At 68.0% G+C, this 114,256-nt stretch carries 102 protein-coding genes, 1 tRNA gene and 1 pseudogene; 61 read left to right on the forward strand and 43 right to left on the reverse strand.

Going from position 1 to position 114,256, the window contains the following annotated elements; all coding sequences use genetic code 11:
- The 4 genes and pseudogenes from VM780_RS04565 to VM780_RS04580 form a co-directional block, all read right to left on the reverse strand.
- Positions 1-165, reverse strand: a pseudogene (locus VM780_RS04565) (ferredoxin--NADP reductase); the annotation flags it as partial.
- A 200-nt stretch (positions 166-365) separates the two neighbouring features.
- Entirely contained in the window at positions 366-2,201 is a 1,836-nt protein-coding gene (locus tag VM780_RS04570) for a putative bifunctional diguanylate cyclase/phosphodiesterase (RefSeq protein ID WP_325445597.1), read from the reverse strand.
- 233 nt (positions 2,202-2,434) lie between these two features.
- Positions 2,435-2,911: a MucR family transcriptional regulator gene (locus tag VM780_RS04575; RefSeq protein ID WP_325445598.1), complete on the reverse strand. Its 477-nt coding sequence runs from the start codon at positions 2,909-2,911 to the stop codon at positions 2,435-2,437.
- A 238-nt stretch (positions 2,912-3,149) separates the two neighbouring features.
- Positions 3,150-3,449: a hypothetical protein gene (locus VM780_RS04580; protein WP_325445600.1), complete on the reverse strand. Its 300-nt coding sequence runs from the start codon at positions 3,447-3,449 to the stop codon at positions 3,150-3,152.
- A gap of 154 nt (positions 3,450-3,603) precedes the next feature.
- On the opposite strand from VM780_RS04580, the gene VM780_RS04585 reads away from it, so the two are divergent.
- From VM780_RS04585 to VM780_RS04630, 10 genes are all read left to right on the forward strand, one after another.
- Positions 3,604-4,773 (forward strand): transporter substrate-binding domain-containing protein, encoded by a 1,170-nt coding sequence (locus tag VM780_RS04585; RefSeq protein WP_325445602.1) that lies wholly within the window; start codon positions 3,604-3,606, stop codon positions 4,771-4,773.
- Between the two features lie 4 nt (positions 4,774-4,777).
- Complete coding sequence (locus VM780_RS04590; protein WP_325445604.1) at positions 4,778-5,368, forward strand: ANTAR domain-containing response regulator; 591 nt, start codon at positions 4,778-4,780, stop codon at positions 5,366-5,368.
- Between the two features lie 178 nt (positions 5,369-5,546).
- Complete coding sequence (locus VM780_RS04595) at positions 5,547-7,604, forward strand: hydantoinase/oxoprolinase family protein (protein WP_325445606.1); 2,058 nt, start codon at positions 5,547-5,549, stop codon at positions 7,602-7,604.
- Between the two features lie 29 nt (positions 7,605-7,633).
- A complete protein-coding gene (locus tag VM780_RS04600; protein ID WP_325445607.1) occupies positions 7,634-9,646 on the forward strand; it encodes a hydantoinase B/oxoprolinase family protein in 2,013 nt (670 codons plus the stop codon).
- A gap of 1,034 nt (positions 9,647-10,680) precedes the next feature.
- Entirely contained in the window at positions 10,681-11,925 is a 1,245-nt protein-coding gene (locus VM780_RS04605; RefSeq protein WP_325445609.1) for a transporter substrate-binding domain-containing protein, read from the forward strand.
- Positions 11,926-11,986: 61 nt separating this feature from the next.
- Positions 11,987-12,880, forward strand: a complete 894-nt coding sequence (gene urtB / locus VM780_RS04610) for an urea ABC transporter permease subunit UrtB (RefSeq protein WP_325445610.1) — start codon at positions 11,987-11,989, stop codon at positions 12,878-12,880.
- A gap of 1 nt (position 12,881) precedes the next feature.
- On the forward strand, positions 12,882-14,030 hold the full coding sequence (urtC, locus tag VM780_RS04615; RefSeq protein WP_325445612.1) for an urea ABC transporter permease subunit UrtC: 1,149 nt from the start codon (positions 12,882-12,884) through the stop codon (positions 14,028-14,030).
- Positions 14,031-14,037: 7 nt separating this feature from the next.
- Complete coding sequence (gene urtD, locus VM780_RS04620; RefSeq protein WP_325445614.1) at positions 14,038-14,787, forward strand: urea ABC transporter ATP-binding protein UrtD; 750 nt, start codon at positions 14,038-14,040, stop codon at positions 14,785-14,787.
- Positions 14,787-15,482, forward strand: a complete 696-nt coding sequence (gene urtE / locus VM780_RS04625; protein ID WP_325445615.1) for an urea ABC transporter ATP-binding subunit UrtE — start codon at positions 14,787-14,789, stop codon at positions 15,480-15,482. The genes urtD and urtE overlap by 1 nt, the downstream gene beginning before the upstream one ends.
- Before the next feature lie 222 nt (positions 15,483-15,704).
- Positions 15,705-16,550, forward strand: a complete 846-nt coding sequence (locus tag VM780_RS04630) for an MOSC domain-containing protein (RefSeq protein ID WP_325445616.1) — start codon at positions 15,705-15,707, stop codon at positions 16,548-16,550.
- On the opposite strand, the gene VM780_RS04635 is transcribed toward VM780_RS04630, so the two are convergent.
- From VM780_RS04635 to VM780_RS04675, 9 genes are all read right to left on the reverse strand, one after another.
- Entirely contained in the window at positions 16,543-18,135 is a 1,593-nt protein-coding gene (locus tag VM780_RS04635; RefSeq protein WP_325445618.1) for a copper resistance CopC/CopD family protein, read from the reverse strand. The two genes, VM780_RS04630 and VM780_RS04635, sit on opposite strands and share 8 nt — an antisense overlap.
- Positions 18,132-18,638 carry a YcnI family protein gene (locus tag VM780_RS04640; RefSeq protein WP_325445619.1) on the reverse strand — a complete coding sequence of 169 codons (507 nt, stop codon included), beginning with the start codon at positions 18,636-18,638 and terminating at the stop codon, positions 18,132-18,134. The genes VM780_RS04635 and VM780_RS04640 overlap by 4 nt, the downstream gene beginning before the upstream one ends.
- Before the next feature lie 38 nt (positions 18,639-18,676).
- Entirely contained in the window at positions 18,677-20,554 is a 1,878-nt protein-coding gene (locus VM780_RS04645) for a cobaltochelatase CobT-related protein (RefSeq protein ID WP_325445620.1), read from the reverse strand.
- Positions 20,551-21,546, reverse strand: coding sequence for an AAA family ATPase (locus VM780_RS04650; RefSeq protein WP_325445622.1), 996 nt, complete (start codon positions 21,544-21,546; stop codon positions 20,551-20,553). The genes VM780_RS04645 and VM780_RS04650 overlap by 4 nt, the downstream gene beginning before the upstream one ends.
- The gene (locus VM780_RS04655; protein ID WP_325445623.1) at positions 21,543-22,268 is read right to left on the reverse strand and encodes a hypothetical protein; all 726 of its coding nucleotides are present in this window, start codon (positions 22,266-22,268) and stop codon (positions 21,543-21,545) included. Before VM780_RS04655 ends, VM780_RS04650 begins: the two co-directional genes overlap by 4 nt.
- Before the next feature lie 41 nt (positions 22,269-22,309).
- Positions 22,310-23,275 carry a nuclear transport factor 2 family protein gene (locus tag VM780_RS04660; protein ID WP_325445625.1) on the reverse strand — a complete coding sequence of 322 codons (966 nt, stop codon included), beginning with the start codon at positions 23,273-23,275 and terminating at the stop codon, positions 22,310-22,312.
- An 88-nt stretch (positions 23,276-23,363) separates the two neighbouring features.
- A complete protein-coding gene (locus tag VM780_RS04665; RefSeq protein WP_325445626.1) occupies positions 23,364-25,973 on the reverse strand; it encodes a CehA/McbA family metallohydrolase in 2,610 nt (869 codons plus the stop codon).
- A 363-nt stretch (positions 25,974-26,336) separates the two neighbouring features.
- Positions 26,337-27,785, reverse strand: a complete 1,449-nt coding sequence (locus tag VM780_RS04670) for a CehA/McbA family metallohydrolase (RefSeq protein ID WP_325445627.1) — start codon at positions 27,783-27,785, stop codon at positions 26,337-26,339.
- A gap of 3 nt (positions 27,786-27,788) precedes the next feature.
- On the reverse strand, positions 27,789-28,127 hold the full coding sequence (locus tag VM780_RS04675; protein ID WP_325445628.1) for a polyhydroxyalkanoic acid system family protein: 339 nt from the start codon (positions 28,125-28,127) through the stop codon (positions 27,789-27,791).
- A 5-nt stretch (positions 28,128-28,132) separates the two neighbouring features.
- Here VM780_RS04675 and VM780_RS04680 point away from each other — a divergent pair, with 5 nt between their 5' ends.
- Complete coding sequence (locus VM780_RS04680; RefSeq protein ID WP_325445630.1) at positions 28,133-28,534, forward strand: c-type cytochrome; 402 nt, start codon at positions 28,133-28,135, stop codon at positions 28,532-28,534.
- A gap of 6 nt (positions 28,535-28,540) precedes the next feature.
- Here the strand turns inward: VM780_RS04680 and VM780_RS04685 are convergent, their stop codons facing one another.
- From VM780_RS04685 to VM780_RS04695, 3 genes are read right to left on the reverse strand one after another with little or no spacing between them, the layout of a single operon-like run.
- A complete protein-coding gene (locus VM780_RS04685) occupies positions 28,541-28,918 on the reverse strand; it encodes a PspC domain-containing protein (RefSeq protein WP_325445631.1) in 378 nt (125 codons plus the stop codon).
- Positions 28,915-29,136 (reverse strand): hypothetical protein, encoded by a 222-nt coding sequence (locus VM780_RS04690; protein ID WP_325445633.1) that lies wholly within the window; start codon positions 29,134-29,136, stop codon positions 28,915-28,917. The genes VM780_RS04685 and VM780_RS04690 overlap by 4 nt, the downstream gene beginning before the upstream one ends.
- Before the next feature lie 7 nt (positions 29,137-29,143).
- A complete protein-coding gene (locus VM780_RS04695; RefSeq protein ID WP_325445634.1) occupies positions 29,144-29,830 on the reverse strand; it encodes a PspA/IM30 family protein in 687 nt (228 codons plus the stop codon).
- A 218-nt stretch (positions 29,831-30,048) separates the two neighbouring features.
- On the opposite strand from VM780_RS04695, the gene fabI reads away from it, so the two are divergent.
- The 4 genes from fabI (at position 30,049) to VM780_RS04715 (ending at position 35,487) form a co-directional block, all read left to right on the forward strand.
- Entirely contained in the window at positions 30,049-30,864 is an 816-nt protein-coding gene (gene fabI, locus VM780_RS04700; protein ID WP_325445636.1) for an enoyl-ACP reductase FabI, read from the forward strand.
- Positions 30,865-30,949: 85 nt separating this feature from the next.
- Positions 30,950-31,120, forward strand: a complete 171-nt coding sequence (locus VM780_RS04705; protein WP_325445638.1) for a hypothetical protein — start codon at positions 30,950-30,952, stop codon at positions 31,118-31,120.
- A gap of 110 nt (positions 31,121-31,230) precedes the next feature.
- Positions 31,231-34,041 carry a M10 family metallopeptidase C-terminal domain-containing protein gene (locus VM780_RS04710; protein ID WP_325445639.1) on the forward strand — a complete coding sequence of 937 codons (2,811 nt, stop codon included), beginning with the start codon at positions 31,231-31,233 and terminating at the stop codon, positions 34,039-34,041.
- 78 nt (positions 34,042-34,119) lie between these two features.
- Positions 34,120-35,487 (forward strand): PLP-dependent aminotransferase family protein, encoded by a 1,368-nt coding sequence (locus VM780_RS04715; protein WP_325445641.1) that lies wholly within the window; start codon positions 34,120-34,122, stop codon positions 35,485-35,487.
- Here the strand turns inward: VM780_RS04715 and VM780_RS04720 are convergent.
- The 6 genes from VM780_RS04720 to VM780_RS04745 all read right to left on the reverse strand — a co-directional run bounded on the left by VM780_RS04720 (position 35,472) and on the right by VM780_RS04745 (position 42,079).
- Positions 35,472-35,900: a DUF983 domain-containing protein gene (locus tag VM780_RS04720; protein WP_325445643.1), complete on the reverse strand. Its 429-nt coding sequence runs from the start codon at positions 35,898-35,900 to the stop codon at positions 35,472-35,474. The genes VM780_RS04715 and VM780_RS04720 overlap by 16 nt on opposite strands.
- 99 nt (positions 35,901-35,999) lie before the next feature.
- Complete coding sequence (locus VM780_RS04725; RefSeq protein ID WP_325445645.1) at positions 36,000-37,238, reverse strand: RNA methyltransferase; 1,239 nt, start codon at positions 37,236-37,238, stop codon at positions 36,000-36,002.
- Positions 37,235-37,975 (reverse strand): TlyA family RNA methyltransferase, encoded by a 741-nt coding sequence (locus VM780_RS04730; RefSeq protein WP_325445647.1) that lies wholly within the window; start codon positions 37,973-37,975, stop codon positions 37,235-37,237. The genes VM780_RS04725 and VM780_RS04730 overlap by 4 nt, the downstream gene beginning before the upstream one ends.
- 107 nt (positions 37,976-38,082) lie before the next feature.
- Entirely contained in the window at positions 38,083-38,934 is an 852-nt protein-coding gene (locus VM780_RS04735) for a transporter (protein ID WP_325445649.1), read from the reverse strand.
- 374 nt (positions 38,935-39,308) lie between these two features.
- Positions 39,309-40,676, reverse strand: coding sequence for a TIGR03808 family TAT-translocated repetitive protein (locus tag VM780_RS04740; protein ID WP_325445651.1), 1,368 nt, complete (start codon positions 40,674-40,676; stop codon positions 39,309-39,311).
- A gap of 44 nt (positions 40,677-40,720) precedes the next feature.
- The gene (locus VM780_RS04745) at positions 40,721-42,079 is read right to left on the reverse strand and encodes an 8-oxoguanine deaminase (RefSeq protein ID WP_325445653.1); all 1,359 of its coding nucleotides are present in this window, start codon (positions 42,077-42,079) and stop codon (positions 40,721-40,723) included.
- A 148-nt stretch (positions 42,080-42,227) separates the two neighbouring features.
- Here VM780_RS04745 and VM780_RS04750 point away from each other — a divergent pair, with 148 nt between their 5' ends.
- Positions 42,228-42,737 carry a hypothetical protein gene (locus VM780_RS04750; RefSeq protein ID WP_325445655.1) on the forward strand — a complete coding sequence of 170 codons (510 nt, stop codon included), beginning with the start codon at positions 42,228-42,230 and terminating at the stop codon, positions 42,735-42,737.
- Between the two features lie 33 nt (positions 42,738-42,770).
- On the forward strand, positions 42,771-42,977 hold the full coding sequence (locus tag VM780_RS04755; RefSeq protein WP_325445657.1) for a hypothetical protein: 207 nt from the start codon (positions 42,771-42,773) through the stop codon (positions 42,975-42,977).
- A gap of 16 nt (positions 42,978-42,993) precedes the next feature.
- On the opposite strand, the gene lon is transcribed toward VM780_RS04755, so the two are convergent.
- The 5 genes from lon to VM780_RS04780 all read right to left on the reverse strand — a co-directional run bounded on the left by lon (position 42,994) and on the right by VM780_RS04780 (position 50,010).
- Positions 42,994-45,402, reverse strand: coding sequence for an endopeptidase La (gene lon, locus VM780_RS04760; RefSeq protein WP_325445659.1), 2,409 nt, complete (start codon positions 45,400-45,402; stop codon positions 42,994-42,996).
- A 12-nt stretch (positions 45,403-45,414) separates the two neighbouring features.
- Positions 45,415-45,822, reverse strand: a complete 408-nt coding sequence (locus VM780_RS04765) for an Hsp20/alpha crystallin family protein (RefSeq protein WP_325445661.1) — start codon at positions 45,820-45,822, stop codon at positions 45,415-45,417.
- Between the two features lie 167 nt (positions 45,823-45,989).
- Positions 45,990-47,300 carry a cytochrome c gene (locus VM780_RS04770; RefSeq protein WP_325445663.1) on the reverse strand — a complete coding sequence of 437 codons (1,311 nt, stop codon included), beginning with the start codon at positions 47,298-47,300 and terminating at the stop codon, positions 45,990-45,992.
- Positions 47,300-49,507 carry a xanthine dehydrogenase family protein molybdopterin-binding subunit gene (locus VM780_RS04775; protein ID WP_325445665.1) on the reverse strand — a complete coding sequence of 736 codons (2,208 nt, stop codon included), beginning with the start codon at positions 49,505-49,507 and terminating at the stop codon, positions 47,300-47,302. Before VM780_RS04775 ends, VM780_RS04770 begins: the two co-directional genes overlap by 1 nt.
- Positions 49,504-50,010, reverse strand: a complete 507-nt coding sequence (locus VM780_RS04780; RefSeq protein ID WP_325445667.1) for a (2Fe-2S)-binding protein — start codon at positions 50,008-50,010, stop codon at positions 49,504-49,506. The genes VM780_RS04775 and VM780_RS04780 overlap by 4 nt, the downstream gene beginning before the upstream one ends.
- Before the next feature lie 292 nt (positions 50,011-50,302).
- Between VM780_RS04780 and VM780_RS04785 the strand changes: the two genes are divergently transcribed.
- From VM780_RS04785 to VM780_RS04870, 18 genes are all read left to right on the forward strand, one after another.
- Positions 50,303-51,274 (forward strand): aldo/keto reductase, encoded by a 972-nt coding sequence (locus VM780_RS04785; RefSeq protein WP_325445669.1) that lies wholly within the window; start codon positions 50,303-50,305, stop codon positions 51,272-51,274.
- A gap of 163 nt (positions 51,275-51,437) precedes the next feature.
- Positions 51,438-52,187: a GntR family transcriptional regulator gene (locus tag VM780_RS04790; protein ID WP_325445671.1), complete on the forward strand. Its 750-nt coding sequence runs from the start codon at positions 51,438-51,440 to the stop codon at positions 52,185-52,187.
- A 317-nt stretch (positions 52,188-52,504) separates the two neighbouring features.
- Complete coding sequence (locus tag VM780_RS04795; protein WP_325445673.1) at positions 52,505-53,284, forward strand: ABC transporter ATP-binding protein; 780 nt, start codon at positions 52,505-52,507, stop codon at positions 53,282-53,284.
- Positions 53,277-54,173 carry an ABC transporter permease gene (locus VM780_RS04800; RefSeq protein ID WP_325445675.1) on the forward strand — a complete coding sequence of 299 codons (897 nt, stop codon included), beginning with the start codon at positions 53,277-53,279 and terminating at the stop codon, positions 54,171-54,173. The genes VM780_RS04795 and VM780_RS04800 overlap by 8 nt, the downstream gene beginning before the upstream one ends.
- 125 nt (positions 54,174-54,298) lie before the next feature.
- On the forward strand, positions 54,299-55,306 hold the full coding sequence (locus VM780_RS04805) for an ABC transporter substrate-binding protein (protein WP_325445677.1): 1,008 nt from the start codon (positions 54,299-54,301) through the stop codon (positions 55,304-55,306).
- Positions 55,307-55,323: 17 nt separating this feature from the next.
- The gene (locus tag VM780_RS04810; protein ID WP_325445679.1) at positions 55,324-56,076 is read left to right on the forward strand and encodes a succinate dehydrogenase/fumarate reductase iron-sulfur subunit; all 753 of its coding nucleotides are present in this window, start codon (positions 55,324-55,326) and stop codon (positions 56,074-56,076) included.
- Entirely contained in the window at positions 56,073-56,402 is a 330-nt protein-coding gene (locus tag VM780_RS04815; RefSeq protein ID WP_325445681.1) for a succinate dehydrogenase, read from the forward strand. The genes VM780_RS04810 and VM780_RS04815 overlap by 4 nt, the downstream gene beginning before the upstream one ends.
- Complete coding sequence (gene sdhC / locus VM780_RS04820; protein WP_325445683.1) at positions 56,399-56,758, forward strand: succinate dehydrogenase, cytochrome b556 subunit; 360 nt, start codon at positions 56,399-56,401, stop codon at positions 56,756-56,758. The genes VM780_RS04815 and sdhC overlap by 4 nt, the downstream gene beginning before the upstream one ends.
- On the forward strand, positions 56,755-57,495 hold the full coding sequence (locus tag VM780_RS04825; protein ID WP_325445685.1) for a sulfite exporter TauE/SafE family protein: 741 nt from the start codon (positions 56,755-56,757) through the stop codon (positions 57,493-57,495). The genes sdhC and VM780_RS04825 overlap by 4 nt, the downstream gene beginning before the upstream one ends.
- Before the next feature lie 10 nt (positions 57,496-57,505).
- Positions 57,506-58,378, forward strand: coding sequence for a fumarate hydratase (locus VM780_RS04830; protein ID WP_325445687.1), 873 nt, complete (start codon positions 57,506-57,508; stop codon positions 58,376-58,378).
- Positions 58,379-58,385: 7 nt separating this feature from the next.
- Entirely contained in the window at positions 58,386-58,997 is a 612-nt protein-coding gene (locus tag VM780_RS04835) for a fumarate hydratase C-terminal domain-containing protein (RefSeq protein WP_325445689.1), read from the forward strand.
- Positions 58,994-60,724 (forward strand): L-aspartate oxidase, encoded by a 1,731-nt coding sequence (locus VM780_RS04840; protein ID WP_325445691.1) that lies wholly within the window; start codon positions 58,994-58,996, stop codon positions 60,722-60,724. Before VM780_RS04835 ends, VM780_RS04840 begins: the two co-directional genes overlap by 4 nt.
- Before the next feature lie 264 nt (positions 60,725-60,988).
- Positions 60,989-61,300, forward strand: coding sequence for a UxaA family hydrolase (locus tag VM780_RS04845; RefSeq protein WP_325445693.1), 312 nt, complete (start codon positions 60,989-60,991; stop codon positions 61,298-61,300).
- 11 nt (positions 61,301-61,311) lie between these two features.
- Complete coding sequence (locus tag VM780_RS04850) at positions 61,312-62,580, forward strand: UxaA family hydrolase (RefSeq protein ID WP_325445696.1); 1,269 nt, start codon at positions 61,312-61,314, stop codon at positions 62,578-62,580.
- A 165-nt stretch (positions 62,581-62,745) separates the two neighbouring features.
- Positions 62,746-63,687, forward strand: coding sequence for a hydroxyacid dehydrogenase (locus tag VM780_RS04855; protein WP_325445698.1), 942 nt, complete (start codon positions 62,746-62,748; stop codon positions 63,685-63,687).
- Positions 63,688-63,689: 2 nt separating this feature from the next.
- Positions 63,690-64,700, forward strand: coding sequence for an Ldh family oxidoreductase (locus VM780_RS04860; RefSeq protein ID WP_325445700.1), 1,011 nt, complete (start codon positions 63,690-63,692; stop codon positions 64,698-64,700).
- A 296-nt stretch (positions 64,701-64,996) separates the two neighbouring features.
- Complete coding sequence (locus VM780_RS04865; protein ID WP_325445702.1) at positions 64,997-66,811, forward strand: SulP family inorganic anion transporter; 1,815 nt, start codon at positions 64,997-64,999, stop codon at positions 66,809-66,811.
- A gap of 442 nt (positions 66,812-67,253) precedes the next feature.
- On the forward strand, positions 67,254-68,507 hold the full coding sequence (locus VM780_RS04870; protein ID WP_325445704.1) for an MFS transporter: 1,254 nt from the start codon (positions 67,254-67,256) through the stop codon (positions 68,505-68,507).
- A gap of 1,035 nt (positions 68,508-69,542) precedes the next feature.
- On the opposite strand, the gene VM780_RS04875 is transcribed toward VM780_RS04870, so the two are convergent.
- A complete protein-coding gene (locus VM780_RS04875) occupies positions 69,543-70,445 on the reverse strand; it encodes an amidohydrolase family protein (protein ID WP_325445706.1) in 903 nt (300 codons plus the stop codon).
- Positions 70,446-70,795: 350 nt separating this feature from the next.
- On the opposite strand from VM780_RS04875, the gene VM780_RS04880 reads away from it, so the two are divergent.
- Positions 70,796-71,542 carry a hypothetical protein gene (locus VM780_RS04880; RefSeq protein ID WP_325445708.1) on the forward strand — a complete coding sequence of 249 codons (747 nt, stop codon included), beginning with the start codon at positions 70,796-70,798 and terminating at the stop codon, positions 71,540-71,542.
- 36 nt (positions 71,543-71,578) lie between these two features.
- Here VM780_RS04880 and VM780_RS04885 read toward each other — a convergent pair whose 3' ends face one another.
- The gene (locus VM780_RS04885; protein WP_325445710.1) at positions 71,579-72,583 is read right to left on the reverse strand and encodes a LysR family transcriptional regulator; all 1,005 of its coding nucleotides are present in this window, start codon (positions 72,581-72,583) and stop codon (positions 71,579-71,581) included.
- A gap of 235 nt (positions 72,584-72,818) precedes the next feature.
- Here VM780_RS04885 and VM780_RS04890 point away from each other — a divergent pair, with 235 nt between their 5' ends.
- Positions 72,819-73,574: a sulfite exporter TauE/SafE family protein gene (locus tag VM780_RS04890; RefSeq protein ID WP_325445712.1), complete on the forward strand. Its 756-nt coding sequence runs from the start codon at positions 72,819-72,821 to the stop codon at positions 73,572-73,574.
- A gap of 38 nt (positions 73,575-73,612) precedes the next feature.
- Here VM780_RS04890 and VM780_RS04895 read toward each other — a convergent pair whose 3' ends face one another.
- The 4 genes from VM780_RS04895 to VM780_RS04910 all read right to left on the reverse strand — a co-directional run bounded on the left by VM780_RS04895 (position 73,613) and on the right by VM780_RS04910 (position 77,067).
- On the reverse strand, positions 73,613-74,713 hold the full coding sequence (locus VM780_RS04895; RefSeq protein ID WP_325445714.1) for a 2Fe-2S iron-sulfur cluster-binding protein: 1,101 nt from the start codon (positions 74,711-74,713) through the stop codon (positions 73,613-73,615).
- Complete coding sequence (locus tag VM780_RS04900; RefSeq protein ID WP_325445716.1) at positions 74,691-75,062, reverse strand: Rieske 2Fe-2S domain-containing protein; 372 nt, start codon at positions 75,060-75,062, stop codon at positions 74,691-74,693. The genes VM780_RS04895 and VM780_RS04900 overlap by 23 nt, the downstream gene beginning before the upstream one ends.
- 106 nt (positions 75,063-75,168) lie before the next feature.
- Entirely contained in the window at positions 75,169-75,714 is a 546-nt protein-coding gene (locus VM780_RS04905) for a nuclear transport factor 2 family protein (protein WP_325445718.1), read from the reverse strand.
- A 135-nt stretch (positions 75,715-75,849) separates the two neighbouring features.
- A complete protein-coding gene (locus VM780_RS04910) occupies positions 75,850-77,067 on the reverse strand; it encodes an aromatic ring-hydroxylating dioxygenase subunit alpha (protein ID WP_325445720.1) in 1,218 nt (405 codons plus the stop codon).
- 431 nt (positions 77,068-77,498) lie between these two features.
- On the opposite strand from VM780_RS04910, the gene VM780_RS04915 reads away from it, so the two are divergent.
- From VM780_RS04915 to VM780_RS04980, 14 genes are all read left to right on the forward strand, one after another.
- The gene (locus VM780_RS04915; RefSeq protein WP_325445722.1) at positions 77,499-78,641 is read left to right on the forward strand and encodes an ABC transporter substrate-binding protein; all 1,143 of its coding nucleotides are present in this window, start codon (positions 77,499-77,501) and stop codon (positions 78,639-78,641) included.
- Between the two features lie 62 nt (positions 78,642-78,703).
- Positions 78,704-79,609, forward strand: coding sequence for an ABC transporter permease (locus VM780_RS04920; protein WP_325445724.1), 906 nt, complete (start codon positions 78,704-78,706; stop codon positions 79,607-79,609).
- Between the two features lie 10 nt (positions 79,610-79,619).
- The gene (locus VM780_RS04925; RefSeq protein WP_325445726.1) at positions 79,620-80,477 is read left to right on the forward strand and encodes an ABC transporter ATP-binding protein; all 858 of its coding nucleotides are present in this window, start codon (positions 79,620-79,622) and stop codon (positions 80,475-80,477) included.
- A gap of 47 nt (positions 80,478-80,524) precedes the next feature.
- Entirely contained in the window at positions 80,525-81,391 is an 867-nt protein-coding gene (locus VM780_RS04930) for an ABC transporter permease (protein ID WP_325445728.1), read from the forward strand.
- Between the two features lie 35 nt (positions 81,392-81,426).
- Positions 81,427-82,302 carry an ABC transporter ATP-binding protein gene (locus tag VM780_RS04935; RefSeq protein WP_325445730.1) on the forward strand — a complete coding sequence of 292 codons (876 nt, stop codon included), beginning with the start codon at positions 81,427-81,429 and terminating at the stop codon, positions 82,300-82,302.
- 22 nt (positions 82,303-82,324) lie between these two features.
- Positions 82,325-82,519 (forward strand): hypothetical protein, encoded by a 195-nt coding sequence (locus VM780_RS04940; RefSeq protein WP_325445732.1) that lies wholly within the window; start codon positions 82,325-82,327, stop codon positions 82,517-82,519.
- A gap of 18 nt (positions 82,520-82,537) precedes the next feature.
- Complete coding sequence (locus VM780_RS04945; RefSeq protein WP_325445734.1) at positions 82,538-83,257, forward strand: ABC transporter ATP-binding protein; 720 nt, start codon at positions 82,538-82,540, stop codon at positions 83,255-83,257.
- Positions 83,247-85,817: a Gldg family protein gene (locus VM780_RS04950; RefSeq protein ID WP_325445736.1), complete on the forward strand. Its 2,571-nt coding sequence runs from the start codon at positions 83,247-83,249 to the stop codon at positions 85,815-85,817. Before VM780_RS04945 ends, VM780_RS04950 begins: the two co-directional genes overlap by 11 nt.
- A 451-nt stretch (positions 85,818-86,268) precedes the next feature.
- Positions 86,269-89,166 (forward strand): molybdopterin oxidoreductase family protein, encoded by a 2,898-nt coding sequence (locus VM780_RS04955; protein ID WP_325445738.1) that lies wholly within the window; start codon positions 86,269-86,271, stop codon positions 89,164-89,166.
- A gap of 4 nt (positions 89,167-89,170) precedes the next feature.
- Entirely contained in the window at positions 89,171-89,953 is a 783-nt protein-coding gene (locus VM780_RS04960; protein WP_325445740.1) for a 4Fe-4S dicluster domain-containing protein, read from the forward strand.
- Positions 89,954-89,957: 4 nt separating this feature from the next.
- Positions 89,958-90,905 (forward strand): dimethyl sulfoxide reductase anchor subunit family protein, encoded by a 948-nt coding sequence (locus tag VM780_RS04965; protein WP_325445742.1) that lies wholly within the window; start codon positions 89,958-89,960, stop codon positions 90,903-90,905.
- Positions 90,902-92,731 (forward strand): SulP family inorganic anion transporter, encoded by a 1,830-nt coding sequence (locus tag VM780_RS04970; RefSeq protein WP_325445745.1) that lies wholly within the window; start codon positions 90,902-90,904, stop codon positions 92,729-92,731. The genes VM780_RS04965 and VM780_RS04970 overlap by 4 nt, the downstream gene beginning before the upstream one ends.
- A gap of 198 nt (positions 92,732-92,929) precedes the next feature.
- On the forward strand, positions 92,930-94,195 hold the full coding sequence (soxC, locus tag VM780_RS04975) for a sulfite dehydrogenase (protein WP_325446234.1): 1,266 nt from the start codon (positions 92,930-92,932) through the stop codon (positions 94,193-94,195).
- Complete coding sequence (locus tag VM780_RS04980) at positions 94,182-94,739, forward strand: cytochrome c (protein WP_325445747.1); 558 nt, start codon at positions 94,182-94,184, stop codon at positions 94,737-94,739. The genes soxC and VM780_RS04980 overlap by 14 nt, the downstream gene beginning before the upstream one ends.
- A gap of 18 nt (positions 94,740-94,757) precedes the next feature.
- Here the strand turns inward: VM780_RS04980 and VM780_RS04985 are convergent, their stop codons facing one another.
- The 3 genes from VM780_RS04985 to VM780_RS04995 all read right to left on the reverse strand — a co-directional run bounded on the left by VM780_RS04985 (position 94,758) and on the right by VM780_RS04995 (position 96,252).
- Entirely contained in the window at positions 94,758-95,297 is a 540-nt protein-coding gene (locus VM780_RS04985; protein ID WP_325445749.1) for a hypothetical protein, read from the reverse strand.
- A gap of 105 nt (positions 95,298-95,402) precedes the next feature.
- Complete coding sequence (locus VM780_RS04990) at positions 95,403-95,765, reverse strand: nuclear transport factor 2 family protein (protein ID WP_325445751.1); 363 nt, start codon at positions 95,763-95,765, stop codon at positions 95,403-95,405.
- A gap of 43 nt (positions 95,766-95,808) precedes the next feature.
- Positions 95,809-96,252 (reverse strand): OsmC family protein, encoded by a 444-nt coding sequence (locus tag VM780_RS04995; protein ID WP_325445753.1) that lies wholly within the window; start codon positions 96,250-96,252, stop codon positions 95,809-95,811.
- Between the two features lie 428 nt (positions 96,253-96,680).
- On the opposite strand from VM780_RS04995, the gene VM780_RS05000 reads away from it, so the two are divergent.
- The 3 genes from VM780_RS05000 (at position 96,681) to VM780_RS05010 (ending at position 99,293) form a co-directional block, all read left to right on the forward strand.
- Entirely contained in the window at positions 96,681-97,145 is a 465-nt protein-coding gene (locus VM780_RS05000) for a PAS domain-containing protein (RefSeq protein ID WP_325445755.1), read from the forward strand.
- An 82-nt stretch (positions 97,146-97,227) separates the two neighbouring features.
- On the forward strand, positions 97,228-98,478 hold the full coding sequence (gene frc, locus VM780_RS05005) for a formyl-CoA transferase (protein ID WP_325445757.1): 1,251 nt from the start codon (positions 97,228-97,230) through the stop codon (positions 98,476-98,478).
- Positions 98,479-98,591: 113 nt separating this feature from the next.
- Positions 98,592-99,293 carry an esterase gene (locus VM780_RS05010; protein ID WP_325445759.1) on the forward strand — a complete coding sequence of 234 codons (702 nt, stop codon included), beginning with the start codon at positions 98,592-98,594 and terminating at the stop codon, positions 99,291-99,293.
- Positions 99,294-99,509: 216 nt separating this feature from the next.
- Here VM780_RS05010 and oxc read toward each other — a convergent pair whose 3' ends face one another.
- From oxc to VM780_RS05040, 6 genes are all read right to left on the reverse strand, one after another.
- Entirely contained in the window at positions 99,510-101,273 is a 1,764-nt protein-coding gene (gene oxc / locus VM780_RS05015) for an oxalyl-CoA decarboxylase (protein ID WP_325445761.1), read from the reverse strand.
- A gap of 594 nt (positions 101,274-101,867) precedes the next feature.
- Positions 101,868-103,100 carry an oxalate/formate MFS antiporter gene (oxlT, locus tag VM780_RS05020; protein ID WP_325445763.1) on the reverse strand — a complete coding sequence of 411 codons (1,233 nt, stop codon included), beginning with the start codon at positions 103,098-103,100 and terminating at the stop codon, positions 101,868-101,870.
- 389 nt (positions 103,101-103,489) lie between these two features.
- Positions 103,490-104,383, reverse strand: coding sequence for a lipid kinase (locus VM780_RS05025; protein ID WP_325445765.1), 894 nt, complete (start codon positions 104,381-104,383; stop codon positions 103,490-103,492).
- 127 nt (positions 104,384-104,510) lie between these two features.
- A tRNA-Thr gene (locus VM780_RS05030) sits at positions 104,511-104,586 on the reverse strand.
- 101 nt (positions 104,587-104,687) lie between these two features.
- Complete coding sequence (gene mctP, locus VM780_RS05035; protein WP_325445767.1) at positions 104,688-106,223, reverse strand: monocarboxylate uptake permease MctP; 1,536 nt, start codon at positions 106,221-106,223, stop codon at positions 104,688-104,690.
- Positions 106,213-106,410, reverse strand: coding sequence for a DUF3311 domain-containing protein (locus tag VM780_RS05040; RefSeq protein ID WP_325445769.1), 198 nt, complete (start codon positions 106,408-106,410; stop codon positions 106,213-106,215). The genes mctP and VM780_RS05040 overlap by 11 nt, the downstream gene beginning before the upstream one ends.
- Positions 106,411-106,793: 383 nt before the next feature.
- Here VM780_RS05040 and VM780_RS05045 point away from each other — a divergent pair, with 383 nt between their 5' ends.
- Positions 106,794-108,464, forward strand: a complete 1,671-nt coding sequence (locus VM780_RS05045; RefSeq protein WP_325445771.1) for a HAMP domain-containing methyl-accepting chemotaxis protein — start codon at positions 106,794-106,796, stop codon at positions 108,462-108,464.
- Between the two features lie 2 nt (positions 108,465-108,466).
- Here the strand turns inward: VM780_RS05045 and VM780_RS05050 are convergent, their stop codons facing one another.
- The gene (locus VM780_RS05050) at positions 108,467-109,744 is read right to left on the reverse strand and encodes an MFS transporter (protein ID WP_325445773.1); all 1,278 of its coding nucleotides are present in this window, start codon (positions 109,742-109,744) and stop codon (positions 108,467-108,469) included.
- A gap of 183 nt (positions 109,745-109,927) precedes the next feature.
- Here VM780_RS05050 and VM780_RS05055 point away from each other — a divergent pair, with 183 nt between their 5' ends.
- The 6 genes from VM780_RS05055 to VM780_RS05080 all read left to right on the forward strand — a co-directional run bounded on the left by VM780_RS05055 (position 109,928) and on the right by VM780_RS05080 (position 114,256).
- Positions 109,928-110,722 (forward strand): thymidylate synthase, encoded by a 795-nt coding sequence (locus VM780_RS05055; protein WP_325445775.1) that lies wholly within the window; start codon positions 109,928-109,930, stop codon positions 110,720-110,722.
- Between the two features lie 179 nt (positions 110,723-110,901).
- Positions 110,902-111,273 (forward strand): hypothetical protein, encoded by a 372-nt coding sequence (locus VM780_RS05060; RefSeq protein WP_325445777.1) that lies wholly within the window; start codon positions 110,902-110,904, stop codon positions 111,271-111,273.
- Positions 111,270-111,788, forward strand: a complete 519-nt coding sequence (locus tag VM780_RS05065) for a dihydrofolate reductase (RefSeq protein WP_325445779.1) — start codon at positions 111,270-111,272, stop codon at positions 111,786-111,788. Before VM780_RS05060 ends, VM780_RS05065 begins: the two co-directional genes overlap by 4 nt.
- Positions 111,789-111,927: 139 nt before the next feature.
- Positions 111,928-113,175: a protease modulator HflK gene (locus tag VM780_RS05070; protein ID WP_325445781.1), complete on the forward strand. Its 1,248-nt coding sequence runs from the start codon at positions 111,928-111,930 to the stop codon at positions 113,173-113,175.
- A complete protein-coding gene (locus tag VM780_RS05075; protein ID WP_325445783.1) occupies positions 113,172-114,074 on the forward strand; it encodes a protease modulator HflC in 903 nt (300 codons plus the stop codon). Before VM780_RS05070 ends, VM780_RS05075 begins: the two co-directional genes overlap by 4 nt.
- A complete protein-coding gene (locus VM780_RS05080) occupies positions 114,071-114,256 on the forward strand; it encodes a DUF2065 domain-containing protein (RefSeq protein WP_325445785.1) in 186 nt (61 codons plus the stop codon). Before VM780_RS05075 ends, VM780_RS05080 begins: the two co-directional genes overlap by 4 nt.

Consider the following 114,256-nt stretch of genomic DNA (forward strand, 5'->3'; position numbering starts at 1 on the left):
CACCGAATAGGCCCGCGTCAGCGGACGCCCGTCGATCTCGAGCCCGATCATCGTGAACTCGCCATTGCGGAAGCGGAACGACGGGTCGCGCGTCGTGCGGAACGAAAACAGCGTCTCCGTCCAGTGATGCACATGCGTCACGCGCTCTTCCAGATACTTGCTCATCGTCCCGTCTTCCCTGAAGAAGCCGCGCTTCCGAGCGCGTCATGCGGTCGGCTCGAAACCGACCCGCCCGACGCGGCCTCAGCAGTCGCGGCAACCCCCACCTGTCTGCTTTCGATGGGATTTAGGGGCCCGACATAGGCGATCTGCGGCGGGATTTCCACCGCCGTGGGAGGCCTTGCGCGCATCTTGTCTCAATGGAGCTACGCGGCCGGCTGAGCGCTTGGCGATGCGGCGTCGCTCGGCCGTTGCGCCGTCGCCTTCAGGAGCTCCGTGACCGTCTCGAAGTTTGCCGGCCGAGCGAAGTGGTAACCTTGCGCCAGCCGGCATCCGAGCGCGGTAAGCTGCTTCGCCTGCGTCGCGGTCTCGACGCCCTCTGCGACGATTCTCATCCCGAGCTTTCGCGCGATCTCGATGAGGCCCTCGACGACTGCGGCGCTCGCCGATCCCGGCCGCAGGTCGGAGACGAAGGACCTGTCGATTTTGATCACGTCGACCGGGAACGTCACGAGGTGGGTGAGGGAGGCGTAGCCGGTCCCGAAATCGTCGAGCGCCACCAGGAGACCCCGCGCGCGAAGCGCCTTCACGGCCTGGGCGACCATTTGGTCGCTGTCGCCCATATAGACCGACTCCGTCACCTCCAGCACGACGTGCCTGAGCGGCACGCCAAAACGCTCGAAGCTCGTGGCGATCCGATGCTCCAGATCGCCGCGCTGGAAGTCGCCGGTGGTGACGTTGATTCCGACATGCTGGAAGGGGATCCCGGCGTTCAGCCAGGCGCGCACGTCGCGGGCCACCGACTCCAGCATGCGTTCGGTCAGGCGGGCGGCCGCGGTCGGGTCCGACATCGCCTGGTGGAACTGCGCCGCCGACAGAATCTCGCCCTCGCGCGTGGAGATCCGGCAGAGCGCCTCGACGCCGACGGTCTCTCCGGTGTCGAGGCGGACGATCGGCTGGTAGTGCGCCTGGAGCCTGTTCTCGTCGAGCGCGGCGCTGAGCTCTTGAATGGCCCGGAAGCGCTGCGTGATGGTGGTGCCCAGATCCGGGCAGTAGCGCACATAGCCGCCCCGCGCCTTCTCCTTCGCGTCGTAGAGCGCGAAGTCCGCGTTTTGCCGGAGCGCGTCCGCTGTCGATCCATCGCGGTCGAAGATCGCCGCGCCGAGCGTGACGGTCGGCTGAAGCGCGCGGCCGCGGCAGATCGCCGGCAGCTTCATCGCTTCCATGATGTCCCTGGCGATCTCTTCGATGTGCAGATCGGCCTCGGGTCCGCTGTAGATCGCCGCGAATTCGTCCCCGCCGAGCCGATAACCGACGCCGGGGCTGACGCTGCGCCCGATGCGCACGCCGACCTCGCGGATCAGATCGTCTCCGCCGGCGTGGCCGAGCGTGTCGTTGACGATCTTGAGGCGATCCACGTCGATCAGGAGGATGCCGAAGGAGTTCGGCTCCGTGAGCTCCGCCTGCTGAAGCGCGAGGTTGAAGCTCACCCGGTTCGCCAGCCCGGTCAGGCTGTCGAAATAAGCGAGCCTGCGGTTGGCGAGTTCGGCCTCGTGCCGCTCCAGCGCGATTGCGCAAAGGTTCACGCAGGCATCGACGATCCGTCGCTCCATCGCGTCGGGGCCCCGCGGCTCCGTGTAGTAGAAAGCGAACGTCCCGATGGCGCGGCCGGTCTTCCCGATGATCGGGCTCGACCAGCAAGCCAGAAGCCCGTAACGCAGGGCCAGATCCCGAAAGCCCTCCCACAGGGGATCGGAGCGGATGTCGGTGACCGCTATGGGCTTCTTGAGAAACGCCGAGGTGCCGCAGGAGCCGGTCTGCGGGCCGATCTGGATGTTATCGATGCCCTCCGCATAGGCGGGCGGCAAGCTCGGGGCCGCAAGAGGATGGATCGCGCCGTCGGCGTCCACCGTGATTACGGTGCAGATACAGCCCGGCGCAAGAATCTCGGCTTCGGTGCAGATCCGCTCGGCGGTCACCGCCAGCGGCGCCCCGCGCGCGACCATTTCAAGAATTACGTTTTGAAGCTGTACGATTAACATTTACTTCGCCGCTGCGCCCGCCCTGGCCGCTCGCCCTGATTAGGCTGCGCCATCTGAACCGCGGGTGCATCCACCGCGGACAAGTTTAGACGAATGCGGCTCGCCTAAGCGGACTGCCGTTCCGGCGGCGCATTGATCCTACGGAGGAACGTCACGGCCAGCAAAGTGGTTGCCAAAAGGCGGCGCCCAAAGGGCGAACGGCGGAGAGCATGGCTCCCCGCCGTGAAGTCTTCTCAGGCGGCGGCCTTCTTGCGGCCGCGCTTCGCAGGCGCCGAAGCGGTCTTTTCAGCCGCGGCCGGCTTGGCCGCCGCCTGTGCGGCCTTGCGGCCGAGGCCCATCTTGAGCGCGAGCTGCGAGCGGGCGGCCGCGTAGTTCGGAGCGACCATCGGATAGTCGGCCGGCAGACCCCACTTGGCGCGGTAGTCTTCAGGGCTCATGTCGTAGGCCGTGCGCAGGTGCCGCTTGAGGCTCTTGTACTTCTTGCCGTCCTCGAGGCTGATCAGATAGTCCGGCGTGATGGACTTCTTGATCGGCACCGCCGGCTTGAGCTCGACCGCCGGCTCTTCGGTCTTGCCGCGCGCCGTCGCGCCGAGCGCCGCATGCACAGACTGGATCAGGCCCGGCAGATCGGCCGCAGGCACCGAATTGTTGCTGACATAGGCTCCGACGATATCGGCCGCGAGGCCGACGAAATCAATTTCATCGTTCATTGTGTATTTCGCTCCTTCACGAGTGAAGCACACATGCGCGCGTAACGCGGGAGATGCAAGCTCTTTTCAGCAGAAATTTTGATCTCTGCGCCGGCGTTGTTGCGAGCCGAGCCGGGAAGAGCGGCGCGATAGCCGGCTCGACAGTAAAGTCGGAGCGCTTCGACGCAGACGGCGCGCCGTCCCGAGACCCTGAAGCCGGCGGAATGCGCGGCGTGAAAAGATGTTCAGCTTTAGCGTGTTACGCGATATCGGCGTCGACAGTTCCTGCAATGTCGAAGTGCTGTCGGGAGGCCGAGAGTTTGGTCCAGTCGTGTCCGATCATCAGCGCATGGATGTCATCCGCGCCATCGTGAATGTTCACCGTTTCGAGAGCCAGCATGTGGGTCACAGCCGGGAAATCTTCTGAAATGCCGGCGCGGCCAAGCATATCGCCCGCAAAAAGTGAGATGTCGCGCCCCTTTCCCGCGTCTGTTGTGCTTCCCGGCTGATGCTGATTCGTCGGCCGGGCAGACGCGCGAACCCCGGCGCTCGGAAGCAACGCCTCTTCTGGAGCAGGCGCCGAGCGCGGCGAAGATGTCGCGCGGCGGCTATTGACCGCCTGAAAAGCTCCGCATAACCTTTGCTGCAAGAGCGAAGGGGCTCTCGCCGGCGCAACCGGGCGAGGGCCCCTTTTTTCGTTTTTGCGGGGGCTCATGGCCGCGACATTCGACCTGGATCGTCCGCTGATCGTCGGCGCGCTCTATTCGCAGACGGGGCCGACGGCGTTCGTCGAGCGCACCCAGTACAACGCGACGCTGCTCGCGATCGAGGAGGTCAACGCCGCCGGAGGGGTCGCCGGCCGCGAAGTGGTGCCGGTCACCTATGACGCCCACTCTGATCCGGCGCGCTTCAGCCAGCTCGCGGAACGCATGATCGACGAGGACGGCGCCTCGTTGCTGGTCGGCTGCTACATGACCAACACCCGGCAGGCGGTCGTGCCGGTCGTGGAGCGGCGCGGCGCGCTGCTCGCTTACGCCGCGCCCTATGAGGGCTTCGAGTATTCGCCCAACGTGATCTATGGCGGGGCGGTGCCGAGCCAGCACATCGTCATGCTTGCGCGCCATCTCATGGGCGCGGGCGGCAAGAGCTTCTATCTCGTCGGCACGCGCTACACGTTCCCGATCGAGTGCAACCGCGTGATGATGACGCTGGTCGCCGAGCGGAATGGGCAGACGCTGGCGGAGCGCTACGTGCCGCTCGACGCGCAGCGGCGCGAGCTCGACCAGATCGTCCAGGACATTCGCGCAAAACGGCCGGACGTCGTGTTCTGCACCGTGGTCGGCGAGGCCGCGACGGTGTTTTACGAGCTCTGCGCGGAGGCCGGCGTCGCAGCGCACACGACGATCGCCAGCCTGACGATCACCGAGGCCGAACTCGGCCTGATGCCGCCCGGACTCGCAGAGGGCCACCTCACGGCGGCGACCTATTTCCAGTCGGTCTCGAGCGCCGCCAACTGGCGTTTCGTGCGCAGCTATCAGGCGCGCTTCGGCCTGCAGGAACGGCTGAACGCGATGGCGGAGACCGCCTACAGCCTGACCCACATGGTTCTGGCGGCCGCCGGCCGAGCCAGATCCGTCGAGGCCTCGCTGCTGCGCGAGGATCTCGCCGCCACGCCATTCCAGGCGCCGCAGGGCGAGATCCGGCTCGACGCCGAGAACGGCCACATGCATCTCTGGCCGCGGATCGCGCGGGTCCAGGCGAACGATTTCAGGATCGTCGAGGAATCCGCCGCGCCGGTGAAGCCCGACCCCTATCTGATCAACCACGCGCCGCCGGAATGGGACATCAGGCCCCCGGCGCCGGCCCGCGCAGTGGGGGTCTGACGCCGTGCTGAAGGCGCTGCGCGACATACGCGACGTCCGCGTCGTGGTCTTTCATCCGAAGGACCGCGAATGCGACGAGCTGGTCGCGCAGCTGCGGCGGATCGGTTGCCAGGTCGAGGCGATCTGGCCGCCGCGCGAAGGTCTCCTGCCGCTCGCCGACGTCGTCTTCATGCTGTTCCGCCAGGACGGCTTCACGCATGTGCTGCTGAAGGCGCTGGCGGAGCGCGGGCCGGACGTCACCCTCGTCGGCATCGTCGAGTTCGAGAGCCCCGCCGTGATCGAGGCGGTGGCGCGCGCCGGCGTCGGCGCGATCGTCACCAAGCCGATCCGCGCCTTCGGGCTGCTGACCAGCATGGTCGTGGCGCAAACGTTGTCGACAAGAGAAAAAAGCCTGCTTGACAGAATTCGAAAGCTTGAGGATAAATTAGGTGGCTTCAGGCGGCTTGAAAAAGCCAAGTCAATTTTGATGACCCGCAAGGGCTGGTCTGAGAAGGAAGCCTACGAAGCTATCAGGTCTCGCGCAATGTCTGCGCGAGTTGCTATGGACGTCGTCTGTTCGACGATCATAGACGCAGAGGAATTGACGGGACCCTAGTCGCGCCGGCGCTGCCACGCCGCCTTCAGGTCCTGACATATCGATCCGTTCGCGCCACCGACGTCGCGAAGGGGTCACGGCTAAGGAAGCCATCGCCAGCATCGCCGCTGGCGGTGGCTTTTTTCGTTTTTGCGCCCTTCGCCCGAGCGATTGGCGCCGACCGCATGGAGAGCGATCGATGACGACGGAAGTTGACGCCCTGGACAAGAAGGTGCGCGTCGCCTGCGACGTGGGAGGCACCTTCACGGACATCTGCGTGCTGAACGAGAAGTCCGGCCTGATGCATGTGGCCAAGGTTCCCACCACGCCCGACCCGATCGACGGCGTGCTGGCGGGCATCGACGCCGGCGGCGTCGACCTCAACGACCTACTGCTGTTCAAGCATGGCACGACGCTCGCCACCAACGCGCTGATCACGCGCCGCTTCCCGCCCGCCGTGATGATCACCACCAAGGGCTTTCGCGACACGATCGAGATCCGCCGCGGCAACCGTGACGATCTCTGGGACACCTACAAGGAGATGGCGAAGCCCTACATCCGCCGCAGGGACCGCCTGGTCGTCACCGAGCGGACGGACTACGCCGGCAAGATCGTCACGCCGCTCGACGAGGCGGAAGCGGCCGAACTCGCCCGCATCGTCAAGAAGCGCGGCGTGAAGACCATCGCGATCTGCTTCGCCAACGCCTTCGTCAATCCCGAGAACGAGCGCCGGATGCGGGACGTCATCGCCCGCGAGATCCCGGATGCGACGATCTCGATCTCGAGCGACATCATGCCCGAGATCTTCGAGCATGAGCGCTTCTCCACCACCGTCGCGAACGCAGTGCTGGCGCCGGTCGTCGGCGGCTACGCCAAGCGGCTCGAGGGCCGCATGAAGGAGGGCGGCTACAAGGAGGACGTGCTGCTGCTGCACTCCGGCGGCGGCGTGATGACGGCCAAGATGGCGGAGAACTTCGCGGCCCGCCTGTCGGCCTCCGGCATCGCGGCGGGCGCGATCGCGAGCCGTTTCGTCGCCGAGCAGGCCGGGTTCAAGAACTCGATCGGCCTCGACATGGGCGGCACCTCGACCGACGTCTCGCTCTGCGACGACGGCCAGCTGCGCGTCACCAAGGAGTGGTACGTCGAATACGGCTACCCGATCTGCTTCCCCTCCATCGAAGTGCTGACGATCGGGGCGGGCGGCGGGTCGCTCGCCTGGATCGACGCCGCCAAGTCGCTGCGCAACGGCCCGCAGTCGGCGGGCTCGACGCCCGGCCCGGCCTGCTACGGCCGCGGCGGCGAGAGCCCGACCAACTGCGACGCCAACGTCGTGCTGGGCCGCCTCAGCGACGAGCTCGCCGGCGGCAAGGTCTCGCTCGACAAGGCGCTCGCTACCGAGGCGATCCGCAAGGGCGTCGCCGAGCCGATGGGCATGTCGATCGAGGACGCGGCGCTCTCGATCCTCAAGGTCGCCAACGCCAACATGGCGGACGCGGTGCGGCTGCTGTCGATCCGTCGCGGCTATGACCCGCGCGACTTCGCGCTGGTCGCGTTCGGCGGCGCGGGCCCGCTCCACGGCGCGGCGCTCGCCAAGGACCTGTCGATCCCGGTCGTCCTGGTGCCGCCGAACCCCGGCGTCACCTCCGCGCTCGGCTGCCTGCTCGTCGACATCCAGCACGACGTCACGCAGATGTACCTCGCCAAGGCCGACGACGTGGACATCGCGGAGGTCGAGCAGACCTTTCAGGCGCTGGAGCGCGAGGGTCGCGAACGCCTGAAGATGGAAGGCGTCACGGAGGACCGCATGGTGTTCCAGCGCAAGATCGACATGCGCTATCTCGGCCAGTGGCGCGCGCTGTCGATCTCGCTGTCGGCGCCCGTCACGTCGCTCGATGAGGCGATCGCGACCTTCCACCACGAGCACGGCCGCGAGCACAATTACTCGCGCCCCGGCGCGCCGGTCGAAATCTACCGGCTGAGCGTCATCGCGACCGGCGTCACCGCCAAGGCGAAATTCGCCGAGTTCGAGCCGGTCGACGCCAAGCCGGAGCCCTCGGGCGCCCGCATGGTGCGCTTCGACGAACTGCCGGAGGCGGTCGAGACCCCGGTCTACGACCGCACCGATCTCCGGGCCGGCATGAAGGTCGCGGGCCCCGCGATGATCGACCAGCTCGACTCCACCGTCATCGTCCCGCCGGGCGTCACCGCCGAGGTCGACCGGTTCCTCACCATCGTCATGCGCATCCCGCAGGCCTGAGCCCAGCGAAGCGACAAGGGAAAACAGTCATGGCCGGTAGCTATCAAGACCTCGATCCGGTGACCTTCGAGGTTCTCAAGAACGCTTACGTCAACATCGTCGACCAGATGGCCGAGCAGATCTTCCGGACCTGCTACTCATTCGTCATCTACTCGCGCGACTTCTCTTCCGCCCTGTGCGACGCCAATGGCGACACGATCATGCAAGGGTCGGGCGACATCGCCGCGCATGTCGGCACGCTGCACTACACCGCCAAGGCGGTGATCAACGCCTTCAAGGACGACATCCATCCGGGCGACGTCTTCGTGGTGAACGACGTCTATCAGGGCGGAACGCATTTCAACGACACCCGCATCGTCCGCCCGATGTTCTACAAGGACGAACTGCTCGGCTTCGCCCAGGCCAACGGCCATTGGGCGGATGTCGGCGGCGCAGTGCCGGGCTCGTTCAACGTGAACGCGCTCGACCACATGGCCGAGGGCCTGCGCATCACCCCGACGCGGGTGTGGAGCAAGGGCAGGTGTCTCGACGACGTCTGCAACCTGATCGCCTCCAACACCCGCGCGCCCGCCGACATCATCGGCGACATGCAGGCCCAGGCCGAGGCCGCCAAGATCGCCGAGCAGGAGATCTGCCGGCTGGTCGAGAAATACGGCCTCGACGTCATCAAAGCCTCGTTCGGCGCGGTCCAGGACTATGTCGAGACGCTAACCCGCCAGCGCGTCGACGCGCTGCCGGACGGCGTCTGGGAGACCGAGGACTATATCGACGTCGATCCGGGCGCGGGCGAAGGTCTCGTGCCGATCCGGGTCCGGATGACGATCGACGGCGACACGGTGCATTACGACCTGTCGAAGTCGCATCCGAAGTCGATCAGGAGTTTTCTGAACGCCTGTTTCGGCGGCTCGTTCGCGGCGATCGTCGCCGGCACCAAGATGCAGTTCCCGGAGATCCCCCTGAACTCCGGCTTCTACCGCGTCGTCACCGTCGATCTCGGACCGGAAGGCTCGGTGGTCAACGCCGCCTGGCCGACCCCGGTCGCCGGGTTCTGCTCGGGTCCTTTCGAGAAGATCATGAACTCGATCTTCGAGCTCTGGGCGGAAGTGATGCCCGAGCGGGCGATGGCCTGCACCTTCAACCTCGACTACCTGCTGATCGGCGGGCGTGACGGACGCGAGGCCGGCCACAAGTACTTCATGTGGTACGACTGGATGGTCGGGGGCTGGGGCGCCCGCAACGGCCGCGACGGCTGGGCGGCCACCGGGCCGGTGTTCGGGGTGCAACTCGGGACGCAGCCCTTTGAGGGCCAGGAGCGGCTCGCCCCGGTGCTGACCACCTGCCATGAGCTGCGCGTCGACTCCGGCGGCCCAGGTGAATCTCGCGGCGGCATGGGTGTCCAGAAGGGCGTCATCCTGACCAACGTCGACCGCACGGTCGTGTCCTATTGCTGCGACCGCGAGCGTTCGATCACCTGGGGCCTCTGGGGCGGGCTGCCGTCGATCCCGCACGGGGTCTGGGTCAATCAGGGGCTCGAGAACGAGAAGTATCTCGGCTCGCTGTTCTCCAACGAGCCGCTGCAGTCCGGCGATGTCGTCAGCCGGCCGTCGGCGGGCGGGGGCGGACTGGGCGATCCGCTTGAGCGCGACCCGCAGCTCGTCTGCGAGGACGTCGCCGACGGCTATGTCTCGATCGAGCGCGCCGCGCTCGACTATGGCGTGGTCGTCAAGGAGATCGATCCCGATCTTGCCGAATACCGGGTCGATCACGACGCCACCCTGGCGAAACGCGCCTATATCCGGGCCAACCGCCTCAAATGGCTGCAGGTCGATCCGGAGGAGATCGCCGCAAAGTATCGCGCCGGCGAGCTCGACATGCTCGATCTGATCCGGACCTACGGCGTCATCGTCAACTGGGGCTCGGGAGAACTGCTGCGCAAGACGACGGAGCAGTTCCGCGCGATGCTTCTGCGGCGAGCCGCGCCCTATTGGGGCAAGCGCCGCAGGGTCGGGGAAGACGCCTCGGTCTCGCTCAAGGTTGCCTGATTCTCCGCTGCGCGGCGGACGGGATCGATCCTGCCGCGCGGTTCAAGGCAGCGGGCCGGCTTCTTCTTGAAGCCGGCCCGATCCTCGTACCCACGTCGCGCAGGCGGCGCGGCCCGCCGAACCGCAGAACGGGCAGGCCGCGAGAGAAACCTGAACAGACTAGTATTTTTATCTAGACACTTTTTGGCGACCGCTGGCCTTCGTTCGGAATGGCCGGTGCGCCTAATGGCTCCGTTGCAGCGCACAGAGGGCCCTCGCGCCAAGACGGCCGCAGCGGCCTCGCTGGCGGCATTCAGGCATGGCGGCGGCGGCTCCCGATCGCCGTTCATGGCCCGCGCGGCTTTCGGTCCGCCGGAGCCTCGCGACGCCATGGGCGCGCTGGCTCTTGTGTGGTCATGCGGGAACAGGTTCGTCCCGCCGCGCGGCGATTTTCGGCTTCCGGACCGAAGAACCTAACAAAAACAATGATCCAAAAAGAGGCGACCGGGAGTAGCCGGGGGCGGAGATCGAGCCTGCTCGCCCTGGCGGCTCGCTTCCAGAGGGGCCGCTTGCCAAGGCCGGGCGACCTGGCTCTCGCGAGGAGCGCGCCAATTCCATCGACGGCGACGGCGCGAAGCGCCGACCGCCCGCAGGCGGCTTTTGCGGTGCGGAAAAACTGCATCTTCTCGGAAGCAATAGCGGAAAAAAGCAGCACATGCTTCGGCCGCCTGTCCGACAACGTTCATCTAGATGAACCTTCTGACTGGGAGCTCGGGAAGGTCGCTATTCGGCGCTTCGGCGTCGTCAGGTCTTGCTCCGCGGCGTCATCTAGACGATGACAGTGCCGTCCACCGCCGTGGAAGATCAGCTCCAGTCAAAACAAAATAGTCAGGCCGAAGATCAGTTTACGCGTAGCGCGAAAGTGGCGCACGGCCCGCGATACAATCGGATGAAATCTTCAGAGCGATATAATGTTGAAAGTAAATACATCAAACCACCGACTTGGCATGCCGCTTGCTGACATTGCACGACTTGCCAAACGGGGAGAATGCCAAATGTCGATGACCCGCCGTACGATGCTCAGCGTCTCGGCAGCTTCGCTCGCCGCGCCGTACTTCTTCACGAGGTCGGCGCAGGCGGCCGAGACGATCAAAGTCGGGGTGCTGTTCTCGCTCACCGGCGGCCTGTCCATCATCGAGAAGTCGCTGCGCGACGCGACCATGATGGCGATCGCGGAAGTGAACGCCGCGGGCGGCGTCGGCGGCCGCCAGATCGAGGCGATCGTCGAGGACGGAGCCTCCGACCCGAAGACCTACAACGAGAAGGCCTCGAAGCTCGTCATCCGCGACAAGGCGGTGACGGTGTTCGGCTCCTACACCTCGGCGAGCCGCAAGGCGGTGCTGCCGGTCTTCGAAAAGCGCAAGAATCTCTATGTCTACCCGACGTTCTACGAGGGCTTCGAGTGCTCGAAGAACGTGATCTACACCAACGCGGTGCCGAACCAGCAGCTGTCGAACTTCATTCCCTGGATCTCCAAGACCCTCGGCAAGAAGAAGTTCTTCATCGTCGGCTCGAACTACGTCTACCCGCGCGAGATGGCCAAGGTCTGCAAGATCCTGATCCAGCAGCAGGGCGGAGAGTACGTCGCTGACGAGTATCTCGAGCTCGGCGACTCCGAGTGGGGTTCGATGGTCAACAAGATCAAGAACTCGGGCTGCGACGCGGTGATCTCCAACGTCGTCGGCGACTCGATCGTCTCGTTCTACCGCGAGTTCAAGAACCAGGGCCTCTCGCAGGACAAGATTCCGATCTGCGCCTCGGTGACCTCCGAGATCGAGATCGCCGCGATGGGTCCGGAATACGCCGCCGGCAGCTACTCGTCCTTCCCGTACCTGATGGCGATCGACACCGACGCCAACAAGAGCTTCATCGAGCGCTACCGGAAGTTCGTGAACGATCCCAAGGCGGTGACGCACAGCCCGCTGCAGTCCGCCTATATGGGCGTCTTCCTGTGGAAGCAGGCCTGCGAAAAGGCCGGCGACATCACGCCGCTCGCCATCCGCGACGCCTTCAAGGGCCAGGAGATGGACGCGCCGATCGGCCACGTGAAGATCGACGGCGAGAATCTCCACACCTACCTGACCCCGCGCATCGCGCAGTGGGGCTCGGACGGCCAGGGCAAGATCGTCGACGAGTACAAGGAGCCGCTGCGGCCGCTCCCTTACGCCGCCTACGGCGAGACCGCCGACAATCTGTTCTGCAAAGAGAGCGGCCTCGACAGCTCCAAGCTGAAGCTCTGATCAAGCCCTGACGGCCGGCCGCTTCGGCGGCCGGCTGCAAGCATCAATCGAGGTCAGGTTCATGGTAGACACGTTATTCATCGGTCTGAGCGTCGGCTCGGTGCTTCTTCTGGTCGCGCTAGGACTTGCGATCACTTATGGCGCCATGGGGGTCATCAACATGGCCCATGGCGAGATGGTGATGCTCGGGGCCTACACGACGGTGATGACGTCGACCTGGCTGGGCCTCGGGATCTGGTGGTCGCTGCCGATCGCCTTCGCGGTCACGGCCCTGGTGGGTCTGGTGATCGAGCGCCTGATCATCCGTCGCCTCTATGGCCGATTGCTGGACACGCTGCTCGCCACATGGGGCGTCGCGATCCTGATCCAGCAGATGATCCGGCTGGAGTTCGGCCTGTCCTTCTTCGGAATCCACATCCAGGGACTTGGGCCGGGCCTGCAGAACATGTCGATCCCCGACGTTCTCGCCGGGACGATCAACATCTTTGGGACCGAACTCAACAAGTACCGCGTCTTCATGATCCTGGTGTGCGCCCTTATGACCGGCGTGACCTGGTTAATCATGTACAAGACCAGCGTCGGCATGCAGGTCCGCGCCATCATTCGCAACGCCAGGATGGCGGCGGCCTGCGGCGTGGACGTGAAGCGGGTCAACGCGCTGACCTTCGCGTTCGGCTCGGGGCTGGCGGGCGTCGCGGGCGTCCTGATGGCGGGCTTCAAGACCGTCTTCCCGGACATGGGCACGCCGATGGTGGTCGACGGCTTCCTCGTCGTCGTGGTCGGGGGCATCGGCAGCCTGATCGGCAGCATCCTGGCGGCGGGCCTGCTCGGGCAGGTCAATGCGGTGGTCGCCTGGGCGCACAACGACGTCATCGCCCGCGCGGTCGTGTTCGCGGTCGTCATCCTGACCATCGTGCTCAAGCCCAACGGGCTGTTCGCTTACAAGAGGCGCTGAGATGCAAGCCACCAAGCTGCGGCTGAATCTGGCCGTCTACGTCATCTTCATAGCCTGCATCCTGCTCGCGCCGATGTTCCTGGAGGAGTTCGCGCTCAACCGGCTCGCCAAGTTCCTCGTCTTCGGAATGCTCGGCGTTGCGATCGCGCTGTCCTGGGGCTACGCGGGCATCCTGAATCTCGGGCAGGGGCTGTTCTTCGGCCTCGGCGCTTACATGCTCGGCATGTCGCTGAAGCTCGCGAGCCCAACCAGCATGGCGCAGGGCTCCGACACGCCGGTGCCGGACTTCATGCTGTGGAACGCCGAGCCCGGCTCGAAGACCGACCTCTGCTGCATCAATGGCGGCTCGTGGCTGTGGATACCGTTCCAGAACCACTGGTTCGGGATCCTCATGGGGATGGTCCTGCCAACCCTCGTGGCGTTCGGCCTGGGCATGGTGGTGTTCCGGAAGCGCATCGCCGGCGTGTTCGTGTCCGTAATCACGCTGGCCTGCGTGCTGCTGGTCAGGCTCCTGATCGTGGACGCACAGCCGCTCACCAATGGCTGGAACGGCCTCACCGACCTCGGGATCCTGACGATCGGCGAGACCGAGTTCGACCCCTACAGCGTGACGACCTACTATCTCGTCGCGATCTCGCTGTCGGTCGCGCTCATCCTCGGCCGGCTGCTGACCGAGACGCGCAGCGGCATGATCCTCCAGGCGATCCGCGACGACTACAACCGCGCGCGCTACCTCGGCTTCGAGGTGTCGTCCTTCCAGGTCTTCTTCTTCTGCGCCTCGGCGCTGATCGCCGGCTATGCGGGCATGCTCTACGTGATCGTGGCGGAGTTCGCTTCGCCGGCCTTCATGGAGCTGTCCTTCTCGATCACCATGGTGGTGTGGGCGGCGGTCGGCGGCCGCGGCTCCCTGATCGGCGCCTGCATCGGCGCGCTCCTGATCAACGTGATCGAGACCTCGGTCAGCGAGACCGCCGCGCTGGTCGAGGCCTGGAAGGTCATCATCGGCCTGATCTTCGTCCTTGTCGTGCTGTTCATGCCGCAGGGCCTCGCCGGCCTCGCGAGTTCCGTGACGGACCGCGTGCTCGAGCGTTTCAGCGGTCGCGCCGCCCGTCTGCGGCAGGCCGACAGCCAGCAGCAGCCTGCGGAGTGATCGAACCATGACTGTCGCCGCCCTGACACTGGACGGACTCGGCGTCGCCTTCGCGGGCTTCAAAGCCGTCGACGGCGTCTCGATCATCATCGAAGAGGGGGAGCTGCGGGTCGTGCTCGGCGCCAATGGCGCCGGCAAGACCACGCTGATGGACCTGATCAGCGGCAAGACCCGGAACACGTCCGGCCGGGTCTACCTCTACGACACCGACATCACGCACTGGCAGGAGCACCAGATCGCGCGCGCCGGAATCGGCCGCAAGTTCCAGATCCCAAGCGTGTTCCGCGAACTCTCGGTGCGGCGGAACCTCGAGGTGGCGAGCTTCGAGACGCCGGGCGTGTTCTCGAACCTTTCGCTTCGCCAGACCGCCGCCAGCAAGCGGCGCGTCGAGGAGGCGCTGGAGCTGACCGGCCTCGGGCCGCAGGCGGATCGTCTCGCCGGCGGCCTCAGCCACGGCCAGACCCAGTGGCTCGAGCTCGGCATGCTGATCACCCAGAACCCGAAGATCCTGCTGCTCGATGAACCCACAGCCGGCATGACGCAGGCCGAGACCCGCAAGACCACGGAGATCCTGAACGCGCTGCGCGGCAAGCACACGATCATCGTCGTCGAGCACGACATGGCGTTCGTGCGCGAGGTCGCCCGGCGCATCACCGTGATGCATCTCGGCCAGGTGCTGGCCGAGGGCGACATCAAGACCATCGAGAAGGACGAGCGGGTGAAGCAGGCCTATCTCGGCTCGAAGGGGATCATGTGATGCTGAGCGTCGCCAACATCGACAGCTACTACGCCCGCAGCCAGATCCTGCATCGCGTCACGGCCGACATCCCGACCGGCGAGATCACCGCCGTGCTCGGCCGGAACGGCGTCGGCAAGACCACCTTCCTCAAGACCATCATGGGCCTGACCGACAGGATGGCGGGCGAGATCACGCTCGACGGCCGGCCGCTCGGGACCGAGCCGACGTTCCGGCGCGCCCGCGCCGGCATCGCCTATGTGCCACAGGGCCGGGAGATCGTTCCGGACTTCACGGTGCGGGAGAACATCCTGCTGGGCGCCTTTGCGGCGCCCAAGGGGCAGCGCGAGGTGCCGCCGCTGGTGCCGGAGTTGTTCCCCTACCTGCGCGACAACATGAACCGCCACGGCGGTCTGCTGTCCGGCGGGCAGCAGCAGCAGCTCGCGATCGCGCGGGCGCTCGCGGCCAAGCCCAGCATCCTTCTGCTCGACGAGCCGACGGAGGGCATCCAGCCCAACATCGTCGAGGAGATCGAGAACATCATCATCCGCCTCAACAAGGAGGTCGGCCTGACCATCATCCTTGTCGAGCAGAATCTCGAATTCGCCCGCCGCGCGGGGGACAACTTCGTGATGATGGAAAAGGGCCGGATCGTCGCCTCCGGGCGGATGAGCGAACTAACTGACGAGCTCATCCACCGTCACCTCGCGGTCTGACGCCGGCGAGGGTCGAGGCGAAGGTCGTCACGCCTGCTTAGAGAACCGCCGGCCCGCATATCCGGGCCGGCCGCGCCTTCCCGCCATGGCGGCGATATGTCCGAAGCCCGATCGTCGCAGCGCGACAGCCGAGGTCTCGGAGGCCCCATGGCGGCTGAACGACGGCGCTCCCGGACGCCCCCGGGGGCGCCGTTCGTTCTTGTCCGCCGTCGAAGTAAAGGCATGACGATGATCTCGGGCCGTCTCGACGCGATCTGGCGCTATCCGGTGAAGTCCCTGCTTGGAGAGCGGCTCGGCGGCGCCGAGCTCGGCCCCACCGGCGTGGAGGGGGATCGCAGCTACGCGTTGATCGACGTTGAGACCGGCAAGGTCGCGAGCGCCAAGCGTCCGCAGCTCTGGCGCCGCCTGCTCGAGATCAGCGCCGAGACCGCGCCGGACGGAGAGGTGCGGGTGCGCTTTCCGGCCCGCAATCCGGAGCCGCTGAGCGCCGCCGGGATCGACCAGCTCTTCTCCACCTTCCTGGGCAGGAAAGTCTGGCTCTCCGCCCTCCGCCGCAGCGGCGAGAGTCTCGATCGCTCCGTGCCCGAGGAGGTTCTGGCGGTCGGCGAGGGGGCTGCGGTCGAGATGACCGATCTGCCGATCGCGCAGGCGGCCCCGGACGGCGGCTTCTTCGACTATGCTCCGATCCATGTGCTGACGCGGGCGAGCCTCGATCGCATCCGCGCGGCGTGCGGCGACGACGCCGTGGTCGCGGAGCGTTATCGGCCGAACCTCGTGATCGACTGCCCGGACGCGCCGCCGTTCGCCGAGAACGGCTGGACGGGCGGCGAGATCCGCATCGGCGGCGCGACGCTGAAGGTCATCTGTCCGACGCCGCGCTGTTCCGTTCCGATGCTTGCGCAAGGGGCGCTCGGCAAGGCGCCGGGAGCCCTGACGGCCGTGCTCGAGCTCAACCGGATCGAACTGCCGGATTTCGGACCCGGCCTCTACCCATGTCTCGGCGCCTTTGCGGCGCCGGCTGCGGCCGGGGAGGTGAGGGTGGGCGATCCCGTCAGCGTCGTCATCTGACGACGTTGACGCCCGTCCGCACCGTCGCCTGTTCGAAGTCCGAGATCAGCACGTCGACCCGCACAGTCCAGCGGCCGGGCAGCGGGATGGTCACCTCGTCCACCACCCAGCTGGCGTCGGTGAGTTTGCGCGCCGGCCGGCGGATCGGCTCCAGCTGGCCGAGCGGGTCGAGCAGGACGACGGTGACCTCCTTGGCCGCGAGCGGCGTGGCGTCGACGTTGAGCACGCTTACCGTCACTTTGGAGCGGCCGACGCGGGCGGGGCTCAGCACGAGGTTCGCCATCGCCCGCACGCCATGGGCGTGGAACTGCAGGCCGTTCACCGTGACAGTCACGGCCTCCATGCTGCGCGGCGGCGGCGTGAAACGCCACAGGCCGACGACGCCGAGCGTCAGCACGCCTAGAAGCATCTCGGCCGCGATCGTCCTGCGCAGCCGCCGGAGCGCGCGCGGGTCGCCGACCGCGACCCCGTTGGTCAGTGCGAAACGGTTGAGGGCGCCGAGCGCGAACATCGGCGCGACAAGCGCAAGCTTGGCGAGCAGCACAACGCCGTAGGCGCTGCTCCAGAGCTCAGCCGGCGCGCCGAGCTGCACCCAGGCCATGGCGGCGCCGCTGAGCAGCAGAAGCGCCGAGCTGACAAGGATGGGGAGCGAATAGCGCGCGAGGGCGCCTGCGCCTTCGGCCGGCGAGGACCTCAGCGCGTTGAGGAGCGGCGCGAAGGAGCCGAGCCAGAACAGCACGGCGGCGATGTGGAGCGCGATCGCCGGCCGCATCAGCCACGCCGGCTCGGCGGCGCTCGCATGACCATAGGCGACGAAGCCTGCGATCGTCGCGGCCGCGGCGGCGGCTGACAGCCAGCGCGCGGCGCGCGCGCCCAGGCGTCCGCTCCCACAGATGAGCGCGAGGATCAGCGCGCAGGCGATCAGGCCGACCGCCAGCCCGAAGCCGTTCGCCAGCAAGGCGCTCCAGACGTCCGAGCCGCGAAGCTCGGAAGGGCCTAGCCCGGTGACGTCGACCGCCTGCGCATAAACAAGGCCGGCGAGGCTCAGCAGCCCCAGCCCGCCCGCGCCGACCGAAACGCGAACGTCGCCGCGCCGTCTCGCGGCGAAGACCCAGGGGCGGAACAGGGCGGCGCCGACGCTTGCGAACAGCGCGACCATCAGGATGACCCGCGCCGCCCAGCCCGGCGCCCGATAGGTGCTCCAGGCGAGATCCTGAGCAGGCGCCGTCCCGCCGCCCCCAACCGTGAAGGTGACGCTGCCGCCGACCGGATGGCCGTCGCTCGAAGCCACGCGCCAGTTCAGGATCGCGGTTCCGGTCGCGCCCTCAAGCGCGAGCGGAACCTGGACCGTCGCGCCGTCGGCCCGCGCACCCGGCAGCCGGACGATCTCCCCGTCCGGGCGCAGCAGGCGAAAGGCTAGCGGCGTCACAGGCTCGCTGAACCGCAGCATCGCGCGCGCCGGCGGCGCGGTGAGGGCGGCCCCGTCCGCGGGCTCGGCGGTCTCCAGGATGGCGTGCGCCTGCGCCACGCCGACCCAGAGGCACAGCAGGACTGCGAGGATTCCGAGCCGCAGCAGACGGATCAACGCCTTGGGCCGACCACCAGGCTCGCCGCGGGCGTTCCGCCGTCCTCCGACGGGTCGATCCAGCGAATGACGCCCTTTGTGCATTGCTGAACCACGGGGAAGACGAGCCGATCGCCTGGCGCGCCGCTGTCAGCGAGCCCGAACGCGAAGCTGAAGGCGCCCTTCGTATGCGGGTCGAGCCGCCCTGACCAGACGATCTCCGTGACGCCTTCCGTCAGCTCCACGCCTTTGTAGATCACCGGCTTGTCATAGGCGCCCGTCACGGTCTCGGCCTTCCATCCGGACGCAGCCTTCGGCGTCACGTCCACCACTCCGGGGGGCATCCGGACCCTCAGCTTCACGGTGGGATCGTCGGCGCCGCAGCCATGGCCGAGCATCAGGGTCTTTTCCTGCGCCCCGCCCGGAACCACGCCCGGCGTGCTGAACGCCACATGGGCGGCCGCCGGCGCCCCGCCGAGGACGAGCGCGAGGCCGACGAGGCCGAGGCGGCGAACTGCATGCATGACGGGTTTCCTTGTTGGCCGCCGGGCCGCTCGCTCATTCACGCCGTCCCGCCCGCAAGCAGGCGCGGCAGCTCCGCCGCGAGCGCGGGCGCGAGGCCTTCGGCGGAATCGATCCGGACGGACTTCGGATAAAGGCGGCCCACATCGTAGCCGATGCCGATCGCGAAGAGTTCGACCATGCCGCGCCGGTCGATCTCGGCGATCGTCTCGCGCAGATGCGCCTCGAGGTAGTTGCCCGCGCGCGAGGACAGCGAAAGCGTCGTCTCCTCGCTCGGCGCGCCGTCGGAGATCATGATCAGGATGCGACGCCGCTCGGGGCGGCGCAGCAGGCGCCGGCACGCCCAGCGGAGCGCCTCGCCGTCGACGTTCTCCTTGGGCAGGCCTTTGACCTGCAGCAGCTTCAGCGCGCGTCGCAGGCCGCGCGCAGGCGCGTCCGCCGCCTTGTAGACGATGTGGAGCAGCTCGCTCACGCGGCCGGGATCGGCCGGCTTGCCGGCGGCGAGCCACGCCTCGCGCGCGCGGCCGCCGCGCCAGTTTTGGGTGGTGAAGCCGAGCGCCTCGACGCGAACGCCGGAGCTTTCGATCGCCTGCGCCATCAGCTCCGTCGTCAGCGCGACGATCTTCAGCGGCTCGCCGCGCATCGAGCTCGAATTGTCGAGCAGCAGCGTCATCACCGTGTCGGCGAAGGGCTCGTTCTTCTGCTGGCGGAAAAAGCGGCCGGAGGCCGGGTCCGTCACCACGCGGGCGAGACGCGCTGGATCGAGCAGCCCCTCCGGCTGATCGCGCTCCCAGCCGCGCGGCTGCAGCGCCAGCAGCGAGCGACGGAGCCGTGTAGCGAGCCGAGCCGCCTCCCGGCGCCGTCCGGCGAAGCCGTCGGGTTCCTCCTCCTCCGGCGGCGGCGACAATTCGGCGAGCAATGCCTCAGCCGCGGCCGTTCGGTCGAAGGCGGTGGTGAACACGCGGTAGCCAGACGGCGCCTGGGGCCCGCCGCCGCCGGTCCGTCGGGCGGACTGGGTCGCGGCGTCTTCGACCGGGATCATGGTCGCGGAGTCGAGCTCGCCGCTGATGCGCGCGTCGGTCGCCTCAGGCTGGCCGAACAGCGGCGCGTCCTCGGTCGCCTCTTCGGTCGCGGATTTGAGTCCGCTCGCCTCGCCCTGGGATTTTTGCTCGCCCTGGATCGGTCCGGGGTCGCGGTCGCCGCGGGCCGGCTCATCGGGCTCGGCCGCGCCTTCGGCGAGCGCTTCGCCCGCCTCCGGCCGCAGCGACCGCGCCAGCCGGAGCGCGGCTTCCGCAAAGCGCCGCTGGTCGCGCAGGGCGCTGGCGAGCGCGTCGAGGTGCGGCGCGAGCGCCGCCGACAGGGCCGCACGACGCGCCTCGACAAAGCCGAACCGGCGGCCGGGCAGTGCTGCGGGCGCGAGCCGCTCCCGCAGCAGCATCGCGAGCGCCTCGGCCTGCAGGATCTCGCTGGCGGCTTCCGCGTAATGCGGTTTCAGGCAGCGCTCTTCGAGGGCGGCGGAGAGATTGTGCGCGACGCCGCGATATTCCGCGCCGCCGATCGCCTCCACCCGCGCCCGCTCGAGCGCCCGCAGCACGCGCGCTTCCCGGTCGGACGTGACGGAAGCCGTATGGTCTGGGTCATGATGCGCGCGATACAGGCCCGCAAGGTCGGCTTCGCCGCGCAGCGCGGCGCGGGCCGCGGCCGGCATGTCGGGCGCGCGCCGCGTCACGCGTCCGGCGGCAGGGTCAGCCTCCTGTTCGGCGCCGCCAAAGGCGAGCGTGACCTGTGCGCCGCCGCCCAGCGCGCGGGAGCAGGCGGCGATCGCCTGCTCGAGCGCGTCGCCCTTGGCGCGCGCGCCGGTGCGGTGATCCTGCGTCGCCGTGCTCCGGACGGTCGGCGAGGGCCCGGCGAGGCTCATCCGGCCACGGGCCCGGACAGCCGGCCGCCGAGCTCCCGCCCGAAGCAGCGCTGGAAGAATTCGCGAACCGCGGCATGCTCGGCGCGGTCGCATCTGTTCAGGAAGGTGACCCGGAAGCCGAAGTCGAGATCGCCGAGGATCTGGGCGTTTTCAGCCCAGGCGACGAGACCTCTCGTGCTCATCAGCACGCCGAGGTCGCCATTGGCGAAGGCGGTCCGCGTCAAGCCGGCGAAGCGCACCATGGCGGAGACGGTCTCAGGCCCTTCGCCGTCACGCATCCAGGACGCCTTGGCGAGCACGATCGCGACTTCCCTGTCATGCGGCAGGTAGTCGAGCGTCGCGATCACGTTCCAGCGGTCCATCTGGCCCTGGTTCATCTGCTGGGCGCCATGATAGAGGCCGGTCGCGTCGCCGAGCCCCACCGTGTTGGCGGTCGCGAACAGCCGGAAGCCGGGATGCGGCTCGATCACCCGGTTCTCGTCGAGCAGCGTGAGCGCGCCCTCGGCTTCCAGCACCCGCTGGATCACGAACAGCACGTCGGGGCGCCCGGCGTCGTATTCGTCGAACACCAGCGCGCAGGGGCGCTGCAGCGCCCATGGCAGGATGCCTTCGCGAAACTCCGTCACCTGTTTGCCGTCGCGCAGCACGATCGCGTCCCGCCCGATCAGGTCGATGCGGCCGACATGGCCGTCCAGATTGACGCGCAGGCACGGCCAGTTGAGCCGTGCGGCGACCTGCTCGATGTGGGTCGATTTTCCTGTGCCATGGAATCCCGTCACCATGACGCGCCGGTTGCGGGTGAAGCCGGCGAGGATCGAGAGCGTCGTCTCGGGATCGAACAGATAGTCCGGGTCGATCGCCGGCGTCAGGCGCGACCGCTTGGAGAAGCGCGGCACGCTCAGATCGCTGTCGAGCCCGAACAGCTCGCGTGCGGTCGCTTCGCCGTCCGGGCGGTCGGCCGCGATCGTCTCGGCGGGCGCCACAGCCGTCATTGGCCGACAGGCATGGCCGTCGGGCGGAACAGCAGGCTGACGGCGCCGTAGTGGCCTTGGCTCACTTGCCCGCCGCCCAAGTAGAAGGTCAGTTCAGCCGCGCGATCGCCGACATCCAGACTGCAAAGCTGGACGACGAGATACTCGACCTCTGTGCCCCAGAGCCGGGCCGGCATCGCCGGCTGGCCGATCATCTGCAGCCGGAACCACTGCGCCCAGCCATGCGGCTCGTCCTCACAGGCGCCGCTTGACGGTTTGGAGACGACTACGTCCCGGCTCGTCCCCTCCACGGCCTGGATGCTGCGCACCTCGAGCGGCCCGGTGACGCGAGCCTCATTGTGCACCTTGACCAGAAAGGTGCTCCAGCGACGCTGGACGAGCGGGCGGTCCGCCGGGTCCTTCGAGGCGGGCGCCACGCTGAACCAGGCCTCGTCGTCGAGATGCACCTCGGCCAGCGCGTAGCGGTTCAGGACTTCCTGGATGCGGCCGACGGCGTCGGCGTCGGGCAGGGCGTCGGCCGCCGCCAGCGCGGCGCGGTCCGCCTCGGAGATGGGCCGCCCGGCCTCGGCCATCACCTTCAGGATCTCCGCGACATTGGCGCTCAGCCGCTCGCGCGCCGGCCGCGGCTCGCGGGCGACCTCGATCGCGAGCTGCGGCGCGGGCGAAGGCGCGGCCGCGAGATCGCGCGCGGCCGCGGGGCCCGCTCCGGCGGCGAGGCTCATGAGGATGGCGGGCGCGAAAGCGCAGAGGCGAGCCGCCGCGTTCAATCCTGATGCGCCTCGAAGCCGAAGCCGAAATGCGCGTGGTAATGCGCGATCTGCCACTGTCCTGCTTCCTTGCGAAGTACGTAGGTCGTGAGCACGCTGTGAAAGTGCTGGATCTCGTCGGGCTTCGCCTTGAAGGCGATGTGGTACTGGCTGAGCTCGGCGATCCAGGCGGCGGAGCCCGATTGCTCGACGACGATCTGCAGCGGCTCGATGGTGAGAGCCTGGATCTCGCCGAACGTCTTCTTCCAGCTCGCGATGACGTTCTCCGGCCCGAAGAACGGCACCGGCGCGGTCGGCTGCAGCGCTGTGACGCTTTTCTCCGGCGAGAACAGCTCGAACATCGCCCCGAGATCGAGCGCCGAGAACGCGGTCGTGAAGCGCTCGTGCAGGTTCCAGACCGGGTCGTCCGGCCGGTCGATCGGCGGCGGCGCGACGATGATCGTCGAGGGGTCGTCGGTCATCGTCCGGAAGCCCGGAAAATGCCCGTGATAGTGCACCAGGCGCCATTCGCCGCTTTCGCGCCGGTAGACCTCCGTCGTGAACATCCGGTCCATCAGCACGAACTGGCCGGTCTGGGTCTGTACGGATTCGTAGCGCACGGCGCTGACCAGCCAGGCCACGTCGCCCTCGGCGTTCGTCCGCAGCAGCTTGGCGTCGATCTTGACGTTGCGGTTGTGCGCAAAGGTGCGCCGAAAGCTCTCTTGGACGTTGCCCCAGCCGACCGCAAGCGTCGCCGCGGCGGGAAACGCCGCCGAGATCTTGTCGTCGTCGCGCGCCCAGAGCTGGCTCATGCGCCAGAGGTCGCCGGCCTCGTAAGCATTCCAGAACGTCTCATGGGCGGCGAGCAGCCCGGCGTCGGGCTGGACCGCGGCCGCCTGCGGAGCTTCGGCGCGCGTGGGCGAGCCGGGCGCGCCTACGAAGGCGAGGCAGCCCAACAGGGCGGCCGCAAGACCAAGACGCATCAGAAGTCCCCACCACAAGGCGTCGTGATGGGGCGGCCCGGTGGCCGCCCCGCATGGCGTCGTCGCCGGTCCGAGAGAACGGCCCGGCTCAGGGCGCCGACGTCTCGTGGAGGATCTTCTTGAAGGACTCGTAGGCGTAGTCGTAGGCGGCCGTCGCCTCGTCATAGTCTTCGGGCCGCCAGCCGTTGCGCTTGACCTCATAGGCCTGCTGGAGCGCGCGGATCATCCATTCCACGCTCGCCTTCGAGCCGCGGATCGGCTTCTTGTCCACGAGGACGAAGGCCGGGTTGGTGTGGCTCGCGCCGAGGATGCGCAGCGCGACCCAACTGCTCTGCTCGATCGGAATGTTGAACTCGATCGGCCTGACCTGGCCGTCGGCGACGATCTGCTTGCTCGCCACCGGCTTGCCGTTGACCACGACCTCCAACAGCACGTTGCGGGTGTCGCCGATCCGGGCCCGCTCGATGTGCCACCAGGGGATGTTGCGCCAGCTCACGCCGGTGATCGGCAGGTCCGAGATGCGCTGCTTCTTGGGCTCCGGCAGCGTCTGATAGACCGTCGCCTGCGTCTCCATCGGATAGCTCGAGCCCAGCACCTCGATCATCTCCGGCTCGACCGGCAGAAGCGCCGCGACGTCGGCGGTGACCGTTACGGTCGAGGCGGCGGGAAGCTTGATCTCCGTGCCGACCTTCCGCGACGGCAGATTGCCGTTGACCTTGAAGTTCATCAGATGGCTGCGGCCGTCGGAGACGTAGGAGTCGCCGGCGTCGATGGCGTCCAGAATGCCCTGATAGGTCACCGCGGCCTGCGGGTTGGCGATCTTGGCGTAGGAGCGGCCGCGGCCGACATTCTCGCCGTTGATGCAGGGCCAGTCCGTCTCGCCCGCGATCTCCGCCCGGTAGCCGGCGTTGAGCGTGTGATACCAGATGTTCAGCTCGGAGATGAAGTTGGTGTTTCCGACGCCGAGCAGATCGGTCGCGCCATGGGCCACCGTCATGATGTATTCATTGGCGCCGATGCTGTCCATCGGCGGCGTTATGTAGTTCGGAAGATCGGCGGACTGCACGTCCAGGCCGAAGCCGGAATGGGTGTAGCTCGACAGGGCGCCCTGCGACTGCATCCATTTCAGCACCGGAAGCGTGTAGCTCGGCCAGTCCTCGATCTTCTTGGTGCCCGGATAGTCGATGTCGCGGATGCCATGGCCGGAGGTGTGGCCGCCGGCGCTGCTCGGGAACTGCGAGACCTCGAGATTGTGCGTGACGACGTTGTTGGGCGTCGAGATCGGGTCCGGCTGGCCGGTGAAGTACTTGGCCTTCTGATAGTACCAGTTCGGGCCCCAGATCAGGATGTCGGCGACGTCGAGATCCTCGCCGGTCGCGTAGCGCAACATGTCCTTCGGCTCGATGCCGTAGGTCGGATCGTTGTAGTGCAGGCAGCCGGCGGTGTGGACGTGCTTGTCCAGGCTTTCGTAGCCGAGCGCCCGCGGATTGATCCAGCGCTTGTACTGGAAGGTCTCTGTCGACGGAGCGTCCGCCTTGACCGTGATGGTCCGCGTATACTTCTCGTATTGCGGTCCGCGGCCGGTCTCGACCGTGTACTCCCCGGCGGGAAGCTCCACGGTCTCGCCGTCATAGCGATAGATCTGGTTCTGGAAGAACAGGTCCGGAACGTAGCGCTTGGAGCGGTAGGGATAGACCCGGCCGAGCTTGTCGCGGATCGTGAAGCGCGCTGCGGTGGGCTTGCCGTCCTCGTCGAGCACGTGCAGCGTCACCGGCACCGCCTTGCCGACGTTGAAGCTGAACTGCGCCTCGCCGCGCATGCCGGGGCTGCCGGGCGCGTAGGGCACGGAGCCGGTGCCGCTCGAGCGCAGCGTCCCGACATTGAAGGACATCGTCATCGACTTCAGGCCTTCGTCGCGGCTGTAGACCTGAAGGGTCGCGTATTCGAGCGGGAAGCCGGACAGCGTCTTCTGCATCGGCGCGCCCTGGAACAGGCTGACGGCGGCCCAGCGGTCCTTGGTCGGAACGAAGGACAGGTCGCCATGCTGCGGCCAGATCCCGGTCTGCTCAGGCTGCGGCGGCTGCTTGTACGGATAGCCGCCGCCCCACGTGCCCCAGGTCACGCCGGTGTGGAATACGTGCTCCAGCATGACGTCGGTGAACTGGTCGTCATAGACGCTGCGCTCGACTTCCATGCGGGTGAAGTCGTACGGCATCGCCGCCTGCGGACTGTCGACGTCGAGCGCGTCGGTCGCGCCGGCGCGGTTCGAGATCTTCACCAGAAAGGTGGTCCAGCCGTCCTTGGTGAGGCCCTCGGTCGAGCCGCTCATCGGCAGCACGGTGACCTTGCGCAACGGGTCGATGTCGACGCGCGCGACGGCGTAGCGGTCGAGGATCTGCTGGACGGCCGCGACCGCCTCGTCATCCGCAAGCTGGCCGGCCTTGTAGAGCGCGTCGCGGTCGGCGTCCGATATCGGCCGGCCGACGAAGGCCATTGCCTGGAGCAGGTGATCGACCTGAACCATGAGCGGCTGTTTCGAAATGCCGCTGACGATGGGCGACAACGCGCCGGCGGACTGGAAAGGCTGCGACCACGCCAGCTGCGACGCGGCCGGCGACAGCAGCAATGGCGCGGCCACGACGCAAGCGCCCGCCACGCGCGCCCCGAAGGCGCGCATCCCCGAAGACCCCCTGATCATTTCAACTCCTGCTCAAGGCCCTGAAACGCCGGCTCGCCCTCGCCCGCAACCTCCTCAAAGCAGAGTCCGTGCCACGGGCCCGCGGAGCGGCGGTCTCGCGCCCGCGCAAGGTCAGTGGAACGTTGAGGAGTGAAGAGGTTCCGGGGCTCGCCGGGCGGCGAAGATCTGCGGCGCCCTCCGCAGAGGCGATGCAGGCGTATAACAAGGCACTATTTGGAGAAGGTGCAAAATAACGCGGGTGCAATGCTCGGTTTAGCCGGCGAGCGGCGGCGCCTGTCGCGCGCCCGTGCTTTTTGCTCTCCGTCCGGGACGGGGGCGCGGGCGGGATCGATCGCGGCTCCTCGGCAGCGCCGATCTTCCGCCTCAGGGCGTCTCGGTCTCTTTCAGGATGCCGCCATAGATTTCGTAGGCATACTGGAACGCGGCGGCGGCCACCGGCGCATCCGCCGGGCTCCACTGGCGGCTCTCGGCGTCATAGGCCTGCAGCAGGGCGCGCTGGCTCCATTCGACGCTCGTGCGCGACGCGCGCACCGGCTTGTTGTCGACCAGCACGAAGACCGGGTTGGAGTGCCCGGCGCCCATCAGCCGCAGCGCGACCCAACTGCTGCGCTCGATCGGCGCCGCGAAGGTCATCGTGTGCAGCGAGCCGTCTGCAGGGACCGGCTTGCTCGCCGCCACGCGGCCGTTGACGACGATCTCGACGGTCACGGAGCGGGTGGCGCCATAGCGGGCGCGCTGGATGTCCCAGCCGGCGCTTGGGGCCGCCGCGGCGCCGGACGGCAGCTCCGCCGCAAGCGTCGCGCTGATCTCGACGACCCCCGGCCTGTCGAGCTTGACCTCTGCGCCGGAACGCCGGTCCGGGCTCTTGCCGTTCACCGTGAACGCGGTCAGCGCGCTGTGTCCGTCCGAGACGTAGAGGTTGCGCTCGTCGAACCGCCGGCGAACCGAGGGCGTCGAGGCCGCGGCGCCGAGCGACGCCGGACCGGGCGCGGCGGCCTCGACGCCCTCGGTCGCGTCGCAGCGCAGGCCGCCGACAATGGTGGCGCGCATGCCCGCGTTGAGGCTGTGATACCAGGGGTTGAGCTCCGCCACGAAGGAGCCGCGGCCGACGTCCAGCATGTCGAGGGCGTCATGCGCCACGCCGAGCGCGAAGGTGCCGGCGCCGGGGCTCATCGCATTGGCGGTGTTCGGCAGCCGGTCGACGCCCGCCTGCGCAGGGCCGGGTTCGGGCGTGAAGCCCGCAAGGCCCCCCTGGCTTCGGATCGAGGCCAGGAAGGGCAGGGCGTAGCCGTCCGCGCCGGGCTCGTCGGACGCCGGGATCAGGCTCGGATCACGTATGCCATAGCCGTCGATGACGCCGCCGAACGGCCCGCGCAGGGTGGCGCGCGAGACGATCTCGGCGCCTTGGCCCGGGGCGCGGTCGGCGAGCGAACAAAGCGCGAGGGCAGGGCGAGGCGGGCCCTTCGCGTCGTTCGCGGACGCGGCCGCGTCGGGCGGCGAAGGAGCCGCAGCAGGCGCGGCCGTCGCCGAGGCCAGGATCGCGGGCGGCGCTCCGGCCGCGACGGGCTGTGGGGTCGAGACGTTCGATAAGGCGGCGCCCTCCGGAGCCGCCGGGCCCCAGGAGACGCGGAACTGGCGGCCGCCGTCGAACGTCAGGGAGAGCAGCGCGCGCAGGTCGCCAAAGGCCGGCGCCGACCAGGGGCTGCCGAACACCGCCTGATAGCCGCCGGCGACGACGATGATCGCTGCCGCGGCCGCTTTCACCGCCGTGGCGAGCCGCCGGTAGAGGCGCGCTTTGGCGGCCCCGAGCATCGCTCAGCCGCGACCGGGCGCCTGCAGCAGAAGCTGCGCGCGCTTCCGCACCACCGACATGCACTTGTCGGCGAAGAAGCCGAGAATTCCGGGCAGCGTCACGTCGAGCTTCACCATCTCGGGCAACACTTCGATCTTGCCCAAGCAGCTCTGACCCATCGCGCTGACACGAAAGTTCAGGACGTTGTCTGTCCAAACATCCTCTTCGATCGAGAGCGGGATCGACATGTTCTTTGCCTTGACGATCCCGTCCTTTATTTGCTTGATGGCCTGATCCTGCCCCAGTTGATGACTGACGGTCATCGTGACTGGCTTAGACATTGCAACCTCCTGATCGGACATGGCCGATGAAGACTTTCGGCGCCCGACTGCTTGCGGCTTTCGCCGCGGTGTTGGCCTTGTGCGGAACAAGCCCCGGCGTCAGCGCGGCTGGCAGCGCCGCGGCGGGCGGGGCGCAGTTTCGCGCGAAGTGCGGCATCTGTCACAAGGCCGCTCCTAGCGCGAATTCCATCGGGCCGACGCTCTACGGGGTGTTCGGCCGAAAGGCCGGGACCGCGCCAGGATACCACTATTCGGACGCGATCGCCTCTGCGGGTTTCGTGTGGGACGAGGAGAGACTGGACGCCTTCCTGAAAGATCCCAGGGCTGCGGCGCCGGGAACCAAGATGTCGTTCCCGGGCCTTCCGGACGCCGGACAGCGCGCGGATCTGGTGGCCTTTCTGAAATCGCTCGGCCCTGGCCAGCCGTGACGGCGCTCACAGGCCGGCGCTTCGAAAGCGGGCGCGGGTGATGGCGTCCGCCGACAGAGCTTCGGCCTCGAGCCGCGCGAGCTTCCGCTCCAGCATGGCGAGTTCGTCCCCCATGAGGGCGGCTTGCGGGGCTCCGCCTGAAGGAAACGGCGGCTCCACCATCAGCGCCTCGTCGTCGCGCGTGAAGGCGAAGAGCAGCCGCCCGACGACATAGAGCGCGGCGTAGGCGAGCAGCGTCGTCGACGCGCTGAACACCAGGCCGATGAGAAAGGCGCCGCGGAAGATCAGCGGGTTGAGGCCGGTGATCTCCGACAGCGTCGCGCAGACCCCGAGCAGCCAGCCGCCGAGGCGTTTCGGGATGAGGGCGCGCGCCCGCCGTATCATCGCACGAGCTCCGACGCGGCTTGGCCGCGCTCGGCCAGCATGACGGCCTCCAGATTCTCGATCCGCATCGCGATATCGGCGGCGTTGCTGGTCAGGGCCTGCATCCGGTCCTCCTCGTCGGCCCGGGCGGCCGCGCCCTCCAGCCAGCGCACGAGCGCCGCCGCGACCGCCACCGTCGGCGTCACCACGAAGCACAGGAAGGCGAGCGTCGACAGCACGGCCAGTTCAGCTCTTGGCGTAGGAAAGCGCAGTCTGGCCGCCGAGCTTCTCCTTGATTTCTTGGAGCTCCGCGCTCGCCTGCGACTCGATCGCCAGCCGGTTCAACGCGGCGTTGACCTCTGAGGCGCGGCCGATGTCGTAGACCTCCACCCGGCCCTCGAGCTCGTCCAGAAGGCCCTCGACTTCGCCGAGCTGCGACATCGCGGCGTCGATCCGCTGGTCGTAGGTCTTGCGGCGCAGCCACAGCCGCGTGGTGGCGGAGCGCTGCAGAGTGCGCATGGCGCGCTCGCGCGCCTTGGCCTCCTGCAGCTTCATCTGCAGACCCTGCATGTCCTGGCTCTGGTGGGCGAGCGAGCGCAGGACGCTTTCGAGCTGCGCCTCGAGCGTCGCCAGCATCGAGACGTTGCGCGCCTTGGCCTGCAGCGCTTCGGTCGCAAGGTCGTCGCGGCCGCGCTGCACGGCGGTCTCGGCCTTGGACTGCCAGTCGGCGACGTCCGCGTTCAGCTTCGCGACGCGGCGCTCGAGCTCCTTCTTTTCCGTGATGCTGGTGATGGCCGAGGAGCGCGCCTTCACGAGCGTCTCCTCCATGTCCTGGATGAGCAGACGAAGGCGCTTCTGCGGATTGCTGGCCCAGGTCACGACCGAATTCACGTGTGACCGACCGACATGGATCGCCCGCGAGATGATTCCCATGCCAAGCTCCCTCGATGTCCCGGGGCGCGCCCGGACGGGCGGCCGCTGCACGCTGGAGCAGCAAATCGCATGCCATTGAGCCCGCTGGCGGATCCCGCCGTCGCAACTGCTTCTGAAACGCGCTGTGATGAACACGCGTCGCCGGGCGCTTGATGACCCATGGAGCCTATGCCATAGGCAACGCCTCCCCGCGGGCGCAGACTTCAGAGGTGGCGTAGATGACGGAAGTCCAGGGCCTGATGGCCGGCAAGCGCGGGCTCGTGATGGGCGTCGCCAACAACCGGTCGATCGCCTGGGGCATCGCCAAGGCCGCCGCCGCCGCCGGCGCGAAGCTGGCGTTCACCTATCAGGGCGAGGCGCTGAAGAAGCGGGTCGAGCCGCTCGCCGCCGAGCTCTCGGCGGACGTCGTCGGCCATTGCGACGTCACCGACCCCGCCACAATCGACGCCGTCTTCGAAAAGACCGGCGAGGTTCTGGGCGGGCTCGACTTCCTGGTTCACGCCATCGCGTTTTCGGACAAGGACCAGCTCGACGGCCGCTACATCGAGACGACGGCCGAGAACTTCCACAAGACGATGTTCATCTCCTGCTACTCGCTGACGGCTGTCGCACAGCGCGCCGAGAAGCTGATGGGGAATGGCGGCTCGATCCTGACGCTGACCTATTACGGCGCCGAGAAGTGGATGCCGCACTACAACGTCATGGGCGTCGCCAAGGCCGCGCTCGAGGCGAGCGTGCGCTACCTGGCGGCCGATCTCGGCCCGCAGGCGATCCGCGTCAACGCGATCTCCGCCGGCCCGATCAAGACGCTGGCGGCCTCCGGCATCGGCGACTTCCGCTACATCCTCCGGTGGAACGAGTACAACGCGCCGCTCCGCCGCACGGTCTCGATTGAGGAGGTCGGGGACTCCGCGCTTTACCTGCTCTCCGATCTCGGGCGCGGCGTGACCGGCGAGGTCCACCATGTCGACGCCGGCTATCACATCGTGGGCATGAAGAACCCGGAAGCGCCGGACATCTCCGTCGTCGGCTGACGCCTCGGCCGCGGTTCGTTCATCGCCGATTCAGCTGGCGGCGCTCAATCCTCCGTCTTCAACGTGTCGGCCCCGGACGTCGCGCATGCGCATCCTCTGGTATCTTCTGACTTGGCCCGGCCAGCTCGCCCGGCTGGCGTCGCTCGCCGGCGGATCGGGCACCTGGAGCGTGCTCGGCTCGCCGCTCGGCGTCGCGATGAGCACCAGCGCTTTCTACCTGATCGCCTATTTGCTGTTCTTCAGCCCCGGCCCCTAGGCGTCGCTGCGCGTCGCCCAAGTAGAAACCCTTAAGGGGCGCTGATCGATTGCATCCCTAGGTAGGCGCCGGCATGGTGGCGGCACGACGCCGCAGCCGGGAACGCCGCCATGCCCACAGTCACAGGCACGCTGAACGACGAAAGCCTCTCTGGCGGAGGCGCCGACGATGTGGTCGTGGGCGGCGGCGGAAACGACTTGCTCGCTGGAGGCGGCGGATCCGACTGGCTCTTCGGGGACTTCCTCACCGCGCTTCCCGTTGCGCGGGTCTCGACGAACGACGCTGGGGGCCAGGCCAACGGCGACTCTTACGATCCCGTCTTCTCGCCTGACGGGACGCGCGTCGTCTTCAACAGCTGGTCGACCGACCTGGACGGCGGCGCGGTAGGGCTCTTCATGAAGGACTTGGTCACCGGAGAGGTGACCCGGCTGGGCCCTCTCGCGGCCTCGGCAGAGAGAGGCTTTCTGGCGCTGAAGTTCTCGCCGGACTCAAACAGCGTGGTCTATGAAACGTCGGAGCACCAGATCGTCGTCCAGGACCTTGCGACGCTTCAGGTCAGCATCGTCTCTGCCAGCGCCGACGGCGAAGCCGCGAATTCAGGCGCGTTCGGTCCGGCGTTCTCGTCTGACGGCGAGCACGTGGCCTTCGTAAGCCGCGCCACTAATCTTTCCGAGAGTTCGACGGGCGAGCTCAGCATCTATATCAAGGATCTCGCGACCGGGGCGATCGAGCGCACGGCTATCATCCCGCCCTCGCCGGACTACGAGCAGACGCACGGCCCCTTCGTCGATCAGGCGACCTTCTCGCCAGACCTGAGCAAGGTCGCGCTCTACTCGCATTATTACGACAACTACTATGTTATTCAGGATCTCGAGACGGGAAATTCTATCGAGATCGGCCGCGCCGATACTGGCTGGTCCATAACGGAAGTCGCTTTCGCCCCCGACAGTCAATCCGTCGCATTCGCCGAGTATGGCGGCGTATTTCTGTATGATTTTGAGACGGGTTCCACGACTCCTCTGTCCACCCTTCATGGCGCGAGCCACTTGGTCTTCTCGCCAGACGGTCGATACGTTGCATTCGTCGCAGATGATCAAGATCCCGATTACGAAAACGAGAAAGGGGACATCTGGGTCGTCGACGTTAGCGACGGCAGCGGCCACGTGGTCGGCCGCGGAACCGCTCCGAGCTTCTCAGGCGACGGCTCGATGCTCGCCTATAGCAGCCCGACCCGACCGGTAAGCGGCGACACCAACAGCGCGAACGACATCTTCGTGGTGGCGCTCCCGCCTGCGGGGTCAGCCGGCGACGACACGCTCGACGGCGGGGCAGGGGCGGATGTCATGCAGGGCGGCGTCGGCTCCGACACCTACTACGTCGACGACGCCGGCGACCAGGTGATCGAGGCCAACGTCACGGGGCGCGACCGCATATTCAGCTCGGTGAGCTACGCTCTGACCGGCCAGTATGTCGAAGACCTGACGCTGACGGGCTCAGCCAACATCAACGCGCTCGGCAACACGCTGGACAATCTGCTGGTTGGCAATTCCGGCCACAACACGCTGGACGGTTCGAGCGGCGCGGACACGATGCGCGGCGGGCTCGGCGACGACATCTACGTCGTGCAGAACTCCGGGGATCGGGCGCTCGAGTCCAAGGGCCAAGGCTTCGACGAGGTGCGGAGCGCCGTGAGCTACACGCTCACCGGCCAATATATCGAGCAGCTGACGCTTACCGGGTCGCAGAACATTGATGCGCTGGGCAACACGCTGGACAACGTCCTCGTCGGCAATTCCGGCGACAACAGGCTGGACGGCTGGAGCGGCGCGGACACCATGCGGGGCGGTCTCGGCGACGACGTCTATATCGTGCAGAACACGGGCGACGTCGTCGCCGAAGCGAAGGGCCAGGGCTCCGACGAAGTCCAAAGCTCCGTAAGTTTTGCGCTCACGGGTCAGTACGTCGAGCGGCTGACGCTCACCGGCTCCAAGGACATCAATGCGCTGGGCAACACGCTGGACAACGTCCTCGTCGGCAATTCAGGCGACAACACTCTGGACGGCTGGAGCGGCGCGGACACCATGCGCGGCGGACTGGGCGACGACGTCTACGTCGTGCAGAACGCGGGCGACCAGACCATCGAGGCGAAGGGCGAGGGTTTTGACGAAGTCCGGAGCTCGGTGAGCTTTGCCCTGACGGGGCAATACATCGAGCAGCTGACGCTGACCGGATCGAAGGACATCAACGCTCTCGGCAACTCGCTCGACAACATCCTCGTCGGCAATGCGGGCGACAACACGCTGGATGGTTGGACGGGCGCGGACACGATGCGGGGCGGAGCCGGCGACGACGTCTATGTCGTGCAGAACGCCGGGGATCGCGCCGTCGAGTCGAGCGGCCAGGGCTTTGACGAGGTGCGCAGTTCGGTGAGCTACGCCCTCACCGGTCAGTACATCGAAAAGCTGACTCTGACCGGCTCGAAAGACATCGACGGTCTCGGCAACACGCTCAACAACACGCTCGTCGGCAATGACGGCGACAACGAGCTGAATGGCGGCCAAGGCGCCGACACCATCATCGGCGGTCTCGGCGCCGACGTGCTCACAGGCGGCAGCGGCGTAGATCACTTCGTGTTCTCGTCGCGGTTGGAGGCCGACCCCTTCGGCCCCGACCGGATCACCGATCTGTCGAACTCGGACGTGATCGACGTTTCGGCGATTGACGCCGACGTCACACGCTCCGGCAACAACGCGTTCACGTTGGTCGACGCGTTCAGCGGCCGCGCCGGACAGATCATGCTGAGCTACGACAGCGAAACCGCCCTCACGTCGATCTATTTCGACGTCAACGGCGACAGAAGCTCCGACATGCTGATCGTGGCGGCCGGCTCCCACGCCGCCTTCGATAATTTCATTCTCTAGCGCGGACTCGTTGGACCTTCGGCAGCCGCCAGCATACAATCTTCCGATCGTATGGATTGTTAGCAGGGATCGTCGCTCGTGGCGCCTTTGTGGAGGCCGCAGATTCATGGCGCGGCGGGACCGCTCTACGTCCAGATCGCCGACCAGATCGAGGCGGCTGTCGCGGCCGGCGAGTTGCGCGCAGGCGATCGCCTGCCGCCGCAGCGGGCGCTTGCGGATGAACTCGGCGTCGACCTGACGACCGTCACGCGCGCCTATGCGGAGGCGCGCCGGCGCAATCTGCTCGACGCCGTGACGGGGCGGGGCTCGTTCGTGGCCGCGCCTCGCAAGGCTGCGGGCCCGGCAATCGACCTCACCATGAACGTGCCGCCGTCGCCGCGTGGCGTCCGGCTTGCGGAGGAGATCGGGCGCGGGGTGCGCGACCTGCTGGCGCGCTCCGACGTCGACACGCTGATGTCCTATCATGCGGGGCCGGGCGCGCCCGGCGACCGCGCCTGCGCGGCGGCCTGGCTTCGCCAGACGCTAGGGGCGGTCGATCCCGAACGGATCTGCATCAGCCCGGGCGCGCAGCCGGCGCTCGCGGCGCTGCTGGCCATGCACGGGCGCGCCGATGGCGTCGTGCTGACCGAGCCGCTGACTTATCCGGGTCTGTTGTCGGCCGCCGGCCATCTCCGGCTGCGGACGGCGGCCGTGGCGGCCGATCAGGACGGCATGCGGCCCGACGCGCTCGCGGCGGCCGCGAGCGAGAGCGGCGGGCGGCTCGTCTACCTCAACCCGACGATCTGCAATCCCACCGCCGCCACGATGCCGGAGGCGCGGCGACGCGAGATCGTCGCGGTCGCCGCGCGCGCGCGGTTGACGATCATCGAGGACGATCCTTACGCGCCGCTCGCGGGCGACGCGCCCCCGGCCTTCGCGGCCCTGGCGCCTTCGCTTACTTGGCATGTAGCGACTGTGTCCAAGTGTCTGGCGCCGGGCTTTCGAACCGCCTTCGTGGTCGCGCCGGGCGGCGCGGAGGCCGGCAGCGTCGCCCGCGCTCTGCGGGCGCTGACCCTGATGCCGGCGCCGCTGATGGTGTCGCTGTTGAGCTTCTGGATACGGGACGGCGTCGCAGCCGACGTGCTGGCGGGCGTGCGGGCCGAAGCGGCCGCGCGCCAGACGTTGGCGCAGGACATCCTGCCAGCCGAAGCGAGGGCGCACCCGAGCGGGCTGCATGTCTGGCTGCCGCTGCCGAGCCGATGGAACCGGCACGGCCTGATCGAGAGCGCGCGCGCCCAAGGCCTCGGCGTCACGCCGTCGGACGCGTTCGCGGCCGGCGCGGACGCGCCCGAGGCGGTGCGCATTTCGCTTGGCGGGGTGCCGGAGCGGGCGCGCCTAGCAGGCGCGCTGCGGACGCTCGCGGCGGTGGTGGCCGACGCCGAAGGCGCCGCTCACGAGGTCGTCTGAGACTTGATGTCGAGCCAGACCGAGGCGGTCTCCGCCTCGTCCTTGCGCACCAGCCGGCCTTCGCCTGCCTTGTGGTGATACTGGCTCGCCACCAGCCAGCCCTTCAGCGGGCGCAGCGGCGGGATGCAGGTCAGCAGCAGCAGCGGCAGGGTGGTGAACAGGTGGACCCAATAGGGGGCCGTGTAGGCCGCCTCGAGCCAGACCGCGAAGAAGGCCGAGGGCAGGCACGCGAAGGTGATCGCGAAAAACGCCGGCCCGTCCGCCGGATCCGCATAGGAATAGTCAAGGCCGCAGGCCTCGCAGTTCGGGCGCAGCTTCAGGAAGCCTTGGAACATGTGGCCCTCGCCGCAGCGCGGGCAGCGCCCGCGGATGCCGACGGCATACGGGGCGAGGTTCGGATGGTCAGCGGACATGGGGTCGTGCCTCCCGGCCGCTCGTCTGGCGGGCGGCTCCTTGTACGGGAGAGATGTAGGGATCGGAGCATACAATGTCAATATTGTATGCTGAGGCGGCTAGCCACGAGAGAAAACGGCGACCGCTTCGACATGCGCCGAATGGCGAAACTGATCGACCGGGGTGACGAGGTCCAGCCGATAGCCGCCGGCGACCAGGATCGCCGCGTCGCGCGCGAGCGTCGCGGCGCTGCACGAGACCGCGACGACCCGCGCCACCTTGGCGCCGGCCAGCGTCCGGGCCTGGAGCTCCGCGCCGGCGCGGGGCGGGTCGAACACCACCGCGTCGAACCGCGCGAGCTCGGCTGAGGTCAGCGGCCGGCGGAACAGGTCGCGCGGCTCGGCCGAGATCCGCTTGAGCCCGGGCGCCATGCGGGCGGCGGCGGACAGCGCCTCGACCGCCGCCGCTTCGGAATCCGCGGCGAACACTTCCGCGCGCTCGGCGAGCCGCAGCGCGAACGGCCCTATGCCGCAGAACAGATCTGCGACGCGCTTGGCGCCGTCGACGCCTTCCAGCACGAGGCGCGCAAGCTCTTCCTCGCCCTTGGCGGTCGCCTGCAGGAAGCCGCCCGGCGGCGGCGTCACCTGCGCCCGGCCGATCGCGAGCACGGGGCGGCGCCGCTCCACGACGACGTCGCCATGGATCGAGAGGCGGGCGAGGTCGAGCCGCCCGGCAAGCTCGACGAGCCTGAGCCGCAGGGGCTCAGGCGGCGGCCCGCCGCCCCTGATGTCGACGTCGAGCCCGGCCGCGGTGGCGCTCGCCACGATGTCGAGCGGCTTGCGGCGGGAGCTCAGCGCCGCCGCGAGCGCGCGCGCCGCCGGCAGCGCGCCGGCGAGTTCCGGCGCGAGCAGCGGGCAGGCGGCGACCGGCACGATCGCGTGGCTGCGGGCTTCCGCGAAGCCGACCGCAATCCGGCCGTCCGCGCCGGCGCGGGCATGGAAGGTCACGCGCCGCCGGCCGGCGCCATGAGCGTCGAGGCAAGGCGCGATCCTGGCTTCGGCGTCGAGGCCGGCGCGGCGGAACGTCTCGACCAGCAGCGCGCGCTTCCAGGCGAGCGCCGTGGGCTGCGCCAGCTGCTGGGTGGCGCAGCCGCCGCAGGCGCCGACCTCGGGGCAATAGGGCGCGACCCGCTCGGGGGCGCTCTCGACCACGCGGACGAGCCGAGACCGTTCGCCCGACAGGTCCGCCTCCACGAGCTCTCCGGGGAGCGCCAGCGGGACGTGGATGGGGCCCCCTGGCCCCTGCGCCACGCCGTCGCCTCGCTGGCCGAGGCGTTCAATGCGCAAGAGCTCGGTCACGCCCGGCGCGCCGCGAGCAGGAATTCGCGATTGCCGTCGCCGCCCGTGATCGGCGAGGGAACGATGCCGAGGGGCGTGAAGGCGAGCTCGACCACGAGCGCGACCGCGGCGTCCGTGACGCGCGCATGCACCTCCGGGTCCTTCACCACGCCGCCTTTGCCGATGTCCCGGCGGCCGGCCTCGAACTGCGGCTTCACCAGCGCGATCAAGGCGGCCGCGGGCGCCGCCAGGGCAAGGGCTGCGGGCAGCACGACGGAGAGCGGCGCGAAACTCACGTCGACCGTGACGATTTCCGGCGGCGCCGGCAACGCGCTCGCGGCGAGCGTGCGGACGTCGGTGCCCTCGAGGCTCAGCAGGCGCGGCTCGGCGCGCAGCCGAGGGTGCAGCTGGTCGCGCCCGACATCGACCGCCGTGACATGCGCCGCGCCGCGGGCCAGCAGGACTTCGCTGAAGCCGCCGGTCGAGGATCCGACGTCGAGCGCGTGGGCGCCGGCGACCTCGATTCCGAAATGGTCGAGCGCGAAGGCGAGCTTCACGCCGCCGCGGGAGACGTAAGGGTGGGCGGGCGCGGCTTCGATCTCGGCGCCAGCGGGCAGCGGATCGGAGGCGCGCTGCACCTTCGCCCCATCGGCGCGCACAAGGCCGGCGGCGATGGCGGCCTGCGCCTTGGCGCGGCTTTCGAACAAGCCGCGCTCGACGAGCAGAAGGTCCGCGCGGCGGCGGGGAGAGGAAGACATGAGGCGGATGCGGCCGTTGGGTAAGGTGAGCCGCTGTCTAGCACGCCAGAAACGAAAACGGGGGCGCAGAGCGCCCCCGTTCCGTCAGATCAGATCTGTCGATCGTCTCAGTACTTGGTGACGATCGGAGCCGGCGCAGCCGGGGTCCACAGCGGGATGATCACGCGGGTCCAGAGACGGGTCTCTTTGCCGCCGAGGTTCCGCTGCCACACGTCGCGGGTCAGGTAGGCCTGCATGATGACCGGGCCGAAGTTGTAGCCGACGAGCGGGCCGAGGGCGAACTGCTTCTGCTTCGGACGGCCGCCCGGGGTGTCGTATTCGGTCGAGCCGAACGCGGCGAGGCCGAGTTCCCACTTGCCGAAGGTCTTGGTGGCGGTCAGGTCGAGGTTGAAGCCGTTAGCGGTCTTGCCGCCGTAGTTGTTCGAGGTGCCGAACGTGATGCCCCAGAGCAGGTTGGCGGTCAGGTTCCAGCCATTGCCGGTGTAGCTCGCCGCAAAGTCCTGACGCCAGGTGGTGGCGTGGACGCGGATGTCCTTGTCGCCGGCGTTGAAGTAGAAGCCGGACAGGTAGCTGACGCCGAAGCCGTTGCCGAGGTCCCAAGCGAGGGCGGCGGCGGCGAACGGGTTGTAGAGGCCGTAGTTGTCGACATTGGTGCCGCGAACGTCGACGTGGGCGTTCGGCAGCGCGGCCAGCAGCTGGAAGTTGCCGCCGAGGATGGTCCACGGGGTCGACCAGGCGATGACCGGGATGTCGACCAGCAGCTTAGTGTCGGGGTTCGTGTTGCGAACGCCCCAGCTCAGCGTGTTGACGAAGTACACGCCTTCCGGAAGCGGCGCGCCGCGCGCCAGGCCGACCGTCTCACCGGTCTGCGCAGTCGCGGGGAAGGCGTTCGCCTCCATCGACGAGGCGCCGAGCATCATCGCGCCCACCGCCGCAATTTTCATCACAGTTTTCAGCATGTTGCCTTTCCTCCGATCGGCGCCCTGCCGGGACGCCGCCTCTCCGAGCACGAAATCGTTTTCGCCTACCGGTTCGGTTTCTTCCGTCCCCGAAGTCGAAATCTGTCGGAAACAGAACCGATGGCTCAACAAGCGCCCCCGACTCGGCGCCGCTGCTTGGAGAGGACATTTTTTGGGCGGGTTTCGCCACCGGAATCGCCGGGTGTCGCCCTAGTTCCGCAACCACTGTCGCCGAAATGTCGCAGCGGATCTTGGGTAAATTATTGGTAAATTCACATTCGCGAGACGGGGAAACGGCGCCCGCCGATTGTGCAAATTATAAGGACTTCAAAGAGTTGAATGGTTGCAGGATCCGCCCGCGATAGCCGGTTGCGCTACTTCAGCGTGTTTTGAGCGACTATAAGCCCCGGCAAACCACCCGATCCGCCGACCGCCAGGTCAGGCGTCGCCGCCTTATCCCAGCGGTACCCGAGAACCCCGCCTCGCCGAAATCCCGTCACCGTATTGCCCACGATGGTGGCGGGACCGACGCCTTCCACAACCGACACGCTGATTCCCACGTCGCAGCCCCGGACGACATTTCCGGAAATTGTGACGTCGCGCAGATAGGGACCCCAGCCGGCGTTGATTCCGGCCGTCGGGGCGTTCTCGACGACGTTGCCGGTGACGGCGACGTCCGCCTCGACGCCGATGCCAAGCCCGTAGCTCTCGCCCGGCCCGTCGAGTTTCTTCCGGCGGAAGAGATTGCGGACGACGTTGCCGACGACCGTGCCGAGTCGGCCGCCTTCGTTGAAATTGGCGACGCAGATGCCGTTGCCGGCGCCGTCCACGAGGTTCGAGGAGATCACCGCGCCGGAGAAGCCGTATTCGGCGAAGATGCAGGTCTCGCCGCTGTCCAGGCAGAGATTGTCGGTGATCATGACGTCATCGGCTGCGTGCGCCCGCACGGCCGAGAAGGCGGAGCGGCGGATGGCGTTGCCGGAGATCATCACGCCGCCGGCCTTCGAGACGTTGATCGCGTTGCCGTTCCAGCCGAGCCCGCCGTCGAGCGCGCCGGTGTCCTCGATGCGGTTCCGGCTGATCACGGAACTCTCGTCGGCCTTGTCGTTCCGGCGCAGCAGCACGCCGTTGTTGCGGCAGCCGAGAATGACGCTGTCCGTGAGCGACAGGCCCTTGCCGTCGATCGAGAACAGCGCCGCCTGCCGTGCGCCTTCGAACCGGCAGTCCCGAACTGTCCCGCCCGAGCGCAGCAGCATCACGCTGTTGGCCCCGGCGTCGAGCACCGTGACGTCGTCGATGGCGAGCGCGGCGACGTCGGCGAACTCCAGCACGCCGGTCTCCGCGGCCCCCGGAATCGCGCCGCCGTCGAAGGTGAGCCCCCGCAGCGCGAGGCGTTTTGCTCCCTTGGCCTTCAGGACGGGCCCGGAGCCGGAGAGCTCCAGACGGGTGGCGTGCGGCGCGCCGACCAGCATGACGCCGTCCGGAAGCGTGACGTTGGAGACCCGGTAGACGCCCGGCCCGAGCGCGAGCGGGCGGCCTTCGCGCGCGGCGCGCTCGAGGGCGCGGGTGAGGGCGCGGCTCTGGTCGGCGTCGCCGGGTCGGACGCCGAGCGCTTCGGCGTCAAGCGCGCCCGGGAGCGCCTCCGCCCAGGCGGGCGCCGCGGCGAGCGCCGCAAAGGCGGCAGAGGTCGCCATGAAACGTCTGCGCGAGATCGCGAGATCGGCTGGCGCCGCGCGGGCCACTGGTCGTCTCCGGGAAGCACTGCGCCCCGCGGCTGCGGGGACGATCAAGCTTCGCCGTTGGCGAGCTCGCGAACAAGCCGCCCATGGGCCTCAAGCGTCCGCGCTCGATCGATCGTGATGCAGCGGCCATGCTCGACGACGACGCGGCCGCCGACGATCGTGGTCGCCGCCCGCGTCGGACCGCAGAGCACGAGCGCCGCGACAGGGTCCCACTCCCCGCCCGCGAACGCCGGGCCGGAAACGTCGAAGGCGGCGAGATCGGCCGCCTTGCCGGGCGCCAGCCGTCCGATGTCGGGCCGGCCGAGCGCATCCGCGCCGCCGAGCGTGGCGAGCTCCAGCGCCTGGCGCGCCGTCATCGCTCCCGCGCCCTCGGCGACCCGCTGCAACAGAAGCGCCTGGCGCGCCTCGTTCAGCAGATGGCCGGAGTCGTTCGAGGCCGAGCCGTCGACGCCGAGACCGACGGGCACGCCCGCGGCCCGCATCGCGCGCACGGGAGCGACCCCGCTGCCGAGCCGCATGTTGGAGCACGGACAGTGCGCGACGGCGGTTCGGCTGCGGGCGAACAGGTCGATCTCGGAGGCGTCGAGCTTCACGCAGTGGGCGTGCCAGACGTCCGGACCGCACCAGCCGAGCTCCTCGGCATACTGGCCGGGCCGAAGACCGAAGCGCTCCAGCGAATAGGCGACGTCCTCGTCATTCTCCGCAAGATGGGTGTGCAGCCGGACGCCGTAGCTTCGCGCGAGTTCGGCGCAATCGCGCATCAGTTCGCGGCTGACCGAGAAAGGCGAGCATGGCGCGACCCCGACGCGCGTCATCGAGAACGGGCGCGGATCGTCGAACGCCTCGATCAGCCGCCGCGTGTCGGCGAGGATCGCGTCCTCATCCTCGGCCATTGCGTCCGGCGGCAGGCCGCCCTGCGACTGGCCGATGCTGATCGCCCCTCGGGTGGCGTGGAACCGGAGCCCGACCTCGCTCGCGGCTCCGATGGAATCGTCGAGTCGCGCTCCGTTCGGGAACATGTAGAGGTGGTCGGAGCTCGTGGTGCAGCCGCTCTCGGCGAGTTCCGCAAGCGCGACCGTGGTGGAGACGCGGATGTGCTCGGGACGCATCCGCATCCAGAGCGGATAGTGCGCGCTCAACCAGCCGAACAAGAGCGCGTCCTGTCCCGCCGGCAGCGCGCGGGTCAGGTTCTGGAACATGTGGTGATGGGCGTTGACGAGGCCGGGCGTCACCACGCAGCCGCGCATGTCGAGGATGACGTCCGCCTCGCGCGGCAGCTCCGGGGTCGGACCCACCTGCTCGATCACGCCGTCGCGCGCGAACAGGCCGCCATTCGCGATCTCGCGCCGCGCCTCGTCCATCGTGACGAGAATGTCCGCGTTCCGGATCAGCAGCGTTGGCAAGACAGGCGCTCCGCATCAGGGCCGCTGCCCCGCCGGGCGGGTTCATGACCGATCGGGCCGCCCGCGTCGAGGCCGGGAACAAGCGCGGGACAGGCTAGTTGCAACAGTCAGGACCCTGATCGGCGACACGCCAGAGGAGGCTCGGCGAATGTCCACCAAGCACCCCAAGACCAAGACTCCCACGGATGCGGACCTTCGGGCGAATCCGCTGATCGGCGCTTCCAAAGGCGCGACCATGGCCCACGCGACTCCGGACGACGTGGAGGACGCGGAGGGCGAGAGCACGTTCGAGGGCGACGTCGAGAACGACGTCAATCCCAAGGCGGCATCGACAAGGACGACGCGCGGGGCGCGAACCGCAGGCGCGGGTCCTGAACGCGGAAGGATCAAACCAGTGTCAGGCGACAAGACCCACGAGCAGCAGCTTCGGATGTTCGAGCGCAAGCCCGATGTCCCGGACCCCCGCCGAACCGCGGAGGCGCTTCAGGAGGAGCATAGCGGCCCCGCCGAGGCGACCGCCGGCGAGCCGCGCGACGAAAAATATCCGGTCAGCCCGCAGGGGCTTCACCAGGAGAACCGAGACCACAACAAGCACAACAACCAGGGGCAGTCGGGCCACCGCCCGCAGAGCCACAGCCCCGATCAGGAGAAGCGCTGAGCTTCAGCTTGATTCACGCGAAGGAGAAATCCGATGGCGAAAGCCAGCCGACACAATATGGGCCCGGGCGCGCAGGGCAAGAATGACGGCTCCGGCGCGATGACGGACGCACCGGAAGGCATGATCGGCGAGAACCAGATCCTGTCGAACCGCGACAAGTCCCAGCATCCGCAGGAGCGCGGGCTCGACGGCAAGCGCGTCCAGAGCGAGCAGCGCCAGGACGCGGCCTTCGAGAAGTAGGCGGCGGGGCGGCGGCCTATTCGGCCGCCGCCGGCGTCTCGGCCGCGCCTGCCGGCTCGAGCGCCGCCGCGATGGCGTCATCGACCCGCTCGAGCCAGATGAACTCCAGCCGGTCGCGCGCCCCCTGCGGGATCTCGTCATAGTCGCGGCGGTTGCGGGCCGGCAGCATCACGCGGGTGACGCCGGCGGCGGCCGCGGCGACGACCTTTTCCTTGATGCCGCCGACTGGCAGCACAAGGCCGCGCAGCGAGATCTCTCCCGTCATCGCGGTGTCGTTGCGCACCGTCCGGTTCGTCAGCAGCGAGGCCAGCGCGACATACATCGCGACGCCCGCGCTCGGCCCGTCCTTCGGAGTTGCGCCGGCCGGGACGTGCACATGCACGTCGTTCTTCTCGAACAGCGCCGGATCGACGCCGAGCGAGGCCGCGCGGCTCTTCACCAAGCTCATCGCGGCCTGCGCGCTCTCACGCATCACCTCGCCGAGCTGGCCGGTGAGAATAAGCCCGCCGCGGCCCGGCGTGCGGGTCGCCTCGATGAACAGGATGTCGCCGCCGACGGGCGTCCAGGCGAGGCCGGTCGCGACCCCCGGGACGCTAGTGCGCATCGCGACCTCGTTCTCGAAGCGCGGCTGGCCGAGGATGGCCGTGAGGTCGTCGACCCCTATCCGCACCTGCTCGGCGCTGCCCTCCGCGACCCGCACCGCGGCGTGCCGCAGGGCGCGGCCGATCTCGCGCTCGAGGCTGCGGACGCCGGCCTCGCGCGTATAGGAGCGGATGATGGCGCGCAGGGCGTCGTCGTCTATGGCGGCCTGCTCGGGCTTCAGCCCGTTCGCCTCGAGCTGCCGGCGCACAAGGTAGCGCCGCGCGATCTGCAGCTTCTCGTCCTCGGTGTAGCCGGCGAGGCTGATGATCTCCATGCGGTCCCGCAGCGGACCCGGGATGGTGTCGAGCATGTTGGCGGTCGCGATGAAGGCGACGCGGGACAGGTCGAACGGCACCCCCAGATAGTTGTCGCGGAACGTTGAATTCTGTTCCGGGTCCAGCACCTCGAGCATCGCGGCGGAGGGATCGCCCTGAACGCCGCGCCCCATCTTGTCGATCTCGTCGAGCATCATCACGCAGTTGCGCGCCTTGGCCTTGCGGATGCCCTGGATGATGTTGCCCGGCAGCGCGCCGACATAGGTGCGGCGATGGCCGCGGATCTCGGCCTCGTCATGGACCCCGCCGAGGCTGACCCGCACGAACGGCCGGTCCATTGCGCGGGCGATCGACTGGCCGAGCGAGGTCTTGCCGACGCCGGGCGGGCCGACGAAGCACAGGATCGGCGCGCGGCCCTGCGGGGCGAGCTTGCGGACCGCGAGATATTCCACGATGCGGCTCTTGATCCGCTCGAGGCCGTAATGGTCCTCGTCCAGGATCCGGCGCGCCTCGGCGATGTCGATCAGCTTCTCGTCGCCGATCTTCCACGGCAGCTCGATCAGCCAGTCCAGATAGGTCCGCACCATGCCGCCCTCGGCGGCGGCTTCCGGCATGCGCTCGTAGCGGCGAAGCTCCTTGCGCGCCTGCTCCTCGACCTCCTTCGGCATTTCGGCCTTGGCGATGGCCTCGCTGAGCTCGGCGACCTCCTGCGCCTTGCCTTCGCCCTCGCCGAGCTGGCGCTGGATCGCCGCCATCTGCTCGCGCAGCACCGCCTCGCGCTGGCGCTCGTCGAACGACGCCTTGGTCTGGCGGCCGATCTCGGCCGAGATGCGCAGCACCTCGATCCGGCCGGCGAGCAGCCGGGAGACCTTCTCCATGCGCGCGACGAGGTCGACCGTCTCGAGGATCTCCTGCTTCTCCTCCGGCCTCACGTCGAGATAGGCGGCGGCGAGATCGGCGAGTTGGGCGGGCGAGGTCGCGCCCTGCACCGCGGCGATCAGTTCCTGCGGCGCCTGCGGCAGCAGGCTGAGCGCCTCGACCGCCTGGCTCTGCAAGTGCAGGAAACGCGCCTCGATCTCCGGAGAGCGCGTGTCGGGCTCGGGTATGTGCAGGACGCGCGCCGCCGGGAACGGCGTTCCGGGGAGGAAGTCGAGCACGCGCATGCGCTGCGCGCCCTGGCAGACGATGTGGTGCGAGCCGTCCGGCGCCGTCATGTAGCGCACGATGTTGGCCACCGTGCCGATCCGGTAGAGCCCGTCCGGCCCCGGATCCTCGGCCTCCGGATCGCGCTGCATCAGCACCCCGATCGGCCGCTCCTCGCGCACCGCCTGCTGGACCGCGGCGATCGACTTCGGCCGCCCGATCGAGAACGGCGCGATCAGATGCGGGAACAGCACCGTGTTGCGCACCGGCAGGATGATCAGCGCGTCGGACGGGATGGGATGGACCTCGGTGGACGCCGAAGACTCGGCGGCCGGCGCGTCCGAAACGTTGTCGCTTGGCGTCATCAGCTTGCTCCCCTAGCCGGCCTTGGAGAGGCTGAACACGAGGCAGCCATTGCGCGCGATGCGGCGGACCACATAGCGGCCCGGCGGAAGCGGGATGCGGCGTTCGAACCGGCCCTGCGGCAGCTCCAGCCTGTGGATCGTGGCGTTGCGCAGCTCCGGCGGCAGCACGCGGCGGCCGGCGACGATCAGCGCGCCGTCGTCGATCGCGGCCTCGACCTGATCGGGGTCGACGCCGGGCAGCCCGACGATGACCAGAACCTCATGCTCGGTCTCGATCACGTCGACCGGCGGCTCCCAGCACGGCTCTGGCGCCGCGCCGCCCGGCCGCAGCTGAAAGATCTGCCGGCGCATCCGCTCGGCGCGCGCCAGCGTCTCGACCGCTTCCGCCAGCATCCAGTTCGCCGGGTCCCTGTTCGGCATTGGGAGCCTCTTTCGTCGTGTCTGCGGGCCCGGTCGCGCCGGACGCCGTGTCGAATGAGCGCCCCGACCTGCACGCCGTCAAGCCGAGGACCGGCCCCGCATAGGGGCCGGCCGGGGCAGGTCCATGACCTGTGACAAACGCGGGCGGCCTGGCCGCCCGCGCCGCGTCACTGCTGCTTGCGGCGCTCCGCCACCTTCTCGGGCGTGACCTTCCCCTGCTTGCCGCTGAAGTGGCCGATCACATAGTTCGCGACCGCCGCGAGCTCCTCATTGCTGTAAGCGGCGAAGTTCGGCATCCAGGCGGCGGCGTTGATGTCCTTCAGGTCGGACCCCTGAAGCAGAGCCATCGTCAGGTTGACGCCCTCCGGATCGTTGACCGAACGCAGCCCGGCGAGGCTCGCGTAAGGGGTCTGCTGGCCCTTGCCGTTGTACTGATGGCAGCTCGCGCAGGCGCCCTCGAAGATCCTGCGGCCGAGGTCGCCCTTGGCTGCGTCGGCCGGGGGCGCCCAGGCGGTCGACTGCTTGAGCGAGTCGGGATCAGGCGCGATTTCGGTTCCGGCGGGGCCGGGCTGGGCCTTCACGAGCCTCAGATAGCTGACGAGCGCCCCTCGGTCGGCCTCGTTCAGATGCCGGGTGCTGTATTCGACCGCCTCAGCCATCGGGCCCGACGCGGCGGCGCGCCCCTCGGCATGGCCGGTGGCGAAGTAGTCGGAGAGCTGCTGGTCCGTCCAGGCGCCGACCCCGAAGGTCTTGTCCGAGGTGATGTTGTAGGCGCGCCAGCCCTGGATGTCGGCCCCGGCGAACTCTTTGCTGTCGTCGAGCGCGAAGGCGAAGTTGCGCGGCGTGTGGCACTCGCCGCAATGGCCGAGCGCGTTGGCGACGTAATCGCCGCGGTTCTGCTCCGGCTTACGGGCCGGATCGTCGCGGAAGCGGCGGGCGTCGAGGAACGCCATGTTCCAGAAGGCCATGCCCCAGCGCTGGTTGAACGGGAAGGACAGCTCGTTCTTCTTCTCCGGCGCGCGGACCGGCTCGAGGCTGAACAGATAGGCCTTGATGGCCACCGCGTCGTCGCGGCTCATCTTCGTGTAGGAGGTGTACGGGAAAGCCGGATAGAGATTGCTGCCGTCTTTGCGGACGCCGTGGTGGAGCGCGCGCACGAAGTCGTCGTCGCTCCAGGTTCCGATGCCGGTCTCCTTATCGGGGGTGATGTTGGTCGAATAGATCACGCCGAAGGGCAGCTTGAACGGCGTGCCGCCCGCATAGGGCTTGCCGCCCGGAACCTGGTGGCAGGCGACGCAGTCCGCCGCGCGCGTGAGATATTCGCCGCGCGCCACGAGCTCCGGGGTGGCGGTGACGTCCGCGGCCGAGACATCCTTGTCGTTGCGCATCCACCGATAGGCGGCGAGGCCGGCCAGTCCGACGACGCAGATGACCGCGAGCGCGACCGCGATCTTCAGCAGGCTCTTCAGGAAGGCCATCAAGCCGCTCCCGCTTTGGGGTCGGCCAGCAGTTTCGGGTCGAGCGGCAGCTTGCGCAGGCGCACCCCGGTCGCGGCGAAGACCGCGTTGGCGATCGCCGGGGCGGCGATCGCGGTGCCGACCTCGCCCATGCCCCCGATCGGCCCTTCATTCTTGACGATATGAACCTCGATCGGCGGCGTCTCGTTGATGCGCATCATCCGGTAGTCGTGGAAGTTGCTCTGCTTCACCGCGCCGTTCTCGAAGATGATCTCGTTGTAGAGCGCCATGGTCCAGCCGAAGACCAGGCCGCCCTGGATCTGAGCCTCCACCGTGTTCGGGTTCATCACCGGCCCGCAATCGACCGCCGCGACGCCGCGGCGGATGCGGATGTGGCCGCCCGGCGAGACCTCGACCTCGGCGATCGCGCAGATATGGCTGCCGAAGGGCGACGCGAAGGCGACCCCGCGCCCGACGCGCGGCGGCAGCTTCTCGCCCCAGCCGATCGCCTCGGCGGCCTTGTTCAGCACCGAGAGCGGCCGCGGGTTCTTGGCCAGCATCTTGCGCCGGAACTCGACCGGATCCTTGCCCGCTGCGTGCGCGAGCTCGTCGATGAAGCCTTCGGTCTTGAAGATGTTGTGGGTCGGTCCGACGCCGCGCCACCAGCCGATCGGAATCGCCTCCGGCATGTCGTGCGGCACCCATTCCACATGGAAGGCCGGGATGTCGTAGGACAGCTCGTCCGAGCACTCCGTCAGGTCGGCGTCGAAGCCGTCCTTGCGCAGCATCTGCGGGGCCCAGCGCTTGGGGACGGAGGCGCCGCAGGTCCGGTCCTTCCAGATCACCGGGTAGCCTTCGTCGTCCACAACCGCCGAAACGCGGTCGAGATAGGCCGTGCGCGGGATGTCGTGGCGGATGTCGTGCTCCCGCGACCAGACCATCTTGACCGGGTAGGGGACCTGCTTGGCGATGTTGACCGCGAGCTCGATGTAATCGGCCTCGAGCCGCCGGCCGAAGCCGCCGCCGAGATAATGGTTGTGCAGGATGACCTTGTCCTCCGGCAGCCCGGTCAGCTTGGCGGCCGCGCCGGCGGCGCGCGTCGGCACCTGATTGCCGACCCAGATCTCGCAGGCGTCGGGCCGGACATGAACGACTGCGTTGAGCGGCTCCATCGGCGCATGAGCCAGGATCGGATGCTCGTAGACGGCCTCGATCGTCTTGCCCTGCCGGTCGAGCGGGCCGTCGCTGCGGGCGACCAGGGCCTTGCCGGTGCGGGAGGCCTCGTCGAGCGCCTTGAACAGGCCGGCGGTCGAGAAGTTCGCGTTGGGGCCGTGGTCCCACTCGATCTCTAGCGCCTCGGCCCCTTTCTTGGCGGCCCAGTAATGCGGCCCGGTCACCGCGACGCCATGCGGCAGCCGGATGATGTCCTTGACGCCCGGGACCTTGCGGGCCGCGTCGTCCTTGACCGACTTCAGCATGCCGCCGGCGGTCGGGCAGGTCACCACGTAAGCGATCTGCATGTCCGGCACCCGCACGTCGATGCCAAAGATCGCGGAGCCGTCGATCTTGGAGGGGCTGTCGATGCGGCGCATCGGCTTGCCCACCAGCTTGAAGTCCTTCGGGTCCTTGAGCCCGACCTTCTCCGGGGCCTGCTGTTTGGCCGCCGCCTCGGCGAGTTCGCCATAGGTCGCGGACTTGCCGCTGGCCGCATGCTTCACGACGCCGGCCTCGGTGGTGCACTCGCCGGCCGGGACGCCCCACTGTTCGGCGGCCGCGGAGATCAGCATGGCGCGCGCGACGGCGCCGGCCTCGCGCAGGATCATCCAGTTGGACCGCACGCTGGTCGAGCCGCCGGTGGTCTGCGACTTCAGCAGCGGCGTGCCGTAGAGCAGGTCGATGGCCGGCGCATGTTCCACGACGACCTGGTCGAGGCCGACGTCGAGCTCTTCTGCCAGCAACATCGCCTCGGTGGTGTAGACGCCCTGGCCCATCTCCACATTCGGCATGACGAGCCGCACCGGCCCCTCGGGGTTGATGCGGATCAGCGAGTTCGGCGCGAAGGTGGCGCCGTCCTTGGCCGCGAGCTCCGCGTCGCCGGGCTGCGGGCGCGCCGCGATGGTGGCCTTGGCGGAGCCGGCGCCGAGGAAGAAGGCAAGCGCGAAGCCGCCGCCGGTCTGCAGGAGGGCGCGGCGGCTCGGCTGGGGCAGGGCGGAGATCGGGAGGGTCATTGCGCCGGCCCCTTCTGGAGGTTGTAGGCGATCGTCTGCTGGCCGACCGGCTGGCCGGTGGCCGCCTGATGGATCGCCTGGCGGATGCGCACATAGGTGCCGCAGCGGCAGATGTTGCCGGACATCGCGGCGTCGATGTCCGAGTCCGTCGGTTGCGGCTTGTGCTGCAGCAGCGCAGTCGCGCTCATGATCTGCCCGGTCTGGCAGTAGCCGCACTGCACGACCTCGACGGCCAGCCAGGCGTCCTGGATCTTCTTGCCTTCGGGCGTCGCGCCGATCGCCTCGACGGTGGTGATCTTCGCCTCGCCGAGCTGCCCGACCGGCAGCACGCAGGAGCGCACCGCGCGGCCGTCGACATGCACCGTGCAGGCGCCGCATTGGGCGATGCCGCAGCCGAACTTCGTGCCGGTCAGACCGATCACGTCGCGCAGCACCCACAGAAGCGGCATGTCCTCGGGGACGTCGACCGAGCGATCTTCGCCATTGACGTTGAGCGTGAGCATGTAGGCGAGCCTCCCCTCGGAACCTGGAGCGACGCCCGCGCCGGGACGTCGCCAATCGTAAACTAGGGCGCGAGCCGAGGTGGCGCGACGGCCGCTACTGCAAGCGCGAAGCTGCAGATATTCAAAACAGGCGCTGAGCCGAGCCCGCGACCGGTCGTCGCCCAAGGACCCATAGCGTCGGCTTTTCAGTTGAAGACCTGATCCGCCCGCGCTGTTCCATCCGGCGACAAACGGGTTCAAAAGGCCGGGCTCTTTCGCTCGGCAGCATCAAACCGCAACCACGAGGCGCCCCATGGACTACGTCAAACTCGGCTCGACCGGCCTTGAAGTCTCGCGGGTTTGCCTCGGCTGCATGACCTATGGCGAGCCGGGACGCGGCAACCACGCCTGGACGCTCGACGAGGAGGCGAGCCGGCCGCTGATCCGGCAGGCGCTCGAGCTCGGGATCAATTTCCTCGACACTGCGAACTTCTATTCGCTGGGCTCGTCGGAAGAGATCGTCGGCCGCGCCGTCCGCGAATTTGCGCGGCGCGAAGAGATCGTGCTCGCCACCAAGGTGTTCATGCCGATGCGGCCGGGGCCGAACGGCCGCGGCCTGTCCCGCAAGGCGATCTTCGCGGAGCTCGACGCCAGTCTGAAGCGGCTCGGCACGGACTATGTCGACCTCTACCAGATCCATCGCTGGGACTACGCCACGCCGATCGAGGAGACGCTGGAGGCGCTGAACGACGTCGTTCGTTCCGGGAAGGTCCGCTACATCGGCGCCTCGTCGATGTATGCGTGGCAGTTCGCCAAGGCGCTCTACGTTTCGCGGCTCGCCGGCTGGGCCGAGTTCGTCAGCATGCAGAACCACCTCAACCTGATCTATCGCGAAGAGGAGCGCGAGATGCTGCCGCTCTGCGCCGACCAGGGCGTCGGCGTGATCCCGTGGAGCCCGCTCGCCCGCGGGCGGCTCACGCGGGACTGGGACGAGAGCAGCGCGCGCCAGGACGCCGACGAGTTCGGCAGGACCCTCTATGTCGCGAGCGACCGCCAAGTCGCCGAGGCGGTCGCCAGGATCGCCGCGGCTCGCGGCGTGTCGCGCGCCCAGGTCGCGCTCGCCTGGGTGGCGCAGAAGCCGGAGGTCACCGCGCCGATCATCGGCGCCTCGAAGCCGGGCCATCTGACGGACGCGGTGGCGGCGCTGTCGCTGAACCTGACGGCGGAGGAGATCGCCGCGCTGGAGGCGCCGTACGAGCCGCACTCAGTGGCCGGGTTCGCCTGAGCCTCGGCCTGCAAGCTTGACTGCCGCGCCTCAATAGGTCTGCTATATGATATAAGATAGTAGGGCAGTTTCCCTTGCCCGCTCGGTTGCGTGGCGCCGTGCGACTCACTCTAGGATGGCTGGTCCTGCCGCATGTCTGGCGCAAGCGCGATGAACAAGCGCGATGAATGAGAGCAAGGAACTCGCCGAGGTCGCCGGCGCGGAGTCGCTCGGCTTCCGGCCGCTCTACCGGCAGGTCCGCGACCGGCTGATCAGGCGGCTGGTTGACGGCGTCTGGGCGCCGGGCGAGCCGCTGCCGAGCGAGATCCAGCTCGCCGCCGAGCTCGGCGTCAGCCAGGGCACGGTTCGCAAGGCGCTCGACGCCATGGCGGCCGAGAACCTCGTCGTGCGCCGGCAAGGGCGCGGCACCTTCGTCGCCCGCCACGACGAAGAACGCATCATGTTCCAGTTCTTCAAGCTGGTCGGCGACGACGGCCGGCGGACATTTCCGCAAAGCCGCGTGCTCGGGCTCTCGGTCGCCAAGGCGAACGCCGCCGAGCGCGCCACGCTGAAGCTCGCCAAGGACACGCGGGTGATCCGCATCCGCCGGCTGCGCTCGATCGACGGCGCGCCCGTGATCGTCGAGAATATCGCGCTGCCTGAGCCGATGTTCCCCGGCCTCGCGGCCATGGAGCTGCCGAACAACCTCTATGGCCTCTACGCGATGCGCTTCGGCGTCACGGTCGCCAGCACCCGCGAGCAGCTCAAGGCGGTGTCGGTCTGCGAGACCGACGCTAAGGCGCTTTCCACGGAGGCCGGCGCGCCCGCGCTCAAGATCGACCGGCTTGCGCTGTCGCTGGAGCGGCAACCGGTCGAGTGGCGCGTCAGCGTCTGCCTCACCGATAAGCTTCACTACCTCTCGGAACTGCGCTGACGCGGGCCGCCGGGACCGCTGGCGGGATCGTGTTCGCGAGGCAGTCTTATAAAAGATATGTTATCACTTTACTTCACGGGAGAGGGCGTCTAGCGTCCCCGACCGGACGAGAGGACGGCCCGCCAAGAGGCCGCCTCGCCGTCGGCGCGAACCGGCGCCGACGAGCAGCGGGATGGAAGCGTGACGAACCGCGTGGCAAACGCAAAGGCTCACCTGTCCGCGCGGCGGAGCACGGCGCAATGCGCCGGCTCCGTCCGCGCCGCTGCTCCCAAGACACAAGAAAATCAAGACATCCGCTCTGTCCTTGGGAGGGACGCATGGCTTCAGAGGGCCCTCTTCTGGAGGTCGCCGGCGTAACGCTTCAGTACAAGACGCCGCAGCATCTGATCACCGCGACCTATCGGGTCGATTTCGAAGTCTTCACCGGCGACCGGTTCATCCTGCTCGGGCCATCGGGCTGCGGGAAGTCGACGCTGCAGAAGGCGGTCGGCGGCTACATGACGCCGACCGAGGGCCAGATCCGGCTAAAGGGCAAAGTCGTCACCCGCCCGGGCCCGGACCGCATGATGGTGTTCCAGGAGTTCGACCAGCTGCTGCCGTGGAAAACGGTGCGGCAGAACGTGGTGTTCGCGCTCGAGGCCTCGGGCCGCCTGACCGGCAAGGCCGCCGACGACAAGGCCATGCACTACATCGAGAAGGTCAATCTGGGAGCCTTCGCTGACAGTTATCCGCACATGCTCTCCGGCGGCATGAAGCAGCGCGTAGCGATCGCGCGCGGGATGGCGATGGAGCCCGACATCCTGCTGATGGACGAGCCGTTCGCCGCGCTGGACGCGCTGACGCGCCGCAAGATGCAGGACGAGCTGCTGATGCTCTGGGAGGAGACGCGCTTCACGGTGCTGTTCGTCACGCACTCGATCCCAGAAGCCATCAAGATCGGCAACCGCATCCTGCTGCTGTCGCCGCATCCGGGCCGCGTGAAGGCCGAGCTCAACAGCGTCGACGATCCGCAGGAGGCGCGCCTGCTCGAGCAGCGCATCCACAACATGCTGTTCTCAGACGAGGTCGGCGAAACGATGGAGCCGGTCCATGCGTGAGTCCGCCGCCGCCTCCGCCATGACCGGTTATCCGGCCGCGCGCCCCGAACTGGTGCGCGAGGACTCCTCGGGAGAGGCCATCACGGTCGTCGAGAAGCCGCTCTCGCCGTTCGAGATCTGCTACAATTCCGGTTGGCTCAGGAAGGCCACGATCCTGGTCATACTGGCGGTGGTCTGGGAGCTCTACGCCCGCTACCTGAACAACGATCTGCTGTTCCCGACCTTCACCGCCACGATCTCGGCCTTCGCGCAGAACGTCGCGGACGGCGTGCTGCCGGCGCGGGCCTGGGCGTCCATCAAGGTGCTGCTGATCGGCTACAGCCTTGGCGTGCTGCTCGCCGCGGTGCTGACCGCGCTCGCCATCGCGTCGCGGATCGGCACGGATTTCCTCGAGACCATGACCTCGATGTTCAACCCGCTGCCGGCGATCGCGCTGCTGCCGCTCGCCCTGATCTGGTTCGGCCTCGGCAATGGCAGCCTGGTCTTCGTCCTGGTCCATTCGGTGACCTGGGCGATCGCGCTCAACACCCATTCGGGCTTCTGCTCGGTCAGCAAGACGCTCAAGATGGTCGGCAAGAACTATGGCCTCGGCGGACCGCGCTTCATCTGGCAGATCCTGATCCCGGCGGCATTCCCGAGCATCCTGACCGGGCTGAAGATCGGCTGGGCGTTCGCCTGGCGCACGCTGATCGCGGCCGAGCTGGTGTTCGGCGTCAGCTCCGGTTCCGGCGGCCTCGGCTGGTTCATCTTCGAGAACAAGAACATGCTGGACATTCCCAACGTGTTCGCCGGCCTGCTCACCGTGATCCTGATCGGCCTAGTGGTCGAGAACCTGATCTTCCAGACCGTCGAGCGCCGCACCATCCAGCGCTGGGGCATGCAGAACTGAGCGGCGCCGTCGCCCGTCAAATGTCTTATATATGACCTAAGACATTGACATCGTCAGGCCGCCGGATAGCGTCGGCGGGTCTACAAAAAACGATAAAGCCGCCACAGGCGGCGGGGAGAAAACGCATGGCCATCGGATTGACGCGGGGCCTCTGCCTCGCCGCAGCGCTTGCTTTTGGCTGGTCGACCGCGGCGTCGGCCGAGGCCAGCACCGTCAGGCTCGCCAAGCAGTTCGGCATTTCGTACCTGCCGCTGACCGTGATGCAGGAGGAAAAGCTCCTCGAGCAGCATGCTAAGGACGAGGGGCTCGACATCACCACCGAGTGGCTCCGCTTCACCGGCGGCTCCGGCATGAACGAGGCGCTGCTGTCCGGCAATCTGGACTTCGCGGCCGGCGGCGTCGGCCCGGCGCTCACGATCTGGGGCAAGACGCGCAACAATCTGAAGGTCAAGGGCGTCGCGGCGCTCAACGCGATGCCGCTCTACCTCGTCACCACCAATCCGAACGTCAAGACGATCAAGGACTTCACTCCGAAGGACAAGATCGCGCTGCCGACCGTCAAGACCTCGATCCAGGCCGTCACCCTGCAGATGGCGGCCGAAAAGACCTTCGGCGAGGGCCAGCAGAACAAGCTCGACCCGCTGACCGTCTCGATGGGCCACCCGGACGCCCAGATCGCCATGATGGGCGGCCAGTCCGAGATCAACTCCCATTTCGGCTCGTCGCCGTTCCAGGAGCTCGAGCTCAAGGACCCGAAGGCGCACAAGGTGCTCGACAGCTACGACGTGCTGGGCGGCCCGCATACCTTCAACCTGGTGTGGGCGAGCTCGCGCTTCGTCGAGGCGAACCCGAAGATCGTGAAGGCCTTCGTGGCCGCGCTCGAGGACGCGATGCAGCGGATCAAGAAGGATCCGAAGGCGGCCGCGGAGCTCTGGATCAAGGCCGAGAACGTCAAGATGCCGGTCGAGGACGCGGTGGCGATCATCTCCAATCCGCAGAACGAGTGGACCACGACGCCGAAGAAGATGCTGGCCTATCTCGACTACATGAACCGCGCCGGTCTGGTCTCGACCAAGACGGATGACTGGAAGGAACTGTTCTTCCCGAACATCCAGAACGCCCAGGGCAGCTGAGGAGCGCGGACGCAGCGATGAACGCGGTGGCGACGGCGGCGCGGAGCGACTCGGACGGCGGCGAATTGACCGTCCGGGTGTGGCGAGGCGCGGAGCAGGGCGGCTTCCAGACCTTCCAGGTGGCCCGTCGGGCGAACCAGACGGTTCTGGACGTCGTGACGGAGATCCAGCGGGAGCAGGACGCCACGCTCGCCTATCGCTACGCCTGCCGCGTCGGCATGTGCGGGTCCTGCGCGATGGTGGTGAACGGCCGCCCGCGCTGGACCTGCCGCACCCGCGTCGCCCGCGCCGAGGAGGACGGCGCGCTCACGCTCGAGCCGCTGCGCAACATGCCGGTCGTGAAGGATCTCGCGGTCGACATGGAGAGCTTTTTCGAGAAGTGGCGCGACGCCAAGGGCTTCTTCGAGCCCGGGGAGGCGCCGGCGAACGACTTCGCAGTGGTTCGCCCCGACAGCCCCGAACGCGCGCAGGCCGACGCCGGCGTCGAATGCATCAATTGCGGCGTCTGCTATTCGGCCTGCGACGTCGTCAGCTGGAATCCCGAATATCTCGGCCCGGCGGCGCTCAACCGCGCCTGGACCCTCGTCAACGACGTCCGCGACCGCGGCCAGGACGCGAGGCTCGACGCGGTCAGCGGCGACGCCGGCTGCCACTCCTGCCACAGCCATATGAGTTGCACCGAGTTCTGCCCGAAGGCGCTTGCGCCGACCTACGCCATCGCCGGCCTCAAGCGCGCCACGATGCGCCGCGTCTGGAAGCGCAAGCCATGAGCGCCGGGCTCTACCTCGCGCAGCGGCTGACCGCGGTGGTCCTCGCCTTCGCGGTTGCGGTCCATCTCGTCACGATCGTCTATGCGGTGCGCGGCGGGCTTAACGCCGGCGACATCTTGGCTCGCACCACCGGCAATGTCGCCTTCCTGGCGTTCTACGTGGTCTTCGTCGCCGCGGCGGCGATCCACGCGCCGATCGGCCTGCGCAGCGTTTTGCGCGAGTGGACCGCCTGGCGCGGCCGCTCGCTCGATCTCGCGATGCTCGGCGTCGCGGCGGTGATCGCCGTGATGGGCCTCAGGGCCGCCTTCGCGGTCTATTCGGCATGACGGCCGCGACCGGCGCGCTCCGGGCCTCGCGCCGCAAGCCCGGCTTCGTCGCCGCGATGCTGCACCGCCTGTCGGGCGTCGCGCTCGCGATCTTCCTGCCGATGCATTTCATCGCGCTCGGCACGGCGCTCGGCGGCGCGGACCGGCTGGAGAGCTTCCTGGCGCTCACCCACAACCCCGTGGCGCGCTTCGCCGAATGGGGGCTCGTCAGCGCGCTCGCGCTGCACATGGCGCTCGGCCTCAGGGTGCTGGCGATCGAATTCGCCGCCGTTCGCGAGCGCACCGCCGTTACCGTTTCCCTCGCCTGCGCAGCCGGCCTTGCGGTCGGCCTCATGTTCCTGATGAGCGGCGCATGACCGCGCTCGCCGGCTTCCCGCTTTCGACGCTCACCTATCTGTGGGCCGGCGCCTTCGTGGGCGCCGTCGCGTCGGGCGGCGCCGGCTTCGCCTTCGCACTCGCCGCCTCGTCGATCTGGCTGCACGCGCTCGAGCCGGCGCAGACCACGGCGCTCACCGTGACCTGCGGCACGCTGCTCCAGTTCGTCACCATCTGGCCGTTCCGCAAAGAGGTCGATCGCGGCCGCCTGGCGCCGTTCATCGCCGGCGCGGTGATCGGCGTTCCGATCGGCGTCGCGGTGCTGTCCAGCGTCGACGTGCCCAAGCTCAGGATCGCGATCGGCGTCGGCCTCGCGATCTACGGCGCCTATGCGCTGATCGCCCCGAACCTGCCGCGCGTCACCGGCGGCGGCCGGAAGGCGGACGTCGCGGTCGGCTTCGCGGGCGGCGTGCTGGGCGGCATTGGCGGCTATTCGGGCGTGCTGCCGACGATCTGGTCGCAGCTGCGCGGCTGGCCCAAGGCGACCGCCCGGGCGGTCTATCAGCCCTACATCCTGTTCGCGAATTTCCTGACCATCGCGCTGATTGGCGCGGTGGCTTTCGACAGCCGGGGCGTCTGGCTGTTCCTGCTCGCGCTGCCGGCGCTCGCGCTCGGCGGCTGGGCGGGCCTTTCCATCTTCAGCCGCCTCGACGAGCGGCTCTTCCGGCGGTTCCTCGCCGGCATGCTGCTCGTCTCGGGCGTGACGCTCCTGATCTAGGAGGACGACGATGCATCTGGACATGAACGAGGTCGAGGCGGTCTGCTCAGACCTCTACGTCCGCGCGCTCAAGATTCTGCCGCCCGACATCAAGGCGGGCTTCAAGGCGCTCGTCGGGGCGGAGACCGGCGAAACCGCGAAGGCGGTGCTCGGCACCATGGTGGAGAACATCGCGGTCGCCGAGCGCACCAACAACATCCTGTGCCAGGACACCGGCATCCCGATCTACAACGTCACGATCGGCCGGGGCGTGGACTTCGACGGCGTCGAGCTGAAGGAAGCGATCCGCCGCGGCTGCGCGCGCTCGACCAAGGAGAACTCACTGCGCTCCTCGGTCGTGCATCCGATCACCCGCAAGAACGAGCAGACCTCCTGCGGCGTGCGGGTGCCGATCATCCATGTCGACTTCGACGAGCGCGAGGACACCGTCGCGATCGAGATGATCCCGAAGGGCTCGGGCTCGGAGAACGGCTCCTTCCTGCAGATGCTGCTGCCGTCCGACGGCATCAACGCCGCCAAGCGCTTCGTGATCGACCGGGTGATCGAGCTCGGCGGCCGGGTGTGCCCGCCGACCATCGTGGGCGTCGGGCTCGGCGGCACCTCGGACCTCTGCATGCACCTCGCCAAGATGGCCGCGACGCGGCCGTTGAGGTCGGTCTGCTCCGACCCGGAAGGCGCGAAGATCGAGGCGGAGCTGTCGCGCGCGGTGAACGAGCTCGGCATCGGCCCGCAGGGGCTCGGCGGCCGCTCCACCAGCTTCGCCGTGCATGTCGAGATCGCCGCGACTCACATCACGCAGAACCCGGTCGCGGTGAACATCCAGTGCCATTCGGCCCGGCGCGCCACGGCGACCATCACGCCGGGCGGCATCGCGTTCAGCTGAGGCAGAGATGACCCATCATGTCCTCGACATGCCCGTCGACGAGGCCGCAGTTCGCGCCCTCAAGGTCGGCGACACCGTCACGCTGCGCCAGACGCTGTTCGGCATCCGCGACGCGACGCTGATCCACATGTTCGACCGCGGCCGCGAGACCCGGCTCGACCTCAAGGGCCACGCCGTCATCCACACCGCGCCCAACGTCCGGCGGGTGGAGAAGTCCGAGGCCGCCCCGGTCGGATACGAGCCGTTCTGCATCGGCACCACCACCTCTATGCGGATGGAGCGCTTCACCCGCGCGCTGATGGAGCGCGAGGGCGTGCGGCTGATCATCGGCAAGGGCGGCATGGGGCCGGAGACGCTCGCCGCTTTCCGCGACATCGGCGGCGCCTATCTGGCGATCGTCGGCGGCGCGGCCGCGCTGGAGACGACCTGGATCGAGCAGATCGAGGACGTCGACATGGACGATCTTCACCCCGAGAGCCTCTGGCGCTTCAAGATCCGCGACTTCGGCCCGCTGCTGGTCGGCATGGATTCTCACGGCGGCTCGCTCTACGCCAACGTCCGCGACGACGTCGCCAGCCGCCGCGACGCGGTGCTGGCGAGCATCGGAGCCGGCGAATGACGCCGGCGCTCCGCACCGTCGACACCGACATCCTGATCCTCGGCTCCGGCGGCGCCGGCCTGTTCGCCGCGCTGCACGCCAAGAAGATCGCGCCCGATCTCGAGGTCACGGTCGCGGTCAAGGGCCTGCTCGGCAAGTGCGGCTGCACCCGCATGGTGCAGGGCGGCTACAACGTCGCGCTGGCGCCCGGCGACTCGGTCGAGCGCCACTTCATGGACACGATCGAAGGCGGCAAGTGGCTCAACAACCAGGATCTCGCCTGGACGCTGGTCAACGAGGCGCAGATCCGCATCCGCGAGCTCGAGAGCGAGCTCGGCTGCTTCTTCGACCGCAATCCTGACGGCACGGTCCACCAGAAGGCCTTCGCGGGACAAACCTTCGACCGCACGGTGCACAAGGGCGACCTGACCGGCATCGAGATCATCAACCGCCTGTCCGAGCAGGTCTGGCGCCGCGACGTGAAGCGGCTCGAGGATCACCGGGCGCTGGAACTGATCCCGGCCGCGGACGGCTCCGGCCTCGCCGGCGTGCTGATGCTCGACATGCGCTCCGGCGAGCCGCTGTTCGTGCGCGCCAAGGCCACGCTGCTCGCGACCGGCGGCGGGCCGACCATGTACAAGTACCACACGCCCTCGGGCGACAAGTCGTGCGACGGGCTCGCCATGGCGCTCCGCGCCGGGCTGCCGCTGCGCGACATGGAGATGGTGCAGTTCCATCCGACCGGGCTGCTCGCCGGCACGGACACGCGAATGACCGGCACGGTGCTGGAGGAGGGGCTGCGCGGCGCCGGCGGCTATCTGCTCGACGGCGGCCGCGAGCGCTTCATGCATCTCTACGACCCGCGCAACGAACGCGCGACGCGCGACATCGTCAGCCGCTCGATCATCCGCCGCATCCGCGACGGCCACGCCACCGAGAATGGCGGCGTCTACATCCAGATGAGCCATCTGGGGCCGGAAAAAGTCAGAAAAGACTTCAAGGGCATGGTTGAGCGCTGCGCGGATTGCGGCTTCGACCTCGCGGCGGGGCTCGTCGAGGTCATCCCGACGGCGCATTACATGATGGGCGGCGTAGCGTTCGGCGGCGACTGCCGCACCGAACTGCCGCGGCTCTACGCGGCCGGCGAGGACACCGGCGGGGTGCACGGCGCCAACCGGCTCGGCGGCAACGGGGTCGCGAACTCCACCGTGTTCGGCGGCGTGGCCGGCAAGGCGATGGCGTCTGCGGTGAGCCGCGAAGGTTCGCGCGCCGATCCGGATTCCTCCGCCATCGAGCAGGGGCTGGCGCGCTGCTTCGGGCCGCTCGGCCGGCCCTCGGGCGAGCTCGGCGCGATCCGCGAGGCGCTCTACGAGACGATGTGGGCCGACGCCGGCATCCTGCGTGACGCCGCCGGCCTGCAGCGGGCGGAGAATGCGCTCGCGGGACTGGCCGACGCGGTCGAGCGCTCCGGCGCGCCGGACGGTGACCGCCGCTACAACCTGACCTGGATGGACCGGCTGAACCTCGAAAGCCTGGTCGCGGTCAGCCGGGCGATCTGCGCCGCCGCGCTCGCCCGCACCGACAGCCGCGGCGCGCATTTCCGCGAGGATTTTCCGGAGACCTCCGAGCTCGCGACCTCGCGCTACACGGTGGTGCGCGAGCGCTCCGGCGCGCTCGAGGTCGCGACCGAGCCGGTGGCCTTCACGCGCGTCCGGCCCGGCCAGTCGCTGCTCGACGAGGCGGCCTGACCGTCTAGGCGAACGCGATGGAGCCCTTGGGGGCGACGACCACCCCAGAACATCCAGAGATGCGTGGACGTCAGGGCTCGCGCCAAGGCGTTCGGGCGCAGCGCCGACAGCTGGAGGGAGCGGTTTTCCAGAGCGCGCATCGCGAGGGCGGCTGACGCCGATCCGCCTCAAACGCCGTTGACCGAAAACGTATCATATGTCTTATACAAGAGCTAACGGAGCGGCGCCGCAAGCCGCCAGTCATCACAGGAGGATCTCAAGGCGATGACGAGCACAGCCAATGGGGACGGCCGCAACCCGCACGTCCTCGCCCACAGTCCGAAGGACAATGTCGCCGTCGCGGTCATCGAGGGGCTGAAGGCCGACACCGACGCGTTTGGCGTCGTGACCGAGAACAACGGCACGTTCCGCGTTCATGTGAAGAGCGACATTCCGATCGGCCACAAGGTCGCGCTGACGGATCTCAAGGCCGGCGACACGGCGATCAAGTACGGTCAGGACGTCGGAAAGATCACCGCGGACGTCGCCAAGGGCGAACACGTCCACACCCACAACATGAGAACGAAGCGCTGGTGAGGGACGGACAGATGGCTGACGTTATGATCTCCAACCAGAGCCCGTTTGTCGGCGGCGCTCCGGATCAATTCTACACCCCTGCGCTGCCGAGCAAGCGCGCGTCGGCGGACGCCGCCAAGGCGACCTTCATGGGCTGGCGCCGCGAGAACGGCCGCGTCGGCGTGCGCAACCATGTCGTGCTGCTGCCGCTCGACGATCTGTCCAACGCCGCCTGCGAGGCGGTCGCGAACAACATCAAGGGTACGCTGGCGCTGCCGCACGCTTATGGGCGCCTGCAGTTCGGCGAAGACCTCGCGGTCCACTTCCGCACCCTCATCGGCATCGGCTCCAACCCGAACGTCGCGGCCGTGATCGTGATCGGCATCGAGGAGCAGTGGACCAACCGCGTCGTCGAAGGCATCGCCAAGACCGGCAAGCCGGTCGTCGGCTTCGGCATCGAGCAGCATGGCGACATCGCGACCATCGCCCGCGCCAGCTACCAGGCGAAGAAGTTCCTGCAGTGGGCGACCGAGCTGCCGCGTGAGGAGTGCTCGATCACCGAGCTCTGGATCTCGACCAAATGCGGCGAGTCCGACACCACGACGGGCCTGTCGTCCTGCCCGACGGTCGGCAACATGTACGACAAGCTGATCCCGCACGGCATCTACGGCGTGTTCGGCGAGACCTCGGAGATCACCGGGGCCGAGCATCTCTGCAAGGAGCGCGCGGCGAGCCCGGAGATCGCCGAGAAGTGGTACAAGATGTGGAAGGCCTATCAGGACGACGTCATCGAGGCCCACAAGACCGACGACCTCTCGGACAGCCAGCCCACCAAGGGCAACATCGAGGGCGGCCTCACCACGATCGAGGAGAAGGCGCTCGGCAACCTCGAGAAGATCGGCCACGAGTGTAAGTACATCGACGCCCTCGAGCCGGCCGAAGCGCCGGCCAAGGGGCCGGGCCTGTACTACATGGACACCTCCTCGGCCGCGGCCGAATGCGTGACCCTGATGGCCGCGGCGGGCTACGTCGTGCACACCTTCCCGACCGGCCAGGGCAACGTGATCGGCAACCCGATCGTCCCGGTGATCAAGATCTCGGGCAACCCGCGCACCGTCCGCACCATGGGCGAGCACATCGACGTCGACGTCACCGGCGTGCTGCGCCGCGACATGACGATCCCCGAGGCGGGCGACGCGCTGATCGACATGATCATCCGCACCGCCAATGGCCGGCTCACGGCCGCGGAGTCGCTCGGTCACCGCGAATTCGTGATGACCAAGCTCTACCGCAGCGCGTAACCCCGAGCCTCTTTCCGCAAGCGCGGGGAGGGGCCGCCCGCCAGCGAAGCGGGCGCTGAGTTCCCGCCGCGGCCGAGCGCAAGCGCTTATCGGCTGCGGCGTTTTCTTTTCCATGGCGCTCTGCCCGACGCTGGGATCGCGCCTGAACCCCCGCGACGAGGTTCCATGAAGATCGTCATCTCGGAGTTCATGGACGAGGCCGCGATCCGCAGCGCCTTCGTCGGCTTCGACGTCGTCTATGATCCCGCGCTTGTGGACGCCCCTGATCGGCTCGCCGGCGAGGCCGCGGACGCCGACGCGCTGATCGTGCGCAACAGGACGCAGGTGCGCGGCGCGCTGCTCGACGGCGCGGCGCGTCTGCGGTGCGTCGGCCGGCTTGGAGTCGGCCTCGACAACATCGATGTCGCGGCTTGCGAGGCGCGCGGGATCGCCGTCTACCCGGCGACGGGAGCGAACGACGTGTCGGTCGCCGAATACGTCATCGGCACGGCGATGCTGCTGCTGCGCGGCGCCTACCGGGCGACGGACGAGCTCGCGGCCGGGACCTGGCCGCGCAACGCGCTTTCCGCAGGCCGCGAGATTTCCGGCAAGCGGCTCGGCCTCATCGGCTTCGGCTCGATCGCGCGCGAGACCGCCCGGCGCGCAGTCGCGCTCGGCATGTCGGTCGCCGCCCATGATCCGTTCGTCGCGGCGGACGACCCGGCGTGGCGGCCGTCCTGGGGACGGGTGGAGTCCCGGCCGCTCGAAAGCCTGCTGCGCACCTCGGACGTGGTCTCCTTGCATGTGCCGCTGACCGACGAGACGCGCGGGATGATCGGGGGCGAGGCGATCGCGACGATGCCCGACGACGCCATCCTGATCAACGCCGCGCGCGGCGGCGTGGTCGACGAGGCGGCGGTCGCCGAGGCCCTTCGGTCCGGCAGGCTCGGCGGCGCGGCGCTCGACGTGTTCGACGCGGAGCCGCTGAAGGGCGCTGCGGCCGAGCGCTTCGCCGGCTGCCCCAACCTCGTTCTGACGCCGCACATCGCGGGCGTCACTGCGGAGTCGAACGTCCGGGTCTCCCGCGTCACCGCGGAAGCCGTCGCGCAGCATCTGAGGGGGCACTGATCATGGCGAGGGTTTCGCTCGCAGAGGCGCACGATCTCGTCGCCGCCGCGCTGGCCGCGGACGGCGCTTCCGACCGCAACGCCGCGAGCGTCGCGCGCGCGCTGGTCGGCGCGGAGGCCGACGGGCTGAAAGGCCACGGCCTTTCGCGCGTTCCGGGCTACGCCGCCCAGCTCCGAGCGAAGAAGATCATCGGCGACGCCCCGCCGGCCGCAAGCCGGCCGCGGCCGGGCGTGCTGGCGATCGACGCCGCGCATGGCTTCGCCTATCCGGCGCTCGATCTCGCGGTCGAGACGCTGCCGGCGATGGCGCGCGCGCAGGGGATCGCCGCCGCCTCCATCAGCCGCTCGCATCATTGCGGCGCGGCCGGCCAGCCGGTCGAGGCGCTCGCCGACGCAGGGCTCGTCGCCCTGCTGTTCGCCAATACGCCGGCCGCGATGGCCCCCTGGGGCGGCCGCACCGCCGTGCTCGGCACCAACCCGATCGCGTTCGCCTGCCCGCTGTCGGGCGAGGCGCCGATCGTTATCGACCTGTCGCTGTCGCGCGTCGCCCGCGGCAACATCATGGCTGCGAAGCAGCGCGGCGAGAGCATCCCGGAGGGCTGGGCGCTCGACGCCGAGGGGCGGCCGACGACCGATCCGGCCGCCGCGCTGAAGGGCACCATGGCGCCGCTCGGCGACGCCAAGGGCGTCGCGCTCGCGCTGATGGTCGAGCTGCTCGCGGCAGGGCTCACTGGCGCGCTGTTCGCCGGCGAAGCCTCATCCTTCCTGGACGCTGAGGGCGGCCCTCCCGGCACCGGGCAGCTCATCCTGGCGCTTGATCCCGTCGCCTTCTCGTCCGGCGCCGGCGAGCGCTTCGCCGTGCTCGCCCGCGCGATCGACCAGCAGGAGGGCGCCCGGCTGCCGGGCGCGCGCCGGCTCGCCAACCGCGAGACGGCCGCCGCGACCGGGCTCGAGATCGGCGACGCGCTGCTGGCGGAGATCCGCACGCTGGCGAACATGACTGCCGATCGATAGACAAGCTCGCCCGACCGCAAGGCGGCCTCTATCGCCGCATAGGAACTAACGTGCTGTTCGCGCTGAGGTTTGGCTCGGAATGATCCGGCCTTCATGGTAGAAGTCACGCCTCTCGCAAGCGCCGCCGCCCACAGGCGAGCCCCGCCCCATGTCCGCGTCCAGCGCGCGGCGAGCCCCGGCGCAGCCTGACCGAGACGCAACGCCTGGAAGTAACGGACTATGCCGTCGATCAGCGCCTTCATCCTCTGGCCGGACCTCGCCCAAAGCGAAGGGCGCGGCCGGGAGCGAGGCGCGCTGTGATCCGGCTGACCTCCGGCTGGTGGCGCCAAGTCAACCGCCACACAGTCCGCGCCGACGCGCTCGCCGGCCTTTTGGGCGCGCTACTGGTGCTGCCGCAGGGCATCGCCTTCGCGACGCTCGCGGGTCTTCCGCCGCAATACGGGCTCTACAGCGCGGTGGTGCCGACGATCGTGGCCGCCGCCTTCGGCTCGAGCCTGCACGTCGCCTCCGGCCCGACCAACGCGAACTCGCTCGCGCTGTTCGCCGCGATCAGTCCGCTCGCCGCCGTCGGCAGCCCGGAATACGTCACGCTCGTGCTGGCCGTCACCGTGATGGTCGGGATCATCCAGTTCGCGGTCGGCGCCTCGCGCCTCGGCGGGCTCACCGACTTCCTGTCGCCCTCCGTCCTGCTCGGCTTCATGAGCGGCGCGGCGATGCTGATCGCCTGCTACGCGCTGCCCGACGCCGCCGGCCTGCCGGCGCATAGCGGACGGGGGCCGTTCGCAGCGGCGGCCTCGGTCTTCACCGAGTGGCGCGGGATCAATCCGGCGGCGGCCGCGGTCGCGCTCGCGACGCTCGCCGTGACGCTCGGGGCCCGCGCGGTGTCGCGGCGTCTGCCCTTCATGCTGTTCGGCCTTGCGGCGGGCTGGATCGTCTCGGAGGCGCTGACCTTCTGGGGCGGACCGGAGGCGGTCGAGGTCATCGGCGCGATCCCGACCCCGATCCCGCCCTTCAGTGTGCCGCTGCCGCCGCTCGACAGCCTGCCGCATCTGGTGCCGATCGCCGGCGCGCTGGCGATCATCGCGCTTGGCCAGTCGGTGTCGATCGCCAAGGCGGTCGCCGCGCGCTCCGGCCAGCGGATCAACGTCAACCGCGAGTTCATCGGCCAGGGGCTGTCCAACATCGCGGGCGGCTTCTTCTCCTCCTATCTCTCCTGCGGCTCGCTCAACCGCTCGATGCCGAACCTGGAATCGGGCGCGCGGACGCCGCTTGCGGCGATGATGGCCTCCGGCTTCCTGATCATCATGGTGGCGATCGCCGCGCCGATCCTGCGCGACATTCCGACCGCCGCGATCGCTGCGCTGCTGCTCTACACGGCCTGGAGCCTGCTCGATCTCGGCCGCTTCGCGGAGATCGCGAAGCTCAGCCGGATCGAGTTCGCGGTCGCCTCAACCACCTTCGTGGCCATGCTGTTCCTGCCGTTCCACGTCGCGATCCTAATCGGCGTCGCGTTCTCGCTCGTCGCCTATCTGCACCGGACGTCGCACCCGAAGATCCTTGCGCTGGCGCCGGACCGCGACACCGAGATCGGGCGGTTCACGCCGCTCTCGCATCTCGCCGGGGCGGCCGAATGCCCGCAGCTCAAACTTCTGCGCATCGAAGGCGCAGCCTATTTCGGGGCCGCGCAATATGTCGGGGATCGTCTGCATGACCTGCGGACCAGGTCGCCGACGCAAAAGCACCTGCTGGTGATGTCGCGCAGCATGAACTTCATCGACCTCGCCGGCGCCGAGCTCTGGGAGAACGAGCTGAAGCGGCGCAGGCTGGTCGGCGGCGACCTCTACTTCCACAGGCCGCGTCAGGCGGTTCTGGACGTCTGGCGCAAGACCGGCTTCCTGAAGCGGCTCGGCGAAGACCACATTTTTCACTCGAAGGCCGACGCGATCGGGGCGATCTTCCGCAAGGTCGACCCGAAGATCTGCGCCGCCTGCCAGGCGCGGATTTTCAGGGAGTGCGGCGCGGGCTCGCCGACCTCGTTCTTCGACGCCAAGGGCGCCGGAAGCTACCGCGAAGACGAAGCGGTCGAGGCTGCGGCGCCCGCCGCCGGCTGAGTTTTCGCCGCGCCGAGAGATCCGGCCGCGTCTCATCGCGCCGTCGGCGGGCCGCCCATGAGCGGCGCCTAAGTCTAAGCTAATCCAGAATAGATCGCGCCAATAACGATTGGATCGTGGAGTGCGGGCTCTCACGCCGCGCGCACTCGTTAGGATTCATCTATTGATCAATTCGGAAAATGAAATAGCCGCTATCGGTCGCGCGCGGGAAGTATGTCGTGTCGCCTGCTCAGAGAGCGAGGCGTGCGTCAAGCGATTTACATGAATAAACTGATCGGAACAGCCGAATACTGAAAATCTAAATAGCGCCAGAATGGCGCTGGTTGACGCACAAAGCCTCCGATGATCACGGCGAAGGATAAGAAAAGGTAATGGAGGAAGCGAGCGCATGTCGATCAACACAGGCGCGATTGCGTTAGAACGACCTGAAGTCCAAGACATCATGGTCGATCGTCGGCCGGATGAGGATCCGGTCATCACGCCGGCGGCGCGCAACACCATCACGCTCGCGGCGACTCTCGGCTATCTGTTCGACGCCTATGCGATCAACATTTACGGCATGACTCTCGCGATGATCTCGCTGGAGTTCGGGACGAGCCTCCAGACCATGGGGTTGATCGGCTCGATCTTCATTGCGGGCTACATGCTCGGCAGCTGCGTGTTCGGCATGCTCGGCGATCGCTTCGGCCGGAAGAAGACGCTCGGCGTGTCGATCTTCGCCTATGGCAGCGTGACCGCGCTGACCGGCTTCGCCACCTCGCCGATCCAGTTCGCGATCGGCCGGTTCTTCACCGGCGTCGGCGGCGGCGGCGAGCTCACCGTCGGCGTGCCCTATGTCGTCGAGGCATGGGACACCAAGCGGCGCGGCCTCGGGGCGGGGCTGATGTTCGCCGGCTATTCGCTCGGCGTCGTCTACGCCGCGATCGTGTCCGCGCTGGTGTTCGACGCGTTCGGCTGGCGCGCGATGTACTTCCTGGCGGCGCTGCCGGCGGTCATCATCCTGTTCGTCCGGATGCAGCTCGAGGAGAGCCCTGCCTACACCGCCATGCTCGCGCGCCGCGAGCGCACCAAGGAGGAGCGAATCGCCTTCTGGCCGGCGCTGTGCGCCAGCCCGCAGCTTCGGCGCAATCTGCTGTGGGGCTCGCTGATCTACGTCTCGCTCGCCTGCATCTACTACGCCGAGACCGTGTTCGTGGTGCAGCTGATGGTCACCGTGCACCATCTGACGAACACCAACGCCGTCATCGTACTCGGCCTGTTCAACGTCTCGATGTTCGTGGCCTCGATCGCCGCCGGCATGTTGTCGGACCACGTCGGTCGCAAGCCCGCCGGCGCGATCCTGATCATCCTGCTGACCGCCTCGCTGTGGATGATGTTCTCCACTGCTTCCGTGCCGCTTTTCATCCTGTTCGGCTGTCTGGCCTTCGCGGGCATCGGCGGCTCCTGGGCGATCGGCATGGTCTATGTGGCCGAGCTGTTCCCCACCGAGGTGCGCGGCTCCGGCTTCGGCTGGTCGGTGGCGCTCGGCCGCTTCCCGTCGATCTTCGTTCCCGTCGCGGTGGCGTGGATCGCGGGCGTGGCGCCCGGCGGAATGGCCGACGCGATGAAGTATTCCTGCGTCGTCCTGGTCTGCGCCCTGGTGGCCTACATCTTCGGCCCCGAGACCCTGCAGAAGAAGCTGCGGCACCGCCGCTGACCTGCCCGGCGGCGGCCTCCGGGCCGCCGTTTATCCCCCCTTGCCAAAACGCCCGGCGGTTCCCGCCGGGCGTTTTTTGTTGGCTCCTCGCTCGGACGGAGGGCGGTCTTTCCCTCCCTCCAAGAGGGGAGGGTGAACGGGCGAAGCCCGGCCGGGTGGGGTGTTCAGGACAGAGCTCTACGCCCAAGGACCCCACCCGACCCCTCGCTCCGAAAGGGCCACCCTCCCCACGCTGCGCGTGAGGAGGGAGAAGAGAAGGGCTAGGCTTTTATTCCTTGACTTCTCGCCTCCCTCGTGCTCTGCTCCAACTGTCCTTTCCCGATAGGAAGGCGTGTCCGGACCGGCCGGCCATGCGGGGGAGGAGCGGCGCCTGCGCCTGCGAGCACCGGAGCTCGCGGTCCCGGGACGTCGGCTGCGGGCCTTGGCGGAAAGCTTCGGCTGGCCTCCGAGGATCATAGGCCGCCCGCCCCGCACTAGGACGGGGCCGCGCCATCGAGCGCCTTAAGGCGCGGGATGGGTTTTGGGCCCGAGGCGCCTCCCTGGAGGCGGCGAGGTCCAAAATCCGCAAAGGGACCGGCCTCTCACGAGGCTACGGGCCGCCCGCGGCCGGAGCGCGGCTTCCGCAGTCGTCGCCAAGCCGCCGCGCGTGGAGCGCCGGGCGACCGGCCAAATTACGCGTAAAACCACGGTGGTCCGGCGCTCCGCGCCTTCCGCTGTCGCTGTTTGAACCGGATGGATGAGATGCCGCCGTGGGACCCGGCGGATGGCGCACGCCTGCAGCGCGGCGCTTGAACGTCTCCCGTCATGCCCGCGCCTTCGCGGGTATCCACGACTTGGTCGTGTGACGTGCAGCGGAAAGCAAGTCGTGGATGCCCGCGAAGGCGGGCATGACGAGGGAGGGGATGGCGAGGGGCGGGGCCTGGCCGGGCGCCCGGCCAGGCTGAGGCCACGGACCGGCCGACCGGAGAGCGGCGCAAAAAAAAAAGGCCGGCGCGAGGGATCACGCCGGCCTTCAACTGAAGAAGGATGCGGAGGTCAGGCCGCCTTCTTGTTCGCCTTGCCGGCGAGGCCGAGGCCGAGCAGGCGGTCGGCGTTCTTCCAGGTCGCCTTCTCCCAGGCCTCGGGCGACAGGCCGAGGTTCCGGAAGTCTTCGACGCCCTGCTTCATCGGGCGGAACGGGTAGGAGCTGCCGAACAGGAACTGGTCGGCCATGAAGTGGTTGGCGGCCTCGACGTAGAGATTGCCGCCCGGGCAGAAGGTGTACATGTCGGGCGACACGAAGACGTTCTCGTTGCGGAACGCGACCGTCACGATCTCCCGCACGTTCGGGTAGAAGCCGTGGCAGCACACGATCGGCAGCTTGGGGAAGGTCTTGGCGACATTGTCGACCGCATAAGGGTCGTTGAGGCGCAGGTCAGGCGTGGTCGGGCCGGACATCACGAAGGCCGGGACGCCGAGCTGCTCGCAGACTTCATAGAGCGGCATCAGCCGGTAGTCGTCGGCGCGCAGCGGGGTGGCGTAGAAGCCGGCGTCGAGATTGAGCCCCTTCATGCCGAGCTTCTTGATGGCGCGGGTCGCCTCTTCGACGGCGGCTTCACGGCCGAGCTCGATCGGGTCGACGGAGGCGATCGGGACGAGACGCTTGCGGTTCGCGGCGGCGACCGCGGCGAGGTCGTCATTCGAGACGCGGACGCCCGGCACGCTGCGGGCGACCATTACGGCGACGCTGATGCCGGCGTCGTCCATTTCGCTGACGACGCCGTCCGCGTCCTTGGCGCGGGTGAAGTGTTCGATGTCGCGGCCGCCGACGCGCTTGTTGAGCCACTTGACCACTTCGAACTGCGGCGTATCCGGCTGCGCGCCGAAGAAGGCGTGAAGGAACGCCGGCCGGCTTCGCATGTCGACGACGGGCGTGTTCGTCGGATAGGCCTCGGACATATGTTTCGCTCCTGAGGGACGTTTCTGGTTGTTGTTGCGCGACGGCGCCGGCGCGTAGCCGCCGATCATCCGGCGACCGTCGGAACGACCATGTTCGGGAACGCCCAGCCGGTTTCGCTTCGCCACTATCCGCGCGCGCAAAGCCTCAAGGCCATTCGATTTTCTGCATCGTTTCATAGAAGGCGGTTATTCCCGCCGATGATCGACCGGGCCTGTGCGACAGATGAAAGGAAATATCCTGGTCAATGGATTGATAGACGCAAACGAATTTACAGTGGAAATCTGCGGCTCCACCCTGAGCTTTGGGCCGGCGCTCAAAGAACCGGCCATCAGGTTTTTGGGAGAGAACATTGCGCCCATTCGAATGGAGGCCGGTCGGCGAATACGATCCGAAGCGGCTCGCGGAGGCGAGGAACCAGCTTCTGAGCGCGACGCAGTGGCTGGCGCGGGTCGAGCGGAGCTACGCTGCGCCGAATGGCGAGGTGAGCCTGCGCTGGCTCGACGAACGCAACGTCATCTCGACGCATGATCTCGGCTCCGAGCTCGGCCTCGAGCTGAGCGTCGACGATCTCAAGATGCAGTTCACCGAAGCCGGAGCCCCGTCCGACCATGAGATCGACGTCGAGGAGAGGTCGCCGGCCCATGTCGAGGCCTGGCTGCTGATCGAGCTGCTGCATCGCGGCGTCGACCGCGAGCGGTTCTCCAAAGATCTGCCCTATGACAGCGTCGGCCTGCTCAACGGCGACGGCGTCGAGTTCTCGCCGGCCGAATACGAGCGCGAATTGCGGGCGCTCGACGCCCTGATGCGCAACGCCGCCCAGGCGATCCGGGCCGCCGCGCCCGGTGAGCAGGGTGACGCGCTGCGGGTGTCGCCGCGCGACCTGCGGGTTCAGGCTGCGGCGGACGGCCGGGTGCTCGGCTTCTCGCCGGGAGACGACATGATCCCGGAGCCGTTCTTCTTCGTGGCGGCGGCCGGCGAGCCCAACGGCGCGGCCAGCCCGCTCGCGGTCCTCCGGGCGTCGGAGATCCAGGAGTCCGACGCCGCCGACAGGGTCACCGCCTTTCTCAGGTCCGGCGGCCAGCCGACGACGCACTGAGCGTCGTCGGTGTCCGCGAAGGCCGCGCCGGCGACGTCAGGCCGGCAGGGGGACGGCGTCCTGCGCGACCTGGCGGCCGGCGTCGCTCGTGAAAGGCGCGAGCGACGGGCTGTCGGGCGTGATCTCCGCAAGGCGCGCGTCGAGACCGCCCTGCTTGTTCAACTTCTTGACCGCGCTGACCAGCGTCGCCGCCATCGGCGTCATGATCTCGCCCTCCGCCCAAAACAGGCAGACGTCCTGGCTGACCACCGGGTCGACCAGGCGCAGCGCCCGGGTGCCGCGATGGAGTCCGGGCATGTGGGTGAAGTGCGACGGGATGATCGTGCAGAGCCCCGCGAACTGGACCTGGAACATCAGGTGCAGGATCGACTCCGACTCCACCTTGGCCTCCGGCGCGCCGCCGACCTTCTCGAAGATCCGGTCGACGAAGCGGCGCTCATGCATGCCTTCGCGCAGCATCGCGAGCGGGAGCCCGGCCGCCTCCCGCCAGGTGATCTCCTCGCGGCCTTTGAACTCCGCGACGTCGGGGACCAGCAGGCTGAGGTTCTCCTTGTAGATCTTCAGCGTGTTGCGTCGTCCGAGCTCCGCCTGGTCGAAATAGGTGAGGGCGACGTCGAGGGTGAAATTGTTGAGTCCGGTTTTCATGGCGTCGTTGCCGAGAAACTGGACGTCCATGGCGACGTTCGGGTGCTGCTCGCGCACCATCTGCAGCAGAACCGGGAGGATCGGCGACATCGACGGCATCGCGCCCATGCGCAGCCGGCCGTGCAGGTTCTTCTGCATGGCCGCGACCTCGTCCCGCATCGCCTCGCAATTGGCGATGACGTTGCGCGCCCACTTCGCCACCCGGTCGCCCTCGGGGGTCAATCCACAGAAGCGCTGACCGCGACCTCGCAGAAAGATAGGCACGCCTATCTCAAGCTCGAGCTGCTTGATGCCGCAAGACAGGCTCGGCTGAGTGACGTTGCACTTCTGCGCCGCGCGGCCGAAGTGACCCTCTTCCACGACGGCCGTCAAATACTTGAACTGCCGAAGAAACATGGCGTGCTCCATCCCGGGATTTACCGGACGAAGACATCTCGACGTCCGGGCGGCCGCTGCCGGCTCTTTAAAATTAGTGTAGTTGAAGCCGCGCCGTACGCAATCCGATTGATCGGATCAATTATTGAAAGAAGCGAACGGATCGTTCGCGCGGCCAGATTTTCCCAGTTTCCCGCTCTGGTTGTTTCGCGGCCTTCAAGTCGAGCGCCGTCGCTCATCACGATGAGACTGCACAATGGATGAGCTTGCTCTCGCGGTAGGCGCAATCGGGCTGGTCGCGGGCGTGATGATCGGCTGCGTCGGCGTCGGCGGGGTGATCGTCGTGCCGGCCCTGGTCTACGGCCTCGGGCTCAGGATCCAGGACGCGATCGCCTCGGCCATGATGGGCTACATCCTGACCGGCCTGATCGGAACCGCGGTGTACGCCCGGGCGGGATCGATCCGCTGGTCGCTGGCGGGCTGGATCGCGGTCGGCGCCGCGCCGGGGGCGCTCGCCGGGGCCTGGGCGAGCAACGGCGTCGATCCGCGGCTGCTCGAGCTGCTGGTCGGGGCGCTCGCGCTCTGGTCGGGCGCAAACAGCCTGTTCGGCCGCCGCCAGCTGGGCGAGAGAGAGCGGCCGCTGCGGCCGCTCGAACTCGCCGCCGTGGGCGCGCTGACGGGGGTCCTGTCGGCGATGACCGGCACCGGAGGGCCGCTGGTGCTGGTGCCGATCCTGATCTCGCTGAGGCTTCCGCCGCTCGCCGCGGTCGGGCTGAGCCAGGCTGCGCAGATCCCGATCGCGGCGCTCGCGACCGTCGGCAACTTCGCCTATGGCGAGCCGGACGTCAGCATCGGGCTCGTGCTCGGGCTCAGCCTTGCGGCCGGAACATGGGGCGGCGCAAAGCTCGCGCATGCGCTGTCGCGCGAGGCGCTCGGGCGCGTCGCCTCGACCCTGCTGGTGGTGGTCGGCGTGCTGATCCTGACGCGGCTCGGCCTCAGGCAGTTCGCCTGAGGCCGCCACGTCGTCGCGATGTCGGGAAGGGGTCCGGCTTAGCCGAACTTGTCGTAGCGGATCGCCGAGGGGCTGAGACCGCCTTGCGTGATCAGCGTGCGCAGCGCCCCGTCGACCATCGGCGGCGGCCCGGCCACATAGGCGATCAGGTCGTCATAGCGGCCGGCCATCGCGCGGCCCGCCACCTCATGCACCATGCCGCTCGCAAGCTTCACGCCGGGATGGTCGGGATGGTCCGCGCCTGACGGATCCTCATGCGACAGCGCCAGCGTGACCTCGAGATTGCCTTGCGCCTCGGCGACCCGCTGGGCGAACTCCTGAAGGTAGAAGCCGTCCGCCAGAGTGCGGACCCCGAAGAACACGTAGCCCTTGCGGGTGCGGAAATGATCCGCCTCCGCGGCCGAGGCGAGGATCGACATCATGCCGGCGATGCCGGAGCCGCCGGCGATCATCAGCAGGTTCTTGTGCTCGTCGGCGTGGAAGGTCGCCCGGCCCAGCGGCCCGAACACCTTGACCTTGGCGCCCTCGGCGGTGGCGCCGAACAGCCAGTCGCCGAAGCCGCCGCTGGGCTTGCGCTTCACGACCAGCTCGATCCGATCGGCGGAGCGGGTGAAGTTCACCATCGAATAGGCCCGGGCGCCTTCGAGCCCCGGCGCCTCGACGACCACGAACTGCCCGGCGTCGAAATCCATCGGGGCCGACAACGCGACCTCGAAGCTGATGACGTCGCCGGTGAGCCTGCGGATGTTCTCCATCAGCCCCGTCCGATAGGCGGGAATCTGATGGCGCGCCGGCTTGGCGGCGACCTCGGCCGGCACCCGCAGCACGCAGTCGCCGACGGCGCGCGTCTGGCAGAGCAGCACGTCGCCCTTGTCGCGCTTCAGGCGCGCGGCGCCGGGAGCTTCCTCCCAGGCCACGTCGACCTCGCCGGTCATCACCCGCGCCCGGCAGGTTCCGCAGGTCCCCGTCGCGCATTCGTGCGGCAAGGTGAGCCCATGCCGCAGCCCGGCATAGAGCAGGGTCTCGCCCGGCGCGCAGTCGAAGCCGAACACGCCCGACTTGGTCTCGACCGAGACCGCGCAGTTTTCGCGGGCGAGCGTGGGCGCCGCGAGATCGTCAGCTCTTGCTAAAGAAGTCATCGTCCATGTCGTCTTCTTCTTCGAAGTCGTAGGTGAGCTCCTCGGCGATGAACGCCAGCAGCTTACCGTCCTCCTCCTTGAGCTCGTACGTCTTGAGCGGCTTCTCGGTCTCTCCGAGCAACTCGAGCGAGACCAGGTTCCAGGCCCAAAGGTGCTTGGTGCAGGTGAGCACGCAGTTGGCGATGACGCCGGACTCGTCCAGCGGCTCCTCCATATGCGGGCAGATCGGCGGGATCGCGCGGAAGCCGGAGCCGTAATTGGCGACCACGATCCGGATGTCGTTCGCGTCGACCAGCTTCAGGGAATTCGGCGCCACCTCGGCGGCGTCGCACAGATACGTCCAACTCATAAGGGCGCCTTTTGCTTGTGTGAGGTCGGCGGCCGGGCGTCGATCGGGGCGAGCGCCCGACGCCCGGCACAGCCGTCCGCCGCGGATACTGGCGACGGACTCACATTCAGATCGGCCAGTGGGAGCCCTTGTCCAGCCGCCGGTTCTCGAGCCGGGTCTCGCGGCTAGTGAACAGAGCCTGGCCGTTCTCGATGCGGAACGTGTCGTAATACTTTCCGACCAGGAACAGCCGGCTCTCGCCCGCGTCGATGTGCGAGTTGGTGCCGTCCAGCAGGTGCTGGAACACGATGAAGGCGCTGACGGCCTTGGCGGTGGCGCCGTCGTCGGCGACGTCGACCGTGTAGATGGTGGTGTGGCGCGTCAGCGGCGAATGGTCGGTGTTGTGCTTCGGCAGCAGGCGGATCAGCGCCTCGAGATCTTTGCGCGACCCGTGCAGATAGGTCATGTCGTAGTTGATCTCAGGGCTCCACGCCTTGATGTCGTAGACGAAGCTCGCGTCGCAGAGCGCGAGCCACTCGTCCCACTTCTGGGAGTCGAGCAGGATGGTGGCGCGGTAGATCGCATTCCGGACCGCGTCGGCGGCCTCGCGCGCCTGCGCGGGATCAAGCCCGCCGCTCAGCGGCGGCGCGGTCATCTCGGTCTGGATATCCATTGCGGTTCTCGTTTCCTCGCGGCGTGGAGGGCCTGATCGGCTCGGCGCGGCCGCGCCGATGGGCCTCTTCTCGTATTCTCGTAAAATGAGGAGGCCCGGCAGGAGAGGGGCAACCTGCCGGGCCTCCGTCGCCCGTCACTCGGCGGCGATCGCCGGCGCGTTGTAGGGCAGCTCGGGGTTGCTCGGCATCCGGTTCATCCACTTGCCCCACTCGTCGTAATAGTGGCGCATCCCGTTCTCGTCGTGGATGGTCTGGTTCTCCTGGCGGCCGTGAAGGATGCGGCGCGATTCCTGGCCGGGCCGCATGGTCGTGCCCTGGCCCTGAACGCCGATCAGATCTTCATGCAGGTTGCGGCCGAACGGACCCCAGATCGAGTTGTGATGGTTGATCCGGGTCTGGCGCTCTTCCGGCGTGTCGCTCTTGAGGCCAAGGCCGCGGAACTCGATCATCACCTTATTCGGTCCGAGCGGCGTGACGACGTCGCAGCGGAGCGCGGACCCGCGCAGATTGAAGTTCATGCCCGGGAACAGGTCGATCATGTACCACTGGTTCGGCGGCAGATGCGGGAAGGAAAGACCCGCCCGGCTCTCGAAGCCTTCGTACTGGTCGTAGTTCACCTCGAAGGTGCCGACCACGATGTGCCCGTGCTCGAAGGACTCGTTCTTGCGCGCGAAGTAGGCGTCGTTAAAGCCGGTCACGCGGTTATGGTAGTGCATGAAGTCATGATAGAACTCGCAGTTCGTATCATGCCAGAGCTTGTAGTTCGTATCGACGATCGCCTTGTGATAGTGGAACACCTCCATCGGCTCGGCTTCGAGCGTCTTGCGGAGGCACTGGAAGGGCTCGCCGGCCCAATCCTCGAGCGAGATCGGATTGTCGTCGAGGTTGACCCACACGAAGCCGCCGAACTTCACCTCGCAACGCAGACGCCGCAGACCGACGCTCTCCTTCGGGAGCCGGTCCTGGTAGCCTTCCTTCTCGCGGCTGATGTAGACGCAGTTCCCCTTCATATCGAACTGCCATGCATGGAACATGCACGTCATCCGCTTCGGGTTTCCGGACGGCTGGCCCTCATAGAAGCTGCCGGAGGGGCGGCGCTCGATCAACATGCCGCGATGGGGACAGACGTTGAGGAAGGCGCGGATCTCATTGTCCGGTCCGCGCGTCACGATGATCGGCTCGTTGGCGATGCTCGTGGTGCGGAAGTCGTACGGCTTCGGCAGCTCCGACTCGTGACAGACCGGCACCCACGCCTTCTTGAAGATCTTCTCGATCTCCTCGTCGAAGATCTCCTGATCCGTATAGACGCGGCTGTCGACCCACTCGCCCTTCTGCAGGGGCGGAGTGGCCATCCACTGGGTGTGATTCCTCGCTGGCATCGGCGCTTCCTCTGCTCGTTTTTTGTACCGGCGACGCTTGGGCCCCGCCGTGCGGTTACCGCTCCGCTTCGGTGCGTGGACGAACGATCGCCGGGAGAATTCGATTGGCCAAATGAAAGGTTCTTATTGTTTGATAGATACCGGCTTTGCCGCCTCCTCCTCTGCGCACGTCGCCGGGGGTCGCGAGCGGCTGCCGACAAAATAGGCCGGCTGCATTTCTACCCCCCGCACGATAGCGCTATCCTATCACTCCATTTGAAGTAACAATTTTACAGCGGAGGCGCGGCGGCGTGCCATCGTCTCGAGGCGAGCAATGGCGCGTCTCCAACGCAAAAAGCTCTGCCGGACAAGATCCGCACAAAGCGGACACGTCAACCAACGGCCGAGCGTTCCTGGGAGGGAACATGGCCAGCACCAGAGCATCGGCGATGCTCGTCGCAGCCCTTGCGGCGGCGACGATGACGGCGTCCACCGCGGCGAACGCGGAAATGAGCTTCGGCAAGCCCGGCGAGAAGGTCGACCTGGTGGTCGGCTATCAGCCCTATTACACCGCGTCGTGGTCCGGCGTGGTCAACAACGGCAAGGGCTTCTGGAAGAAATATCTGCCTGAAGGCTCGACGGCGACGTTCCAGATCGGGCTGCAGGGCGCCGTTATCGTGAACGCGATGACCGGCGAGAAGCAGCACATCGGCTATGTCGGCGACATGCCGGCGATCGCCGCGACCTTCCGCAACCTGCGCGACCGCGGCGGCACCGACCTGCGCATCGTGGCGGCGCTCGGCACGTCCGAGCAGCAGTGCAACATCATGCTCGTCCGCAACGACGCGCCTGACTTCAAGGACGGCAAGGAAGCGGTCAAGTGGCTCGGCGGCAAGCAGACCTCCGCCCCGCAGGGCGCCTGCTCCGACCGCTTCGCGCGGCTCGCCTTTGAACAGACCGGCACCAAGCCTGCGACCTACCTCAACCAGAACGTCGAGGTGATCACCACCAACTTCCGCGCCGGCAAGCTCGATGGCGCGACGGTGTGGGAGCCGACGGCGTCGAAGATCGAAATGACCGGGCTCGCCAAGCGGGTCGCGACCGGCCGTGACTTCAACGCGATCGACGGCGCCTTCCTGGTCATGGCGAACGATCTCATCAAGCAGCGGCCGGACGTCGTGAAGGCCTGGCTCGAATCCGAGATCGACGCTCAGCTGTTCATGGCGGACATGAAGAACGCCGACGAGGTCGCGCAGCTCGCCGAGTCGCAGACCGAGCGGATGGATCGCAAGATCCTGTGGACCGCGCTTTACGGCGCCGCCTCCCCGAAGGACGTCGGCTCGACCAAGCTGCAGTTCGACTTCATTGTCACCGACCGCGTGCACAAGCTGCTCGACGACGCGACGGCCTTCCTGAACACGCTGCCGGCCAAGCCTGCGGCCGAGCCGAAGATCCGCGAAGGCGGCGTCGACGACTCGATCGCAAGGGAAGTGCTCGCCGGCCGCGGGCTCCAGAGCCCGATCGGCGTCATCACCGCGCAGGCCGCCGCGGATTCCAAGGCGAACTGACGATCAGTCCGCGGGCGCTCCGGCGCCCGCGTCGCCCCCTGACCGCCTGAGAGGAAAGCAAGATGAGCGTACTCGCCGATGACGCTTTCGCCACCGGCCAACGGCCCGCCCAGGCGCCGCGACGGCAGCCGACGGGCTTCGCCCTCCTGGCGTATCGCATAAACAAAGGGTTCCGGTCCCCCACGCCTTACCTGATGCTGCTCGGCATCGGCCTGTGGATTTTCGCCTACTGGCTGCTGTGCGAAGGTCTTCAGCTGCCAAGATTCGAGAAGATCCCCGGTCCGGTCACCATTCTCTCCGACTGGCTGTCGACCGAGCCGCGGCAGGGCACCTCGATCTTCACGCCCGTCTACTATGAACACATCTATGTGAGCTGCCGGCGGATCGCGATCGCCTTCTTCCTCGCGACGCTGCTCGGCGTGCCGCTCGGCCTTCTGATGGGCTGGTCGAAGACGATCAAGGACTACACCTTCCCGGTTCTCGAGACGCTGCGCCCGATCCCGATCATGGCGTGGGTGCCGCTCGCGATCCTGATGTTCTCGGGCTACGAGACGCCCGTCATCTTCCTCGCGACGCTCGCCTCGTTCTTCGCCACGACCCTCAACACCATGCTGGGCGTGCAGTCGATCGACGAATCCTACTTCCGCGCCGCGGGCTGCCTCGGCTCCAAGAAGTGGGACGTGTTCCGCCATGTGGTGGTGCCGGGCGCATTGCCTTTCATCTTCACGGGTCTGCAGATCAGCGTCGGCGTCGCCTGGTTCTCGCTGGTCGCGGCCGAGATGGTCTCGGGCGACTTCGGCCTCGGCTACCTGATCCTGTCTTCATACGTGAACAGCGTCACCGTCCCGATGGTGATCGGCATGCTCACGCTCGGCTTCGTCGGCTGGTTCTCCTCGGCGCTGGTGCGCTGGGTCGGCAACCGGCTGATGCAGTGGCACGTCAAAGCGCTCGCGATGCAGGGCCGGTGAGGAGATGACGATGCAAAGCGAGTTCAACCGGGCCGGCGCCGCCACCTCCAAGGGCGCGATCAGCATCCGCAACGTCACCAAGGTCTATGATCCCGACGGGGCGCAGGTGATGGCGGTGGACAACTGCTCCATGGAGATCGCGCCTGGCGAGGTCTGCATGATCGTCGGCCCGTCGGGCTGCGGGAAGACGACGTTGCTGAACGCGATCGCCGGCTTCCACTCGATCACCGGCGGCGAGATCCTGCTCGACGGCGTGCCGCTCTGCGGCGCCAAGAAGCCGCTCGCTGACCAGGGCTCGGATCGCATCGTCGTGTTCCAGAACGGCGCGCTGTTCCCCTGGAAGACGCTGGCGGAAAACGTCGCCTACGGGCCGATGGTGCAGGGCCGCTGGCCAAAGGCCGAGTGCATCGAGCGGGCTCGGACCGCCCTCCAGGAGGCGGGGCTTGGCGCGGTCGCAGACAAATATCCGGGCGAAGTTTCGTCCGGAATGGCGCGCCGCGCCGAAATCGTCCGCGCCCTGATCAATGAGCCCAAGGTTCTGCTGCTCGACGAGCCCTATCGGGCGATGGACGCTCTGACCAAGCAGATCATGCACGAAGCTCTGCTCGAGATGTACGATCGGACGAAAGTCACGATCTACTTCATCACGCATGATCTCGAGGAGGCGATCTTCCTCGGCGACCGGGTCTACGTCATGACGACGCGGCCCTGCCGGGTGAAGAAGGTGATCGATATCAACCTGCCGCGTCCGCGCGACTACCACACGCTGACGTCGGAGGCCTTCCGCCTGCTGGTGCAGGAGGCGGACGAGGCCGTCCACGAAGAGGCGATCAAGGCCTTCCAGGCGGGCGAGCGCGAGATGGCCTGAGCGGCCTGAGCCCCAGCCATCCAGCGCTTTATCCAAGGATAAAAGAAATGAGCGCCGTCACGACCCTCGACCCTGCCGCCCCGCCGCCTCCCGCCTTCCGGCGCCGCTCGAAGCTGGAGCGCACCCTCTCGAACGCCGCGTTCTGGCGGGGGCTCGTGGGGCTCCTCGTCTTCCTGCTGATCTGGCAGGCCGGCGGATTCCTCCACACCTCGCTAGGGCTCGAGGTGCCGTTCTTTAGCAAACTGCCGGCGCCGACCGCCGTCGCGGGAGCGGCGTCCGAGGTGGTGGTGCAGTCCGGCTACTGGATGAGCTGGGTTGAGAGCGTCAAGCGCGTCATGGCCGGCTTCCTGATCGCCCAGCTGATCGGCATCCCGTTCGGCCTGGCGCTCGCGGTCAACAAGTACTTCCGCGACATCTTCTTCCCGCCCTTCGAGATCCTGCGGCCGATCCCGCCGCTGGCGTGGGTCCCGGCGGCGCTGATCTTCTGGCCGACGAATGAGATGTCGATCATCTTCGTCACGTTCCTGGGCGCCTTCTTCACGATCGTGATCAACGTGCTCGGCGGCGCCCGGACGATCGACGTCCGCTACCTCCGCGCGGCGCAGTCGATGGGCGCCAATCAGTGGCACCTGTTCTCGCGCATCATCCTGCCCGGCACGCTGCCCTCGATCTTCACTGGCGCGGCGGTCGGCATGGGCATCACCTGGAACGTGGTGCTGGCGGCCGAGATGGTCTCGGGCGGCGGATCGCAGTCCGGCGGCGGCTTGGGCTTCTTCATCTGGAGCTCCTACATGGGCGGCTCCATGGAGCACATCATCGTCGGGATGATCTCGATCGGCATCGCGGGCTATCTCTCGAGCGCCCTCATCCGCCTCATCGGCGAACGCGTCATGCCCTGGCGGCGCGCCTTCTGAGCGTCCGCGCCCGTCATTCTCCAGGAGTTCGACCCATGGTCACGACCGTTCCGCCGTCCGCCATCGACGTCACCGACACCGCCACCGGCAAGAGCCGCGTAGAACTCAAGAACGTCTCGCGCGGCTTCGGCGACGAGTGGGATCGCGAGGAGGTCATCAAGAACCTGACCTTCGAGATCAAGCCCGGCGACCTCACCTGCATCGTCGGTCCCTCGGGCTGCGGCAAGTCCACGATCGTCAACCTGGTCGCAGGCTACGACACGCCGGAGTCCGGAGAGATCCTGCTGAACGGCAGCCCCGTCAGGGGGCCGGGCAAGGACCGGATGGTGGTGTTCCAGGAAACGGCGCTGATGCCGTGGCAGACCACCTATGACAATGTCGTGTTCGGGCCGCTACTGCGCGGCGAGGGGACGCGCGCCGAGATCGACAAGGAGGCGCGGCGGCTGCTCGACCGCGTCGGCCTCGGGGATTTCAAGAAGAAATATCCCTCGCAATTGTCCGGCGGCATGCAGCGGCGCGCGGAGCTCGCGCGGGCGCTGATCAACAAGCCGCTGCTCCTGATCATGGACGAGCCGTTCCGCGGGCTGGACGCGATGTCCCGACCGCTGATGCAGGAGTTCTTCCTGCGGCTTTTCGAGGAGAACCGGCGCACCAATCTGTTCGTCACCTCGGAGATCGAAGAAGCTATCTTCCTGGCCGACCGCCTGATCGTGCTGTCGAACCGGCCCGCACAGGTGCGGGCCATCATTGAGATTCCGCTGCCGCGGCCGCGCCAGTTCCACATGATGAGCTCGCCGGAAGTGTTCGAGATCAAGAAGCAGGCGCTCGAAATCCTCCACGAGGAAGCGATGAAGAGCTTCCGCGGGCAGGCGATGCGCGGCGACCAGAGCCGAGCCCAGGCCCATCCGTGATGAAGCTCGGCTTGGGATCGCGATGAGCGTTCTCGGTCTCTTCCTGACGCGCGAGGCGATCATCACCGCTGCGATCTGCGGCGCTCTCCTGAGCGCCGCAGGTTCGTTCCGGGCGGGCCGGACCGGTCCGGGCGGCGTTCTGGTCAAGACCGGATACGCGTTGACCGGCGTCAGCATGCTGCTGATGATCATCACGGGATTCGTATCCGGCCGCTGACGGCGAGTAGGCGTTGCGATGCTTGTCGAGGCGCAGTCTCTCGCCAAACGCTTTGGAGGCGCGCCGGCGCTAGACGGCGTCTCGTTCCAGGCGGGGGCGGGAGAGATCGTCGGCCTGCTCGGCGCCAACGGCGCGGGCAAATCAACCACCATGCGGCTACTGGCCGGCTATCTGCGTCCCGATGCCGGCGCCGCGTCGATCGCCGGCCGCGACGTGGTCTCCAACGGCTTGGCCGCGCGTGCGGCGCTCGGCTACCTGCCGGAATCGCCGACCGGATTTCCTGATCTCACGATCCACGAGTTCCTGACCTTCGCGGCCGAAGCCCGCGGGCTTTTCGGCGCGGCGCGGCGCTCAGCCATCGAGCGCGCCGTGGCGTTCGCCGACCTCGCGCCGGCGCTCGACCGGCTGCTTGGGGCGCTGTCGCAGGGCTGGCGGCAGAGGGCCTGGATCGGGCAGGCGGTGCTGCATGATCCGCCGGTGCTGATCCTCGACGAGCCGACGACTGCGCTCGACCCCGCCCAGAAGGCCCGGCTGCGGGACAAGTTGAGGGGCGCGGCTCCCGACAAGGCGATCCTGATATCGACCCATATTCTCGAAGAGGCCGAGACGCTCTGCGACCGCGTGATTGTCTTCCGGGCGGGCCGCATCGTGGCGGACTCGCCGCTCGCGCCGTTGCTCGACGCGGCCGGACGGCTCGCCCCCGCCTACGCCGCGCTGAACCCAGAACATGCAGGCTGAACCGGCTGTCGCCCAGGCGCCGGCGTGGCGAGACGCCGTGCGCGCCACGTTCCGCCACCAGCTGCGGCTGCTGCTCTATTCGCGGCTGACGCTCGTCTTCCAGATCGGTTTCCTGCTCACGCTGTCGGTCTTCGTGTTCCTGATCGGCGATTTCTTCGCAGCCGACCAGGCCTCGCTCGATCTGATGCTGGCCTTCCTGCCCTGGGTGGCGCTGATCTTCGTGCCGGCGCTTGCGATGCGCGCCTTCGCGGACCGCCCGCTCGACCGTGAGCGCGAGTTCCTGCTCACGCTTCCGGTGTCGCCGAGCGCGATCGCGGTCGGCGCCTGGCTCGCCGGCGCGGTCGTGATGATCGTCACCCTGCTTTTCACGACGCCCTTCGTCGCCACGTTGGCGTTCTTGGGAAAGCCGGATCTCGGAGCGGCGGCGGCCGGCTATCTGGGTGCGGCCTGCCTGCTGCTCGCCTTCTATGCGATCGGCCTGTTCGCCTCGGCGCTCGCCCGGAGCGAGATCGGCGCCTTCGTGTTGGCGCTCGCCATGCTGTTCGTGCTGCTGCTGTTCGGGTGGGACGGGGTAGGGCGGCTCGCGCCCGGCGGCGTCGCGGCGAGGCCGCTCGAGGTCCTGGCGTTCGCATCCCCGAAATTCTGGCTCGACCGCCTCGCCACCGGCGAAATCCAGCTGCGGGCGCTCGGTTATTTCGCATTGCTCACAGCCGCCGCCGTAGCCGGCGTTGCGGCTGCGCTTCGAATGGGCGGCGACCGGCGGCCGGGGCGGGTGGCGCGGCTGGCCGTCGCGAGCGTCGTTTTCGGCGCGGCGGTCGTCGCAGCCACCGCCGCGATCCCGGCGCGTTTCGCCCTGGACCTCACGGAGGCGCGGCGTTTCACGCTGTCCCGCGGCCTGATCGAGATCGTCGGCCGCCTGCCGGAGAACGCTCGGATCGATCTCTACTGGAGCGGGCAAGGCCCGGAAATCCCGGAAGCGGTCCGCGCCTATGCGGCGAAGGTGCGGGATTTCCTCGAGCTGGTCGCCAGCCGTTCCGGCGGCAGGCTCTCGGTCGCGGTTCACGATCCCGTCCCCGGCGCGCCTGCCGAGGCGGCGGCGGAAGCCGCCTCGATCCGCCGCATGCCGTTGAGCTCGGGCGACGCTTTCTTCCTGGGAGCCTCCTTCGCGGCCGACGGACGGCGGATACCGATCGCCTATTTCGACCAGAACCGCGAAGCGCTGCTGGAATACGACGTGGCGACGGCGCTCGCGGGGCTCACGCGCGCCGCCGCCCCGAAGGTCGGCGTGATCTCGCCGCTGCTCGCGCCCGGCGGCGCGGACGCAAGCCAGGTCGGATTGAGCGTCGTGGCCGAGCTTAGGCGCGCTTACGACGTCGCGATCATTCCCGCCTTCGCTGATCGCCTGCCAGAAGGCCTCGACTGCGTCGTCGTCATCGGCGCGACCTTCCTGAAGAAGGAGATGTTGCGCTCGATTGACCAGGCGGTGGGCCGCGGGGCGGGCCTGATCGTGATGATCGACCCGCGGCTCCGCCTCAATCCCAAGAGCGACGCCGCGACCCCGCAGCCGTCGCGCGAGATCGACGACATCTCGGACCTGCTGCTGCGTTACGGCCTCCGCTACCGGGGCGACGATGTCGTGGGGGACGCCAGCCTCGCGACCCCCGTCGCGGATGCGTCCGGCAGGACGATCACCTTCCCGTTCTGGATGAGGTTTACGAAGGACCGCCTGTCGGCCGCCAATCCGGTGACCGCCGGGCTCGGCGACCTTCTGTTCGTCGAGCCCGGCGCCTTCGACGCTCCGGACAGCGCCGCGCTGGTGACGACCACTGCGGCGGCCGGGGCGGCGCCGCGTTCCGAAATGGCGGAGAAAACGCCTGCGGCGCTGGCGGCGGCGTTTTCGCCCGGCGGCGGCCGGCGGATTATCGCGGCCGAGGCCGACGGTCCGTTCCCGGGCGCCTTCGACGGCGAAGCCGACCGCCCAAAGGGCCCGGCGTCCGCGGTCTTTGCGGTCGCCGATATCGACTGGATCCTCGATCCCTTCGCCTATGAGCCCGCGCCCGACCCGAGCGCGCCGCGCAAGCCGCGCAACGACAATGCGGCGCTTTTCCTCAACATGGTGGAACGGGCGACCGGCGGCGGCGCGCTGATCGCGACGCGGTCGCGCGCTGGCGAAAGCCGGCCGCTCACCCGGGTCGCAGCGCTCGCCCGCTCCGTCTCGGAAGCCGATCAGGCAGCGATCGGCGCGGCTTCAACGCGTGTCGCGGAAGTCGAGCGGCGGATCGCTGCGTTGCCCGAGGCCGCCGGGGTGCGCTCGTTTTCGGATCTGCCTCCCGACGTACAGCAGAAGGCCGCCGAACTGCGTCGGGCTCTCGCCTCCGACCGCGCGGCGCTCCGCGCCTTCCAGGACCGGAAGCGGGCGGCGCTCGAGACGCTGCGCTCGCGCGTGATCCTGTTCAACCTTCTCGCGGGACCCCTGCTGGCGCTGGCGTGGACGGGCGGGGTCGCGCTGCTGCGCCGAAGCCGGCGTACGCATGCCCAGGCGTCCGCGGCAGGCCAATGAGCGGCCCTTCTCATCAATTGACACAGTTTATTTCCGTCTGATCGTCCGGCGGCGTCTAATGGCCTTCGCTGCGGCTGCAGCGAAGCACGCGACAAGTACCGATAAGAAAACGGCGGCTCCGCTCCTCGTTCGACGAACAAGAATTCGCCAGTAAAAATTCGATCGGAGAGGCGCGCTGATTTTGCTGTCGGCGCTGCCTCGGATGAGCTTTACATAAATCTAATGCGGCGAACGATCTAATCGAATTTAATCATGAGCGAATACAGTGATTACGCGTTGCGGTCAGTTTGTGGCTTGTCTAAAAATAATCAGGCGCTGTTTCGCCTGCTGATCTTGGGATGTGCAGATCGCTATGAGTCTGATCTCTGACGCTCTTGGGCACGCAACGAGCCTTTTTCGGCGCACCGCTAGCGGGTCACGCGCGGTCCGGTCCGAACCCGGTCGTCCTGACATGCTGGAGGCGCTCGCCGGGCCCGCAGAGGTGGTCGAGACGTCCCCGACGGTCGCCGACGAGGTCAAGTACACGACCTGCTACATGTGCGCCTGCCGATGCGGGATCAAAGTCCATCTGAAGGATGGCCGCATCCGTTACATCGAGGGCAACAAGGATCACCCGGTCAATCGCGGGGTGCTGTGCGGCAAGGGCTCGGCCGGCATCATGCAGCAATATTCGCCGGCGAAGCTGCGCAAGCCGCTGCTCCGGACCGGGGAACGCGGATCCGGCGAGTTCAAGGAGATTGAGTGGGACGAGGCGCTGGCGCTCGCCACCAAGTGGCTTGGCGACATCCGCCGGACCGATCCCAAGAAGCTCGCCTTCTTCACCGGCCGCGACCAGAGCCAGTCGCTGACCGGCTGGTGGGCGATGCAGTTCGGCACGCCCAACTTCGCCGCGCATGGCGGCTTCTGCTCGGTCAACATGGCGGCGGCGGGGCTTTATTCGATTGGCGGCGCGTTCTGGGAGTTCGGCGAGCCGGACTGGGAGGAGGCGCGCTACTTCATGCTCTTCGGCGTCGCCGAGGATCATGACTCCAACCCGATCAAGATCGGCCTGTCGAAGCTCAAGGAGCGGGGCGCCAAGTTCCTTTCGGTGAACCCGGTCAAGACCGGCTATTCGGCCATCGCCGACGAGTGGGTCGGCATCCGGCCCGGCACGGACGGCCTGTTCATCTTCGCGCTGATCCACGTTTTGCTGCGCAACGACATCGTCGATTTCGATTTCCTGGCGCGGTACACCAACGCGACCTGGCTGGTGATCGACAATCCCGGCGGGGCCGATCATGGCCTGTTCGCCCGCGACGCCGACGGCGCGCCGCTCGCCTGGGACAAGGATCTCGGCGCGCCGGTCGCCGCGTCGAACGCCGACTTCTCGCCTGCCGTCGTCGGAACCTTCGACCTTCCGGACGGCCGGCGCGCGGCGCCGTCGTTCCAGCTGCTCGCTGATCGCTATCTGAGCGACGAGTTCGCGCCCGAGGCGGTCGCCGACCGGTGCGGCGTGACGGCTGAGCGCATCCGGCGCATCGCGGCGGAAATCGCGGAGGCGTTCAACAATCCGGTCGTGATCGACCAGCCCTGGACCGACTGGGCCGGCCGGCGGCATGAGAAGATGGTCGGTCGCCCGATCGCGATGCATGCGATGCGCGGCATCTCCGCCCATTCCAACGGGTTCCACACCTGTCGCGCCCTGCATGTGCTGCAGATGCTGCTCGGCGCCGTCGATACGCCTGGCTCGTGGCGCTACAAGGCGCCTTATCCGAAGCCGCTGCCCGGCGGCCCGAAGCCCGCGGGCAAGACCGTCGCGCCGAACACGCCGCTCGGGGGCATGCCGCTCGGCTTCACGATGGGGCCGGAGGATCTTCTGGTCGAGGCGGACGGCACGCCGAAGCGCCTCGACAAGGCCTATTCGTGGGAGGCGCCGATCGCCGCCCACGGCCTGATGCATATGGCGATCCACAACGCCTGGGCGGGAGATCCCTATCCGATCGACGTCCTGTTCATGTACATGGCCAACATGGCCTGGAACTCGTCGATGAACACGGCGGGGACCATGCAGATGCTGACCGACAAGCATCCGGACGGGACCTATAAGATTCCGAAGATCATCTACTCCGACGCCTATGCGTCCGAGATGGTCTCCTACGCTGACCTCGTGCTGCCGGACACGACCTATCTCGAGCGCTGGGACTGCATCTCGCTGCTCGACCGGCCGATCGGCAGCGCGCACGGCCCCGCCGACGCCATCCGCCGCCCGGTGCTGAAGCCCGACCGCGACGTCCGGCCGTTCCAGGAGGTGATGATCGACCTCGGGGCGCGGCTCGGCCTGCCGGGCTTCGTCAACGAGGACGGCTCGGCCAAATATCCGGGCGGCTACCCGGACTACATCGTCAATCACGAGCGTAAGCCCGGAATCGGCCCCCTCGCGGGCTTCCGCGGCGAGGACGGCGAGGCGGTCGGGAAGGGCGCGCCGAACAAGAGCCAGCTCGACCGCTATGTCGCCAACAAGAGCTTCTGGCGGATGGAGCTGCCGCACGACCAGCTCTACTTCAAGCACGGCAACAAGGGTTATCTCGAAAACGCAGTGAAGCTTGGCCTGATCGACAAGGCCGAGCAGATCGTGCTGCACCTCTACAGCGAGCCGCTGCAGAAGTTCAGGCTCGCCGCCGAGGGACATGGCGAGCTGCAGCCGCCGGAGCGCGATCGTGAGCGGCTGAAGGCGTATTTCGACCCGCTGCCGATCTGGTACGCGCCGCTCGAAGAGCAGGCGGTCTCTGCCGGGGACTTCCCGCTCTCGGCGATCACCCAGCGGCCGATGGCGATGTACCATTCGTGGCACTCGCAGAACGCTTGGCTGCGTCAGATCTATTCCAAGAACTTCCTCTACATGCACCGCGAGACCGCGAAATCGCTCGGTCTTGAAGACGGCGACTACGCCTGGGTGACCAGCAACCACGGCCGCATCCGCGCGCCGGTCCGCACCATGGAGGGCGTGAACCCTCACACAGTCTGGACCTGGAACGCGATCGGCAAGCGCAAGGGCGCCTGGAACCTTCCGGTCGACGCTCCGGAAGGCCAGGAGGGCTTCCTGCTCAACCATGTCATCTCCGAGCGCCTGCCGGAGAAGGACGGCTACAGTCACTCGAACTCCGATCCCGTGACCGGCCAGGCCGCCTGGTACGATGTGCGGGTGCGGGTCGAGAAGGCGGTTGGCGAAGAGCAGTCGCCGCTGCCGAGTTTCCCGCCGCTCGCGCGGCCTCCCCGCATGCCGAACCGGCCCAACGTGCTGCGCTACGACGCCGAAGGCCGCACGCGGCCGTGGCAGCGCCGGCCGGCCGCAAAGCAGTCTGGAGTTTGAAATCGTGACTTGTCTTCCAGAGGCCGTCCCCGGCCAGAAGAAGCTGGGCCTGGTGATCGACCTCGACACCTGCGTCGGCTGCCACGCTTGTGCAGTGAACTGTAAGGAGTGGAACGCGAGCGGTCATTCGGGGCCGCTCACGGACTACCAGAACACCTCAGACGGCGTGTGGTTCAACCGTGTCCACACCTTCGAAGCGGGCGAGGGCGAGACGTCCCGAACCGTGAACTTCCCACGCTCCTGCCTGCATTGCGAGGAGCCTGCCTGCGTCACCGTCTGCCCGACCGGCGCCTCCTACAAGCGCGCCGAGGACGGCATCGTGCTGGTCAACGCCGACACCTGCATCGGCTGCAAACTGTGCTCCTGGGCCTGCCCCTACGGGGCCCGCGAGTTCGACGAAGACGACGGCGTGATGAAGAAATGCACGCTGTGCGTCGACAAGATCTACAACGACAATCTGCCGGAGGCCGACCGCGTGCCGGCTTGCGTCGCGACCTGCCCGTCGCATGCCCGCCACTTCGGCGACCTCGGCGATCCGAACTCCGACGTTTCGATCCTGGTCGCCGAGCGCGGCGGTTACGGCCTGATGCCGGAGCTCGGCTACAAGCCGGTGAACCGCTATCTGCCGCCGCGGCCGCGCAGAAACGGCGCGCCGGCGCCGCTCGCCGCCGCGTCGTCCTCGTGCGGCTCGGACGAAGCCATCTCACTTCTCGACCTTGCGATGAAGAAGCCGGACGGGAAGGGCTCCGCCTTCCTGCGCTGGGCCGATCGCGTCCTGTCGCGGTGACGTCATGCATCCTGCTCTATCAGTCATCGTCTTCACCACGGCCACCGGCGCCGGCTATGGCCTGCTGATCTGGTCCGGCCTTCTGTCAGCGTTCTCGGCGACCCCCGCCGAGCGGGTAGTGGCGCTCGTCACGCTTGCGACGGCGCTGCTACTCGTTACGCTCGGACTGATGTCGTCGACGCTGCATCTCGGCCGCCCGGAGCGGGCGTGGCGGGCGCTGTCGCAGTGGCGGACGTCATGGCTGTCGCGTGAGGGGCTGGCGGCGATCGCCACCTATGTGCCGGCGACGCTGCTCGGCCTCGCCTGGATCGTTTCGCCGGAGCCGGGACTTGCGGCGGTGCTGCTCGGCGTCGTCACCGCCTGCTGCGCCGTCGTGACCATCTACTGCACGGCGATGATCTACGCCTCGCTCAAGACCGTCCATCAGTGGCGCAACCAGTACGTTGTGCCGAACTATTTCGCGCTTGGCCTGTACTGCGGCGCGCTGCTGTTCGCGGCCCTGCTGCACTTGCTTGGCCATGGCGAGCCGCTGGTCGACGGCGTCGCGGCCGTCGCCGGTCTGGTGGCGCTCGGCGGCAAGCTCGCCTACTGGCGGTTCATCTCGACCACGCGCCACGAGAGCACTCCGGAGTCCGCGACCGGCCTCGGCGGCATCGGCAAGGTCCGCCTGTTCGAGGCGCCGCACACCGAAGAAAACTACCTGATGCGCGAGATGGGCTTCACCATCGCGCGCAGGCACGCCGACAAGCTCCGCAAGCTGGTCGTGCTGGCGCTGTTCGGAGCGCCGATCGTGCTGATGCTGATCTCGCTGCTGCTCGGCGGCCTGCCGGCGGGGGTCGCGGTCCTGATCGCCGTGCTGTCGGCCGGTGCCGGCGTCATGGTCGAACGCTGGCTGTTCTTCGCCGAAGCCAAGCACACGGTCATGCTCTACTACGGGGCCAGGACCGCATGACCGACCATGCCCCGTCTTCTCCAGTCGGACTGGCGTGGGCGGGGCTTGGTCGCGCCCTGCGGCCGCAATGGTTCGCCGCCGTCACGCCGACGACGATCCGCGCCGACATCGTCGCCGGCCTGACCAGCGCCACGGTGGTCCTGCCGCAGGCGGTCGCGTTCGCGGCGATCGCCGGCCTGCCGCCGCAATATGGCTTCTACACCGCGATCGTCGTGCCCGTGGTGGCCGCGCTGTTCGGCTCCTCCTGGGTGATGGTGTCCGGACCGACCCTCGTCATCTCCGCCCTGATGGCGAGCACGCTGAGCGTCCACGCCGAGCCGCTCACGGCCGAGTTCATCGCGCTCGCGATCTTCCTCACCTTCCTGGTCGGCGTCCTGCAATGCGCGTTCGGCGCGCTGCAGCTCGGCCGGTTCGTGAACTTCATCTCGCATTCGGTGATGATCGGCTTCACGGCCGCGGCCGCGCTGCTGATCTCGGTCAGCCAGCTCAAGGATGCGCTCGGACTTTCTGCAGAGCGCGGCCACAGCATCTTCGGCCAGATCGCGAGCCTCGCGAAGGCGGCCGGCGATACGAATCTCGCTGCGTTGGCGATCGCCGGCGTGACGCTTGCGACGCTTGTCGCCCTGCGGATGCTCGCTCCGCGGCTGCCAGGATTCATCATCGCGCTCGGCGTCGGCAGCTTGCTTGGAGTCCTCATCGAGGCCGAGGCGATGGGCGTGCGTATGGTCGGGGCGCTGCCCTCGGTCGCGCCGACGCTCGCGATGCCGGCGTTCTCCCTCGAGACCCTGCACGCCCTCGGCGAGGGTGCCTTCGCGATCGCGCTGCTCGGCTTGGTTGAGGCGATCTCGATCGGCCGCGCCTTCGCGCTGAAGCAGAACCGGCCGTTCGAGGCGAACCGCGAGATCGCGGCGCAGGGGCTTTCGAACGTCGTCGGCAGCTTTTTCCAGTGCTACGCCGGTTCCGGCTCCTTCACGCGCAGCGGCGTCAATTACGAGGCCGGCGCGGCGACGCCGCTGTCGGCCATCTTGTCGTCCTGCTTCCTGCTCGCGATCCTGCTGGTGGTCGCGCCGCTGTTCGGGCGGGTGCCGATCCCGGCCGTCGCCGCCGTGATCCTGTATGTGGCGTTCCGGCTGGTCGACCTCCGGGCGATCCGCCGGCTCGTCGCCACGAGCCGGACCGAGACAACCATCGTGGCGATCACCTTCGCCGCCGGCCTTTTCGTGAATCTCGAATTCGCGGTCTATGGCGGCGTCATCGTCTCGCTGCTGATCTTCCTGTCGCGGACCGCCAAGCCGACGCTGTCGATCGGCGCGCCCGACGGGCTGCAATCCCACAGGCCGTTCCGGAACGCAGAGCTCTACAGCCTGCCGGAATGTCCGCAGGCCGCCTTCGCGCGGCTTGAGGGGCCGCTCTATTTCGGCGCGGTCGACTATCTCGAGCGCGAGCTTGGCCGCATCCAGCGCCAGCGGCCGAACCAGAAGCGGCTCGGGATCATCCTGCGCGGCGGCGGCGACGTCGATCTGCCGGGCGCGGAGCTGCTGATCTCGGAAGCCAAACGGCGCCGGGCTGCAGGCGGCGATCTCTACCTGATCGCGCGCTTCCCGCCGCTGCTGAGGACGCTCGAGCGTTTCCACGTCATCGATACGCTCGGCCGCGACCACGTCATGGCCTCGAAGGGCGAGGCGATCGCGCGGATCGTACCCGAGCTCGATCCCGAGATTTGCCGGGCGTGCAAGCCGAGGATCTTCCGCGAATGCCCCGCGGCGGCCGGCATGGAGAGCGCGCCGTCCACCGAGCGTCTTTCGGCGAGCCTCGGCGCGTCATGAGGATGGTCTTTTCCGGCCCCGGACGGGAGATGCGGCGGACAGTCCGCGCCCGGCGCGCGTGGGCTCAAGAAAGCAGAAAATGCGGCGACCAAGTCCGCATGGGAGGGAAGCGCAATGAAACAGAGAGGACCGGACGACGCGTATGACCCGGAGGCCGCGATGCGGCCGCTGGACGAGGAATGTCCCTGCCAGGAGGGCATGAGGCCCCAGGCGAAGCTCGGCCGTCGCCAGCTGCTGCTGTCGGCGGCCTCGACGCTCGGCGCGAGCGCGCTCGCGGTTGGCGCGGCCCGAGCCGCGGAGGCCGCGCCTCCGGGGGCCGTGCATTATGACGTTCCGGAGGACCCCACAAAGGAGCAGGGCCGGCCGCTGCTCGCCGACGGCGGCTACGGCACGCGCTCGCAGTTCGAGACCGAGGTGCGGGTCAAGGCGAAGAACCCCACCGACCTGACCTCCTGGACCTTCACGCCGCTCGCCGCCCAGATCGGCAACCTGACGCCGTCAGGGCTGCACTTCGAGCGTCATCACGGCGGCATTCCGACCATCGACCCGGCGCGGCACGAGCTGATCGTCCATGGAATGGTCGGCACGGCGAAGAAGTTCTCCGTCGCTGATCTGAAGCGGATGCCGTCCGTCACCCGCAAGCACTTCATCGAGTGCTCGGGCAACACGCTGACCGAATGGGCGAAGCCCACCGCCAAAACCGTGCAAGTTACGCATGGTCTCCTCAGCACCTCGGAATGGACCGGCGTGTTGTTTTCGACGCTCGCGCGCGAGGTCGGCCTGAAGGACGCCGCGTTGTGGGTGCTGGCGGAGGGCGCCGACGCCGCGGTGATGACCCGCAGCATTCCGATCGAGAAGCTGCTGTCCGACGGCATGATCGCTTACGGCCAGAATGGCGAGGCGCTGCGCCCGGAGCAGGGCTATCCGCTGCGCCTGCTGCTGCCCGGCTATGAGGGCAACACGCACATCAAATGGCTGCGGCGGCTGCAGGTCAGCGACCGGCCCTTCATGACCCGCGAGGAGACCTCCAAATACACCGATCTGATGCCGGACGGCCGCGCGAAGCTGTTCACGCTGCAGATGGGCGCGAAGTCGGTCATCACCTTCCCGTCGGCCGACATGATGCTGCCGAAGCCCGGAGTCTACGAGATCAAGGGAATCGCCTGGTCCGGCCGCGGGCGCGTCCAGTCGGTCGAGGTCTCGACCGACGCCGGAAAAACCTGGCGTCCGGCCAATATCGAGAACGCCGCGGAGCCGATGTGCACGGTGCGGTTCAACTGCCCGTGGGCTTGGGACGGCCAGGCCGCGACCCTGCAGAGCCGCTGCACGGACGAGACCGGCTATGTGCAGCCGACGCGCGAAGAGCTCGTGCGGCTGCGCGGGCTGAACTCGGTCTACCACTACAACGCGATCCAGAGCTGGGCGGTCGCCGCGGACGGAGGGGTGAGCAATGTCCACGCTTAAGTTGTTCAGTCTCGCCGCCCTCGTTCTGGCGCTCGGCGCCTCCGCCGCCTTCGCCGAGGGCCCCGAGGTGGGCGCTCCCGTCTCCGACCAGGATCTCGCGCGCTATTTCGCGATCCAGCCGGACGGCGAGGGGCTCCCGCCCGGCAGCGGAACGGTATCGGCCGGCGCCAAGGTCTATGGCGAGCGATGCGCCGCCTGCCACGGCGACAAGCTCCAGGGCGTCCCCGCCGCAGGCGGCCCGGCGCTCGTCGGCGGGCGCGGCACGCTCGCTTCGCCAAAGCCGGTGAAGACTGTCGAGAGCTACTGGCCCTACGCGTCGACGCTCTACGACTATGTTTGGCGGGCCATGCCGTTCGACCAGCCGGGCTCCTTGTCGCCCGACGAGGTCTACGCCGTGTCGGCGTACATCCTCTCGAAGGCGGGCGTGGTCGGCGAGGACGCCACGATGGACGCCAAGAGTCTGCCGAAGGTCGAGATGCCCAACGCCAAGGGCTTCTACGACGGCCGAGGCCCCGACCTGTCGCTCTACCATGCGGAGCGCTGAGGCCGGGCCGGCCTGATCCTACGAGTCGGGCGAGCTCCCGGGCTCGCGGACGGCTGGCTTCCGGGAGGGCGGGGGAGCGGGCTTCGGCCCGCTCTCCTTGTAGCTCAGGCAGGTGCGGATGATCGGCGAGCAGAACGCATTGCGCGCCGCGCCCACATCGGTGGCGCCGGCATACTCCACCTCGGCGACGCGGTCTTTTACGAAGCGCAGCTGGACCCTGCAGTAGCCGTCGGTCGCGACGCCGACGGAACTCGGCCCCCAGGGCATCATCAGCGGCAAGGCTGGCGTCGTCAGGCCTCCGGGGGTCGTGCCGCCATGCGCATAGGTCCAGATCTCGCCGCGGCGATCCTCCGCCGTGCCGGTGGGAAAGCCGGCGCACATCCGGACGTCGCTTTGGCTGAGGCCGACCAGCTCTGTCCGCCCCAGATAGGCGTTGCGCGCCTCCTGGGCCGCGCAACCGCAGAGCGTGACGGCGAGAAGCCCGATCAGCGCTACTGCCCGCGCACCGCCGAGGCGTCGATTGGGCGGAAGAGATGGAGCCGCTGCGGCCTCTCGCATGGGGACCTCCTTCGGTTGCGGGCGGCGCGGGGCCGCTTTTCGCCAAATCGGGCGCGCCGCCGCTACGGCGCATCGGGCGCTAGCTTCAGTCCGGTCGAGCGGGACTCAGGATTGTGGCTTGATCTTGAGCTGATCGATGGCCCAAAGCCATTCGCCGCTCTCCTGCCGCCGCGCGACTTCGGCCGAGATCGTCCCGTTCGGCAGCCGGGCGAACGTCATCGCCGTGGCGTCGTTGCGCAGCGCCGGCAACTGCTCCGGCGCCGGGAAGCTTTTGCGGCGCTCGAGCAGCTTTGCGTAGAATTTGCGGATTTCGGCGTGGCCTGTGGCCACGACCTCGCCTGCCGCCAGCACGGCGTCGTGCTCGTAGAGCGCGACGAGGCCTTCGAGGTCTCCGTCATTGGCGCGCGCGATGAAGAGGCGGGCGAGGTCCTGCGGGTCTCGTGCGACCTCACGATCGGCTGTGCTCATCGACTGGTCTCCTTCTTGAGGCGAAGGCGAGTGGCGGCGGCCCTCATGTCAGCGGCCGGCCCTCGCGGTCGCGCACCACGACGCTGACCGGAACGCCCGCCTGGACGCTCTCCGAGACGGTGCAGAAACGCTGGAACTGGGAAATCGCGCGATCGACCCGCGGCATCTCCTCCGCCGTGGCTCCGACGGTGATCGCGACGTCGATGCCTTCGACGCGCAGGCGGTTTTCGTCATTGCGGGCGACCCGGCAGGAGGCTTCGGCCTGGACGCTTCCGGCGTCCTGCTTGTACTTGCCAAGCGCGAAAACGAGGCTGGCGCACAGGCAGTTCGCCACGCTCGCCACCAACAGCTGCTCAGGGTGGGGCCCGGCGTCCTCGCCAATCGGCGCCGCTTCGTCGACGAGCAGATCCGGAATGGCGGCTCCGAACTCGACCATGAAGCGATAGCCGTCAATCTGACGAATCCGGATCCGCGCTTCTGTCGTCATGAGGATTCCCGGATGGCGCTACGACGCCGCTGGAGCAGGGTTGCCGCGGCGCTCTGAGTGAGCCGGCTGTGTCCGGCTACACAGTTCGCGGACGGGCGTTGCGGCGCGCCGGGAGTATGGAGCGGGGGCTGCTTCCGGCAACCGGGGCCTCACCGGCCTTGACGTCGGATCGAACCTGGCATACCAAATACCACATATAAGAGCGCACAAAGTCACCCCGAGTGACGCGCGGTCGGAGGCGCAATGCGGCTTCGGCGGAAGGAGGAAACGACGGATGACGACGCAGCGCCCAATTCGCGACTGAAGCGGATTCGATCGGAGTTCTCTCCTGTCGAACGACCGTTGAACGATCTGGCGCCGGTCGAGAACGATCGCGCCGGCCTGCACGATCCGGGTCTCAACGCCGGACCAGGCTGATCGGAGGATCTATGTCGCAGAAAGTGGATCTGGAGCAGTTGGTCGCCGCAATCGGCGACGCGGTGGTCGTCGCGGATGCGGACGGCGCCATCACGCTCTGGAACCCCGCCGCGGAACGCATGTTCGGCTACACCGAGGCGGAAGCCCTCGGCCAGTCGCTCGATCTGATCACGCCCGAGCGGCATCGCGCCCGCCACTGGCGCGGCTACGCGAAGACGGCGGCGACAGGCAAGACCCGCTACGGCCATGAGCTTTTGCGGGTGCCGGCGATCGGCAAGGGCGGCCTGTCGCTGTCCATCGCCTTCACCGTGTCTCTTCTGTTCGACGAGGCAGGCCGCGTCAGCGGGATCGCCGCGGTGATCCGGGACGAGACCGCCCGCTGGAACGAAGAGCGGCAGTTGCGCAAGCGGATCGCCGAACTCGAAGCAGCCCAACCCGCCGCCGAGGGGGCTGACCTACAGGGCGCGCACGCGTGAGGAATAAGCGCCGAAGACATAATGGCGCGGTCGTAAGTCAATCAGTTGAAATCGCGATCCAGGGATCGAAAGGGAGCAAGACATGAGCCAGCCGCTCGAAGGCATCAAGATCATCGACTTCACCCACGTACAGGCGGGTCCCGCCTGCACGCAGTTGCTGGCGTGGTTCGGCGCCGACGTGATCAAGGTCGAGCGCCCCGGCGCCGGCGACGTCACGCGTTCGCAGCTTCGTCACATCGAAGACGCCGACGCGCTGTACTTCACCATGCTGAACTCGAACAAGCGCTCGCTGACGCTCGACACCAAGACGCCGGAAGGCAAGGAAGTCCTTGAGAAGCTGATCAAGGAATCCGACGTCATGGTCGAGAACTTCGGCCCCGGCGCGCTCGACCGCATGGGCTTCTCCTGGGCGCGCATCCAGGAGCTCAACCCGGGCATGATCCTCGCCTCGGTGAAGGGCTTCTCGGACGGCCACCACTACGAAGACCTCAAGGTCTATGAGAACGTCGCGCAGTGCGCCGGCGGCGCCGCTTCGACCACCGGGTTCTGGGATGGGCCTCCCACCGTCTCGGGCGCCGCGCTCGGCGACAGCAACACCGGCATGCACCTCGCGATCGGCATCCTCACGGCGCTGCATCAGAAGAACAAGACCGGCAAGGGCCAGAAGGTCGCCGTGTCGATGCAGGACTCGGTGCTGAACCTCTGCCGCGTCAAGCTGCGCGACCAGCAGCGTCTCGACGCTCTCGGCTATCTCGAGGAATACCCGCAGTACCCGCATGGCGAGTTCTCGGACGTGGTGCCGCGCGGCGGCAACGCGGGCGGCGGCGGCCAGCCGGGCTGGGTGCTGAAGTGCAAGGGCTGGGAGACCGACCCCAACGCCTACATCTACTTCACCATCCAGGGCCACGCCTGGGCGCCGATCTGCAAGGCGATCGGCAAGGAGGAGTGGATCGAAGATCCGGCCTACAACACCGCTCGCGCCCGCCAGGACAAGATCATGGACATCTTCGCCACGATCGAAGAGTGGCTGGCCGACAAGACCAAGTTTGAGGCGGTCGACATCCTGCGCAAGTACGACATCCCGTGCTCGCCGGTGCTGTCGATGAAGGAGATCGCGAACGATCCGTCGCTGCGCGCCAGCGGCACCGTCGTCGAGGTCGACCATCCGAAGCTCGGCAAGTATCTGACCGTCGGCAGCCCGATCAAGTTCTCGGACATGCAGGTCAACGTGAAGGCCTCGCCGCTGCTCGGCGAGCACACCGACGAAGTGCTGAAGGACCTGGGCTACACCGATCAGCAGATCGAGATGCTGCACCAGGCTCGCGCGGTCTGATCGCCGCCCGTCGCTTCCTCTGACGGCATGGCGGCGCGCTCCAACGCGCCGCCATTTCTTTTTCCGGTCCTCCGTCGGGTCCGACGGAGCGCTATCGCAGAACGGGGCCGCCCATGATCGACCCCCACCTTGCCGGCCGGCTCGACTTCGCCCACCGGCTGCCCACCAAGCCGCCGCTGCCGCCGGGGCGCAACGCGCTCGGGCTCTTCGAGCAGCGCGACGCGATCCTATATGTCCCCGCTGGTCTGGACGCCGGACGGCCCGCGCCGCTGGTGACGCTGTTTCACGGCGGCGGTGGCCATGCGGCCAAGATCCTGCCGATGCTCGAGGAGCACGCGGCGCGCCGCCGCTTCCTGCTGCTCGCGCCGCAATCGCTGTTTCCGACCTGGGATCTCGTGATCGCTGGCCACGGGCCCGATCGTGAGCGGCTCGACGCCGCGCTTGGCGAGGTCGCCGCACGGTTTCTTCTGGACCCGGCGCGTTTCGTGTTCGCGGGCCACTCAGACGGCGGCAGCTACGCCCTGTCGCTCGGCCTCGCCAACGGCCACTTCGTCACTCACCTGGTGATTTCTTCGGCCGGCTTCATGTCCGTGCATCTTCAGACGGGCGCGCCGAAGATCTTCATCTCGCACGGCACTCGCGACGAGCAGATCGCGATCGAGCGCAGCGCGCGGGTCCACGCCGCGAAGCTGACCGAGGCCGGCTATGAGGTCTCCTACATCGAATATGCGGGACCGCACGCCTACCAGCCGACGGTGGTCTCGCAGGCCGTCGACTTCTTCATGGCGCCAGCGGCCGCCGGGGCCAGGCTCTAGGCCGGCCGCCGGCGAGACCTGCTGCGCGGACCCGCCGCCCGGTCCTGCGCCTGTGCAATCCCTTGAAGAGCTGGCGACCCCGCGTCTCGCGGGTTGCGCCCGGGCTCCCGCTGGGCGCCACGCGGCCTAGGTCCTCGTAGCGCACAAAAAAACCGGCGGGCTTTCGCCCGCCGGGTTCCGGATGCGCTGAAGAGGGAATTCAGGCTTCCGTCAGGGTCACTTCTTGCGGACGACCACGCTCTGCGGGTTGAGGCTGCCGATGTTGCCGCTCTCGCTGCCGGCCGCCGGATCGATGACGGCGTTGATGAGCGTCGGGCGGCCGGAGTCCATCGCCTCGTCGACGGCGCGCTTCAACTCGTCCGGGGTCGTCACGTGGACGCCGACGCCGCCGAAGGCCTCCATCATCTTGTCGTAGCGCGAGTCCTTCACGAACACGGTCGTGCCGGGATCGCGGCCGGTCGGGTCCATGTCGGTGCCGCGATAGATGCCGTTGTTGTTGAAGATCACGATGCACACCGGCAGGTTGTACCGGCAGATCGTCTCGACCTCCATGCCCGAGAAGCCGAAGGCCGAGTCGCCTTCGACCGCCAGCACCGGCTTGCCGGTCTCGACCGCGGCCGCGATCGCGAAGCCCATGCCGATGCCCATCACGCCCCAGGTGCCGACGTCCAGGCGCTTGCGCGGCTGGTACATGTCGATGATGCCGCGGGCGAGATCGAGCGTGTTGGCGCCCTCGTTGACGAGGATCGCGTCGGGCCGCTCCTTGATGACCTGCTTCAGCGCGCCGAGCGCGGTGTGGAAGCACATCGGCGAGGAGTTCTTGCCGAGCTTCGCCGCCATCTTGGAGATGTTGGCGTCCTTCTTGGCCTTGATGGCCTCGGTCCACTGCGCGGGCACGCCCGGCCAGCTCGAGTCGATGCCGGCGAGCAGGGCGGAGACCACGGAGCCGATGTCGCCCACGAGCGGCGCGGCGATCTCGACGTTCGAGTCCATCTCCTTGGGCTCGATGTCGATCTGGATGAACTTCTTCGAGCCCGGCTCGCCCCACTGCTTGCCCTTGCCGTGGCTCAGCAGCCAGTTGAGGCGAGCGCCGACGAGCACGACGACGTCGGAGTCCTTGAGCACCGTCGAGCGGGCGGCGCCGGCCGAGAGCGGGTGGTTGTCGGGCAGCAGGCCCTTGGCCATGCTCATCGGAATGTAGGGGATGCCGCTCTTCTCGACGAACTGGCGGATCTCGTCGTCGGCCTGCGCATAGGCCGCGCCCTTGCCGAGGACGATCAGCGGACGCTTGGCGCTCTTGAGCAGGTCCATGGCGCGCTTGACGGCCGAGGGGGCCGGCAGCTGGGCCGGGGCGGGGTCGATGACCTTGACCAGGGAGCGCTCGCCCTTGGCGGCGTCGAGCACCTGCGAGAACAGCTTCGCCGGCAGATCGAGATAGACGCCGCCCGGACGGCCCGAGACCGCGGCCCGGATGGCGCGCGCGACGCCGATTCCGATGTCTTCGGCGTGCAGCACGCGGAACGCCGCCTTGCAGAGCGGCTTGGCGATGGTGAGCTGGTCCATCTCCTCATAGTCGCCCTGCTGCAGGTCGACGATCTCGCGCTCCGAGGAGCCCGAGATGAGGATCATCGGGAAACAGTTGGTGGTGGCGTTGGCGAGCGCGGTGAGGCCGTTGAGGAAGCCCGGAGCGGACACCGTCAGGCAGACGCCCGGCTTCTTGGTCAGGAAGCCCGCGATCGCCGCGGCGTTGCCGGCGTTCTGCTCATGGCGGAACGACACGACGCGGATGCCTTCAGCCTGCGCCATGCGGCCCAGATCGGTGATCGGAATGCCCGGCACGCCATAGATCGTCTCGATGCCGTTCAGCTTGAGCGCGTCGATGACGAGGTGGAAGCCGTCCGTCAGCTCCTGGGGAGCATCGGCTTCGGCCATGCTGACATCGGCGGTCGTGGAACTGATCAGCTGCGCTACTGCGGACATTTGCTTCCTCCGGAGGATTCCTGGCTGTTCATCAGCCGTTGTTGCGGGGCGCCTGGCGTAATCCGCGCGCGGCGCGCATGGCTCTCAGAGCCCCTCGGGGCCCATCAGTTCTCGGCTAGGGCGTGTCTGTCGCGCCGGCGGCCTGCCTGTGGCGCGGCTTCGGGCGGCGCGTCACGCGGTCTCCGCAACCCGGCGAACTGTGCTCCGCTGTCTGCGGCGTCAGTTCGATCGCCCTCATGGGCCGTCTCCTCGATCCCTTCGCGCCGTCGCCGGTTAACCGGTCTCTGGTTGGCGCGTCTTCTTTAGCTTCCCTGAAAGCGCGGCCGCCTCCTTTAAGGAGACTAAGTATCCGCCCTCTGGCTGCGCCTCCGCCAAGCCCCGATCCATAGAAATCGAGGAAATCAGAGCGGTTTCTGGCGCGTCACTACGGTGCTGATGACACTGGCATGCCAGATGCCAGTCGTCAACACTATCTTCGATCGTCCGATTGCTAAAATGGTTGCGCCCGCCGACTGGCGGCGGGCGCGGGCGACGTCAATCCAGACGTCCCGACGCGCCCGGAGAGGAAAGGGCGCGTCGGGACGGTCCCTCTCGTCAGCCGAGAGGAACGGCGCGCGCCCCGGCTGGGGCCACGGCGTCCGCCGTGAGGTAGCGCAGGCGCAGCGGCTTGAGGACGAACAGCGCCAGCGCGGCGGCCGCGACATTGAGCCCGACCACGATCGCGAACACGGCGGTCCAGCCATAGGCGGCCGAAATGATGCTGGCGAACGGCACCAGGAAGGAGGCGGTCCCCTTCGCGGTGTAGAGCAGGCCCGCGTTGGTCGTGGCGAACTTCGAGCCGAAAGTGTCGCCGCAGGTCGCGGGGAACAGGCTGTAGATCTCGCCGAAAACCGCGAAGTAGAGCGCGGTGGACAGCACGAACACGATCGGGTTGTGGCCCTGCGAGAGCAGCATGATCACGGCGAAAGCCGCGATGCTGAACGCGATGAACATCGTGTTCTCACGGCCGATATTGTCGGAGATGAAGCCGAACAGCGGCCGGCCGAAGCCGTCAAAGATGCGGTCGAGCGACAGCGCGAAGGTCAGCGCAGCCATCTGCAGGCCGAACATGCTCACCGGCACGCCGGCGACGTTGAAGTCGTGCGCGATCGGCGCGATCTGCGCCGCCGCCATAAGGCCGCCGGAGGCGACCATCACGAACATCGCGTACATCAGCCAGAACACCGGTGTGCGGATCGCTTCGCGCGGCGTGCGGTCGACCTTGCTCTGCGGCAGATTCACCCGTTTGCGCTGAACCGCCGTGATCTGGGTCGGCTTGCGCAGGAAGAACGACAGGACGATCACCACGCCACCCTGAATCAGGCCAAAGGTGAAGAAGGCGCTCTGATACCCGCTCGAGGCGATCATGTGGGCGATCGGCACGACGGTCAGGGCCGCGCCAGCGCCGAAGCCCGCTGCGGTCGCGCCCGCCGCGAGACCCCGTCGGTCCGGGAACCACTTCAGCGCATTTCCGACGCAGGTGCCGTAGACGGAACCGGCCCCGATGCCGCCGATCACCGCCGCGAGGTAGAGCAGCGGCAGAGAGCTTGCATAGGAGTCGACCGTCCAGGCGAGGGCGATCATCACGCCGCCGAAGAACACCACGATGCGCGGGCCGTATTTGTCGACAAAGTAGGCTTCGACCGGCACCAGCCAGGTCTCGGTCGCCACGAACACCGTAAAGGCGAACTGGATCGCCGCGCGGCCCCAGTGAAACTTCGCGTCGATCGGGTCGACGAACAGTGTCCAACCATATTGCAGGTTGGCGATCATCGCCATGCTGAGCACGCCGACGGCGAGCTAAAACCATTTGGCCGAAGAGGCTTGCTGACGTTCCATCCCAAGTTCCTTTTTGTGTTGGTCTAGTGACCAAGGCTTGGGGAAAGGCTGGCATGCCAAAAATTGGCATGCAACGGCTCGTCTGATTTCGAGCTTTCGCGGGTCAGGGGCTGTGAGCCGCTCGGCGGAGCGCGCGCCTCGCTCGCGAGCGGGTCTCAGGAAAGCTGTTGAGCGTTTGATCAACTTAGCCTTTCCGGCGACAAACACGTGTCGACGAAGGCTGCCGCCGGGTAGACGAAACGGCGTTCGGAGCCGTCTGAGCACGCCTCATGCGCAGGGCAGGCATGCAGCCGTCTCATGCGTCCGGCGGCGTTGCGCGGGCCGCCGACCGCCGCGCGTCAGTCTCGTTCTGGGAGACGCTGTTTCGGAGGCGCGATGACCTCGATCGCCTTGGGCCGCAGCCGGAACACGGCCGGCGTCTTGGTCACGATCTCGCCGTCGGCGTTTACCGACCGCGGGCGGTGCGTGCGGATTTCGAACTCATCGCCGGACATGGAGCGCACCTCACTCCAGGCGCCGTGCTCGCCCGCCCGGAACGAGCGGAGCATGAGCGCGAGCCGCCAGGCGCGCGAGAATTCGAGGCTGTAGAGATCCAGTCGGCCGTCGTCGATTTCCGCGTTCTGCTCGATTACATTGCCGCCGCCATAATAGCGGCCGTTGCCGACCGCGACCTGCAGGGTTAGAGCCCGGCACGAACGGTCCCCGCTGCGGATGCTGACGCGGAAGGGCTTGGCGCGGGCGAGGACCTTGAGAGCCGTGATCACATAGCCGAGCTTGCCGAAGCGCTGCTTGATCTCGCTCGTCAGCTCCTGGGCCAGTTCGGCGCTGAGCCCGATGCTCGCGACATTGAAGAACAGCCGGTCGTTGACCTCGCCGAGGTCGATCCTCCTGACCTCGCCTTCCGCGATGATGCGGCAGGCCTCGGGGATGTCCGCCGGGATGTCGAGCGTGCGCGCGAGATCGTTGGCGGTGCCGGTCGGCACGATCCCGAGCGGCCGGCCGGCCTCCATGACGCCGCGGGCGGCTGCGTTCATACTGCCGTCGCCGCCGCCGACCACGATCACCTCGTAAGCCGGCCCCTCCTGAGCGATCAGTGCGGACGTCTTGTCCGGAGAGTCGCAGTCGAGCGGCGTGACCGCGAAGCCGCGGCCTTCGAGCTCCTCCCGGATCTCTTTGGCGCTGACCTCGCCGCTGCGGCTCTTGGCGTTTACGACGAGCAGTGCGCGACGCATGGACGGTCGACCCCCCTGATGACATTGCGACTATCTAGCGCGTCCCGCGTCGGCGGCGCTGTCTTTCGACATGCGCGCCTAATGGGCTGCTCAACAGCCGGCAGCCGGAGCGGTCGAAATCAGGAACTGGTGCCGCGTGCAGGGATCGAACCCGCGACCCCCTGATTACAAATCAGGTGCTCTACCAACTGAGCTAACGCGGCGGTCTTTGGTTCAGCGTCTGTCTCCCGAACTCGCCCTTGGGCGAGCCCGGTGTTTTGCAGCGACGGATGGCCGACGACAAGGGCGCCGGCCATTCATCGGGTCACGCCGCCGCCACAGGGCGACGGGCGGTGACGAGGTTCACCGCGATCGCCACGGCGACGTTCAGCACGAGCGCGATCAGTCCGATGTAGACGGTCGTGCCGGCAGGGCCGCCGAACGGCAGCGCCTGCAGCGGTTTCAGCCCTTCCGGCCCCCAGGCCATCCAGCTGCCGCCGACGAAGCCGACCGCCCAGCCCGCGAGCAGCCCTGGGGCGCGGAACCAGTTGGTGTAGAGGCCGAACACCAGCGCCGGCAGCGTCTGGAGGATCCAGATGCCGCCAAGGAGCTGAAGGTCGAGCGCGAACTTGGTCGGCAGGTAGACGATCACCAGCAGCGCGCCGACCTTGACGACCAGCGAGGTGACCTTGGCGACCGCCGCCTCGCCGGCCGGCGTCACCTGCGGATTGACGTAGGCCTTCCAGAAGTTCCGCGTGAACAGGTTGGCGGCGCCGATCGACATGACGGCGGCCGGCACCAGCGCGCCGATCCCGATGGCCGCATAGGCGAAGCCCGCGAACCAGCCTGAGAACAGCGTGTCGAACAGCGCCGGCACGATGTCGTTGTTGGCGGCGACCTTGATGCCTGCCGCGTGGCCCATATAGCCCAGCATGGCGATCAGGCCGAGCAGCAGCGTGTAGGCCGGCAGCAACACCGCGTTCTTGCGGATGGTGTTGGCGCTGTTCGAGGCGAAGATGCCGGTCAGCGTGTGCGGATACATGAAGGCCGCGAGCGCCGAGCCGAGCGCGAGCGTCGCGTAGGCCGCCATCTGGTTGCCGCCGAGCAGCAGCCCGCCCTTGCCGGCCGCGGCGAAATCGGCGCCCGCCTTGTCGAATACGGCGCCGTAGCCGCCGAGCTTCATCGGCACCACGATGACCGCCACGATCACCACGATGTAGATCATGATGTCCTTGACGAAGGCGATCAGCGCCGGCGCCCTGAGCCCCGAGGAATAGGTGTAGAAGGCGAGGATCAGGAAGGCGATCGTCAGCGGGAAGTTGTGGATCGGCCCGACCGAGATGCCCGACAGGCCGAGCGCCTTGATCACCGCCTCCATGCCGATGAGCTGGAGCGCGATATAGGGCATGGTGGCGACGACGCCGGTGATAGCGACGACGAGCTCGAGCGCGCGCGAGTTATACTTGCCGTGCACGATGTCGGCGGACGTCACATAGTTCATCTCCTTCGCCTTCTTCCACAGAAGCGGCATCACCAGGAAGACGAACGGATAGACCACGATCGTGTAGGGCAGGGCGAAGAAGCCGTAGGCGCCGACTGCATAGACCAGCGCCGGCACCGCGATCACCGTGTAGGCGGTGTAGAAGTCGCCGCCGACCAGGAACCAGGTGATCCAGGTGCCGAAATTGCGGCCGCCAAGCCCCCACTCGTCGATATGAGCGAGCGTCTCGGGCTTGCGCCAGCGCGCCGCCACGAAGCCCATGACGGTGACAAGCAGGAAGAAGAACAGGAAGACGGCGAGCGCGGAGTAGTTGAGCGTCGGCGTCCAGACCGCCGGAGCGGCCGCCGGATCAGTCGTCATCGCGCACGCTCCGATAGGCGATATAGGTCAGGAGCGCCGTGATCGGCACGAAAGCCAGCTGGTACCAGTAGAAGAACGGGAAGCCCCACAGCCTCGGCTCGAGGTGGTTGTAGAACGCCGGGTAGAGCAGCCCGACATAGGGAATGAGCAGCAGCCACAAAGCTGCCCGCGACTTCCGGCGGTCCATCCTTGCCTCCCGGGATGATGACGGAGTTTTGATTGCGTTCGGGGATTTGACGCGGCCCGTCAAGATCGTCGCGGCGGCTGACGCGGGAGAGAGGCTTACGGGCAACGTTCTCGGGTGAGCCTCAGCCGCCGGCGGCGGAGGGGCGCTTTTCTGAAGGTTTGTTGCGCGTGAAGGCGCAGAGGCCGCGCGCGGCCCCGCGTTAGCGCGATGTCGTGCGGCGATGCAGAGCGGGCCGCGCATGCGCGCAATGGGCGCCGCCGGGCGCGTCCGCGCGCTGCGCCGGCGCCGTCAGAATTATTCCGCCCGCAGCGCACCCGTTAAGTCGAAATAAACGGCGAACCCTGCCTTTTCTTCAACTTGTCTTCTCGCCGGATACGGTAGTCATGCGCATACGCACGAAGATTTTCGCCCTTGTGGGTTCGCTCGCTCTTGTGGCCGCGACGCTGACCGGGATCGGGCTCTATTCGCTGGCGAGCTACCGGGCTGCCGCGGCCGCCTCTGAGGGCGCTGCCGCCCAGGCGCTGAACGGCGAGCGGCTGAACCGGCTCGTGACCGCCACCGTCATGGACGCGCGCGGCATCTACGCGGCGCCGGACGCGGCGACCGCGAAGCCGTTCGGCGACGGCGTGCTGGCCTCGTTGAACGCGATCGACAAACTGCTGGAGGAGTGGCGGCCGCTGGTCCCGGAGGACAAACGCGCGCTGTTCGAGGCGGTTGCCGCCGACGCCGCGCGGTTCAGGGCGTTCCGGACCGAGACCGTCCGCCTCGCCGCGGAAGTCTCGCCGCGCGCCGCGAACGAGCAGGGCAACAACGAGGCCAATCGGTCGAACCGCAAGGCGTTTCAGGCGAGCATCGACGCGTTGACGCAGCAGAACCTGAAGGACCAGCAGGAGATCACGGCGGCGGAGAATGCGCTCTACGACCGCACTGTCTGGCTTCTGCTGCTGCTTTCGATCGGCGGCGTCGCGGGCGCTCTTGCGCTCTCCGCCTTCACCGCGCAGCGCGCGATCGTGCGGCCGCTCCTCGGGGTGACGGCCGCAATCCAGCGCCTGGCGGCTGGCGACCACCGGCTTCCGGAGGTGAAGGAGACGAAGGACGAGATCGGCGACATCTGGCGCAGCATGCGGGTGTTCGCGGCCGCGATGGAGGAGGCGGAGACGCTGCGCGCCCGCCAGGCGGAGGCCGAGAGCCTGCGCGCGTCGGGCCGCCGCAGCGAGATGAACGGCCTTGCCCGCTCCTTCGAGGGCAGCGTCGGCGAGCTGGTGCAGAGCCTTTCGGCGGCTGCGCAGGAGATGGAGGCGACCTCCCGCGGCCTCGCGGCGAACGCCGAGCAGACCACGCGTCAGTCCGCCGCCGCGCTGTTCGCGGCGAACGAGACCTCGGCCGCCATGCAGGCCTGCGCCGCGGCGACCGAGGAACTTGCGACCTGCGCCGAAGAGCTCGGCCGGCAGGTCGAGCGCACGTCGGGGGCCGCCTCCGACGCCGTCAACAACGTGCGGCGCGCCCATGAGCGGGTCGACGTGCTGGTCAGCGGCTCGCGCAAGATCGGCGAGATCGTCTCGCTCATCCAGAGCATCGCCGAGCAGACCAACCTGCTCGCGCTCAACGCCACGATCGAGGCGGCGCGGGCCGGCGAGGCCGGGCGCGGCTTCGCGGTGGTCGCGGCCGAGGTCAAGGACCTCGCCGGCCAGACCGCAAAGGCGACGGAGGAGATCACCGCCCAGATCGGCGCGATCCAGGACGCCACCAACGGCACCGCCGGCGCCATCCAGGAGATCGCCGGCATCATCGACGACGTCCACCACATCGCGACCGAAACCTCCGCGGCGGTCGAGCAGCAGCGCGCCGCCACTCAGGAAATCGCCCGCAACGTGCACCAGGCGGCGGCTGGCACGCAGCAGGTCAGCGCCGACGTCTCGCAGATGCAGATCGCCGCGCGCGAGGCCGGGCAAGGCGCAGTCGACGTGAACTCCGCGGCGGGCGAGCTCGCCCGCCAGTCCGCCCGTCTCGAGCAGGAGGTCGACGGCTTCCTCGTCGGCGTCCGCGCCGCCTGAGGCTACCGGGCGGTCCGGCCGATCGCCTCGGATTGCGTCCGGAGGCGGTCGGCGGCCTCCAGCCGGAAGGAGGCGAACAGAACGACGCCGCCGGCGGCCGCCAGCATTGCGCCGACCGCGCCCGGGGACGTCCAGCCGAGCCCCAGCGCGATCGCCGCCCCGCCGAGCCACGCGCCGAGCGCATTGGCGAGGTTGAAGGCGGAGTGGTTGAGCGCGGCCGCAAGCGTCTGGGCGTCGCCCGCGACGTCCATCAGCCGGGTCTGCAGCGCGGGTCCCATCGCGATGCAGCCGCCGATCAGGAACAGGTTGATCGCCGCGCTCCAGCTCGCCGCCGAGGTGAACACGAAGGCGGCGAGCACCACGCCGTTCCACACCAGCGCCCCGACCAGCGTCGCCTTCAGCGCCCTGTCCGAGAGCCAGCCGCCGGCGATGTTGCCGGCGATCATGCCGAGGCCGAGCAGCGCGAGCATCGGCGGCACCATCGAGAGGCTCAGGCCGCTCACCTCCGTCAGAGTCGGGGTGACGTAGCTGTAGACTGCGAACATGCCGCCGAAGCCGATCGCCGCCACGCCGAGGGTGAGCCACACCTGCGGCCTGCGCAGCGCGCCGAGCTCGCGGCGCGCGCTCGCGCCCTCCGGAGCGGGAATCTCGGGGGTGAAGACGCGGACCAACACGGCCGTCAGGGCCGCAAGCGCCGCCACGACCAGAAACGTCGTGCGCCAGCCGAAGACCTGCCCCAGCCAGGTGGCGAGCGGCACGCCCACGACGTTGGCGACGCTCAACCCAAGGAGCACGTTGGCGACCGCCTGCGCCCGCTTGCGCGGCGGCACGAGCGCGGCCGCAGCCAGCATGGCCACGCCGAAATAGGCCCCGTGCGGCAGCCCCGCGATGAACCGGGCGGCGACCACGCCGGCGTAGCTTGAGGCGAGGGCGCTCAGCAGGTTGCCGATCCCGAACACCATCATCAGCCCGATCAACAGCCCCCGCCTCGGCGCCCGGGCGAGCGCGACCGTGATCGCAGGCGCGCCCACCACGACGCCGAGCGCATAGGCCGAGATCATGTGCCCGGCTTCGGGGATGCTGACGTCGACCGCAGTCGCGACAGACGGCAGGATGCCCATCGCGGCGAATTCGCCGGTGCCGATCGCGAACCCGCCGACCGCGAGCGCGAGCTGCGCCAGCGCCGATCCGTAGGGGGCTGCGGTCGAAGCGGCCGCGAGTTCCGCTTCCACGGCGGCGAGGTCGGCGGGGTCGGACAGGCGGCACTCGGCGGCGGTCATAGGCTCACGATGCGATGTGGCGGAGCCGGGAAGCTGACCTTCACGGCCGCCTGTTGCAATGCAGCAGACGCGCATGGCGGCCATACGTCTCACGGGCGGAGGCTGTGCATGGCCGGAGCGGCCACGTCGCAATGGCGGGCCGGCGGCGCTAAGGTCCGGCGGGAACGCCAGCGGAAGATTCCGATGCAAGCCTATCTCGATCTCCTGCGCCGGATCCTCGACGAGGGGGCGCGCAAGGAGGACCGCACTGGCACGGGCACGCTGTCGGTGTTCGGCGCGCAGCTCCGCTTCGACCTCAGCAGGGGTTTTCCGCTCGTCACCACCAAGCGCCTGCACCTGCGGTCGATCATCCACGAACTGATCTGGTTCCTGCGCGGCGACACCAATGTCGGCTATCTGCGCGAAAACGGCGTCACGATCTGGGACGAATGGGCGGACGCCAACGGCGATCTCGGGCCGGTCTACGGCAAGCAATGGCGCTCATGGGCGACGCCGGACGGCCGCACGATCGACCAGCTCGCCGGTGTGCTGGCCGAGCTTCGCCGCAACCCGTCATCTCGCCGGCTCGTCGTGTCAGCCTGGAACCCGGCGGACCTGCCTCAGATGGCGCTCGCGCCCTGCCACTGCCTGTTCCAGTTCCACGTCGCGGACGGGCGGCTTTCCTGTCAGCTTTACCAGCGCTCGGCGGACGTCTTTCTTGGGGTGCCGTTCAACATCGCCTCCTACGCGCTGCTCACGCATCTCGTGGCCCATGACATGGGTCTTGAGCCGGGCGACTTCATCCACAGCTTCGGCGACGTCCACCTCTATCTGAACCATGTCGAGCAGGCGCGCGAGCAGCTGACGCGCGCGCCTCGGCCGCTGCCGACGCTGCGGCTGAACCCCGCCGTCCGCTCGGTGTTCGAAGTCGCCTATGAGGACATCGCGATCGAGGGCTATGACCCGCATCCCGCGATCAGAGCGCCGGTCGCGGTATAGCTGATGGGCGCTCCTCCGGGTCGACGCGAGCGCGCGAGCAGCTATTACGAAACGCTCAGGGTCGTGGCGAGCGTCTGCGAGACGGTGTATCGCGTGAGCGGGTGCGCATTGGCGCGACTCAGAGGTTCGGGTGGAGAGCGCGCCCGCGTTTGCGCGTTCGGGGACAGGGACGAACAGAGATGAATTTCAGGTTGGCGGCGGCGCTTGCGGCCGGTGTTTTGTCGGTAAGCGCGGGCACGGCCTCGGCGCTCAGCACGCCGGCGGTGTTCGCGCAGACCGAGCAGGCGCTTCGGGCCAAGCTCAAATCGGCCTTCGCCGGTCAGCCCGCGCGCTTCGGCTTCGAGAATTTCCGCCGCCGCACCAACGGCAAGGATGAGGCGGTGTGCGGTCAGGCCACCATCTATATCGGCCGCGACAAGCCGAGCCTGGTGCGCTTCGTCTATCGCTACAATTCGGGCGACGCCGCGATCGAAACCCTGAACGCCGGCGAGACCGCGACCGTCCAGAAGCTCTGGACGCCGCTCTGCCTGCGCGGACGGCCGATCGAGTGAGAGTTCCGATCGCCATCGTCGCCGCGGTCGCGAGGAACCGCGTCATCGGCCGCGACAACGGGATGCCGTGGCGGCTGCCGAGCGACCTGAAGCGGTTCAAGGCGATCACCTGGGGCAAGCCGCTGATCGTCGGCCGCCGCAGCCATGCGGCGATCGGCCGGCCGCTCCCGGGGCGCGAAACCATCGTGCTGACCCGCGACAAGGCCTTCCAGGAGGAAGGCGTGCACGTGGCGCACGACCTCAAGGACGCGCTCGGCCTCGCCGAGGCGATCGCCGAGGAGATGGGGGCGGACGAGATCATCAGCGTCGGCGGCGGCGAGATCTACGAACTGACCCTGCCGATGACGACCGTGATGCACCTCACGGAGATCGACGCCGCCCCGGAAGGCGACGTGCTTTTTCCCGAGTACGACCCCTCGCAGTGGCGCGAGACGTTCCGCGAGGAGCACGCCGCCGGCGGCCGCGACGAGTACGGCTTCACGTTCCGGGACCTGGTCCGCGCACGCGGCGCTTGAGAGGACGTGATCGGAGCAAGGCCGGATTCCGATTGACGGGCCGGCGCCGGCGCCGCACTGGCTGAGCACCCGCGTTGAAGACGCGCGCAGCGCGGATATCCTGCGCGCGGGCCCGCGGTCGACGTAGCAAGGAGTCTTGATGCCCTGGAGCAACCAGAGTGGCGGCGGCGGTCCGTGGCGCAATCAGGGCGGCCCGTGGGGCCAGGGCCCTCAGCAGCCGGGACCGACCCCTCCGGATCTCGAGGACATGCTGCGGCGGGTTCAGGAGCGGTTCCGCACCATGCTGCCGGGCGGCGGGGGCGGCGGCCGCGGTGTTCTGGCGCTCGTCTTCCTGGGCCTGATCGGCTGGGGTCTGTCGGGCTTCTACAAGGTCGAGGCGGACGAGGAAGGCATCGTGCTGCGCTTCGGCAAGTATGTCAGCACCACCCAGCCCGGCCTGAACTACCATATTCCCTATCCGATCGAGACGGTGCTGACCCCCAAGGTCACGACCCAGAACTCGATCGAGGTCGGCATGCGCACGACGCCCGGCGGAACCCGCACCGTCTCGAGCCGCGAGGTTCCGCAGGAGAGCCTGATGCTGACCGGCGACGAGAACATCGTCGACGTGAACTTCTCCGTGGTGTGGGTGATCAAGCCCGCAGATGGCGCATCCGGACGTCCGAGCGGCGCCGCCGACTATCTGTTCAATCTCGAAAATCCTGAAAGCACCATCAAGGCGGTCGCCGAGAGCGCGATGCGCGAAGTCGTGGGCCGATCGCGCCTGCAGCAGATCCTCACCGAGGGCACGCCGGAGACCGAGAGCGTCGCACAGCCGCTCGCGCCCGACGCGCCGCCGGTCGAGCCGGTGCGTCCGAAGGAGGAGGTGCAGCCGGCGGCCGTCACCGCCGCGGCCGTGCGCGAGCTCATGCAGAAGACGCTCGACAGCTACAACGCCGGCGTCGACATCACCCAGGTCCAGCTCCAGAAGATCGCGCCCCCGGGCGAGGTGCTGAGCGCCTTCCGCGAGGTCCAGGTGGCGCAGGCCGACCGCATCCGGCTGACGAACGAGGCGCAGGCCTACGCCAATCGCATCGTGCCCGAAGCGCGCGGCAAGGCGGCCCAGGCGACGCAGGCGGCCGAAGGCTACAAGGCCTCCACGGTCGCGGCCGCGCAGGGCCAGGCGGCCCGCTTCCGTCAGGTCGCCAGCGCCTATGATCAGGCGCCGGACGTGACGCGCGAGCGGCTGTTCCTCGAGACGATGGAGCGGATCTATGGCGCGGTCGACAAGGTGATCATCGATCCGAAGGCGAGCGGGCAGGGCATCGTGCCGTTCCTGCCGCTGGACCAGCTGCAGAAGTCGGGGCGAACCGCCCCCGCGGCCGAAGCGACGGGAGCCGCGCAATGAACCGCAGCGTCTTTGGCGGCTTCTTCGCCGCGCTCGTGCTGTTCGCGCTGTTCGCGCTCTACAGCGCGCTCTACCGCGTCTATCAGACCGAGCAGGTCATCGTGTTGCGCTTCGGCCAGCCGGTCGCGACCGTCACCGATCCCGGCCTCCACATGAAGTTGCCGTTCGTCGAGACGGTCACCCGGATCGACAAGCGCATCCTCGACCTCGACATGCCGGAGCGCGAGGCGACCTCGAACGATCAGAAGCGGCTCGTGGTCGACGCCTTCTCACGTTACCGGATCACCAATCCGCTGCGCTTCAGGCAGGCGGTCGGCTCGATTGAGCAGGCGAACGCGCGTCTCACCAACGTCCTGACCGACGCGTTGCTGGAGGCGATCCGTTCCTCGACCTTCCAGCAGATCGTGCGTGACCGGCGCGACCAGATCATGGCCCGCATCCGCGATCAGGCGAACCGCGAGGCGGATCGGTTCGGCATCCAGATCGTCGACGTCCGGATCCGGCGCGCCGACCTGCCGGAGCAGAACTCCAAGGCGGTGTTCGAGCGCATGCAGTCGGAGCGCGCGCAGGAGGCGGCGCAGATCCGCGCCCGTGGCGCCGAACAGGCGCAGGGCATGCGGGCTCGCGCCGACCGCGACGCGCAGGTGATCGTGGCCAACGCCAACCGGGACGCCGAGATCGTCCGCGGCCAGGGCGAGGCCGAGAAGACGCGGATCCTCGCGGACGCCTACAGCTCGAACAAGGACTTCTTCGTGTTCTATCGGTCGATGCAGGCCTATGACACGGCGCTCAAGTCCGGCACCCGGCTGGTGCTGTCCCCGGACAGCTCGTTCTTCCGCTTCTTCCAGCAGCCAGGCGGCGCCCCCGCGGCGCCTGCGGGAGCGCCCCCGGCGCAATGACGGACTTCTTCGCCGCCCTCGGGCTGGTGCTGGCGATCGAAGGACTCCTGTTCGCCGGCTTCCCGTCCGCGGCGAAGCGCGCCAGCGAAAACATCGTCGCCACCCCGGACCAGACCCTGCGTCTGATCGGGGTGGCGTCGGCCGTGCTGGGGGTCTTCATCGTCTGGATCGTTCGCGGCTGA

Source organism: Hansschlegelia sp. (genome assembly GCF_035538955.1).
Classification (GTDB): Bacteria; Pseudomonadota; Alphaproteobacteria; order Rhizobiales; family Methylopilaceae; genus Methylopila.

Bases quoted from the DNA above. Each gene is read 5' to 3' on its own strand.
- VM780_RS04570 (WP_325445597.1), bottom strand. From the start codon at position 2,201: ATGTTAATCGTACAGCTTCAAAACGTAATTCTTGAAATGGTCGCGCGC.
- VM780_RS04575 (WP_325445598.1), bottom strand. From the start codon at position 2,911: ATGAACGATGAAATTGATTTCGTCGGCCTCGCGGCCGATATCGTCGGA.
- VM780_RS04585 (WP_325445602.1), top strand. From the start codon at position 3,604: ATGGCCGCGACATTCGACCTGGATCGTCCGCTGATCGTCGGCGCGCTC.
- VM780_RS04595 (WP_325445606.1), top strand. From the start codon at position 5,547: ATGACGACGGAAGTTGACGCCCTGGACAAGAAGGTGCGCGTCGCCTGC.
- VM780_RS04600 (WP_325445607.1), top strand. From the start codon at position 7,634: ATGGCCGGTAGCTATCAAGACCTCGATCCGGTGACCTTCGAGGTTCTC.
- VM780_RS04605 (WP_325445609.1), top strand. From the start codon at position 10,681: ATGTCGATGACCCGCCGTACGATGCTCAGCGTCTCGGCAGCTTCGCTC.
- urtB (WP_325445610.1), top strand. From the start codon at position 11,987: ATGGTAGACACGTTATTCATCGGTCTGAGCGTCGGCTCGGTGCTTCTT.
- urtC (WP_325445612.1), top strand. From the start codon at position 12,882: ATGCAAGCCACCAAGCTGCGGCTGAATCTGGCCGTCTACGTCATCTTC.
- urtD (WP_325445614.1), top strand. From the start codon at position 14,038: ATGACTGTCGCCGCCCTGACACTGGACGGACTCGGCGTCGCCTTCGCG.
- urtE (WP_325445615.1), top strand. From the start codon at position 14,787: ATGCTGAGCGTCGCCAACATCGACAGCTACTACGCCCGCAGCCAGATC.
- VM780_RS04630 (WP_325445616.1), top strand. From the start codon at position 15,705: ATGACGATGATCTCGGGCCGTCTCGACGCGATCTGGCGCTATCCGGTG.
- VM780_RS04640 (WP_325445619.1), bottom strand. From the start codon at position 18,638: ATGCATGCAGTTCGCCGCCTCGGCCTCGTCGGCCTCGCGCTCGTCCTC.
- VM780_RS04645 (WP_325445620.1), bottom strand. From the start codon at position 20,554: ATGAGCCTCGCCGGGCCCTCGCCGACCGTCCGGAGCACGGCGACGCAG.
- VM780_RS04650 (WP_325445622.1), bottom strand. From the start codon at position 21,546: ATGACGGCTGTGGCGCCCGCCGAGACGATCGCGGCCGACCGCCCGGAC.
- VM780_RS04655 (WP_325445623.1), bottom strand. From the start codon at position 22,268: ATGAGCCTCGCCGCCGGAGCGGGCCCCGCGGCCGCGCGCGATCTCGCG.
- VM780_RS04660 (WP_325445625.1), bottom strand. From the start codon at position 23,275: ATGCGTCTTGGTCTTGCGGCCGCCCTGTTGGGCTGCCTCGCCTTCGTA.
- VM780_RS04665 (WP_325445626.1), bottom strand. From the start codon at position 25,973: ATGATCAGGGGGTCTTCGGGGATGCGCGCCTTCGGGGCGCGCGTGGCG.
- VM780_RS04670 (WP_325445627.1), bottom strand. From the start codon at position 27,785: ATGCTCGGGGCCGCCAAAGCGCGCCTCTACCGGCGGCTCGCCACGGCG.
- VM780_RS04675 (WP_325445628.1), bottom strand. From the start codon at position 28,127: ATGTCCGATCAGGAGGTTGCAATGTCTAAGCCAGTCACGATGACCGTC.
- VM780_RS04680 (WP_325445630.1), top strand. From the start codon at position 28,133: ATGAAGACTTTCGGCGCCCGACTGCTTGCGGCTTTCGCCGCGGTGTTG.
- VM780_RS04685 (WP_325445631.1), bottom strand. From the start codon at position 28,918: ATGATACGGCGGGCGCGCGCCCTCATCCCGAAACGCCTCGGCGGCTGG.
- VM780_RS04695 (WP_325445634.1), bottom strand. From the start codon at position 29,830: ATGGGAATCATCTCGCGGGCGATCCATGTCGGTCGGTCACACGTGAAT.
- fabI (WP_325445636.1), top strand. From the start codon at position 30,049: ATGACGGAAGTCCAGGGCCTGATGGCCGGCAAGCGCGGGCTCGTGATG.
- VM780_RS04705 (WP_325445638.1), top strand. From the start codon at position 30,950: ATGCGCATCCTCTGGTATCTTCTGACTTGGCCCGGCCAGCTCGCCCGG.
- VM780_RS04710 (WP_325445639.1), top strand. From the start codon at position 31,231: ATGCCCACAGTCACAGGCACGCTGAACGACGAAAGCCTCTCTGGCGGA.
- VM780_RS04720 (WP_325445643.1), bottom strand. From the start codon at position 35,900: ATGTCCGCTGACCATCCGAACCTCGCCCCGTATGCCGTCGGCATCCGC.
- VM780_RS04730 (WP_325445647.1), bottom strand. From the start codon at position 37,975: ATGTCTTCCTCTCCCCGCCGCCGCGCGGACCTTCTGCTCGTCGAGCGC.
- VM780_RS04735 (WP_325445649.1), bottom strand. From the start codon at position 38,934: ATGCTGAAAACTGTGATGAAAATTGCGGCGGTGGGCGCGATGATGCTC.
- VM780_RS04750 (WP_325445655.1), top strand. From the start codon at position 42,228: ATGTCCACCAAGCACCCCAAGACCAAGACTCCCACGGATGCGGACCTT.
- VM780_RS04755 (WP_325445657.1), top strand. From the start codon at position 42,771: ATGGCGAAAGCCAGCCGACACAATATGGGCCCGGGCGCGCAGGGCAAG.
- lon (WP_325445659.1), bottom strand. From the start codon at position 45,402: ATGACGCCAAGCGACAACGTTTCGGACGCGCCGGCCGCCGAGTCTTCG.
- VM780_RS04765 (WP_325445661.1), bottom strand. From the start codon at position 45,822: ATGCCGAACAGGGACCCGGCGAACTGGATGCTGGCGGAAGCGGTCGAG.
- VM780_RS04770 (WP_325445663.1), bottom strand. From the start codon at position 47,300: ATGGCCTTCCTGAAGAGCCTGCTGAAGATCGCGGTCGCGCTCGCGGTC.
- VM780_RS04775 (WP_325445665.1), bottom strand. From the start codon at position 49,507: ATGACCCTCCCGATCTCCGCCCTGCCCCAGCCGAGCCGCCGCGCCCTC.
- VM780_RS04780 (WP_325445667.1), bottom strand. From the start codon at position 50,010: ATGCTCACGCTCAACGTCAATGGCGAAGATCGCTCGGTCGACGTCCCC.
- VM780_RS04785 (WP_325445669.1), top strand. From the start codon at position 50,303: ATGGACTACGTCAAACTCGGCTCGACCGGCCTTGAAGTCTCGCGGGTT.
- VM780_RS04790 (WP_325445671.1), top strand. From the start codon at position 51,438: ATGAATGAGAGCAAGGAACTCGCCGAGGTCGCCGGCGCGGAGTCGCTC.
- VM780_RS04795 (WP_325445673.1), top strand. From the start codon at position 52,505: ATGGCTTCAGAGGGCCCTCTTCTGGAGGTCGCCGGCGTAACGCTTCAG.
- VM780_RS04800 (WP_325445675.1), top strand. From the start codon at position 53,277: ATGCGTGAGTCCGCCGCCGCCTCCGCCATGACCGGTTATCCGGCCGCG.
- VM780_RS04805 (WP_325445677.1), top strand. From the start codon at position 54,299: ATGGCCATCGGATTGACGCGGGGCCTCTGCCTCGCCGCAGCGCTTGCT.
- VM780_RS04810 (WP_325445679.1), top strand. From the start codon at position 55,324: ATGAACGCGGTGGCGACGGCGGCGCGGAGCGACTCGGACGGCGGCGAA.
- VM780_RS04815 (WP_325445681.1), top strand. From the start codon at position 56,073: ATGAGCGCCGGGCTCTACCTCGCGCAGCGGCTGACCGCGGTGGTCCTC.
- sdhC (WP_325445683.1), top strand. From the start codon at position 56,399: ATGACGGCCGCGACCGGCGCGCTCCGGGCCTCGCGCCGCAAGCCCGGC.
- VM780_RS04825 (WP_325445685.1), top strand. From the start codon at position 56,755: ATGACCGCGCTCGCCGGCTTCCCGCTTTCGACGCTCACCTATCTGTGG.
- VM780_RS04830 (WP_325445687.1), top strand. From the start codon at position 57,506: ATGCATCTGGACATGAACGAGGTCGAGGCGGTCTGCTCAGACCTCTAC.
- VM780_RS04835 (WP_325445689.1), top strand. From the start codon at position 58,386: ATGACCCATCATGTCCTCGACATGCCCGTCGACGAGGCCGCAGTTCGC.
- VM780_RS04840 (WP_325445691.1), top strand. From the start codon at position 58,994: ATGACGCCGGCGCTCCGCACCGTCGACACCGACATCCTGATCCTCGGC.
- VM780_RS04845 (WP_325445693.1), top strand. From the start codon at position 60,989: ATGACGAGCACAGCCAATGGGGACGGCCGCAACCCGCACGTCCTCGCC.
- VM780_RS04850 (WP_325445696.1), top strand. From the start codon at position 61,312: ATGGCTGACGTTATGATCTCCAACCAGAGCCCGTTTGTCGGCGGCGCT.
- VM780_RS04855 (WP_325445698.1), top strand. From the start codon at position 62,746: ATGAAGATCGTCATCTCGGAGTTCATGGACGAGGCCGCGATCCGCAGC.
- VM780_RS04860 (WP_325445700.1), top strand. From the start codon at position 63,690: ATGGCGAGGGTTTCGCTCGCAGAGGCGCACGATCTCGTCGCCGCCGCG.
- VM780_RS04870 (WP_325445704.1), top strand. From the start codon at position 67,254: ATGGTCGATCGTCGGCCGGATGAGGATCCGGTCATCACGCCGGCGGCG.
- VM780_RS04875 (WP_325445706.1), bottom strand. From the start codon at position 70,445: ATGTCCGAGGCCTATCCGACGAACACGCCCGTCGTCGACATGCGAAGC.
- VM780_RS04885 (WP_325445710.1), bottom strand. From the start codon at position 72,583: ATGTTTCTTCGGCAGTTCAAGTATTTGACGGCCGTCGTGGAAGAGGGT.
- VM780_RS04890 (WP_325445712.1), top strand. From the start codon at position 72,819: ATGGATGAGCTTGCTCTCGCGGTAGGCGCAATCGGGCTGGTCGCGGGC.
- VM780_RS04895 (WP_325445714.1), bottom strand. From the start codon at position 74,713: ATGACTTCTTTAGCAAGAGCTGACGATCTCGCGGCGCCCACGCTCGCC.
- VM780_RS04900 (WP_325445716.1), bottom strand. From the start codon at position 75,062: ATGAGTTGGACGTATCTGTGCGACGCCGCCGAGGTGGCGCCGAATTCC.
- VM780_RS04905 (WP_325445718.1), bottom strand. From the start codon at position 75,714: ATGGATATCCAGACCGAGATGACCGCGCCGCCGCTGAGCGGCGGGCTT.
- VM780_RS04910 (WP_325445720.1), bottom strand. From the start codon at position 77,067: ATGGCCACTCCGCCCCTGCAGAAGGGCGAGTGGGTCGACAGCCGCGTC.
- VM780_RS04915 (WP_325445722.1), top strand. From the start codon at position 77,499: ATGGCCAGCACCAGAGCATCGGCGATGCTCGTCGCAGCCCTTGCGGCG.
- VM780_RS04920 (WP_325445724.1), top strand. From the start codon at position 78,704: ATGAGCGTACTCGCCGATGACGCTTTCGCCACCGGCCAACGGCCCGCC.
- VM780_RS04925 (WP_325445726.1), top strand. From the start codon at position 79,620: ATGCAAAGCGAGTTCAACCGGGCCGGCGCCGCCACCTCCAAGGGCGCG.
- VM780_RS04930 (WP_325445728.1), top strand. From the start codon at position 80,525: ATGAGCGCCGTCACGACCCTCGACCCTGCCGCCCCGCCGCCTCCCGCC.
- VM780_RS04935 (WP_325445730.1), top strand. From the start codon at position 81,427: ATGGTCACGACCGTTCCGCCGTCCGCCATCGACGTCACCGACACCGCC.
- VM780_RS04940 (WP_325445732.1), top strand. From the start codon at position 82,325: ATGAGCGTTCTCGGTCTCTTCCTGACGCGCGAGGCGATCATCACCGCT.
- VM780_RS04945 (WP_325445734.1), top strand. From the start codon at position 82,538: ATGCTTGTCGAGGCGCAGTCTCTCGCCAAACGCTTTGGAGGCGCGCCG.
- VM780_RS04950 (WP_325445736.1), top strand. From the start codon at position 83,247: ATGCAGGCTGAACCGGCTGTCGCCCAGGCGCCGGCGTGGCGAGACGCC.
- VM780_RS04955 (WP_325445738.1), top strand. From the start codon at position 86,269: ATGCTGGAGGCGCTCGCCGGGCCCGCAGAGGTGGTCGAGACGTCCCCG.
- VM780_RS04965 (WP_325445742.1), top strand. From the start codon at position 89,958: ATGCATCCTGCTCTATCAGTCATCGTCTTCACCACGGCCACCGGCGCC.
- VM780_RS04970 (WP_325445745.1), top strand. From the start codon at position 90,902: ATGACCGACCATGCCCCGTCTTCTCCAGTCGGACTGGCGTGGGCGGGG.
- soxC (WP_325446234.1), top strand. From the start codon at position 92,930: ATGAGGCCCCAGGCGAAGCTCGGCCGTCGCCAGCTGCTGCTGTCGGCG.
- VM780_RS04980 (WP_325445747.1), top strand. From the start codon at position 94,182: ATGTCCACGCTTAAGTTGTTCAGTCTCGCCGCCCTCGTTCTGGCGCTC.
- VM780_RS04985 (WP_325445749.1), bottom strand. From the start codon at position 95,297: ATGCGAGAGGCCGCAGCGGCTCCATCTCTTCCGCCCAATCGACGCCTC.
- VM780_RS04990 (WP_325445751.1), bottom strand. From the start codon at position 95,765: ATGAGCACAGCCGATCGTGAGGTCGCACGAGACCCGCAGGACCTCGCC.
- VM780_RS04995 (WP_325445753.1), bottom strand. From the start codon at position 96,252: ATGACGACAGAAGCGCGGATCCGGATTCGTCAGATTGACGGCTATCGC.
- VM780_RS05000 (WP_325445755.1), top strand. From the start codon at position 96,681: ATGTCGCAGAAAGTGGATCTGGAGCAGTTGGTCGCCGCAATCGGCGAC.
- frc (WP_325445757.1), top strand. From the start codon at position 97,228: ATGAGCCAGCCGCTCGAAGGCATCAAGATCATCGACTTCACCCACGTA.
- VM780_RS05010 (WP_325445759.1), top strand. From the start codon at position 98,592: ATGATCGACCCCCACCTTGCCGGCCGGCTCGACTTCGCCCACCGGCTG.
- oxc (WP_325445761.1), bottom strand. From the start codon at position 101,273: ATGTCCGCAGTAGCGCAGCTGATCAGTTCCACGACCGCCGATGTCAGC.
- VM780_RS05025 (WP_325445765.1), bottom strand. From the start codon at position 104,383: ATGCGTCGCGCACTGCTCGTCGTAAACGCCAAGAGCCGCAGCGGCGAG.
- mctP (WP_325445767.1), bottom strand. From the start codon at position 106,223: ATGACGACTGATCCGGCGGCCGCTCCGGCGGTCTGGACGCCGACGCTC.
- VM780_RS05040 (WP_325445769.1), bottom strand. From the start codon at position 106,410: ATGGACCGCCGGAAGTCGCGGGCAGCTTTGTGGCTGCTGCTCATTCCC.
- VM780_RS05045 (WP_325445771.1), top strand. From the start codon at position 106,794: ATGCGCATACGCACGAAGATTTTCGCCCTTGTGGGTTCGCTCGCTCTT.
- VM780_RS05050 (WP_325445773.1), bottom strand. From the start codon at position 109,744: ATGACCGCCGCCGAGTGCCGCCTGTCCGACCCCGCCGACCTCGCCGCC.
- VM780_RS05055 (WP_325445775.1), top strand. From the start codon at position 109,928: ATGCAAGCCTATCTCGATCTCCTGCGCCGGATCCTCGACGAGGGGGCG.
- VM780_RS05060 (WP_325445777.1), top strand. From the start codon at position 110,902: ATGAATTTCAGGTTGGCGGCGGCGCTTGCGGCCGGTGTTTTGTCGGTA.
- VM780_RS05070 (WP_325445781.1), top strand. From the start codon at position 111,928: ATGCCCTGGAGCAACCAGAGTGGCGGCGGCGGTCCGTGGCGCAATCAG.
- VM780_RS05075 (WP_325445783.1), top strand. From the start codon at position 113,172: ATGAACCGCAGCGTCTTTGGCGGCTTCTTCGCCGCGCTCGTGCTGTTC.
- VM780_RS05080 (WP_325445785.1), top strand. From the start codon at position 114,071: ATGACGGACTTCTTCGCCGCCCTCGGGCTGGTGCTGGCGATCGAAGGA.